Origin of the sequence: Paraeggerthella sp. Marseille-Q4926 (assembly GCF_916618935.1) — a bacterium.
Classification (GTDB): Bacteria; Actinomycetota; Coriobacteriia; order Coriobacteriales; family Eggerthellaceae; genus Paraeggerthella; species Paraeggerthella hominis.
Genome location: NZ_CAKAKF010000003.1, coordinates 670001 through 753392, shown reverse-complemented (window position 1 = coordinate 753392; position 83392 = coordinate 670001). Strand labels below are relative to the sequence as shown.

Here is an 83392-nt window from a genome sequence, read left to right as displayed (position 1 = left end):
GGCGGCCGGCCAGCAGCCCAGAGGGCCAAGTCAATATTAGATTAAGGACTGGCTGGGTCGCTAATCCAACCGGGGCCGCCAAGCCCCTTGAACATGGCTCGATCAGGCTGGTTTCTACTGTAATGGGCAGCAGCGTGCGTCTTATCCAGGTGGAGGACATCGCCGATATAGCGTTGGGCTCGTCGCTTCTGGGTGCTGGCGGCGGGGGAGATCCGTACATGGGCTCGCTCGAAACCACTGCTGCCATTCGCGAATGCGGACCGGTGCGTCTGCTGGATGCCGACGAGGTGTCTGATGACTGGACGGTGGCGTCCATCGGCAGCGTGGGCGCGCCTTCAGTGGTGCTCGAGAAGGGCGTTAACGGCCAGGAGTACGTTCGCGCGCTCGACCTGCTGGAACGCAGGCTGGGCCGCTCCATTGACGCGTTCGTCTTGGCCGAGGCCGGTGGCTTGAACTCGCTGGTTCCCATTGCCGCGGCGGCTCGCGTGGGGATACCGGTGGTCAACGTGGACGGCATGGGCCGCGCATTTCCCGGATTGCAGCAGGATACGTACTGCATGGCCGGCGTGCCCACTACGCCCATGGCGTTCGTGGACGAGAAGGGCAACCGCGCCCTCATCGAAACCATCGACAACGATTGGACCGAGGCCATTGGGCGCGCGGTGACCACGGCATGCGGCGGCTCGCTCATCAATCTGGGAGCTTCGATGTCGGGTGCGAAGATGAAGGAGTGCGCCGTTCGCGGGACGGTTGACCTGGCTCAACGCCTCGGCCGTATTATCCGTACGGCGAAGGACGCGCGCGAGCGCTCCGCCCGTGCGTTCTTCCTGGAGGAATCGGACGCGCGCCTGTTCTTATGCGCGAAGATCGTCGACGTGCTGCGCGAGACGCGGGATGGCTACAACTTCGGGCGCGCCGTGCTGGAAGGCGTGGGCGACGATAGGGGGCATGCGGGCTCGGTCGTGTTCCAGAACGAGAACCTGTACGCCGAAGTGGACGGGCGCGTTGCCATGAGCGTTCCCGACTTGGTGTGCCTGGTGGATGCCGATACCTTCGTGCCGGTGACCACCGAGTCGCTCAAGTACGGCAAACGTGTGCTATTAGTAGGATTGGCGTGCGACGCTGCATGGCGCACGCCTCAGGGCGTCGCGTTGGGCGGCCCTGCGTTTTTCGGTTTCGACATACCGTACGTGCCGGTTGAGATAAGCTACGCATCGTTCGAAGGAGAAAAAGCGTGCGAGAACTAGGAATTCAGGAAATCGAGGACATCGCTTTAGGTGCGGCGCTGCTGGGCGCCGGCGGGGGCGGCGATCCCTACATCGGCAAGCTCACGGCTATCGGGGCGGTGAAGGAATGCGGCCCGGTGCAGATGATCGGCATCGACGAAGTGCCCGAAGGCGCGCTCATCATGCCGGCGGCGTCCATGGGCGCTCCCACCATCCTGGCCGAGAAGGGCGTCGGCGCCAACGAGTTCGCCAAGCTGTTCGACATGGTGTCGCGCTACTACGGCAAGCCCATCTACGCCACCATGCCCATCGAAGCGGGCGGCGTGAACTCCATGCTGCCCATTGCCGCCGCTGCGCGCCTGGGCATTCCCATGGTGGACGTGGACGGCATGGGCCGTGCTTTCCCGGAGCTGCAAATGGTCACGTTCACCATCGGCGGTGCGTCGGCTACGCCCATGGCGTTCATCGACGAGAAGGGCAATTCGGGCATTCTGGATACCATTACGAACAAGTGGACCGAAGACATCGCCCGCGCGGCCACGATGACCTGCGGCGGCACGCTGACCATCGCGCTGTTCTGCATGGATACGCAAACGTGCAAGGAATACGGCGTGCACGGCATTGTCACGCGCTCCGAGGAGCTGGGCCGCGCAATCCGCTTGGCGAAAAGCGAGGCGTCGGCGGCGGGTTTGACGCCCGAAGAGTTCTTCCTCAAGTTCACGGGTGGCTACAAGCTGTTCAAGGGTAAGATTTCCGACGTTCTGCGCGAAACGCGCGGCGCGTTCAACTTTGGCAAAGTGGTGCTTGAGGGCATTGCCGAAGACCGGGGCAGCCAGGCTTACGTCGAGTTCCAGAACGAGAACCTGAGCTGCGTGGTTGACGGCGAGATCTTGGCCACCACCCCCGACCTCATTTGCCTGGTGGACCCCGACACCTTCACGCCGGTTCCCACCGACGCGCTCAAGTACGGCAAGCGCGTGATGGCGCTGGGCCTGGAGTGCTTCGGCATGTGGCGCACGCCGGCCGGTATCGATCTGGTGGGGCCGCGCTACTTCGGCCTGGACACCGACTACATCCCCGTTGAAGAGCGCTGCATGCGGAAGGGAGCATAAGGCTATGTACAAGTTGGGAATCGACGTAGGCGGCACGAACACCGACGCTGTTTTGATCGACGAGGATTTAAACGTTGTTGCCGCGGTGAAAAACCCCACGTCAGGGGATATTTACAGCGGAATCATGGGTGCGGTGGACGCCGTTTTGGCCGATAGCGGCGTCGATCGCGCGCAGATCGGGCAGGCCATGCTGGGCACCACGCAGTGCACGAACGCCATCGTGGAGCGCAAGGGCCTGGCGCCTATCGCCATCTTGCGCATCGGCGCGCCCGCTTCGGTGGGTATCCCGCCCATGGTGGACTGGGCGCAGGACATCGCCGCGGTCAGCGTGGACGCCGCCATTATCGAGGGCGGTTTCGAATACGACGGCAAGCGCCTGGCGGAATTCGACGAAGCGGCGTGTCGTGCGTTTTTCGAGGGCGTGCGCGGACGCGTGGAAGCCGTGGCTATCTCGTGCGTGTTCTCCACGGTGCGAAACGACGATGAGCTGCGTGCCGCCGAGATTGCCACCGAGGTGCTAGGCGATGACGTGCACGTGTCCATTTCCAGCGAGATCGGCTCGATGGGCCTGATCGAGCGCGAGAACGCTACCATTTTGAATGCGGCGCTCTACGATGTGGCGCGTCGGTTTACCGAGGGCTTCGCGGCCAGTCTTGCCGACAAGGGCGTGGTGAACGCAGAGGTGTACCTGTCGCAGAACGACGGCACCCTCATGACCATGGAGCATGCGCGCCAATACCCCATCCTTACGATTGCCTGCGGCCCCACGAACTCCATTCGCGGCGCAAGCTATCTGTCGCGCATGGCTGACGCGATCGTGATCGACGTGGGCGGCACCACCACTGACCTGGGCGTGCTTTCGCACGGGTTCCCGCGCGAAAGCGGCGTGGCCGTGACCATCGGCGGCGTGCGCACCAACTTCCGCATGCCCGACGTGGTGTCCATCGGCTTGGGCGGCGGTTCCATCGTGCGTGTTGCCGACGACGGCAGCGTGACGGTCGGCCCGGATTCGGTGGGCTACCAGATTGCCGAGCGCGCGCTCGTGTTCGGCGGCGACGTTATGACTGCCACCGACATCGCCGTGCGCTTGGGCATGGCCGAAGTGGGGGATGCGGCGCTCGTGGCCGATATCCCGCAGGATGTGGCTGCGCGCGCCATGGACGCCATGCGCGAGACGGTGGAGGAAGCCATCGACGTGATGAAGGTGTCGAGCGACGACATCGACGTGGTGCTGGTGGGCGGCGGCGCTATCGTGCTGCCGCGTGACCTGGCAGGAACGGCTCAGGTGCTTACGCCCGAGCATGCCGGGTGCGCGAACGCTATCGGCTCGGCCATCTCGAAGGTGAGCGGCGTGTACGAAGCGTTGATCGACTACGACGTGACGCCGCGCGAAGAGGCGTTGGAGAACGCGCGCGTCGCTGCGTGCGAGGCTGCCGTGGAAGCCGGTGCCATTCGCGATACCGTGGAGGTCATCGATGCCGAGGACGTTCCCTTGGCGTACTATCCTGGCCACACGAACCGCGTGAAGGTGAAGGCTGCGGGAGACTTGGCGTAAGCAAGGCGGATGCCTGCAGGTCCGCTGGTCCAGGCAGGGACAATGCGATTTTCAAGGGCGCTCTGACGAACTGGTCGGGGCGCCCTTGTTTTTCGGCGCCCGCGTGCATGATGCGAAGGTCGCGGGCGCGAAGGGCTCCAATTGCTGCGAAAGGCAGATCCAGCGCAGCATGGGGAAGGGGAAATCGGCAATGAGCCATCGAATGCCCCTTCGCCGTTCTTGCGATGCCGACGCGGAAGGCCGACGCGTGCGCGCCGTTCGCCCCTTTCGCTAGCTTGCGCACGAAAAACCGCTCCCGCTGGCAGGTTTTCACGTTTAGGGGTCGTCGAAGTTGGCGCCGTTCCCGTTGCCGTTCGGCTCGTTTTCCGTTATGCCTGGTCACGGCCTTGTGCTGTTGCGCTGCGCTTTTGCGAGCGCTTGTCCGGTCGGCTCAAGCGACCTCAAACCGTCAAAACCTGCCAGCGGGAGCGGTTTTTCGTGCGCAAACAAGCCGAAGTGGGGGCAGGGACGGGAGGTGGGGGCTGCGCAGGAGCGCGAAACGGGAGCGCGAAACGGGTGCGCACTCCGCGAACGAGGTGGGCGACCGGCGAAGAGCTGGCTCGGTTCGTGCCGCCGAACCAGAGGAGCCTGCGCGAACGGGGCGGGGCTGGGGGCGGTGGGCGGGGTGGCAGCGAGCTTGCGTCTCGCCGGTCCCGCGCCGCGTCCCGTTCCCTCGTCCCGCCAGGCGCCCGCCGGGCTTGGATCCGCACGTTTCCCAATGCGTTCGGATTGTGCTGCTTGGATGACCTCTTTTGAATCATGGTATCATACATATGCAGGATGCTTTTGAGAGGCGGAGTCCACCCCTTTGTTTGAATCATTGCACATAAACGAGAAATCCGGAGTGCCCGTATGGGTGCAGATTCGCAACAACTTGATCTTCCTTATTAAAAGCGGCCAGATCAAGCCGGGGGATGTGCTGCCAACTGTACGCGAACTTGCGACGCAGCTTGGCGTGAACTACAACACCATTCATAAGGTGTACCAGGATCTTGAAGCGGACAATCTCATTTGTTCGAGTCGCGGCAAGCGATCGTTCGTTGCCGACGTCGACAAAGATGTACTGCAGCTACCGGAATCTCCCGTGGACCTTGTTATCGACGAACTGGTACGCGTGGCTCGGGAGAGCAACGTCTCGGAGGGGGACGTGTTGGTGCGGGTGAAGGAACGCTTTTCCGAGTAACCGATCGAATAGGGGAGATAACATGGGGGAGAGGTCGTTTTTCAGCGAGCCCGAAGAGCGGGATCGCTCGAGCGTTTCGGCTGAGATCGAAGACAATTTCAAGGATACGGCTACAAGTCGCTGGGGCGCTACGATGTTGCGCTGGGTTCTGGTTCTGGCCGTTGTGGCTGTTTTCGGACTGATTGCATGGCTTGCATCGTCGGTTGCGATTCTTGTGGTCGGCATAGTGGCAGGTGCTGTCTTGTTCAGCTGTGCGCATGTTGTACTTGAATGGGAGCGCGCCGTGGTTATGCGCTTTGGTCGGTTCAACCGCGTGGCCGGTCCCGGTCTTATCCTTATGATTCCCTTTGTCGAATACGCGTCGGCGGTCATCGACTTGCGTATGCGGTCGACGTCGTTCAAAGCTGAGCAGGTACTGACCTCCGACTTGGTTCCTGTGAACGTAGACGCGGTCTTGTTCTGGATGGTGTGGGACGCGGGCAAGGCGTGCTCTGAAATTCGCAACTTCGAGCGCCTGGTGTTCTGGATTGCCCAAACCACGTTGCGCGACGTGATCGGCGGCGTCAATATCGCGCAGATGGGCATGCGTCGCGCCCAAATCGACAAAGAGATCGCAGCCATCCTTGAGCGGAAAACCAGCGAATGGGGCATTACGGTGGTGTCGGTGGAGATCCGCGACATCAAGATCCCCGAAGAGCTGCAGGAGGCCATGTCGGCTGAAGCCCGCGCTGAGCGCGAGTACAACGCGCGCGTCATCTTGGCTGAAGTTGAGAAGGAGATATCCGAAATGTTCGTGGACGCCGCGCGCACGTACAAAGAAGAAGATGCGGCGCTGCAGCTTCGCGCTATGAGCTTCGTGTCGGATAGCGTGAAGGAGAAGGGCGGCCTTGTGGTGATACCCAGCGCGTTGTCGGATGCGTTCGAGGGGTTGGAGAGCCTTGCTAGAAAAGGGTAGGGCATTTTCGGCAAAATAGGTCTTTGAACAGCAAAAACGATAACCGGGTTCCTTGTTGAAAAGGAGCCCGGTTATCGTTTTGGGCAAAGCTCGATCCATTCTTGAAAAAGAATCATATATCACTAAGACAAGTATCACATATTTGTATGATTTATGATACGATACAGCTTGGAGGTAAAGCGACGGGGGAGCTAGACCGCTCGAAATGCTTGAGACGAGCAAGATCCGAGGCGTCTGTCCTCTTCGCGCCACAGGGAGAGAAAGGAAGGGGAATGAAAAAGAAGTTCGTGTGGGTAACTACAGTGCTCTTGGCCGGATCGCTTTGCGCTGTTGGCTGTGCGCAGCAGGACCCGGCGGCAGAGGGCGATGCTTCGGGCGAGGGGAAACAATACGCCAACAGCATCGAGGAGTCCGAAGCGGTGCTTGCCGAGGAGAATGCCCGCTGGCAGGAGATTAACAAGGAGTACGCTCCTGAGATTCGCACGCTGGAAGACGGAACCAAGGTCCAGCGTACGCCATCCGAGTATCAGTGTTACCACTGGAACCGCCCCTATGAAGAAGGTACGACGTACAATAACTATTTCTTGGATGCCGACAACCGTGGTTGCGGAGCTTGCCACGAAGATCTTGGCGACGCCTTGTCCAACATGGAATATGCTCACCCCACCGTATGGAACGATGCGCTAGGCAGCAAGCTCACCGTCGATCAGTGCATGCTGTGCCACAGCGCCGATGATGGCCAAGAAATGGGTACCGTGATGCACGCCGTGCACTATGGCGAGCGCAACGGCACCAACTTCGAGGACCGTGGCGGAAAATGCATCAGCTGCCATAACATTACTGAGAACGGCAACGGTGCTGAGCTTTGGGACGAGGTCAAGTACGACCATCTGGACGGGATCGTTAAAGTGAAGGATGTCCAGGGCGAATTCAAGTTCGACCAAACCACCACCACTGCACCCGAAGATATGTTTACCTACGATTGGATTCATTCCAATTACGATCACCTGATCCATATCATGGGTAAAAACGTCCTTGATGCGGAAATGCCGCAGGACTTCGTGGACAATTGGGAAGTCACCATAAACGGCCTGGTGAACAAGCCGTACACCGCCAAGCTTGCTGATCTCATCGCTGAGGCCGAGGGCGCCGGTGCAACGGTTACAAAACTCTCCAAAATCCACTGTGTGGACAACATGCCTGGCGGTGGCGGTATTTCCAACGTAGAAATCACGGGCATTCCGTTGAGCTGGCTCATTGAGAAGGGCGGCGGCGCAAGCAAAGACATCACCGGTGTGTTGTTCGATCGTCGGGAGTTTCACACCAATGGCGAAATGACGCATAGCAACCGTGGCGTGCCGGAGGCAAGCTTCGACGACGTGTACCTGGTGTACGAAATTGGCGGCAAGCGTCTCGATCCTAGTCAGGGTAGCCCCTGCATCAACTGGGTCGAGGGATGCGATGCTCAGTCATTCGTGAAGCAGTGCATGGGCTATACGCTGACCGACGAAGAGAAGCCTTGGGAAGACTGGATGATGAATGGCTTCAACTCGTATGGCGAGGGCCCGTACATCAACAAGCCCAACGCCTCTATCCTGAAGGTTCCTGAGGGCATGATCATCGAGACCGGGAAGCCGTTCACGTTCGAAGGCTATGCCGATGCGTACGACGAAGCGGTCACCAAGCTTGAGTTCTCCATGGACAACGGCAAAACGTGGACTGCCTACGACTTGGGCCAGACCGATCCTCGACAGTGGGTGTACTGGCACTATACGTGGACGCCCGAAACCGACGGCAGCTACGTGCTGACGATCCGCGGCATCACGGAAACGGGTCTGGTCAGCGTTAATAACCAAGAAGTCATGGTTACTGCTAAGAGCAATGTGGAGGGATAACATGAGACATTCCATTGGGACGAAGGTGCTGGGTTGCACGATGGGTGCCAGTATCGCGCTGGGCGGCATAAGCGCGTTCGGTCCCGGGGTAGCGATTGCGGCGGAGGATTTAAGCCCTGTTCAAGTGATGCAGCGCAATGCAGTGGACTACGTCAAAGTTGCGAACGTGGCCGGTAGCTTCTCGTTTTGCCAGGACACGCTCACGCCAACCGACGAGGTGTTCAACCTGTTCGGCACGGCTGCCACCAGCATGTGCGCCAAGCCTGGCTATGCCTTTGATGCGGTGACTCACGAGAGCTACTATGTCAATATCGGCGGCAATGTGGAGAAGGTGCGCACCATAGGACTCGAGGAAATCGAGCGCATGAAGGCCGAGACCGAGAAAATGCGCTGCACTTGCAGCATGAGCCCCGCGCTTGCCATGGCCAGCGTCACAGGAGTTAAAGTGTCGGACATGCTTTCCTTGGTTGACGTTGATCCGCAGGTTAACGCGATCACGTTCAAAGACAAGGATGGCTATGGCCTGCCGATGCCGCTGACGTATGTGACGGATAAAGAAGCAATGCTGGTGTACCAGATCGGCGACCAGAAGCTTTCGGACGGCGAGCGCTTGCAGGTTTGGATTCCCGATACCGTGGCGAAGTACTTCACGCGTGCGGTTACCGATATCGAGCTATCCGTGTCCGACGAGGTTCCCGAGGTTCAAGGCCCGGATGCAGACTATCGTGCCAAGGTGAGCGTGCTCAACACGGTTTCCGATACGTTCAAGGTTGGAGACATGGTCACGTTCGAGGGCTATGCGGATGATTGCGGAAAGCAGATCAAGGCCGTGGAGTTCTCTCTGGACGGCGGACAGACGTGGAGTGCGTTCGATACGTCTGAGGCCACCACGCAGGATTGGGTGCATTGGCACTTCGACTATGTGACCGAGGAGCCGGGTTCGTTCAAACTTGACGTTCGGGCCGTTGCCGAAGACGGCGTTGTTTCTCCCCTTGCTTCTAGTGTTGTGTTTAACGTCGAGGAATAGCCGCCGTCGACATTGAAAGTAGGTGTAAACATGGGAGAAGAAGCGAACGTAACGCGCCGAGTGCTCTTGCGGGCATCGGCCGCGGGCGCATGCGCGCTTGCGCTGGGAGGAGTTGTTACTTCTGGCGATGAGGCGCGCGCTCAAGAAGTGGATTTGGCGCCTGAGCATGACGGCGTTCGGTACGGTTTCTTGGTTGCCTTGTCTCGCTGTTCTGGCTGCGGGCGTTGTGTTGAAGCATGCAGGAAGCATAACGGCCTGGCCGAAGATGCTCCTGGCAGGCGGACTGTTTCCTCGTACCAGCGTAAAAGAGGACGGACGTTCTTTATCTCCACATCCTGCATGCATTGTGCCGATCCGAGCTGCATGAAGGTTTGCCCGGCTGGTGCGATCTCGAAGGACGTTAACGGTGTTGTGCGGGTAAACAAGAACGTGTGCATAGGCTGTAAGTACTGCTTCCAAGCGTGTCCGTACGAGGTTCCTCGATACGATTCGGCTGCCATGGATAAGTGCGATTGCTGCCGTGGGTCGGGGCTTTCTATTGAGGATGAGCCGTACTGCGTGCGCGCGTGCAAATTCGGCGCTCTGCAATTCGGACCTTTGGACGAGCTGATGGAGTCTACAGGGGGCTCTGCGGTTCCCATCGCCCAAGCGAACGATCCGTCTTGCTTGCTGCTGGGAACGGAGAAGTGAGTATGGAGATGCAATCGATATGGGGTTGGCAGCCCGCGTTGTACCTGTTTTTAGGCGGCATGGGAGCTGGGGGGTTCGTTACGGCAGCGGTGCTCTATCTGATAGACCAGAAGCGTCACGCCAAGATTATTTGTGCTTCCATGTGGGCATCAGCGGTGTGCTTGGGCGTTGGCTTGCTGCTACTGCTGTCCGAACTGACCCAACCGATGCGCGGGCTTATGATGTGGCAAAGCTTCAGTCACTTCACCTCGTGGATGACATATGGTGCTTGGGGTGCGTTTGCGGCCATTATCGTGTTCGGCTTGTCGGCGGTGCTGGCCGTGGGCAAAGTGGAAAGGCATCTTGCCAACAGCGCGGAACGAGCGAAGGGGCTTGTTCGCATGCGCAAGGTGTTGGCGGTCATCGGCATTGCGCTCGGTTTGTTCGTGGCGGTGTACACGGGCATGCTGCTCATGATGGCTCCGGGCGTGCCGCTATGGAATACGTTGTTGCTGCCGTGTTTGTTTGCGGTATCAGGTATCGATACGGGCGTTGCGCTGGTTGAGGTGACGGCTGTGGTGCTGGCAAAAAAGGATCCTTTGGCATCTCGTGCTTCTTGGTTGATGGAAGTCGCGGTGGTGGCGCTCGTGATCGTGGAATGCTTCGTACTTGGCGCTCTTTTGGTTTCTTCGTTGGGCGGAGAAGGGTCGGCCGTAGCAGCAGCAGCCGCCCAGTCCGCCCAGATGCTCGCTACTGGTTCCCTTGCCCCGCTTTTCTGGGGTCTGGTGGTCGGATGCGGCCTTGTGTTGCCTTTGGTCGCGTCCGTTGTCGGGCTGGTGAAGCACAAGAAGGGTACGGGCAGATTGATGGCGTGCGGCGCTGTGGGCGCGCTCGTCGGCGGGTGCGCGTTGCGCTTCCTGGTTCTTGCCGCCGGCGTCCATGCGGACGTGGTGGGCGAAACGGTCATGAGGATGATCGGCTAGCACGACACGATCTGATAGCGAAAACGGCGCCTCGGAAATGCTCCGAGGCGCCGTTTGCTGTAAGGCCGTTCTTGCGATGCCGGCGCGGGAGTCCGACGCGTGCGCGCCGTTCGCCCCTTTCGCTGGCTTGCGCACGAAAAACCGCTCCCGCTGGCAGGTTTTCACGTTTAGGGGTCGTCGAAGTTGGCGCCGTTCCCGTTGCCGTTCGGCTCGCTTTTCGTTATGCCTGGTCACGGCCTTGTGCTGTTGCGCTGCGCTTTTGCGAGCGCTTGTCCGGTCGGCTCAAGCGACCTCAAACCGTCAAAACCTGCCAGCGGGAGCGGTTTTTCGCGCGCAAGCAAGCTGAAGTGGGGGCAGGGACGGGAGGTGGGGGCTGCGCGGGAGCGCGAAACGGGTGTGTGGCGACGGGGGTGCGAAGCCGAGATGCCCGAACCGGCGAGGCGAGGCGGGGCGCGGCGACGGGGAGGCGGTGCGGGGGCTTGAAACGGAGGCGCCCCCCGCCCGCCCCGTCGCCGCGCCCCGCCTCGCTCCGAGCGACGTTCTGCCGCTTGCCGCGTCACGTCCAAAGAGGGTCTTTCCCTTTTCGTCATCTATGCTATACTCTGCTCCAGCACTTTAGTGCAGTAAAGTAAAAGAGTGGCAGGCTGCATACCGGGGAAGGGGCGGATCCTGCGCGACATGATGGGAGAGGCAATGAAGAAGAAGCTTTTGGCGATTGTCGCAGCTGCGGCGACGCTGGCGCTTTCTGCGGTGATGCTGGCGGGTTGTTCCGGCGGCAACCAGGAGGCAGACAATGCGGCTAAGGACGGCCAGTTCACGCTGACGGTCGGATTCGACCAGAGCTATCCGCCCTACGGCTACGTGGGCGACGACGGCCAGTTCACGGGCTTCGATTTGGAGCTTGCCAAGGCCGTGGCTGAAAAGATGGGCTGGAATCTCAAGCTTGAGCCTATCGACTGGGACGCCAAAGACGCGCTCATCAACAGCGGCTCCATCAACTGCATCTGGAACGGTTTTACCATGGAAGGCCGTGAAGACGGGTACACGTTCTCCGAGCCGTACATGTACAATGAGCAGATGGTGGTCGTGAAGTCCGGAAGCGACATCAAGACGCTTGAGGACTTGAAGGGCAAGATCGTCCTGACGCAGGTTGATTCCGCGGCGCTGCACGTGCTGGAGGACGAGAAGGGTCAGAAGGCTCTTGCCGATACCTTCAAGGAGCTTCAGACCATCGGCGATTACAACAACGCGTTCATGCAGCTTGAGTCCGGCATGGTAGACGCCGTGGCGTGCGACCTGTCCATCGCCAGCTACCAGATGGCCGCTAAGTCCGATGCGTACGTTAAGCTGGGCGTTTTGGCTCCCGAGAACTACGCGGTGGGCTTCAAGAAGGGCGACACGGAGCTTGCCAAGCAGGTCACCGACGCGTTGAAGCAGCTGGATGACGAGGGCTTCGTCAAGCAGCTGTGCGAGAAGTATAAGGATCAGGGCATCACGTACGACAACTGGGTGCTGTAAGACTTCAGGCGGCCGACCGGCCGCCTGAACCGCTCGACGCTGCGAAGCGCTGACGCACCCCGCTTTGCCCCTTGTTCGCTTGCCCTCACGTGCAAAGCACGCTCGGCCGCGAACCGGGGCAATTCGGGGCACGTCAGCGCTTCTCGCTGACTTTGCTGGACCTGCGACGTTTCAAGAAAGGCCGGGTATGGAATTTTCCACCATGATGGAGCTTTTGCTTTCGGGCTTCGTGTTCACTTTCCAGATCTTCGTGACCACGCTTTTGGGGGCGCTCCCCTTGGGCATCCTGGTGGCGCTTGGCCGTATGAGCCGGTTCAAGCCGGTCGCGCTCATCACGCGGTTCTACATATCGATCATGCGCGGCACCCCGCTCATGCTGCAGCTCATGGCCCTCATGTTCGGGCCGTATTACCTGTTTGGCCTGCAGATGGGCAACGATTGGAAGTACATCGCCTGCTCCATCGGCTTCATCATCAACTACGCGGCCTACTTCGGCGAGATCTACCGCAGCGGCATCCAGTCCATTCCGCGCGGCCAGTACGAAGCGGCCTCGGTTCTGGGCTACTCGCGTCTCCAAACCTTCATGAAGATCATCCTTCCCCAGGTGGTCAAGCGTATTCTTCCGGCTATGGGCAACGAGGTCATCACGCTGGTCAAAGACACGTCGCTCGCGTTCGTTCTGGGCATCATGGAAATGTTCAGCCAGGCGAAGGCGCTGGCGGCGTCGCAGATCAGCATGGTTCCGTACGTGATCGCCGGTGCGATCTACTGGATATTCAACTTCATCGTCGAAATGATCCTGACTCGCATCGAGAAGCGTCTCAACTATTACCGCGACTGATCCGCCTCGTTGTTTTCTGACCTGCAAGAAGGAGTAGAGCCATGACCGAACAGACGCTTGTGCAGCTGGATCACGCTCGTAAGAGCTTCGGCGACGCGCACGTGCTCAAAGATATATCCCTGACGGTGCGCAAAGGCGAGGTGGTGGCCGTTATCGGCCCGTCAGGCGGCGGCAAGTCCACGCTTCTGCGCTGCCTGACGCTGCTGGAAACGCTTGATGCCGGGCGTCTTGCGTACGGCGACTTGGTGGTTGCCGAAGACGACGGGACGGGGCGGGCGAAGTACGCGTCGAAAGCGGTTCTGCGCGAGGCGAAAACGAGCTTCGGCCTGGTGTTTCAGAACTTCAATCTGTTCCCTCACTACTCGGTGATCAAAAACCTGACCGACGCGCCCCTCCATGTGCAGAAGCGCCCCAAGGACCAGGTGATGGCCGAGGCGAAGGCGCTGCTGGCGAAGATGGGCCTGACCGGCAAGGAAGATATGGTTCCGTGCGAGCTTTCCGGCGGCCAGCAGCAGCGCGTGGCCATTGCCCGGGCGCTGTCCCTCGATCCCGACGTGCTGTTCTTCGACGAGCCCACCAGCGCGCTCGACCCTGAGCTGACCCAGGACGTGCTCAAAGTCATCCGCGACTTGGCTGACGAGCGCATGACCATGGTCATCGTCACGCACGAGATGAGCTTCGCGCGCGACGTGGCGGATCGCATCGTGTTCATGGACGGCGGCGTGATCGTGGAGGAAGGCCCGGCGGCCCAGTTGATCGAGAACCCGCAGCACCAGCGCACGCGCGCGTTCCTTTCCAAGTACGAATAGGGGAATGCGGCAGGATTCTTGAAGACGCCCGCTTTCCGTTCGAGTCGGGCGGGGCGGGCGAAGCGAACGCGCAGGGAGGCGGGGCGAAGGGTGCCCCGCCTCCCTGTTCTGTACGGGAGTTTCGACCGGAAACGTCCAGGAGATTGCTATACTGGGCCGGTCGTTTGAAGATGGGAGGCACGACGTGGCTATCGATAGAGTGCGGACGTTTCTTGAGGAGCGCGGCATGGGAGATCGCGTGCTCGAGTTCGAGACATCGAGCGCAACGGTTGATCTTGCGGCCGCCGCGGTGGGCTGCGAGGCGGCGCGCATCGCCAAGACGCTCTCGTTTCGCGTGGGGGATCGCGTTGTGCTTGTGGTGGCCGCCGGTGACGCGCGCATCGACAACCCCAAGTTCAAGGCGCAGTTCGGCGCCAAGCCCAAGATGCTCAAGGCCGACGAAGCCGAGCCTTTGATCGGGCACGCGGTAGGCGGCGTGTGCCCCTTCGCCGTGAACGAGGGCGTCGAGGTGTGCCTGGACGAATCGCTGCGACGCTTCGACGTGGTCTACCCGGCAGCGGGCAACGCGGCGAGCGCCGTGCGCCTGACCCCCGATGAACTGGAGCGATGCGCTTCTCCCTGCGCCTGGGTTGACGTGTGCAAGCTGCCCCAGGACTCCCATGAATAGGAAGCTCGCGCCGCAGGGTCCCCTGTCCGACTCCCTTGTGCGCGACGAAGCGGCCCCCGTCAACTTCTACGTGGTCCGCCATGGGCAGACGCTGTTCAACGTTATGGGGAAAGTGCAGGGGTGGTGCGATACTCCGCTTACCGACGAGGGTATTCGCGCAGCTCAGGCACTTGGGCGCGGATTGGCTAGCGTGGATTTCGCAGCCGCCTACTCAAGCGACAGCGGTCGCGCCGTGCAGACGCTCGACCATCTGCTGGACGCGCGGTCGCACGCGCGCGGTGAATCCTACGTTGCTCCCGAGCCGTTCTTGTCCCTGAGCGGCGGCGAGCCGTCCTGTTCGGGCGTTTCGTTTCCCCTGGCCCATGACGCGCGGTTGCGCGAATGGTGCTACGGCGATTTGGAGGGCGAACCGGGCGAGCTTCTGCATGCGACGCTCACGGCGGGCTTCGGGGCCGATCTTTCCTTCGAGGAGCACAACCGCCGCCTGCCCGAGGTGGCCGACGTTCTGGCGAATGCCGACTGCTCGGGGCGCGCTGAACGCTTTGCAACGATCGAGCAGCGGCTCCGCGGCTTCTTCTGCGAGGCTGCTGCGACCGTGCAGCGTTCCGGCGGCGGCAACGTGCTGGTGGTGACGCATTCGTTCGTAGTGCGCACGATCGTGTACCTGGTCGATCCGCTGCGCGTCAACGATCCCGTGAAGATCCCCAACGCGAGCGTCACGGAGCTTGCGTTCGACGGCTCGGCGTTTTCGCTCGGGCGCATCGGCTCCACGTCGTGGCAGGAGCGCGACCGCTAGCCTGCGCTAGCGGTCGGCGGCGGGAGCGGCCTCCGGGGACGCCTCTTCGCCGGAGGCCTCGCTTTCATCGTCCAGGTGGCGCATCGGCTTCACCAACAGAGCCGCTACGGTGATAAGCCCCCAGCACGCCATGAGGATCAGCGCCGCCGGCCTCTCTCCCAGCGTGCTCACGGCAACGGACGTGGCGAACACGGCTACCGGAGCGGCAATCAGCATGATGGAGTTCTGGGTGCCGAACGCGCTGCCGCGCGAAGCGTCGGGGATGCGGTCGTACATGAAGAATCCCAATAGCGCCGAGGCCGGGCCCGCCGCAATGCCCAGCACGAGCGCGCCGAGCAGCATGAGGGGGAAGGGCGGCAGCGTGCTGAGCAGGGCCACGCCCACCGCCATGCCGACGAGCGACGTCACGTACCACGCGCGCCTGCTCAAGCGGGGCGCGAGCGCCGCGTATGCAAGCGAGCTTATCAGCATGCCGCCGGAAAGCGCCGACAACACGTAGCCCAAAAGCTCAGGCTGGCCCGTAAGCGTGAAATGCACGGGAAGCACCAATCCCTGAAACGACCCCATGACCATGACGATGCCGAACGAGAACAGGGTGGAGCAGGCAAGGACTCGATCGCTGCGAAGCAGTACGCGCAGTCCCTCTCGCAACGCGCCGAACGCGGCTGCTGCGATACCCCGGGAAGGGCTGGGGCTTGCGGCATCGATCGGTTCGCCTGCGGCGGTTTCGGGAACTCCGACAACGCTCGGCAGGGTCATGGTAACGATGGCCGCCGCGGCGGAGAGCGCCGCCGTGAACCAAAGGGCGGAGGTTCCGCCGACCGTGCCGATCAGCAGCGCAGCGATCGCCGGGCCCACGATGGTGGTGAGCGAGTCCAAAGACTGCGACATGCCCATGAATCGTTGCAGGTCAACACCGTCGCGCTTGGTGACGGTGGGCAGCAGGGCGTCGCGTGCGGTCATGCCCGGGATGTCTCCGACAGCGCCCATAAGGCCCAAAACGACGAACCACCAGAAGTTCAAGCCCCAGATCATATCGACGATGGGGATGAGCGCGACGCTGGCGGCGGATATCAAGTCCGAGAGGATGGAGATGTTTCGCCGGTTGAAGCGATCGAGCGCGGCGCCGCCCAGAACGCCCAGCAGCATCTGCGGAACGGCGCATACGAGCGCCAGGGCGCCGGCCGCCAGTGCGTCGCCGGTGGTGGCGAGCAGGATGAGGGGGAGCGCGATGGCTGCGATCGAGTTGCCAAGAAGCGAAAGCGTACTCGAAACGAGGAAGCGGATGGTAGTGCCTTTGCCGTGCATGATAGTCCTTTCTGCGTCGGTGATCTACCGAGCAGTAAAAACTACGACGTAACGTCGGGGTCAAGCATCAGCTCCCGTTTCTTCATAATTCGTCGCTCCATCTCCTCCTCGATGCGATCTTGCGCGTACACCTGGGCTTCGTTCAGCCCCTGCTTCGCCATCTCGTCTATGAGCAGATCGGCCGGCGTGTCGAAGTCTCGATCCCAATTGTCGGGATCGAAGGAATCGATAATGGGATCAAGGCAGTTCATGGTCTCGGCCACCAGGCGATCGATCTCTTCGCGCGGGGTGTCGGGAGCCAGGTTTTCGAACCGATCCTGTATCTTATGCAGCCTGTCCAGAAGCCCGCGCTGATCGAGTGCGGCGACGGCGCGTTCCAGCTCCGCTACGTCCTCGTCGGTGTAGAGGTGCCCGGCAATGAGGAGCGTTTGGCGGTTCCCTGAATGGACGGAGGCTGTCTCGTACGCATCGCCCATGAGGGTTTTCGCAGCACGTGCGAAGCGTATCGGCAGGTCAGGATCGAGCTGCTCGCGTTTCAGCAGAGCGATGGTGCGCCGCTGCTCTTGCAGGTGCGCAATTTGCAGCTCCAGCTCTCGGTCAAGCTCGTCAAGGGCGGCGTCGGCGTTCGGGTCGGACGCCGCTTCCAGGTTCGCGTCCATCTCGTCGAGCACTTCGCCGATCCGCGAAAGTGAGAACCCCAAAGCCGAAAGCCGTTTGATGCGCAGCAGGCGCACCAGGTCCTCCGCCTCGTATTCGCGGTACCCGTTTTCCGCGCGCGACGGCTCCGCCATAAGCCCGATGGCGTGGTAGTGCCTCAGCGTGCGCACGGTCACGCCTGCAAGCTTGGCAAGTTCGTTGCTGCGCACGGAAGGCTCCTACGCGACGGGTTGCGGATCACGCACCATGCAGCGTTCGACCAGGTCGAAGCCGGGTGCCGTTTTGCGCTCGACGGTGATGAAACCGTAATGGCCGTAGATCTGCTCCAGGCGATCGGTGTAGCAATCCAGGTACGTGCGCAGGTTGCGCGCGTCGGCGTAGGCCAGGATAGGCTTGATAAGACGACCGAACGCCCCGCTGCCGCGACGGGCGGGATCCACGCCGATGGACACGAAGTAGATGAAGTCTTCGTCGCAGGCGGCATGCGCGAAGGGCCAGTTCGTGTCCGACAGGGGTTCCATGGCTTCGGCGCGCGGCAGCAGCACGGCCTGTTCTTCCGGCGTCAGCTGTGTTTCCACCAAGCTCCAGGACCGCTCCTCAAGATCCGCCCATGCAGCATCGCCCAGATCGCTGCGCAGGAAGGCGTTCGCCACGCCGGCATGGTCGGGCAGCGCGTGCACGCAGCCGTAAGGCGCGGTGGTCATGAAGTCCGACCTGATCGATGCCTGAGTGATGGCAAGCTTGCGGTCTTCGTCCGCATCAAGCGCGTCCAAGCATGTGACGTACCAGAGCTCTTCGCGAAAGCAGGTGCCCAGCATGCGCGCGAGTTCTTCAAGAAGGTCGGTTTGATCAGGTTCGATGGTGACAAGGCCGGACGGGTTCATGACAAGATCCTTTCGAGGCTTCGGCGTTGTCGCGACGGTGACGTATCAACGCTGCGACAACGCCGAAGCGGTGCGTGCTCCTCTGTTGCCCCTTGATTCTCGCATGACCGCGCTTGCTTGTCGAGCCGCCCCCGTACGCTCGAAGGTTGGCCGCGCGGCGCCGCTTTATTCCTTCCAGAAGTCGCGCGTCAGCTCTTGGCGGCTCGCGTGGTCGGTCTTCTTCAGGATGTTGTGCACGTGCGCCTTCACGGTTCCCAACGCCAGTTGCAGCTCGCTTGCAATGTTCTGGTTGTCCTTGCCTTGCAGCACAAGGGCCAAGATCTCGCGCTCGCGCGCCGTCAGGCCGTGCCGCTCGCAAAACGTGGGCAGCAGGTCGTCGATGTGCCTTTGCACGGTGGGATTCTCGGATGTCGGCGGTTCCTTGAACCGCATGCGAAGCGTTTCCCCCGACTCTTTCAAGCTGAAGAACGCGAAGGCCAGCATAAGGAAGTTCTCGCAGAAGTTGCGCTCGGATATGTAGAGGGGAAGCATGGTTGCAGATACCGCTTCGGGGTTCCAGACCAGCATCATGAACGTATCTTCCACAAGGATGCCCAAGGTCAGCGCTATCGTGATCAGGAACAGCGGCTCCTGTCGCTTCATGCGCGTTTTTTCTATCTCGTTCGTAGAAGTCCAGTACCGGCGCAGCAGGTAGGCAAGGCACCAGATCAAAAACACTTGCCGCATGCTGTAGAACAGCCACTGCTTGAATTGTCCTTCGGGAAGGATGATGACGATCGCGCCGCTCAAAATCACGAATCCTACAGCGGGAACGATTCTCAAAGCGAGCCTTTTTTCATCCACGAAGTCACAGGCGACAAGCCAGAGCGATTCGATAACGCCGGCTGCGAACAAGATTCTGAGCAGCGGTTGATCGATGGCGTAGAACGCGTCCAGGGGGAAATCCGTATTCTGCCCAAGGTATTCGTTTTGGAAGATGATCGCGAGATCAAGGAAGTAGAACAGGAAGAACGCCACCATGAACAAATGGCTGCGCCTGCGGGAGACGAAGTATGCAGAAAGCGAAATCGTCCCTGCGGCAACGCAGACGAGCATGATGAGAATCGTATAGAAATAGAATGCGATCTCCAAGGCGATACTCCCTCGTTTTCCGATGGACGAAGTGTCTGTGCCGCTTTCGGTAATTCTACCTCGCAGGTTTAGAAGGGTGTAGCGAGGTTGTAGGGCAATTGGCGACGCTTACTATAACACCTGATCAATCAATTAAACACCCAAGATTATTTGAGATATAGAAGAGGCGTGCGAAAAATAATCTTCATTATTCCTTCACAAGAAGCCATCTTGGCAGCATGGTAGGCGCCAAGAGAAGCGGCCGGGAAAAGGCATCGGCCGCGGCAGTCAATAAGGAGGACCAGCATGGCCGTGAAGGACTACATCGACACCAACGACTTCACCAAGGAAGAGCTGCTCGACATGATCGAGCTGGCGCGCTCCATGAAGACCATGATCAAGGAGGGCGGGCGCTACCCGCAGGTGCTCAAGGACAAGACGCTCGGCATGATCTTCCAGCAGGTGTCCACCCGCACCCGCATCTCCTTCGAGACGGCCATGACCGACCTGGGCGGCCACGCGCAGTTCTACGGCCCGGGCACCATCCAGCTGGGCGGCCACGAGACGCTCGAGGACACCGCGCGCGTCATGGGCTCGCTCGTCGACATCCTCATGGCCCGCGTGAACCGCCACCCCGACGTGGTGGGCCTGGCCGCCAACAGCGCCGCCCCCGTCGTCAACGGCATGTCCGACTACAACCATCCCACCCAAGAGCTCGGCGACCTGCTGACCATGATCGAGAACCTGCCCGAGGGCAAGAGGATCGAGGACTGCAAGCTGGCCTTCATCGGCGACGCCACCCAGGTGTGCGTGTCGCTCATGTTCATCGCCTCGAAGATGGGCATGGACTTCGTGCACTTCGGCCCCAAGGGCAAGCAGGTCACCGACGGCGGCCTGGTGGTCGACTCCGACGTCGACATCATGGCCATCGCCGAGGAGAACTGCAAGGCGTCCGGCGGCACCGTCACCGTCTCCGACGACATCGAGTGCATCAAGGGCGCCGACTTCATCTACACCGACGTGTGGTACGGCCTGTACGACGAGGAGGAGGGCGGCGAGTCCTACATGGACGTCTTCTTCCCCAAGTACCAGGTGACCATGGAGATGATGGACTTCGCCGGCCCGGACTCCAAGTTCATGCACTGCCTGCCGGCCACCCGCGGCGAGGAAGTGACCGACGAGGTCATGGACAGCCCCGAGCGCTCGCTGTGCTGGGTCGAGGCCGAGAACCGCAAGCACTCCATCCGCGCCATCCTGGCCTACCTGTGCCCGAAGACCGTCGAGGACGCGGCCGTGGCCGACGCCGCCGAGGCCCGCATGAACGCGGTGCTCGAGAAGATCAGCAAGTAGCAAAAGAGACCTTGGCGGGTTGCGCGGCGCGAGGCGCGCAACCCGTTCACCATGATCGAGCGCTCCACCGGGCCGGGCCCGCGTCGCCAAGCCGGCGCGGCTCGGTGGAGCCGAACCCCTGGAAGGGGGATACGCATGAGCAACAAAGTTAAAAAGTTTTCATTCATGAGCGTGATCCTGTCGGTGATCTGCGTCGTGTTCGTTGCCGAGGCCGCAGCACCCGCAGCCGCCATCGGCAACCAGCAGTTCTTCTGGTGGATCTTCCTCATCATCACGTTCCTGCTTCCGTACGGCATGGTGGTGGCCGAACTGGGAACCACGTACGATTCCGATGGCGGCTTGTACGACTGGATCCGCGAGGCGTTCGGCGATCGCTGGGGCAGCCGTGTGGCCTGGTACTATTGGATTAACTTCCCGCTGTGGATTGCGTCTTTGGCAACGCTGTTCCCCGATATTCTGGGCATGGTGTTCGGCGTTGAGTTCGAGCTGGGGCCGGTGCTTGCCATCGAGCTGGCATTCGTATGGATCGTCGTGTTCATGAGCTTTTCGAAGGTGTCCGATTCCGCGTGGATCCTCAACGGCGGCGCCATCCTCAAAGTGCTCATCGCGGTGTCGGTCGGCGGTCTGGGCATTTGGTACGCCATGAACAACGGCTTCGCCAGCGATATGTCCCCGGCTACGTTCGTTCCCGACCTCACCAACACCAACGCGCTTACGTACCTGTCCATCATCCTGTTCAACTTCATGGGCTTCGAGGTCATCTGCACCTTCGCTGACGCCATGAAGAACCCCTCGCGCGACATTCCCAAGGCCATCATCTTGGGCGGCCTGGCCATCGCTGCGATCTACCTGTTCTGCTCGTTCGGCATCGGCGCTGCCATTCCGGCCGATCAGATCGATCCCGACTTCGGCATGATCTACGCGGTCATGACCATGGTGGGCGAGGCTTCCCCCATCTTCATGCTGATCTGCGTGGTGTTCCTGGTCACGCTGTTCGCGAACATGGCTTCCTGGTCCTTCGGCGTGAACTTCGTGGCCGACTATGCGGCGAAGCACGGCAACATGCCCAAGCTGTTCGCCCATGAGAGCGCGAAGACCGGCATGCCTACGGGTGCGGCAATCATCAACGGCGTAGTGGCGTCCTTGGCCCTCATGCTGCAGTTGATCCCGATTCCGGCTATCTCCGAGGGCATCTTCTGGATGCTGTTCTCCATGAACGTCGTGTTCCTGCTGATCAGCTACATCCCCATGTTCACCGCGTTCCTGAAGCTGCGCAAGGTCGATCCGAACCGCCCGCGCGTGTTCACCTTCCCCTTCAAGGGCAAGCTCATGTACGTCATGCTGGCCGTCCCCGCCATCGAGCTGGTGCTGGCTATCATCGCCACCATCGTTCCGTTGAACGGTTCGGAAGAAGAGCTTTCGAAGATCCCGATGCTGGTTGGCGTGCTGGTGTTCGTCGTGCTGGGCGAGGTCGTGCGCATCTGGTCGAAGCGCGGCCGCACGGAGGAGTACAAGGGCCTGACGCCCGAACTGGCTGCTGAGCGCTTGGCCGAGGAAGCCGCCGAAGAGGCGCGCGAGGCTTCGCAGAGCGCTGCGGAGAAAGACTCCGAGGCTCAGCCAGTAGCGTAAACGCTGCGATTTCGATTGGACGGGCGGGGCGATTCGAACGTCCCGCCCGTGGGAGAATCTACGAAACAGGATTTGCAAACCAAACAGAAAGGTGTGCATCATGAAGACGATTACCGAATCCCAGTCCACCCCGAAGGCCGACGGCTACCGCATGCCCGGCGAGTTCGAGCCGCAGACCCGCATCTGGATGGCATGGCCGCACCGCACCGACACGTGGGCATGGGGCGCGAAGCCCGCTCAGAAGCAGTACGCGGCGGTTGCGCGCGCCATCGCCGAGTTCGAGCCCGTCACCATGTGCGTGAACCAGGTCGACTACGCCAACGCCAAGGCCGTGTTCGAGGACGACGAGAACATCACCGTCATCGAGATGACCACCGACGACGCATGGGTGCGCGACACCGGTGCCACCTGGGTGGTCAACGGCGAGGGCGACAAGCGCGCCGTGCATTGGCACTTCAACGCGTACGGCGGCTTCGAGAACGGCCTGTACTTCCCGTGGGACAAAGACGAGCAGATCGCGCTCAAGATGGCCGAGATGAGCGGGTGCCGTCGCTACCGTCCCGAAAGCCTCATCCTTGAGGGCGGCTCCATCCACGTGGACGGCGAGGGCACGGTCGTCACCACCGATATGTGCCTGCTCGATCCCGGCCGCAACGCATCCGTGACCGACTACGAGGCATGGTCCGAAGAGCTGCGCGCGTACATGGACGAGGGCCTGAAGAACTACCTGGGCGTCGAGAAGGTCATCTGGGTGAAGGACGGCATCGACCCCGAGGAGACGAACGGCCACATCGACGACGTGGCGTGCTTCGTGGCCCCCGGCAAGATGCTGTGCATCTGGTCCGACGATCCGGACTACCCGTTCTACAACGAGTGCCACGCCGCTTACGAGACGCTGTCCAACGCCGTGGATGCCAAGGGCCGCAAGCTTGAAGTGACGAAGCTCGTCATGCCGGTGAAGCCGCTGTACATGGACCAGGCTTCCTGCGACTCCATCGATATCGACGAAAACGCCGAGCCGCGCGTTGCCGACGAGCCGCTGATCGCGTCCTACATGAACTTCCTCATCGTCAACGGCGGCGTCATAGTGCCGCAGTACGGCGACGAGAACGACGCGCTGGCCGTCCAGCAGATCCAGGCTGCGTTCGACGAGGCTTGGGGCGAGGGCGCGTACAAAGCCGTGGGCGTGAAGACCGACCAGGTGGTCTTCGGCGGCGGCAACATCCACTGCATCACGCAGCAGGAGCCTGCCGGCAAGTAAGTTGATCGATTGCGGCGGCTTGCGCTTTGCTCGGGCTGCCGCAATGCAATTCCGCCTTTTCCGCGAAGCCGCTTGGTTCGATGCGAAAATCCGGTGCGCACCGGGCATCGAGCCGAGCGGCCAAAGAGCGACCCGTATCGTTGGGTCGCTCTTTTCAATGAAGCAGGGGGACGGGCTATCGCCTCCGTCCCCCTGCTTCATTCGCATCTTCGCCTTGCCGGTTCGTTTTCCGTCGAACGCGATCGCTACGACTTCTTGGTGATTTCCGTCTTGCATTTCGGGCAGACCACGCGCAGGGTGCCTTTTCCGCGCGGAACCGAAAGGGCTTGGCCGCAGTTCTTGCAGGTGAAGTACAGCGTGGTTTTACGGTTGACCCACTTCTTCTTGGCAAGGGCGTACGCGCGTTTCGGCTTGGCCATGACGCGCTCGTACACGGCGTTTTCTTTGCGTCGTTGGGCGAAGTTCTTGGAACAGGTGCGGAACAGGGCCAAGGCCATGCTTATCAGCGCGACCCATGAGAATGCTTCCAGGTAGGGAAGCACGGATAGCAGCATAGAGATGATGCCCAGCGCCATCAGGCCGTTCGACAATCCGTCAAGCCCGTAGCGCCCTTGCATCCATCGAGCGGTCTTCAATGCTATGCGCTGAAAAAAGTCCTTCATGTGTGCTGCCTTTCGCCGAGTAAGCTGTTGCGGTTTCATGGAGTGCCATTCTACCGCAGAGCGCCCTGCAGGCTCCGAGTTTTGAGCTGCTGCAGGGCGCGTTCCCACGATACGAGGTTTGTGAAATGCGCACGAGCGGGCTTCGCGCCTGTTGCCCAACGGTTTATTAGCCTTGCGACGGAAGAAGGCGTCGTCGAGGTGCTGGACGGCTGATGCCGCGTGCGCTCGGCTCGGTGGCTGCTACCCGCGTTGGCAGCGGGCATCCTGTTTTTGCACGATTCTTCCCCCAATGTTGCGTTCGAAGGGCCTGCCAAGGGGATGTCTTCGATGCGATTGTGCGTTTTGCCTGGTCGTAAATGCTTGCTGTCGGTGTGCGGGCCTCGGTATGTGCTCGCACGCAACATTTCGGGAAGAATCGTGCATTTGGGCGCGCGAGCGTGGTCGTCGGCCCGCTCGCGCCGACCTTGGTTTGGGCAGGGGCGCGTGCGAAATGTGGGCGCAAATGAGGACCTGTGACACGATATCGGGAGCCAGAAACGCGCTTTCGCGTCTTGAGGGAGCGTCCTGTTTCTGCGCCTTGCAACATGTGTAAAGCTCCCGCACGTTTTCGGTTAGCGCGTCGTGACGTAGCAGAGGCGCGGGCGCGTGCCGCCTTGGAACGCGAGGCTCGCCAGCAAGCCGCCCTACTCCAGGGCGCGTAGGATCTCGTAGTGTAGAAGCTCCTTCTCGATGACGGGAGTCATGGCCTGCCGACCGTTCGCGCGCGAGCTGCGCGACGTAGGCGTTGAAGTCAATTTTGGGCATGCGGCTTTCCTTCGTCGACGAGGTCGAGGGTGCGGCGGGTCGAGCGCAGGTTATCGTAGGCGAGTCGCTTCGAGGCCAGCGACAGCGCATGGCCCTCGCGCTTGACGAGCTACGGCAGGATGCGCTCGACGGACTGCTTCGTATGGGTGAACTCGATGACGCCGTAGGGCGTCCGGTACTCGCCGCTGCGGCCGGTGATCATGAGAGCGAGCCGGTCGACGGGATCTGCGAGATCTCGCCGTAGAGCGAAAGGGCGCTCTCGAAGCTCTCGAACGTCTGGTCGAGTGTGCGACCCGATTCGTCCAGCACGATGGCAAGGTCGCGCTTGCGGAACACGTAGCGCCCGCGAGCGTCCCGATCCAGCAGTATATTGAGTGCATCTTGTAGCTTCATGCTGCCTGTGGTCAACGCAAATACGATGAAGGACGGGTATCTGCGTGCGTCGCCAACGCCCCGTTCGCGTCTGCGCTATCGAAGTTCGTTTTTATCCCGCCATTTATCCCGCCATTTATCCCGCCATTTATCTTCAGGTCCCTTTTGTCAGGCTTTGTGAAGGATTTATTCCGTCATCTGCACCGCTTAAAACCATCCAGCTGCCGGTTTTGTTCGAGCCTTTTCGGGTAATGAGCCCCGCGTCTCGAAGCTCTTTGAGCGAACGCTCGACTGTTCGGATCGACCTGTGTGTTCGCTCAGAAATTTGCGCCACGGTCAAATCGGATTCGGCTTTGACCGTACGGAAGACGTCTAGCGCTGCCCGGGAAAGCGTCCAGTCGGGTTTCGGGGCGGTTGTTGCCTGCGTTTCCCGTTCGGACATCGCCGCGAACGGATCATTGCGGTGGAAGACCACGGTGGTGCCGTTCATGTCCTTCTGGTACTCGAGTTCGATGCCCTCGGCATCGCAGAGTTTTTTAATGCGGGGGAGGCCCGTGCCGAAGGACTCGATCTCCTTGGATAGGAACAGCGCCTTGGCGATGAGCTTGTTCCTGCTGGTGGACGACTTGTCCTCGCCCGACAGGTGAGCTTCCGGGGTTTTGCCGTGCGGAAACCAGCCGGGGCTGAAGATCTCGACGCTGTCAGGGTAAACTTCCACTTGGATTGCCAGATCGGAGCGGTACGAGCGGTGTGCGAACGCGTTGAGGATGGCCTCGCGCACGGCGTCCATGGGAAGCTCCGGTATCTCGTCACGCTCGATCTTGCCGGTGAACACGGCTCTTCTCCTGATGCTGCTGAGCACGTAGAACTCGGCTTTGCGCGCCAGCTCGAACAAGGTGCCTTGCTCCTGCTGGATGTCCAGGATGTCGACTCTCTGGTGGTTGGCGAAGATGGCCATCTTGAGCATGGGGTAGAAGGATTCGCAGAACAGCACCTCGGCTGCGTTGGTGAGCCGTCCTTCTCGTATGAGCCCCAAACGCGTGAGCGTGCTCTCCACGCCTTCGTACGCGAAGCTGATGCGGCCGCACGCGTTGCCGCGCTCGATGTAGGCGCGCAGCTCTTTCTCGCTGACGTCGGCGACGTTGCGCTGCGAAAGCCGCGAATCCCAAGGGTTGATCCGATCTTCGGCCTCGACCGCCATGCGGCGCACCTCCGCCGGTGCCATGAGTACGTCCTCGTCCGCGACGCGGATGCGGTAGGCGCCCTTGCAGGCATAAGGAGCGTCGCTTCCGGAAAAGTCCACCCGCACGTAGCGGCGCCTCTCGTCGTCGTCGAGTGCTTCGACGACGGGATGCACGCGCGGGTCGATGGCGCAGCCGATCGCTTGGCTCACCTCCCGCAGCGTCGATTCCGCCACGTCTTGTCCGCACACCTCGCCGTCCGGCTTCACTCCGAAGTACAGCGTGCCGTTCCCGTGCTTGTTGAGGATCGCGGCCACCGAGACGGCCGCCTCTTTGAGCTCGGAAGTCGATTTCTTGAACTCGATCCGCTCGGTTTCATGCCCCAGGTTCATGCTGCCGACCCCTCCTTTTCTTGAGGAGAAGTATAGCACATTATAGCGAACATTTGTACTAGCTTTACTGTCGAGCGGCATTGCTTTTCGCAAGCCGCGCCGTATGCGTGCTCGTCGCTCGGCTTCGCCGTGCTCGCGCTGTACCGCCTGCTCGTGGGCGAGGCGGTTGGCCGGCTGTTCATAACGCGCGAGGTGCCGCTGTGGATCGTGTGCTGCGCGGGCGTGTTCTTCAGCTTGTTCGCGCCCGACGACGGGACGCCCATCGCCGTGGAACTCGTGTTCGCGACGGTGCACGTCCACAACGTGTGCGCGAAGCTGGGCGTGGTGGGCAGGGGCGGGCTACCGGCGTTCCTCAAGCAGGAGCTGCGCGTGTCGTTACGCCGGCGAGCGTGAGGTGCGCGGAAATCCGTGATTCAGGTCCAACCGGCTTCGCGCCTACGGCCCTACGACTTCCTCGTCGTCTCTTTCTTGCATTTGGGGCAGACGACGCGCATCGTTCCCTTGCCGCGCGGGACGGAGAGCACGGTACCGCATCCCTTGCATTTGAAGTAACGCGTCGTGGTGCGGTACGCCCAAGCCTTCTTCGCTATCGCGTAGGTGCGCTTCGGGCCCTTCATGACGCGCTCGTAGGCATCGTTCTCCTTGCGGCGCCGAGCGAAGTTCTTGGACAGGCTGCGGAAGATGGCGATGGCCAGGCAAGCGAACGAGAGCAGCGAGAGCGCGTCGAGCCCCGGGATGATTGACAGCAGGAGCGCAATGATGCCGAGCGCGACCAGCCCGTTCGACAGGCTGTCGTTGCCGTAGCGCCCTTGCATCCAGCGTGCCAGGTTCATCATCATGTCCTGCAGAAACGACTTCATGCGACAGTGCTTCCCGCTCGCCGGCTTTCGTTCGCGCCCTTCGGTTCGAGTTTCGCTCGAAGGGCACGTCCGTATACGATGCGGCGTTTCTCCCGCCGACGCCTCCCGGTTCCCCCGTCGTTACCGAATGGTCACGGGCCCATGCTCGCAAAACTTTCGGGTTGGTTCGATGGCACCGGACGCGTTTTCGGCGCCATGACCGCCCTGCAAACTGAAAAATATCATCGCTAGGCTTATATATTTGCTAGAATAGTCATGAATCGAAACCGGATAATCGCTGGTGGCATAAGGGGTTTCCTACGAGAAGGGCGGTGGCATGGGGGAGAGGGAAAACGTTTCGCGGGACGACATCCCCGGTGTGGAAACGATCAAGGAAGCGGCGCTAAAAGCTCTTTCGAGCGGCCGGCAGAGGTCGTTCGAGTCGCTCGAGCGCGAGGTGGCGAAGCTGCTCGGCCTTTCTCCGCAACAGGAGCGTTACTGCGTTTCCGGCAGCGCGACGCCGCTTTTCGCGAACCGGGTTGAGAAAGCCCGCGCCGAACTGCGCAAGGAGGGGTTCGTCGAGTACCCCGACGCCGGCAAGGTCAGGCTCGCCGAGACCGGCAAGACGCGCATCGTGGGCGCCGCTTCCGGCCAGGTTCTGCCGCCGCAGCCTGAAGCGCAAGAGCCCGTGTCCGACGTGCCCCTCTACGAGCCGCCTTGCCGCGAGGCGCCCGACGGCAAGAAGGCGGCGGCACCGCTCGAAGGAGGCGTGGTGGTGTTCCCGGAGCCGGAGAAGGGGGCGAAGTCGCTCAACCTGCCGCTCGTCCTGGCCGTGGTCGGGCTCCTGCTGTGCTTCACCGGCGTCCTCGCGTTTGCCGGCGTGCTGTGCGGCGTCGCCTCGCTCGCGCTCGTCTACCGGGACAAGAGGCGCGCCGATGCCGCATCCTTGCCTCCGCGCCGCCCCACGGCGACGCTCACCGTGGCCGCGTGCGCGGTCGCGCTCGGCCTCGTCATGTCCGCCGGCGCCCTCGCGGGCGGCAGTCAGGCTCCGCCGCAGGAGGCCCCCGATCCTTCGGCTGTCCAGCAGCAGCCTGCCGCTCCCGCTCAGGAGGGCGAGCTGAGTTTCGTCGTCAACGGCAGCGGCGACGCGCTGCCCGCATCGGTGACCGTGCTCGTCACCGGCACGCAGGACGACGGCACGAAGGTCGACGACAAGCACGAGGCCGCGCTCGGCAAAAGCTACGTGCTTGCCTACCCGGCCGGAACGTACGTTTTCAAGCTCGATCCTTCGTCTTTGAAGGTGGGCGAGAGCGTCTTCGCATCGGATCCGGTGAAGTGCTCCTTCGACGGCACGAGGGATCAGACGGCCCGCTTGTCCCTGAAGCTCGATTCCGAGAGCATGGCCAAGATCGAGGCTGAGAAGGAGGCCGAGCGCCAGAAGGCCGAGGAGGAGGCTGCCGCGGCGAAGGCGGCCGAGGAGCAGGCCGCAGCGGCGGCTGCCGAGCAGGAAGCGGCTGCCGCGGCTGCCGCAGTCTCGGGCGGAGGCGGGGGCGGCGGAGACGACGTCACGGTCTACATCACGAAGACGGGCGAGAAGTTTCACCGCGACGGATGCCAGTACCTGAAGAAAAGCCAAATTCCCATCTCGCGCTCAAACGCGATCGCGCAAGGCTACGGCGCTTGCTCAAAATGCAATCCATAGAACGAGAAGAAGGGGACGCTTGGAAAAGGCGCCCCCTTCTTCTTTCTCGCGGCATGCGGATCGGCTCGTGCCGCCCCTACGCCGGGCGTATCACCAGCTCCTGGATCAGGCTGTCGTTCAAGTTGCAGGCGCCGTCGCTGCAATTCTCTATCTGCGCAAGCGCATGGATGATGGCCCCGTTGTAGTCGGCGTAGAAGTTCACGGTGCGCTCGTTCGTCACGCGCGGATCGCGCATGGCGAAGCCTCCGAAGACGAACTTGTTGTGGAAGAACATCTCGATGGAATTGCGCCCGTACAAAAACGCGTTTTGCCGCTTCACCAGGGAAGGGCAGTAGTCGACCAGACGGCATTCCTCGGTGAAGCAGGCGGCCAGCGCCCGGTGGTCCTTCGCTTGCATCGCTGCGACGAAATCGTTGATGACCATGGCTGCCTCCTAGTAGACTTTCTCGGAATTGAGCAGGGCGTCGGTGCCGCCGTCCACGAACAGGACCACGCCGTTGATGCCGCATGCTTCAGGGGAGGCGATGAACGCCATGGCGTTGGCGATCTCGATGGGCTCCATAAGGGGCTCTTCGCCGAAATGCGTGGGCACGGGAATGGCTTCCATGGCCGCGCGCTGCTCAGGCAGCATGTTGTCGGTCATCGCGGTGCGCACGTTGCCGGGCGCCACCGCGTTCAGGCGCACGCCCCGCGATCCCCATTCGGGGCTCATGCGCCGCACCCAGCGGGCAAGCGCGTACTTCGTGGACGCGTAGTACACGTGGCCGATGGCGGGATCCACGTCTTTGACCAGTTCGAGAATGCGGTCCTCGTCGGCATGGTTGTTCAGCATGCCGGCTACGTCCATGCGCGCTGCTCCTTGCGCGATGGAGTTCGACGACGTGACCGTGCAGCTTCCTCCGCGCTTTTCCAGCAGGTCGAACACGCCGCGAGCCATTTCGGTGGCGCCAAAATAGTTGAGCGATACGATAAGCGATATGGGAGCCTTGCCGCCCGAAACGCCCGCGTTGCAGATCATGGCGTCGATGCCTTCGGGGTAGCGTTCGTGCAGCTCGGCGACCGCGTGCGCGCGTCCGTCTTTGGTAGCCAGGTTCGCGTTGATGTCGCCGCCGTTCAGGTCTATGTTGACCACCTCGTGGCCGCGTCCGCGTAGGATTTCGGCGGTTTTCGCGCCGATGCCGCTTGTGGCTCCGGTGATGACGTAGATGCCCATGCCCGTCCTTCCCCTTGCAAGGTGCTTGCTTCCTTGCTGACGATGGTTGTCGTTTCGCTTCGAATCGTAGCAAGTTCTTGCACGCGAGGCTCGCCGCAGCAGGCCAGCGGTCGGTTGGTCTTCATGCACGGGCTGCGCGATTCGGCGAGCGGCGCACGTGCATGAACGTGCGAGCCGTTGACTTTTTGCTGTGCGCCTTTTTTCGCGAACGCGTTCGCGTCCTCGTTTTCCGCTTCCTTTAGAAATTCTTGAGAAACGGCTCGTATCGTGGATTGCGAAGAAGGCGAAGGAAAGGAAGCTGGCATGAGCTACCTGCTTGAAACCAAGAATCTCACCAAGCGATTCGGTCGCGGATCGGGCGCCCAAACGGCGGTCGACCGCGTGTCCTTGCATGTTCCCGAAGGTGCCGTGTACGGCCTTTTGGGTCCGAACGGGGCGGGGAAGTCCACAACGCTCAAGATGGTCGCAGGCATGCTGCGCCCTACCGAGGGCGATATCCTATTCGCAGGTCAACCGTGGTGTCGCAGCGATCTGTACCGCATCGGGTCGCTTATCGAGAACCCGCCGGTGTACGCTAACCTCACGGCTCGCGAAAACCTGCGCGTGCGCACGACGTTGCTGGGAATCCCCGAGGCGCGCATCGACGAGGTGCTGCAAACGGTCGATCTGGCCGCAACCGGAAAGAAGCGCGCGGGGCAGTTCTCTATGGGCATGAAGCAGCGTTTGGGCATTGCGCTTGCGCTGCTCGATCGGCCGCGCTTGCTCATCCTGGACGAGCCGACCAACGGGCTTGACCCTATCGGCATCGAGGAACTGCGCGGCCTGATACGTTCGCTTCCCGCGCAGGGCGCGACGGTGGTGGTGTCGAGCCATATTCTGACCGAGGTGTCGCATACGGCTGACCATGTGGGCATCATCGCCGAGGGCTGCTTGGCGTACGAAGACGAGCTTGCGCCCGGCACCGATCTCGAGCGGCTGTTCATGGACGTGTGCCGTCGGGTGGCAGTGGAACGCAGGGCTGCTGGCGAGGACGGGGGCATGCGATGAGGGCGCGGCGATCAGACGAGTGCGCAGCGAACGCGGAGCAGTCCCGCGCTTGCGCCGCCCGTACCGGGCGCCCTTTCGCGTTTGCCGCCTATGCGGCAGCTTTCAGGGCCGAAGTGCTCAAGGGTAAGCGTGCCGCACCGCGCAAAATCGCATTGGTTGCTCCGTTGCCGTTCTGCGCGATGGGCATGGCGGCGGCCGGCGTGTTCGGCGGCGGCGCGATCGGGGCGTTTGCCACGTACGGCTGGAACTACTGGTACGCGCTCATGCTCCCCGTTGCCGTCGCGCTCATGACCGCATCGATCGCCAACATCGACGCGCGGCAGAAGCTGCGGCCCGTTCTTGGGTTGCCGCTGCCCCCGTCGAGCGCGTGGTGGGCCAAGACCGCGTACGCGCTGGTGCTTGCGCTGGCGGCGAACCTGGTGGTGCTGACGGCTGGCGTCGCGGTGAATCTTCTGGGTTGCGATGCGCCATCTGCGGCGGCGGGCCTGGTCGCAGCGGTGCTGTTGGTTGTCGGAAACGCCTGGATGGTTCCGGCGGGGCTTGTGCTTACCACGCGTTTCGGCACGCTTGCGGGCATTGCGATTCCCGTCGCGCTGCAGCTGGGAGCGGGCATTGCGTTCTGGACGAGCTCCGCATGGTTCCTCTTTCCTCCGGCAACCGCCCTGCGCGCGGTGTCGCCGTTCATGGGCGTCGCGCCTTCAGGCGTGCCGCTTGAGGCGGGCGATCCGTTGCTGTCGTTCGGGTGGGAGGCGATGCTGGGGCTTGGTATCGCCGTTGCGATCTTCGTCGCGCTGGCCGTGTTCGGTGCGCGATGGTATGGAAAAAGGGAGGCGAAATGACGGTTGGGATGACGTTCGGGCGTGCGGTTCGCTCGGAAATCGTGCGCGTGCGCCGCTCGCCGCTTGCGGCGATGCACCTGGTGATCGCGCTGGCCCTGGGGGCGGCCGCCGGTGCGTATTTCGCGAGCTCCGCTTGGGACAGCCTGCTGGGCGCCGATGCGTTCTTCCAGCTGTTGGGCGCCGGTGCGCCCCTGATCGTGGGCTTGTCGTGCGGCCTTTCCGTGGATGCGGAACGCGAGGCCGGCGATTGCGCGAACCTGCTGGGCGTGCCGTCGCGCAGGATCGCGTTTGCGGCGAAGGGCGCGGTGCTGCTGGCGCTCGGCTTCGCGGCTGCGCTTGTTGCGGCGGCGCTGTTCTGGGGGATCGTCGTCGCGGCGGGGCGGGACGCTCCTTCGCTGGCGGCGTGCCTTGCGGGTGCGTGCGGCATCGCGGCGGGCAGCGCGGCGCTGTACGCCCTTTCGCTGTGGGTTGCGCTGCGCTTCGGAAGAAACGCAGCCATCGGGTTGGGCGCAATCGGATTCGGCGTGGCGCTCGCCTCGATGGGCGGTTTGGCAAACGGGCTGGTCACCGGTACGTTGAGCGGATCGTTCGGCGCGAACGCTGCCGTTTTCATCCCGTTTGCATGGCCTTCGCGTTTCGCATCGCTGGCCATAGAGCTGGCGATAGCCGGTCTGCTGTCGGCCGGGGCGCAGGTTGTGGCGGTACTCGTCGACGCGCTCGTGCGCATCGGCATCGCGTGCGCCGTTTCGACGATCGCGCTCGTAGCGGCGCTCCTCGTAGGCGCGGATCGTTTCGAAGACAAGAAGCGCGCCGGGGAGTAAGGCGCTCAAGGTACAATGAAGCCGAAAAGGCCGATGTCGCGCAAGGGGGCTTGCGAGATAGCGGCCTGCGGCGATGAAGGGCGAAAGGAGCGGCATGGCTCGCTTGCTGGTGATCGATGACGAGAAGGCTATTCTCGATGCGCTTGCGCGCGTGCTCGAGCGGGACGGTCATACGGTGGTTGCGGAGTCCCGTCCGACGCGCGCGCTCGATCTTGACCTTGCTCGGTTTGATCTCATCGTCACCGATGTGATGATGCCCGATATGGACGGCTTCGAACTGGTGCGCCGCATGCGCGATCGAGTAGACTGCCCCATCCTGTTCCTTACTGCCAAAACCGAGGAAGGCGATGCCGTGATCGGCTACGGCTTGGGGGCCGACGATTACATCCGCAAGCCGTGCGGAGCAGCCGAGTTGCGCGCGAAGGTGGCGGCTCACCTGCGACGAGAGCAGCGCGATCACCATGTGGCGCTTGCGTTCGGACCCGTGCGCATCGACCTTGCAGCCAAAGAGGTTGCAGTCGACGGCGTTCCCGTTCGGCTGACGCCTACCGAGTACGCGCTTTGCGAGCTGATGGCGCGCCGCCGCGGTCAGGTGTTCTCCAAAGACGCGCTGCTCGAGGAGGTGTCCGGTTGGGATTCGCTGGCCAGCGCCGAAACCATCACCGCCCACGTCAGCGCCATTCGGGCGAAGTTCAGAGCGATGGGGGTCAATCCTATCGGCACGGTTTGGGGCGTGGGTTACAAATGGGAGCTTTAGGGGGCGCGCAGTCGCGGACTGCACGGGTCAAGGCGGGTGCCGCGCATGCGGAGGACGAGCGATCGGGTTTGTCCGCCTCGCGTCGCGGCGTTCCGTTGGCGCTGATTATCGTACGCTATTTCGGCTACGTTCTGGTTGCGGTGGCGTTGCTGCTGGTCGGCTTCTGGACGACGTTCAGCTTGATGGCCAGCAGCGGGCTCGTCTACGTTGCCAATTACGCCGACGAGCGCGCTCCCGACATGGTCGCCGCGCTCGAATCCGGCGCGGTCGAGCCTGCGAACGTCCCCTCGTGCTATCGCTGGTGCGTATTCGATGCGGAAGGGCGCGTGCTCGCATCCGATATGGCGGACGGCGACCGGGCAGCTGCGTGGACGGTCGTTCAGGACGGCTCGACCGTTGCGGGCTTTGACGGCTTGGGCGGGGTCCGCCAGCAGGCAACGGCCGTGCTGCCGAATGGAAACCGGTGCGCGCTGCAATACGACTTCGTTCCCGATTTCACGTCTCGGGCCCTGCGCGATGCGCTTCCCGATCCTCAGACGCTGCTCATCGGCGCGTTCTTCGTCCTATTCGTTGCCACGGTCGCGCTGATCGCCGTGCGCGCGGCGCGGGTGATATCCCGCAAGATGCAGCCTTTGGCCGAAGCCGTGGCGCAGATCGAGCGGCAGGACCTCGACTTTGCCGTGGGGTCGACCAACGTGCGCGAGGTGAACGACGTATTGCGCGCCATGGAGCGCATGCGCGCGGCGCTGGCCGATTCGCTGCAGGCGCGTTGGGTCGCCGACGATGCGCGCCGCCGGCAGGTGTCGGCGCTTGCGCACGATCTCAAAACGCCGTTGGCCGTTGCGCGCTGGAACGCCGACCTGCTGCACGAGACCGCGCTCGACGAGGACCAGCGTGCATGCGTCGAGGATATGTCCGATAGCGTGCGGCGCATGGAAGGCTACGTACGGCTTTTGGTCGAGGCTTCCCAGGCGGGCGATCCTGCCGTCGCCTCCGATGTGGATGTTGCCGTTCTGGCCGACGAGGTGCGGCGCCAGGCGCGGCAGCTGTGCGATGCGGGCGGGACGGCGCTTTCCTTCGACGTCACGTGTTCGGGTGCTGTTCGCGGTGATGCGACCAGCCTTGTTCGGGCTATTGCGAACCTGGTGTCGAACGCCGTCGAGCACGCTCCTGCCGGCTCGGAGGTGTCGGTGACGTTCGACGTGACCGAAGGCTGCTTGCGCATGACGGTGGAAGACGAAGGCCCCGGGTTTTCCGCAGCTGCGTTGGAGCGCGGAAAGGAGCGCTTCTTCACGGGGTCCGCGGATCGCAACGCCGAGGCCGGCCACTTCGGTCTGGGCCTTTCCATTGTGGACGACATCGCGGCGGCGCACGGCGGATCCTTCGAGATATCCAACCGGAGCAAGGGCGGCGCGCGCTGCGTGGTGAAGCTGCCGCTGGCGTAAAGTCGCGCTCGACGATTTCCGCAGCGGCGGCAAGCTGGTTGCGGCGGGTGCTATCGCTTCCGTTCGGAATCCGCTGTGCGCGTGTCCGCTTGGGTGCTTTGCTGCTTGCGGTAGCGGGCGAGCGCCTGCTCGTAGCTGCCGGCGGTCCTGCGGAAATAGGCGTTGTACCCGATGGTCGACAAGGCGGATATGATGAAGAAGATCACGACGAACTCGACCCACGCAAGGGGAATGTCCGGGGGAAACCAGGCGCCGATCCAGGCGCAGGCGGCTAGCGCGGGCAGCGCGCATGCGTCGAATCCGATCATGCGGACAAGGTAAGCGGGCTTTTTGAGCACCGCTTCGGTGAACCAGAAGGCTTGCAGCATGCCGATCGACACGGTGGCGATCAGTAGCGAGGCGGTGAGGTTCAGCCCGTAGCTGGGGCCTGCGAAGATGTAGCCCATGACTAGGCACACGATCATGGACACGGTGAAGAAAACGCAGATGGTAAGGGCGGTTTGAATGGCTATGCGCTTCATGGCGAACTCCTTTGCTGCGGGCTACAGCCCGATCTTCTGCTTGATGGCGGGAGCGTACTGACGCGATACGATGACGGTTTCGCCGTTGTCCAGCAGCAGCTGGAGTCGGGTGTTCAGGTACGGTTTGATGCCTGCAACGTGGTCGAAATTTGCCAGCAACTGCTTGGAGGCGCGCACGAATTCGGTTCCGGCTAGCCGGTCCTCCAGCTCGTACAGGCGAAGCGGCGTTTCCAGTACGGCGTCCTTCAGGTACAGGAACGTGGAGCCGTCTACGGTTTCGGCGTACAGGACGTCCCCGATTGCAACGATCAGGGTTGCGCCGTCGCGGGTACCGGTGAGCTTGCGATCGAACGCGTTGAGCGAGGCAACGATGCGCTGCACGCGCTCGTCGATCCGCGGGCATTCGATGGCCACGCTGATGCCGTTCGCTTGAGGGGTTTCGGTAATGGTTACGTTCATGGCATCGCTTTCGATTGGGGTTGAAGCGGATGGTGCATCGGCCGATGCCGACAGTATCCCCGACCTTCCGGCGGCGCACAAGGCAGGTGCGCCCAGTTGCAAATGGGCGAGCTTCAGTTGCAGGCAAGCCGCTGTAGGTTGCGTTGGTTTCGGTTGTTTGACGTGCGCTCCCTTTCCTCGGCCAGGAAGGCGCCCCATGCTACAATCGCCCTGAGAACGATGGTGAAATCGTACGGCTAGGAGGTCTGCCATGGCAAAGCTCGAAGGCAAGGTTGCATTCGTCACGGGAGCGTCTCAGGGTATCGGCGAAGGCATTGCGCGCGTGTACGCGAAGCACGGCGCCCGCGTGGCCTTGGCCGACGTGTCTGCGCGTGTGGAGGACGTTGCCGCCGATCTGCGGGAGGCCGGGCACGAGGCCGTCGCGTTCGTCCTGGACGTTACGGATTCCGCTGCGCTTGCATCTGCGGTCGCGCGCACCGTTGAGACGTTCGGGAGCTTGGACGTGCTGTGCGCGAATGCGGGCGTGTGCCGGTTGGGAGACTTCCTGAGCATGACGGACGCCGACCGCGATTTCCACATCGACGTCAATATCAAGGGCGTATGGAACACCGCGCGCGCCGCGCTTCCCGTCATGGTCGAGCAGGGCGGCGGCAGCGTGGTCATCACCTCGTCGGTAACGGGAGACCTTGTTGCCGACCCGGGCGAATGCGCCTACGCGCTGTCGAAAGCGGCGCTCGTGGGCTTGACGAAGGCACTGGCCGTGGAATTCGCCGCCCGCAACATTCGCGTCAACTGCTTCCAGCCCGGGTACGTGGTCACTCCCATGGCCGAGAGCATCGCCCAGCAGTCGAATCCCGACGATCCGGAAAGCGTCTTGACCGAGATGGCGAAGGCTATCCCGATGCGAAGGCTGGCCCGTCCCGAAGAAGTGGGGGAGCTGGCCGCGTTTCTCGGTAGCGACGAGTCCAGCTACATTACCGGCTCCCAGTTCGTTATCGACGGCGGCTCCACGCTTCCGGAATCCGTCAGCGTAGGCGTATAGGTTAGGCTGACGCAGGTCTCACCGGGTGGCGAACCACGGTGCGCAGGTTCTCCGGCTTGGATCGACGCGGGTCGCTCAGGTAGATCTCGTGATGCAGGCGCACGCCGGGCACGCCGCCGTTCGCGTCAAGCTCGGCGAGCAGCGCGCGTGCGTTCTCGGGATCGGCGATGTCGTCTTTCAGGTGGGAGTCGGCTATGAAGGCGGACAGGGCTGCGACGGTGGCCGGCTCGTCGTCGTAAGGACCGCGATGCAGAACCTGCGCGCAGGGGCCTTCGGCGAAGCGGACCAAGCGAGCTTGCGCGGTGTCCAGCCCCGGTTTTTTCGCGGCTGCCTTTTCGCGCGCCCAAGCGAAGGTTTCGGTCGTCACGAAGTCGGGCTGTCGAATCAAAGAGACCCATTGCAGCTTGCTTTTGTCCGTAATGCGACGTCCGTCGAAGCCGCCGGAGGCCGTCCACCAAAGGCCTTCGAGCGGTGCTACCTTGTATTCAAAGTAGCCATCCGGTTGCCAATCGCCGTTTTTCGCCATTCTGATGGTGTACGACAAGGCGTACAGAAGTCCCACGGCCTGCGCGTACGCGCCGTTTTCGTCGTTGGGATCGCCCTCGCCGGCAACGGCGATGAACGTCATGGCAGGCGCCTCCACGAGCGTCGGCTTCGTCTTCGGAACGTAAAGTTCTTTGTATTCCTTCGTGAAATCGAATGTCATGAGGCTATCCTCCTTGACTCAGATGACTGGATTGCCGATTATCTCGCGCTGCGCTTTTTTCGTCAGCTTGCCGAATACCAGGCTGTAGGAATGATCGCACAATTCGTACAGCAGCTCGTCGGGCACCGCGCCGTCCAGGTCGATGGATATCCAGTGGCGCTTGTCGGCGTAAAAGCCGGGCAGGATGTCGGCATGCTCGCTGCGCAATGCAACTGACCAGGCTGGATCGCATTTGAGCGACAGGAGCGAGCGACCTGCGTATGCGGCGGCGTGCTCTTGGCCGGGCTTCATGGCGGCAGCGAGCATCTTTCCGCCAACCTGATAGCGCCACCAGTCCCATTCCTCCTTGTAATCTTTGGTGCAGCCCGGCTTGGCAAGCAGGTATGCGTCTATGGCGTCGTGCATGGTTTGCGCTCCTTTGTCCGTGCTATGCGAATGCCCCGCGTTTGAACGCGGTGCGCCAGGTCTCGACGTTGCCCCACGGCTTGATATCGAGGCGTCCGAACAGCGCGCACGCCAGTTCGATTCCCGCGGCGCCATTCGCGGTGATGAAGCGCCCGTCGTCTACGACGGGCTGGTTCCGGAATCGATCGTGGCCCCGATAATGGGGTGCTAGCTGGGCAAACTCGTAGTCCGCGTTGCCCGTGTGATCGCAGTCGTCCAAGTAGCCGCGTTCGGCTAGAAACGAGCAGGCGCCGCAGATTGCAGCTACCGGCACCGCGCGGGCCAGGCACGCGTCCACCAGCCACGCGCCCGCGCGTACGATGTCCGGTTCTTGCCAGCTTTCGCCGCCCACGAGAATCGTCAGGGCCAAATCTTCGGGAACCTCGTCGCGCTCTGCCGTCAAATCGGGCACTACGGTCAGTCCCCCTATCGACCGCACATTGCCCCGCCGCGTCGCCATGGTACGCACGGCGTATCCGGTTTCGGGTTTGTTGATTTCAGAACAGGCATGCCCCACCTCCCAATCTGCGAACCGATCGGGCAGGAACGCAAGCACGGTGCCGCGGCGATTCCCCTGAGGTCCTAGTGCGTTGTCGCGTTCGGTCACTGAAGCTCCTTTACGCCAAAGCCACGAATATATCGATGTCGGCGCAGCTCATGTCTTCGCCGGGCAGGTACGCTTCGAAGTCGACGGTGAACGACCGTTGCGCCATGAGCGCTTCGTCGGTCCAGATGTCCATCCAGGCCTTCTGCACGCTCTCCACGCAGTCGCCGCCGCGGATCTCCACCTTCGCGTAGCGGCCGGCCGGTATAACCTGGCGTGCGGAGCCGGCTTCGGCTTCGTTCGTCTCGCAGCCGATGAGCAGGTCGTACTCGTTCGTGGCCAGGTCGTAGTTGTAGTAAAGCGCGAAGCAGGGGTAGGGGTTCGCAATCGCCCCCGGCACGTTCTTGTCCATGCCCTCTTCCATGAACCGCTGCCATAGGCCGCCGATGTCCGCGGTGCAGGAAGGGCTGTCGTTGGCGGTGCGCAGGGTCATTCCCGCAACGGTGCGCTCGGGAAGCTCGACGATCGTGTATTCCATGGCAGTTCCTCTCGGTTTTGGTTTCGATGGCAAGGTGATTGTATGAAACAAAACCGGACAAGGCGTGTCCGCTATGGCGAGAATCGAAGGGATTTTCAAAGGGTCCGCGCATCGTACGTTCGCGCGATCGCTTCTGCCTGCGAGCGCAGCCAGGCGCGCAGACGCACGGGTTCGGCTACTTCCAAACGGTCGCCGAACGACAGCAGGTAGAACATCATGCGCTCGGTTATGTCGCTGGATAGACGGACGCGCAGGCGGCCGTCTTCCAGCTGCTCGATGGCCGACGGTTCGAATTCTTCCCGAATGCGGCCGATGTCTTGCGGCGTTTGCGGGCTGAACAGCAGTACCAGCGGTTCAGCCGAGGCGGTCGTATAGCCTTCCTGCATCTGGGCTGGAAGTTCGCGCGGGACGAACGTTTCCGGCAACAGCTCCATCGAGTCCCATACGATGCGGAACAGCTTGAACGTGCGCCAGTCCTCGCGCATCCGGCACCACGCGCGAATATACCAGGAACGCTCCTTGAACAGGAGCTTGACGGGTTCGACCACGCGCTCGCTCGTGCGTTCCGCGGCGTCTCGGTACCTGAATCGCAAGGGGCGTCGTTCGAGGATCGCCCGTCGTGCCACGTCGAAGACGTTCTTGTATTCGGGCGGCGCGCCCCAAAACGAAAGGTCGATGTCCAGCCAATCGGCGCCTTCCCGTTGGAACAGGCGCCCAAGCCGTTCGTGCGTGGCGGGCGAGTCGGCGGCTCCGGTTGCCCTGAGCGCGGAAAGCGCGGCAAGGATGTCGTCTTTCTCCCTATCGGTAACAAGGGATTTATCCAGGACGTATCCTTCCATAAGGTGCACGCCGCCGCCCTTGCCGCGCGTCATGTATACGGGAACTCCTGCGGCCGAAAGCGCCTCGACGTCGCGGCGCACCGTGCGATCCGATACCTCAAGCCGCGCTGCAAGATCGCCCGTCGTTCGCGGCGATCGTTCCATGAGCAAGAACACGATCTCGAAAAGGCGGCCTGCTTGCATCGGTCAGCCTTTCGCGCAGGCGTTTGCGCGCGCGAGCACGCTTCGCACCGTTTCGGGCCGCTCGCTTGCCAACGTGGGGAAGGGGACGACGGGTTCGGGTTCTGCGTCGAACGGGGCAAGGGCAAGCACGAGCCAGGCGACGTCGCGCCACGCTCCGCAGGTGTACCCCGCGTTCTTCTGGACGCCCATACGCGTGAACCCGAAGGCTTCATGCAGGTGTTCGCTTGCAGCGTTCGGCACTGTGACCAGCGCATACGCTGCTTTCACGCCCTGTTCGCGCACCAGGTCCACAAGGGCGCGATACAGCACGGTTCCCAGGCCGCGCCCGCGCGTTTCGGGCGACAGGTATACCGAAAGCTCGGCGTTCCAGCCGTATGCGGCGCGTTCGGCTTGCGCATGGGCGTACGCGTAGCCAACGATGCGCGGCGCTTCGTCCGAGTTGGGCGTGCTGACGGTTTCCGCCACAAGGTACGGGTAGCCGGCTTGGATGTGCGCTATGCGTGCGCGGAATTCCTCTGCGCTGGGCACCGATTCTTCGAACGTGATGGGCGTGTCGATGTAGGAGGCGTATACGGATAAGATGCCGGCGGCGTCGTCATCGGTGGCCAGGCGTATGCGAATGGGGACGTTTTCGACTCCGGACACGGCTGCTCCTTGCGTTGGTCGAGTTGCTGCGGCGTTCATGGTAGCACGTCCGCGAATCGTGCGAGGGCTTCGCGGACGAGTCGCGCGTTCGCATGATCGGATCCGCTTTGTCGGATCCGCTACCGCATGCGCACGAAAAATCGCGTTCCGCTGTTAAACCAGGATTGACACGTACTAATGTACGCTACCTTTTCAAACGGCCGGGCGCGATCAGCCGAGATGAGGGGCCTCCCGGCGGACGAAGCGCGCTTTCGGCCCCCCGGTGCGGCTTTCTCGGGACGCCCCCATCTGGGCTATGTCAATGCTGGTTTAACAGCGGAAATCGCGTTCGCTGGCAGGTTCTGACGGTTTGCGGTCGTCGGACGAGCTTGCGATTTTGGCGCCGCGTGTCCGACATTGCGTTTTACCAGGTCAGAGAAGCGCAGTGATTTATCGAGCGTTCGATCTGTTCGTGCGGGCCTGCCATGAGGACCCCAAACCGCAAAAAACTGCCAGCGAACGCGATTTTTCGTGCGCTGCCAAGCCTGCAAGGGCCGGACGGGGGCGTTTCGCACGCCTCAAGCGGCAATGCGCGTCACCTTGCAGCACGGCAAGGGCGCTTCCCATGCGGACGGGAGGGTGAGCCCGTTCGCTTGCCCGAAACGCGTGCGGAAGACGGCTTCGAAAACAAAATGCAATATATACTTGTCATTTTTCCCAATATGCAATATATTTATGACATTGCGTACAGAATATTAGGCATAACAGGAAAAGAGAAGGTGATTCATGGGAGGGAAAAAGAACTTGCGCATGAAGGCGGCGCGCGTGGCGTGCGGCCTTTCGCAAGCCGAGTTGGCGGCGGCGGTCGGAGTGACGCGCCAAACCGTCGGCCTTATCGAAGCCGGTGGATACAACCCCACGCTCAACCTGTGCATTGCGATATGCAAGGTGCTGGGCGCAACGCTTGACGACCTGTTCTGGGAAGAAGGAGAGTAGCGATATGAAGCTTATCGAGCAGTGGAGGGCGTACGTCGGCCCTGTTGACGAACGGGTGGAAGCCGAGTCGAATCGTATTTACAAAGTCGGCTTCATCATGTTGACGTTCGGCCTTCTTGTGGCGCTTGGGTACGACACCATGGTCAGGCAGATCGTGTGGATGCACGAGATCGACATGACGGGATCGGGGGTTATGCAGTTCGATATGTTCCACGTCATGGTGGTCTCATGGCTGCTGCTGACGTGCCTTGCGTGTGCGGTGCTTCAGAGTCGCAAGGGGTTCGCGGACGATGGCAATCGCTTTTCGGAAACCGACCGCTTCCCTGGCGGATACTTCGCCTTGGTGTCGGGGCTTGCGGCGGTGGTCGCGGGCGTCCTGATCGCGCTTTTGCGAGTCCTCGCCGAACTTCAGGTACTTGGTTCGGTTGGCGCCTCCGCATGGTTTGCCGCCGCAGTGCTGGGGTTGTCGATTGCGGCGTTGCTGTTCGTCCTGCTTGTGGTTGCCTTCTACGTTTCGTTCCGCGCGGCGAAATCCCGTCGCCGGGCAATCGGGGCCCTGCTGGACGACTAAGGCAGCTGCACGTTTTGTGCTTGCAGCCCGATGCCCCTCGTTGCGCTGCGGAGGGTATCGGGTTGCGGAAACCTCGTGCCCATACTTTGTTAATTGAAGGGAGCAGGCTTGTTGCTGGGCCGCCGTTAGGGAATACTGCGCATGCAGGAGGCGCGTTGCAGCGCCGGGAATCGAACGGCGCAGGCGCGCCGGGGGGAGGCGTGCGTGGCGGGTTGGCCCCAGAACAAGCGAATTCATCGCGGTCGGTCTCTCGGTTGGATCGGCGTAGCTGCGGTGGTCGTTGCAACGGCCGTTGCAACGTGCGCGGTCGTCGGCGCAACGGACGCTTTCACAACCCGGCACGAAAAACCGTTCCCGGTAAGTTCTTCCATGCGCGAAGAGCGTGGATCGACCGATGCCGTTCCTGATCGATTAACGAATTCGGATCCGCGCGCGGCAATAGAGATCGCGCGTTCGGCGCTCGATGCGGCGCCCATGACAGATCTTGTGAGCGTGTTCGACGCTGCAACGGGTGCTGCGCGCGAACTTGGCAACAAGGAAGCTCCCGAGGTGGTGCAGGCTGTCGACGCATTTCACGAAGCTGGCTATGAAGTTGGGTTCGTCGTATATGATTTCTCGGTCCAACGTGGCATGAACTACAATGCTGACGAGGCGTTTTTCTGCGCGAGCACCATGAAAGCCCCCTTTGTTGCCTATGCGGTGCAAGATGAGATCGACCTTGGCTTTGCTTCTTTCGAAGACGTGGTGATCGAAGACGTGGCAGTAGAGGGCACGGGCGTCATGGCTTTCGACGATAAGGAAGAGTACCGTTTGGAAGACGTGCTGGCCAATGCCATCGTCCATTCGGACAACACCGGCTACGCGTTGTTGCGCGAGCGCTTCAGTTACGGGAACTTCGAATCGTGGTGCGCCGCCGCAGGCGTGGACGCATGGGCCTGGGAAGGCGAGTGGTATCCGTATTGCACGCCGCTCGACCTGGCCAAGCTGTGGTTGAACGTAGGGTCGTACGTGGCTGCCGGGCAGGGCCATGCCTCATGGTGCGCCGGTCTTCTGTCTCAGACGGACTCCTCGTTTCTGCGCGCTGCGCTCGGTGCGCGTGGCACGGTGCTTTCGAAGCCTGGATTCGAGATAAACACTCCCCAAACGGGCGCCGGAGCTCTCAACGATGCGGGCGTGGTGCTTGCCGGGGACGGTCCGTACGTGGTGGCTATCATGTCCGATGCCGACTACGACAGCGATTACTTTACAGACAACGAGCGCCTGATCGTCGACTTGGCAGCTGCATTGGGCGCCGCTCGTGATAAAGTGCTCGTTCATCCTACTGTTCAGGAGGTTCGTTCGTGAGGGTTTTTTCTCGCGCTGCGCTTTTGCTTGCTGCGGTGCTGACGGCGATTGTCTTGGCGGGCTTTGCCGCGCTTGGATGCTTCGCGTGGGCTGACGAGGACGCCCAGGCGAGCGCCGCCCAGAAAGCGGTCGACGACGCTCATTCCAGCTTGAGCGCTGCCGAATCCCGCATGGCCGCGCTTTCTTCCGATTACGATACGCTCAAGCAGGAGATCGACAAACTTCAAACGCAGATCGACGACATGGCGGCGGAAGTCTTGGAGGCTCAAAAAGCGGTGGTCGAGGGGCGCGCTGCGGTGGGCAAATTGGCCGTGTACGAGTATCGCACGGGCGGCTCGGCGCGCTCCCTTGTCGAGCTGGTCTTGGGCGCAGGCGATTTTTCCGAGCTTCTGCGCAACATGTCGTATTTGAGCAGCATCATGACGTATCAGGCCGATGAGGTTGCCGCGCAGCAGGAGCGCAGCAAGCGTTTCCAAGATCTTGCGGATAGCTTGAACTTCCAAAAAGACGAACAGGAAAAGAAGCTGGCGGAGTTGGAAGCGAAGAAGGCGGAAGCGCAGAAGGTGGTGGCCGACGCGTCTTCGCGACTGCAGAACGCCGAAAGCGACCAGGCTTCTCGCTTGGCCGAGCTGCAGCGCAAAGCAGAGGAGATGGCGGCTGCCGGCGCGGTGACGGATCCGGTGGAGGTCGAGGACGCGAACACGGTGGACAGGCCTTCGGTGGTTCCTCCGTCAACGCCGGTGGAGCCCGATCCGGATCCCGTTGTTCCCGATACCGGCGGCGGATCCGGTGGCGGTTCCAGCGAATCGCCTGGTGAAAGCACTGCCGGATGGTCGACGGGCGTGGCTTCCGCTTATGGAGGATCCACCGATCCCTACACGCCCAACCCCGGCATAACGGCTACCGGCGCCGTTTGCGACGACTGGTCGATGGGCGTGGCCGTTCCCATGGCGTGGCCGAACTACTGGCAGTACTACGGACGCACCGTCGAAATATCCTACGCAGGGCAAACCGTGTTCGCCACCATCAACGATTGCGGCGGCATGGACGGAGGCCGTCGTTCTCTTGATCTGCAGCCCGGCGTGTGGAAGGCGTTCGGGTACTCGTCGTGTCTGGACTGGGGCTTGCGCACGGTCAGCTACCGTATCCTGTAGCGTTTCGCCTCGTTTCGCCGTTCGGCCGCGGGTCCTGCGTTCTCCCTCTTCGCGGGCCGGAATCTCGTGCGCCGGGGTGGTGCCAGTGTCAATCGGCGCGGGGCGCAGTTCGCCGCTTCGTCGTGGAATATCTCCTCACGTTCGACGAAATGCGCTATACTGCATCGTTACATGCGAAGACGAAGACAGCGCCGGGTAGCGGCGCCGCCTCCAGAGACGGGTCTCATCGGCTGAAAGGACCCGGGCGGCCAACGCGGCGATTCCCTTCCGAGCAGCAAGGCTGAACGCGGGGCGCGCAAGCGCGGACGTGCAGTAGGCTTTGACGGGAGCTCCCGTTACAGAGCGTAATGAGCGGGCGGCCAACGGTCGCGTGCCTTGCTTGGATATCGCGATGTCCGGTCGAGCGTGCGCGCAGGTCGTCAACCGAGGTGGTACCGCGAGAGCCTTCTCTCGTCCTTGGATTGGGAAGCAATTCCCTCAACCAACGGCGAGAGAAGGCTCTTTTGTTTTTCGCCGCCGATGAGCGCGTTCGCGCGAGCTGCGGCGGCGTTGCAAAAAGAAGACGGAAAGGGAGCGCGAAACATGGCAATCGTGGACGAATTGGAGGCCTTGCGCACGCAGACGCTCGACGCGATCGCTCAGGCGGGCGAAACCGCCGAGCTTGAGCACGTGCGCGTGGCGGTGCTGGGCAAGGCGGGCACGCTGACGGGGTACCTGCGCAGCATGGGCCAGGTGGCAAAAGAGGAACGCGCCGCGGTTGGCAAAACCGTGAACGAGGTGCGCGTGGCCGTGGAGGAAGCGTTGGCCGCCCGCAAGGCCGAGCTTTCGGCTGCCGAGCTCGAGGCCAAGATCGGCGCGAGCGCGGTTGACGTGACGCTGCCCGGACGTGCTCAGCAGATGGGAACCCGTCACCTCATCAACCGTATAACCGACGAGGTCAGCGAGATTTTCCTTGGTTTGGGCTACACGGTGGCGCAGGGTCCCGAGGTGGAGACCGACTACTACAACTTCGAGGCGCTCAACGCTCCCGCCGATCATCCGAGCCGCAGCTTGGCCGACACGTTCTACGTGGTCGACCGTTCCGGCGAGAAGGCTGCGGTGCGCGGCGAGTCCGACGTGCTGCTGCGCACGCAGACCTCGGGCGTGCAGGTGCATGCCATGGAGGATCAGGACCTGCCCATCTACATCATCGCTCCCGGTAAAGTGTACCGTCGCGACGTGGCCGATCCGTCCCACCTTCCCCAGTTCACGCAGATCGAGGGCTTGGTTGTGGACAAGGGCATCACGTTCGGCGACCTCAAGGGCACGCTCGACTACCTGTGCAAGCAGCTGTTCGGCGAGGAGCGCAAGACGCGCTTCCGCGCTCACTACTTCCCGTTTACGGAGCCCTCGGCCGAAGTGGACGTAAGCTGCGGCATTTGCCACGGCGAAGGCTGCCGCTTCTGCAAGGGCACGGGCTGGCTGGAAATCCTGGGCTGCGGCATGGTCGACCCGAACGTGCTGTCCATGTCGGGCATCGACCCGGAAGAGTACTCCGGATTCGCGTTCGGCATGGGCGTCGAGCGCATTGCCTGCCTGAAGTACAACGTTCCCGACCTGCGCATGCTCCTCGAAGGCGACATGCGCTTCCTTCGTCAGTTCTAAGGAGCCGCAAGCTATGAAAATATCTTTGAAGTGGTTGAGCGAATACGTCGAGGTACCGGGCGACGTCAAGGCGTTTTGCGATCGATTGGACCTGACCGGTACGGGCGTCGAGGCTGTGGAGAAGACGGGCGCGTCGTTCGACGGCGTGGTCGTGGGCTACGTGGAGACGTGCGAGCAGCACCCTGACAGCGATCACATGCACGTGACCACGGTAAACGTGGGCGCGGACGAACCGGTGCAGATCGTGTGCGGCGCGCCGAACATCGCGGCCGGCATCAAAGTGCCGGTTGCCACCATCGGCACCGTCATGCCCGGCGATTTCAAGATCAAGAAGTCGAAGCTGCGCGGCGTTACCAGCTGCGGCATGTGCTGCTCTCAGCGCGAGCTGGGCATCGGCGGCGATCACGAAGGCATTTGGATTCTTCCCGAGGACGCGCCTGTGGGCATGCCCATTGCCGAGTACCTGAAGATGTCCGACACGGTGCTCGATCTTGAGGTCACGCCGAACCGTCCCGACTGCTTGAGCGTGGTCGGCATGGCGCGCGAAGTGGGCGCTATGTATCGCACGAACGTTGTCAGCCCGCTTGCCGACATGGCTGCCAAGCTGGAGGTTGATGCGAGCGACCAGCCTGTTGATCAGGTGGTTCGCGTGAGCATTGAGGATTCGGTACGCTGCCCGCGCTATACGGCGCGTGTGATTCGCGGGTGCAAGGTGGGGCCGAGCCCCGACTGGATGGTCGAGCGCTTGGCCGCTATCGGCCAGCGCTCCGTCAACAACATCGTGGACGTTACCAATTACATCCTGTTCCTGTTCGGTCAGCCGCTTCATGCGTTCGACCTGGCCAAGCTCTCGGGCGCTGACGGATGCGCTTCCATCGTGGTCCGTGCGGCCGAAGACGGCGAGAAGCTGGTTACGCTGGACGGGGAAGAGCGCGCGCTCACGTCCGACATGACCGTCATCGCCACGCCCGAGCGCGGCGCGGTGGCGCTGGCCGGCGTCATGGGCGGCCTTGACACCGAAGTGACCGAGGACACCGTGGACATCTTGCTGGAGGCTGCTGCGTTCGAGCCGGGCCGCACCAGCCGCACCAGCCGTAACCTGGGCCTGATCAGCGAAAGCTCCATGCGCTACGAGCGCGGGGTGGACGACCACGGCATCGACGAGCGCTCTGCTGCGGCCGCTGCGCTGATCGTGGAGGTCGCAGGCGGTCGCGTGAGCGCTGCCGTAGCCAACCAGCTCGGTATCGTGGACGAGTGGCCGATGCCGTCGCAGGCTGTCGAACTGGAGTTCCGCGTTCCGCGCTTCTGCGCCATGATGGGTGCCGACATTCCGCGCGAGGACATCGTCGACATTCTCGAGCGCTTGGGATGCGCGGTCTCGGCCGCTGACGGGGCGGACGTGCTGGCCGTGGTCGCGCCTACGTTCCGTCCCGACCTCGAACGCGAGATCGACCTGTACGAGGAAGTGCTGCGCCTGTGGGGCATGGATCGCGTGCCTTCCACGTTGCCCGGCGGTCCTGGCCGCGTGGGCACGCGCTCCGCGCTCGAGCATGCGCTCGATACCGTCAACGACGTTATGCGCGCAAGCGGCCTGAACGAGACCATGACGTATTCGTTCGCCGAGCCGGGCGACCTGGGTCGCCTGCGCATGTCCTCTGAAGGCTTGGGGGAGCCGGTCGAATTGATCAACCCGCTCAACGCCGATCAGTCGGTCATGCGGCAAAGCATCGTTCCCGGTCTGCTTCGCAGCGTCGCCTACAACCAGAGCCGCGGCGTGAAGAATGTCCAGCTGTACGAAACCGGCCAGGTGTTCTTCGCTCACGAGGGACGTAAGCAGCCAAAGGAGCGCCGTCGCGTGGCTGGCGTGCTGGCCGGCGCCATGCGCGATGCGGGATGGAACGAACGCCCCGACGCCTTCGACTTCTTCGACGGCAAGGGCGTTGTGGAAAGCCTTGCGCGCGAGCTGGCCATCGCGAAACTTCGCTTCAAGGCCCTTTCCGCCGAAGAGGCCCCGCATCTGCAGCCCGGACGCGCGGCCGAGGTGCTGGCGGGCGGCACCTCGCTCGGTTGGGTAGGCGAGCTGCATCCGCTGGCCGTCGATGCGTACGAGGCAACGGCACCGGTGGTGGCGTTCGAACTGGACGTTGACGCGCTGGTGAAGTCAAGCCGCGCGTCGCGCGATTACGTGGACGTGCCCACGTTCCCGGCCGTGTCCATGGACGTGGCGTTCGTGGTGGACGAGGGCGTTGCGCACGAACGCCTCATGCAGTGCATGAGCTCGGCTGGCGGCAAGCTGCTCGAGGACGCGCGTCTGTTCGACGTGTACCGCGACGAGCAGCGCGTGGGCGCCGGCAAGAAGTCGATGGCCTATGCGCTTACGTATCGCGCGGCCGATCGCACGCTTACGAGCGAGGAAGTCGACAAGGCTCACGAGCGTCTCGTGAAGAAGGTGTGCGGGGCGACGGGTGCCGAGGTGCGCGGTTAGCGTTTCGGTCATAATAGACTAATCGAGAGTATTGCGCGGTTGCTCGAGAGCGCCGCGCAGCCAGACGGCGGGAGCAATCCCGCCGTCTTCGCATGGGGGAGGCGACCAGCATGAACCAGAAGATCGCGATCATGACGGATACGAATAGCGGCATCATGGCCGAAGAGGCTCAGAAGCTCGGCGTGTTCGTCGTGCCTATGCCGTTCGTCGTAGATGGCGAGGAGGGCTTCGAGGGCGTGAGCCTTGACGCCGATCGGTTTTACGAGCGGCAGCGTGCCGGAGCGAACATCGTCACTTCCCGGCCTTCTATCGTCGACTTGGGTGAGCGTTGGCACGAGCTTCTGGGCACGTACGACGATATCATCTACATTCCCATGTCAAGCGGGCTTTCCGGGTCTTGCGAAACGGCATGCACCCTGTCTCGGCACTTCGAAGGCCGCGTGCACGTGGTGGACAACCAGCGCATCTCGGTCATGCAGCGCGAGTCGGCGATCGACGCGCTGCGCTGGGTTGAGGCTGGGCTTTCGGCGCAGGAGGTTTGCGATCGCCTTCATGCCACGAAGTTCGACGCGAGCATCTACATCATGGTGGACACCATGGCCTACCTGCACAAGAGCGGCCGAATCACCCCGGCGGCTGCGGCCATCGGGTCGGTGCTCAAGATAAGGCCGGTCCTGCAGATTCAGGGAGAAAAGCTCGACGCGTTTTCGGTGGCCAAGTCCACGAAGGCGGCGAAGCGCACCATGTTGAAAGCGCTTGCGCGCGATGTGGACGAACGTTTCGGCGGTGTTGGCAACGTGCATCTTTACGTAGCTCATACGGATCGTGACGACGACGCGCAGTCGCTTGCGCAGGATATGCGGGACCAATTCGGCAGCGACGATGTGTTCGTGGATCGTTTGCCGCTGAGCATTGCCTGCCATGTGGGCCCCGGCGCCCTGGGCGTCGGGTGCGCGAAAATCCAAGACTAGGGCGCATGGCGGCGGTTCGGCGAAGCGTTGCGGGTTTCTGGCGGCGCGCGCTCGCCTGCCGATGGTCGCCCTGCCTTAATGCCCGGGCGACGCCTTCCCCGTTGCCCCCTTGCCGGCCCGCTGCCAAAATGGAAGAGTTTTGTTGGTCCTTAAATTAGGATAAAGGGAAGTGTCAGGCGATTGACCTGGTGCGATAAAAAACGCCCACGGAAGCATCGCCCCAACAAGGCGAAAAACCGCCGCAAAACTCATCCGTTTTGACAGCGGGCGCAAGGCATCGTTGCAGTACTTTGGTTGGCGCGCGTTTTCTGACTGTTCGCTTTCGCTAACAGCGGTACAATGGGCCGCGAAAGAAAGGATGCGCGTATGTATGATGGACTGATCAGTCCGGGCCGCAACGACGAATGTTGGTGCGGCAGCGGCAAAAAGTACAAGAAGTGTCACCTCGTCCATGACGAGCGGCTGCAAGAGCTGTACGAGCAGGGATTCGAGGTACCGCAGCGTTCCATGCTCAAAACGGCGGCCGATATCGAAGGCATCAAGCGCAGCGCCGCTATCAATATCGGCGTGCTCGATTACGTTGCCGAGCGTATCGGACCGGGCGTGACCACGGCGGAAGTCGATCGATGGGTGCACGATTTCACGGTGGAGCACGGCGGCGTTCCCGCCGACCTCAATTACGAGGGCTACCCGAAAAGCGTGTGCACGTCCATCAACGAAGTGGTGTGCCACGGCATTCCCTCAGAGGACGACGTGCTGCGCGAAGGCGACATCGTGAACGTGGACTGCTCTACTATCCTGGACGGCTACTATTCGGATTCGTCGCGCATGTTCTGCATCGGCGAAGTATCCGAGGAGCGTCGCCGTTTGGTGGAGGAAACCAAGAAAGCCCTGGAAGCAGGCCTTGCCGCGGTCAAGCCGTGGGGCTTGCTGGGCGATGTGGGGGCGGCTGTGAACGCGCATGCGAAGTCGTGCGGTTATTCGGTGGTGCGCGAGTTCGGCGGGCACGGCATTGGACTTGACTTCCATGAAGATCCGTTCGTGAGCCATGTTGCCGAAGCGGGTACCGGCATGGTGCTTGCTCCGGGCTGCTGCTTCACCATCGAGCCCATGATCAACGCGGGCGAGCAGGAAATCGACATGAGCGATCCGAACGGATGGACCGTTCGCACGGCAGATCGTTCCGACACGGCTCAGTGGGAGGTTCAGCTGGTCGTTACCGAAGACGGCTACGAGCTTCTGAGCTGGTAGGGAAGAGGGCTCGGCAGCGATACGCATCGCGCCGAGCCCTTTCAGGAGGGGAATAAGAAGGCTTGGTTATTTCTGGGCTACCATGCGGCCGATGACGTAGCCTTCGGTGTAACAGCGCCCGAGCGACAGTCCGAATACGGTGAGCGGGTAGTCGATTCCGCCATAGAAATGACCTGAGCAGTTGCCGATGGCGTACAGGTTTTCTATTACCTCGCCTTCCGGCGTCAGGCACTCGTGCTTTTCGTTGATGTCAACGCCGGAGCAGATGGCGCTCATACGCACGTGACGGTGAATGCCGTAATACGGCGGGGTGTCGATAGGGGCAAGGAACTTCGCCGCTTTCCCGAAATCGACGTCCTTGCCCGCCGCGGCCAGGTCGTTGTAGTGGGCGATCGTTTTCTTGAACGCTTCCGTATCGGTGATTCCAAGCTTTTTGGCCAGTTCTTCAAGGGTGTCGGCCTTGAACGTATTGATCTGCCCTTCGAACACGCCCGTGCGCTCGACGTTCTCTTCGGGCATGTAGGTCTTCAGGGCTTCGGGGTCTACCAGCTTTCCCGGCCAGTCTGCCGCTGCGGTCATGTAGTTGCTGTCGAACACCTGGCAATAGTGTCCAGCGTCCTCGGCCGATCTCAGATAGCAGTTCATGAGGGACATCTCTACGGTCTCGTTCACAAAGCGCTCGCCGTTCATCTTCACGGAAAGGAACGGCATGTCGCACATGGATGCGGGACCCGCATCGAAATCGTGGAGCATCTTCGTATGGGCAAGGTTCTCGATTTTGCCGCCGGCCCAGACTACCATCTTATGGCCGTCTCCGGTCTTGTTGTTTTGCTTGGGCTGGAAATTCGTCATGTCCGGCTGGTAATAGTGCAGCATGTCCTCGTCGTTTTGGTAGTCGCCACATGCTACGATCACGCCTTTCGACGCGTTGAACTGGACGTAGCCGTCTTTGCCTTTCGCGATAACGCCCACTACTTTGCCCGATTCGTTCTGGACGAGCTGCTCGGCTGGGGTGGAATAGAAGATTTCGACGCCTTCTTTTTCCGCAGTGGCCGCCAGCGCCCGCATGCCGTCGCCCGCGTTATAGGGCTTGGGTCCGAAGAAGGACGTGACGAAGTTCATGGTGTAGCCCTTGCGGTTGATCAAGGGTATATGCTGTTGGTTTCCTTGGTCGATAACCTGCGCGCCGCCTTCGGCTGCTTTTTCGATAACCCAAGACACTGCTTCCCCTGAGTTTTTCGCCCAGAGTTCGATGAGCGCTCGATCAGGGCGATGCTGGTTGTCGGTCATGAGCTGGGAAACGAGGTCCTCTATGTTGGCTTGATCGCTCGTTATCAGATCGATGCCGCTGCCCGAGTTGCCTTGGCTGATGGCCTGATTCTCTTTCTGAAGCAGTGCGACGCGCGCGCCCGCTTCCAAAGCCGAAAGCGCAGCAGGGACTCCGGATGCGCCTGCGCCTATGACCACCACGTCGTATTCTTCGGTGGCTGCGATATCGGTAATAGCGGCGGGCTTTTCCAGGAAAGCGGGCATTCCGGTTCGCAGGTGACCGGCTGCTGTGGTTTTCTCGCCTGCTCCGGCCTGGGCGCTCGCCGCGTTTTTCGCTGCGGTTTCTTGCGGCGCGCATGCGCTCAGGGCGCCTGCTGCCGCCATTCCCGCTGCTGTCATGCCGCCGAATTTGAGCAGATCTCGACGACTGATACCTTGCTGCTTGCTTTGCTTGGGCATGTTCATCCTCCTTGAACGTCGGTGCTTGCCGCGCTTTGACGCTCGACATCCGGTGGTCGAAGGTTTCTTCAGAGCGGCTCCCTCGGTCGAGACCATAGCGCTCAATCGATCCGCTTGTCTTTCGTCTACGGCTTTTCGCCTGGGGTTATTTCTATCATCCTTTGTTATCACCCTAGTTTTACCAGGGGTTTTCCTGCGGCTGAGTTTTCCGGATGTTTTGAAGCAGCCGTTTCCTTCGGTACAATGGGCTGCAAGCATGCGGCAAGGGGAACGGTGTTTGGGGAGATTCTTATGGCGAAAAGCGATCAGACCGAGCAAGGAAATCGTCCGCCGGGACCTCTCTTTCCTTGGATGCCCGCGATACCCGTGTTCTTTTTGGGGCTTGGCGTGTATCGTGCTTGGATCGAGATCGTGTTCGTGGGTTCGTTCATCTCGTTTCCGGCAACCGGGGTTGCAAGTCATGATGTGTTCGATCTTGTGATGATCGCGACGATGTTCTCATGCGCGGCTTTAGCTAAGCGCATCGGTCCCTTGTTCGGTCGTAAATCGGTGTACGTGCTGGCGGGTGTCGCGCTGGTCCTTTCGACGTGCTGCATGTTCGTCTCTATCGGAGCGCCTTCGCTTTCAGTGCATATGGGATTGCCCGCCGCCTTGCTGGGCGGGTTCGGCATCGCTTTGGTCATCCTGCTTTGGTCGGAGCTGTACAGCTGTCTGAATCCGTTTCGCGTGGCGTTGTACTACTCGGCTTCCATGATGGCGGCGGCGTTGCTCATCTATGTATGTCGGGGGATGTCCGTCTCTTGGCTTGCGGTGGTCGTGCCGGCGTTTCCCGTGGTGTCTCTTGCGTGGGCGGCAGCTAGCTTCCGATCGCTTCCGGCAGACGAGCTGCCTTCGGCGTCTGCGACGTCGTTCTCGTTTCCGTGGAAAATCGTGCTGCTCATGGCTATCTATGCGTTTGCTTATGGGCTCAAGGAATCGTCGATGTACCAATCGACCTTCGGGCCTCATTCGGCTTTCGGGACGCTCGCCGTCGCAGCTATTGTGTTCGTCGGGGTCATTGCTCGCGGCGGCAAATTCGATTTCGCCATCATCTATCGGCTGACGTTGCCGCTCATGGTGGCGGCGTTTCTCATTCTTCCGAACGTCGGGGTGCTCAACCAGGCTATGTCCGATTTCTGCACGAGCGCTTCGTATACGGCGTTTTCCGTGCTCGTCATGCTCATCATGGCAAACTTGAGTTATCGCTACGGCGTGTCGGCTGTTTGGCTGTTCGGCATCGAGCGGGGCGTACGTGCGCTGTTTTCGCTGCTTGGCCGTCAAACTGAAATGCTGCTCGGGTCTCCGACGTTTGGTCTTGCGGGATCGGATGCGGTGTTGAGCGGTCTGGTGATCGTCATGGTGGTTGCCGCTACCATGATCTTGTTTTCGGAGAAAGAGCTTTCCAGCCGTTGGGGCATGACGTTTCTTGCCGAGTACAACGCGCAGGCCGATACGGCGCTCGTCAAAAAGCAAGAGCTCGCAAATCGCTGCCAGGCGCTTGCGCGCGAGCGGGGTCTGTCTCCTCGCGAAGAAGAGGTGTTGTTGCTGCTTGCCCAGCATAAAACGGTGGGGTCGATCGAACGCGAGCTGTTCATCGCGAATGGTACAGCCAAAACTCATATACGGCATATTTACCGCAAACTCGACGTTCACTCGCGAGACGAACTCATAAACTCGCTTGGTCTTTACGAATAGAAAACAAACATACGTTCGTTTTCTATGGTATACTGTCAGAGAAAGAAAAGAGCCAGTGCAAGCGCTGTTTCCCATCGGGCCTTCGCGATGGGCAGCCCATAGATGGCGTCGGTGTTCCGCGTCGCCCGTACCACGCTTGCAAGATCCTCTCAAATCTTGGGACGCTTGCGAAGGGGTGCTTGCCATGCTGGATATTCGTCGAGGAATGTGCTGCGTCGAATCCGAAGCTCTTGTGCTTGTTGAAGTTATGCCTTTATGCTGCATTGACCCGCTTGAAGCTGCGGCTCTTGCAATGCAGATAGAGGCGGCCGCAGATTCTGACTTATCGTCCATCGGCCTGCCCGTGCGCTGCGCTGCCGTTATGCCCTGCGCGACGGCGCTCGCATTCGCCGAGGAGGTTGGCGATGTCGTGTTTTGATCTGCACGCGGCCGAGGGCTCGTATTGGGAGCAGAGAAGAGAGCCTGTCGAGAAGCTGCCTACCCTTCAGGATTTGTTGGCATGCTGCAATGTCGATGCGTTCGTTCGGGTTGTCTTGGACGAGCATGCTGCGCGGCTTTGCGCGCCCTGCGACGACGATTCGCCCAAGCGGCGTCGCAAGAAGGAGCGTCGGCTAGCCCGTACGCTTGATTCGATGAAACGTATGCCCATCAAGCGAAAGGGCGGGCGCGATCGAGTCCTTTTGCCGCGCGAGTTCTTTATTCCTCACGAGCAGACGGGCTTGATCGAGCGGCGCGTGGGCGTTTGGCTCATGCGCCGTGCGGACGTTCCTCTTGCCCGGGCTGCGCTCAGGGCGCATCCCGCAGAGCCCGTTGAGCAGAGCGTCAGTCTACCGGAGCATTCTCTCGCGCTTGCTCCTTGGGAGGACGCGTTATCGAGTCGCGTGTGGCTCGGGGGTTCTTGGAGCCTGTACGAACGCTACCTCGTGCTCTCGTCTGCATTCTGGGAAATGACGTATTTCGGGTTCGATCGAGACTGCGTCGCGGCTGCTCAGGCGCGTGCGAAAACGAAAACGCCCCCAGAGGATTCCGTATTCGACGGGCGTCTTTCCGCCACGGTGTCTGATTTGCGTTTGCGTAGGGCGACGGAATTCGGGCTGATCGTTCCCGATCGTTTTGACGAAGCGCGCCGTGCGTGTTTCGCGGCGCGCGTGGCTCGCCTCAATCGCGCTGCCGATCTTGATCTTTGCTGTCGGATCGTGGATTTGGAGGAAGGCAGGGGTTCTTGATAGGGCTCGCTGGACACGTGTCAAGCGTCATCGTATGATGGCGATCAGTTGGAAGACGATGCGGATGAACAGGGAAGGGAGGGCCGCCATGATCACCGTAGGGGACGTGCTTGCCCTTCCTGTGTTCGAGAGCGTGCGCCTAGCCGCTCCTTGCGAAGGCTTTGCCGGTCGTCCCGTTGTGAATGCGGGCATTCTGGACGAAGAACCTCCTGCGAACGGGTACAGAGAGTTCTTCCCGAACGAGTTCATCCTTTCGTCGCTCGGGTTTGCGCGGCGCGATCCTGCCTTGGCGGAGCGCGCTATCGTCTCCGTCATGGAATGCGGCGTGGCCGCCCTTGCCATCAAGCCCGCTGCTCAAAGCGCCATCGGTCCGCGCGTTATCGAGCTGAGCGAACGGCGGGGCATTCCTATCCTGTTCTACGAAGGCCGATACTACGAGCAGATATTGTCGTCGGTTCTCTCCCTTATTCGAACCGATCAAGAGCAGTCCAGCAAAAGCCGCCTTATCGATGGCCTTGTGGCCGATCGGGTGGCGGCTGACGTCCGCGCCTCAATGTACGACATAGCGCGCGCAACGGGGGCGACGCTGCAATGCTTTGCGGTGCAGCCGGTGGGCGGCGACGACTGCTCTTTGTATGCGGAGCTCAGCGCATTGTCTTCGGTGCTCGCATCGTTCAGGAAAGACTGGGGGAGCGTCGAAACGGCGTATGCGTGTCGCTACCACGATTGCTTGCTGGCGTTCGTGTCGTATTCCAGGCCTCCCATTGACGGACGCTCCCATTCCGAACCCGATCTGATCGGTCGCATCGAGGCGATGTCCTCCGTGCGTTGCGGGGTGAGCGAAGAGGTCCCTTTGGGCGAGGGCGATCTGGCCGTTCGCCAAGCGCGGTTCGCCCTTGAGCGCGCACGGGAGTCGGAATTGGCGGTCGTTCGATGGGCCGACCTCGGCGTCGATGCTTTTCATGCGGCCGCGCGGGCCGACAGGTTGTTCGCTCGCACAAGCGCGTTGTACATGCGCGAGCTGGAGCTGCATGACCAGTGCAACGATACCGATCTTCTGGCAACGGCGCGTGCGTTTGCGGAGGCGTTCGGCGATGTTCGGAGCGCGGCGGAGGCTCTTTACCAGCATCCCAACACCGTACGGTATCGTTTGCGCAAGATCAAAGCGGTGCTCGGAATGCCCGATTCGTCCGATCGAGAGCTGGCTCGTTTTCTGTCGCTCGTGTTCGTGTAGGTTGGCTTATGTACAGGCTTTTGTGCAATTGCACAAAAGCCTGCATGCGGCTTTGGCTGCTCGTACAACGGTCTAGCGCGCCCTGTCGTCTATGCTGGACGTACCGAACAGGAAGGAGCCAGCAAGATGAACGGATTGAACGAAGCAGCCGTTTCGGCTATGGCCGGGCTTCCGCTTGAAGACCTTTCGTACTGCCTCAAGTTGGCAAAGCGCCTTGAAAGGCTTGGCGTGGACGGAGAGCGTGCGAGCAGCGGCTTGTGCGATCTGATCGAGCGGGACGCAATTCCATCTGAATAGAACATTTCGCCAGACGGTCAAAGGTTTCCCGACCAGATGCATCGAGGGCTGCGTTGAGAGCGACGCGGCCCTCGATGCATTGCTGGTTCGGATTGCTCGCTTGGGCGGCATGCAACATGCCCGCGCTTCGTCAGTTCCTTTTCGTGCGGTTCGCACGATGCCTTGCGCGCTTCTCTCCGCGCGTTGCCGCCAGCGCGCCGCCAAGGAAATCGACGCTAAAACAAGAAGACGCCCGCGGGCGCCTTCTTTGAAAAGATATGGAGCATCGACCGTTAGTCGGCAACCTCAACCAGCGTGATCTCGAAGTTGAGGTCCTTGCCCGCTAGTTCGTGGTTCATGTCAAACGTTGCCACGCCATCTTCGATAGACTTGACGAACACGGGGAAGGGCTGGCCGCCAGGGCCCATCATGTACACGGTCTGTCCCACGGGAAGCTCGTTGCCATTCGGGATCTGATCGATGGGAACCTGCTGGATCATGCTGTCGTCGCGCTCGCCGTACGCCTCGGCTGCGGGGATATGGACCGCTTTCGTCTCTCCCTGAGTCATGTCCTTCACGGCCGTGTCGAAGCCGGGGATCATCTGGCCGGCCATGCACGTGAACTCGATGGGCTCGCCTCGATCCACGGAAGAATCGAACTTGGAGCCGTCGTCAAGCGTTCCCGTGTAGTGGACCTTGACCTTCTTGCCTTCGTTGCTCATGAGAGCTCCTTTTCATCTAGAAATCAATATCCTCAGTCTACCTGAGTGTTTTCGTCATTCTCGTCGGCAGGACAAACTTGCTCCAAGTTGCCACAAGTTTGCAAGCGTCCTCTTGGAGGCATGTCGTGCGCTTCAAGCAGGGTTATCTCGAAATTTAGCGCTTTGCACACGGCATCGTGGTTGAAGTCGAATACGGCGTGCGTATTCGACAACTCGATCAAACGAGCCGGGCACACGCGTCCGTCGACACCTTCCAGGCTGACGATTTCTCCCACGACCAAACGGGCATCTGAAGGAATCCGATCGAGCGGCATCTCCATGATCCGATCGTCTCGGCGATCTTCGTAGGCGACGTCCGCCCCTGCGCGGGCAAGCCGCGTTTCGCCAACGGCCATGTCGCGCACCGTTTCGATGAACTCCGGCGGCATCCACCCGTCAAGGCAAGGGAATTCGATGGGCTGCTCGGTTTGGTCGATGAACGTGAACCCATCGTCGAAGAACCCGCGGTACGCCACCTTCACCAGGCGCCCTTCGTTGCTCATCGGGATCTTTCCGCAAGCGTTGCCAGCGTCGTGCGCTGCTCGACCAGGCGGGCAAGCGGTTCCAGGTGGGGACGGTCTTCGGCTTCCAGTCCGCGCTTGGCCAGCTCGATCACGCGATCGCACAGCTTTGCGACGGGCTTTCCGTACACGGTCGCCTCGTATCCGTGCGCCATGGGCGCGTTTTTCGCATCCTCGTAGTCCCTCGCGTTCACCTGTGCGAACAGCTCGTCGAGCGCATCAAGGCTTTCGGGGGAGTAGAACAGCCCCTTGATAAGGCTTGCATACGCGATGACGTAGGGGATGGGCATGGCGTCCGCGGGCCTGATCTCAATGTAGGTTTTCAGGCGCACGTCGTTGAAGAACATGGACACGGCGTGCTCCACTTCGGCGCTCGTCATGGCGCGGTCGGCGTAGATGTCGCCGAACGTGCGCTCCGAATAGCACCACTGCTCCTTTTTGCAGGGAACCAGGATGGCTGGAGCGTCAAGGATATAGGCGGCGTAGCTTCGAAGGTCGAACCCGGGGTCCAGCACGTCCGGCACCAGTCCGCATCGATCGTTGTCCATGTGCTGCCAGATCTTGGTGCGCACCAGCTGGTGCGTGCGGGGCTTTCCTTCGAACACGGGCGTGTTGTCGGTGATAAGCGACAGGATCGGGACCAGCGCATACGCTAGACGCAGCTTGCGGAGGCAGTCTGCCGTGCTGGTGTAGTCGATGGACACTTGCGTGGAGGCGCTGCCCCGCATCATGCAGGGACCGCACGTGTCCTTCTCGCTCAAGTACAGGTTCATGAACTGGTAGCGCCGTTTCGGAATGAGCTCCAAGCTGCGCGCCGTTGCGGTTGGGTGGTACCCCTCGGTGAGCATGCGCTCGCCCACGGGCGTTAGGATTTCTTCGACCAAGCGCTCGAACTTGTCGAACGTTTCGCGAGCTTTATCCAGGTCGGAGAAGGGACCCGCAGAAAGCTCCACCTGGGCGGCAGGCTCGATGGTGACAGCTTCGCCCGGGCGGGCCACGCCCAGCAGATCGCCTTCAGGGTCGGTGGTTGCTTCGGGGTACTGAGCGCGAAGCTGCTCGAGCAGCCAGGCAACTCCGTGTTGACCGCTATAGGAAACGGGGCTCATATCGTCGTGCACGATGGTGTGCTCCAACTCGATTCCCAGCTGGCCGCGGCTTCCCTCGGGCTTGATGCCGCTCTCGAAAAAAGCCGTCAGCGCTTCAATGTTTTGTTCGCGCGCGGGCTGGTGCTGCATCGTGCAAGCGGAAGCCGCGCTGTCGCGTGTGGCTGTTTTATTCATGTAGCAGACTCCTGAACATCGTATGACCGATGAAATCGTACGGCATTTTCTATACAATACTCTTTTGGTCGCCGAGCTTGTCGGCAAAATGATATCCATTCGCTTTTCCATTCGGGGACGAGGCTGGGTTTGGACGTTCGTATCACAAAAAGAACAGCGCTACTGCTACTGCTCGACATAGTTACAACATACGCCGCGTATTGGCTGGCATCTCTTCTCACCGATGTGGAAGGCGAGGTCTTCGTCAACAACGAGATCTACTTTATGCTGGGCATCTTGGCCATCATAAACGTCGTTGTGCTGGGAATGTTCCGCCTCTACAGCAACTTATGGGAGTATGCCAGCGTTGACGAGGCCATCCAGATCGTCTTGGCCGTGGTGCTTTCCACGTTGGGCGGCGCCGTGTTTCTTTGGGTCATCGACGTGCGCCTTCCCATACGCGTGTTCTTCGTGGCCTGCTTTCTGCTCATATTCTTCATGGGGGGCATTCGCTTCCTCTTCCGCGTCATGCGGCAGAAAGGCCGCGCACTCGCCTCGGCGCAGCGCACGTGCGATCGCCCCCGGACGCTCGTGGTGGGCGCAGGCGAAACCGGTTCTCTGGCCATCGGCCGCATGGCCTCGATGGATCCGCTTATGCCCGGCATTCCGCTGGTGGCCACCGACGACGACCGATCCAAGCGAGGCAGCCGCATCCATGGCGTGAAGGTGGAGGGCACTACCGACGACATCGTTGCGCTGGTTGACAAGTACGACATCCGGCAGATCGTCGTGGCCATTCCGTCGTCGACGCCCGAGGAGCGCAAGCGCATTTACGGCGAATGTACGAAAACCGATTGCAAGCTGCGCACGCTGCCGAACGTGCGCGAGCTTTCGCTTGACGAGATCGGCGACGTCACCTTGCGCGACGTCGATGTGGCCGACCTGCTCGGCCGCGAGGAGATCGTGCTCAACACGCGAGCCGTGTCGGGCTACATCGCGGGCGAGACCGTGCTTGTCACGGGCGGTGGCGGTTCCATCGGCAGCGAGCTGTGCCGTCAGCTGTGCAAGGTAGCTCCTGCGCGCATCGTCATTTTCGACATTTACGAAAACGATGCGTACATGCTGCGCAACGAGCTGCTGTCCGAGTACGACGACATCGAAGTGGTTATCGAAATCGGAAGCGTATGCGAAGAAACGCGCATCGACGAGGTGTTCTCGAAGTACCGCCCTGCCGCGGTGTTTCATGCGGCCGCCCACAAGCACGTTCCCTTGATGGAGTCGTGCCCGCGCGAGGCCCTGCGCAACAACGTGTTCGGAACGCTCAACACCGTGCGCGCAGCCGATGCTTACGGCGCCGCCCGCTTCATCTTCATCTCCACCGACAAGGCGGTGAACCCCACCAGCGTCATGGGAGCCACCAAGCGCATGGGCGAAATGGTGGTCCAGTATTACGCGCGCACGTCGAAGACCATCTTCTCGGCAGTTCGTTTCGGTAACGTCCTTGGCAGCAACGGCAGCGTCATCCCGGTGTTCCAGCGCCAGATAGCCGCGGGCGGGCCGGTTACGGTCACGCATCCTGAAATCGAGCGGTTCTTCATGACCATTCCGGAAGCCTCGCGTCTGGTCATCCAGGCTGGCGGCATGGCCCATGGCGGCGAGATCTTCATTCTTGACATGGGGGAGCCGGTCAAGATCGTCGACTTGGCGAAGGGCCTTATTCAGCTGCAGGGGCTCACGCCCGACGTGGACGTCAAAATCGTGTTCACGGGCCTGCGCGAAGGCGAGAAGATGTACGAAGAGCTGTTGATGGACGAAGAGAGCACGCTTCCCACTGACAACCAATCCATCATGATCTCTACTGGTCAGGACATCAGCTACAACGAGGTGGCGGCGAAGCTCGATGAGCTGAAGGTTGCTTTGGGTAAAAGCGACGAAGAAGCGGTGGCCATTCTGGAAAGCGCCGTGCCCACGTACCGCCACACGCCGAATAAGTAGCAGGGCAGCTGGAGTGTTTTCGAGCAGCTGCTCTGCTGCTCGTGTATCCTTTTCATTTCCATGCTTGTCAAACGGCCAGATCTTTTTTAGGATGGTCTCCGGTATTGAATCGCTTCTGTTTTGTGCAACCGCACAAAACAAGCGAGCCGAAACGTCGAGCCTGCGGTGCGGGCATACGGAAGACGGAGGGGATCGACATGGCGATCGCAACGGGAATCGTTGGAGCGGCCGGATTCGCAGGCATTGAGCTGACGAGGCTCATTTTACGTCACCCCGAGTTCGAACTGCGCGTGGTCACGTCCAACGAATTGGCCGGCTCGTCCGTCGCTTCCGAGTATCCCGGGTTCACCGGAGCTACCGATCTTGCGTTCTCCACGCACGATGATCCTGCGCTCGACGCATGCGACCTCGTGTTTCTTGCCGTGCCGCACACTGCGGCCATGGCCATGGCGCCGCGCCTTGTCGAGCGCGGGGCGACGGTGGTCGATCTTTCGGCTGATTTCCGTTTGAAGGATCCTGCGGTTTACGAGCAGTGGTATGCAACGCCCCATACGCAGACCGACTTGCTTGCGCGGGCTGCTTTCGGCCTGCCTGAGCTGTTCCCCGACGATCTTGCCCGTGCGGCTGTCGACCGGGCGGAAGGCAAGGGCGTGCTGGTCGCGTGCGCGGGCTGCTATCCTACGGCCACGTCGCTTGCGGCTGCGCCTGCGGTGCGCGCAGGGCTTGCCGCCGATGGCGCGCCGGTGGTGGTTGATGCTATTTCGGGTGTGACCGGCGCTGGCAAGAAGGCTTCCGCCCGTACGCACTTCTGCTTTGCAGACGAGAACCTGGAGGCGTACGGCGTCGCCACGCATCGCCACACGCCCGAGATCGAGCAGATCCTTGGCATGGACGGGCGACTCGTGTTCACGCCGCACCTTGCGCCGCTTAACCGGGGACTGCTTTCGACCGTCAACATTCCGCTTGCTGCCGATGTCGCCGACGATGCAGCCGCCGTCCTCGATCGTTACCGCGCGTTTTACCGCGATGCCCCGTTCGTGCAGGTGCTTGACGCCGGCTTGATGCCCAAGACGTCGTCGGTCGCGGGCACGAACTATGCCCATATCGGGCTTGCCGTCAATGAACGCGCGCGTATGCTCATTGTGGTATGCGCTATCGACAACCTGGCGAAAGGCGCGGCTGGGCAGGCCGTGCAGTGCGCGAACGCGGTATGGGGAATACCCCAGACCTGCGGTCTTGAACCGATTGCCGTTCCGGTGTGATTCCCGTCGACCCTCACGAGAAAGAGGCTGTTATGACGCACCAGACCAATTCGCCGACATCGGCCACGGGCGATTCCGTGGTGCCTTTGCGCCCGGTTTCCGCGCCATTCGGCGCGACGGTGCCTCCGCCGGTCGAGGGCGGCGGCGTGACGTCCGCGCGCGGATTTCGAGCAGCCGGCGTGCATGCGGGCTTCCGCAAGGAGGTCGGTCGCTTGGATCTTGCGCTGGTCGCTGCCGACCAGCCGTGCGCCTGCGCCGCCGCATTCACGAAAAACGTGTTCTGCTCGGCTCCGGTCACGGTATCGCGCCGACACCTCGACGGCGTGGGCTACGGCACGGCGCGCGCGGTGGTGGTGAACTCGGGAAATGCGAACGCGGCAACGGGCGCTATCGGTCTTGAAGCTGCGGAAGAGACGGCTCGCCTTGCCGGCGACGCCGTGGGCTGCCCTGCTGACGAGGTGCTGGTGGCCTCCACTGGCGTCATCGGCGTGCACCTGCCCCTGGCTCCGTTCGGGACCGGCTTGCCCCAGGCGGTCGGCCAGCTTTCAGCGGAAGGCGGCGCCCAGGCGGCTCGCGCCATCATGACGACCGACACGCGGCCTAAGGAAGCTGCCGTCACGTTTTCGGGCGACGGCGTTGGCTACGACGGCTGCACGTTCACGGTGGGCGGCATGGCGAAGGGCTCCGGCATGATCATGCCGAACATGGCCACGATGATCGCCGTCATCACGACGGATGCGCCCATCGCGTCCAATGCGCTCCATGACGCGCTCGTTCGTGCGGTCGACGTCAGCTTCAACAAGGTGACGGTCGATTCCGACACGTCGACGAACGATTCGTGCTTCCTGTTCGCAAGCGGCGAGGCTGCACCGCAGGGCGCGCCGTCGTTCGATCCGTCCGGCTTGGCGTTCGCGCGCTTCGAGCAGGCGCTTCATGCGGTTTGCCAAAACCTTGCCCGCGCGATGGCTGCAGACGGCGAAGGAGCAACGCGCCTGGTCACGGTTAACGTGTCCGGTGCTGCGACCGACCAAGACGCTGACGCGGCGGCCCGCGCCGTGGCCAATTCGCCGCTGGTCAAGACGGCCGTGTTCGGTCACGACGCCAACTGGGGCCGCATTGCGGCGGCCATCGGGAAAAGTGGCGCCGCGTTTCGCCAGGAAGACGCTGCAATCGACATCATGGGCATGCCCGTGTGCCGGGGCGGCTTGACCGTCGCGTTCGACGAGGACGAGGCTTTGCGCCGGTTCGAGGAGGCCGAGATCGTCATCGACGTAGACCTCGGCGCAGGAAATTCGGAAACTACGGTTTGGACGTGCGACTTCACGCACGACTACATTACGATCAACGGAGATTACCGCTCATGAAATACGCGAAGGATACACGCCCCAAGGGCGCATCAACCAAGGCTGCCGAAGTCCTCGTCGAGGCGCTGCCGTGGATTAAGAACATTACAGGTAAAACCGTTGTCATCAAGTACGGCGGCTCCGCTATGGTCGACGGGCGGCTGCGCGCCGACGTCATGAACGATATCGTGCTGCTGAAGATCGTCGGCGTGAATCCCGTTATCGTGCACGGCGGCGGCAAAGCTATCACCGAAGCCATGGACCTCATGCAGTTTCCCGTGGAGTTTCGGGAAGGCCAGCGCGTCACCACGCCCGAAGCCATGGACCTGGTGCGCACGGTGCTCATGGGCAAGGTGAACCAGGAGCTTGTCGAGGCGTTGAACGAGCATGGCAACTTCGCCGTAGGCGTGAGCGGCGCCGATGCGGGCGTCATCGTAGCCGAGCAGGCTTCTCCGGAACTGGGCCGCGTGGGCCGCATCACGCGCATCAACCGTCCTCTTCTGGACGACCTCGTAAGCGCTGATTACATTCCCGTGGTGGCCTCGGTGGCCCTTGGCGAGGACGGCGGCTTCTACAACGTGAACGCCGACATGGTCGCCGGTCATATAGCTGCGGCCATCGGCGCGCACAAGGTGGTGTTCCTTACCGACGTGGACGGCCTGTACGAGAACTTCGAGAATAAAGATTCGCTCATCTCGAACCTGACGCTGTTCGAGGCGCAGTACATGGTTGAGAACAATATCGTGTCCACGGGCATGATACCCAAGCTCAAGTCCTGCATTCACGCGCTGGATGCCGGCGTGTTCCGCGCGCACATCCTGAACGGGACAACTCCGCATTCTTTGCTGCTGGAGCTTTTGACCAGCACCGGCGTGGGAACCACCATGCATTCCACCGAGGAGGCATGCGCGTTCGATTCGCATCCGCTGGGTAACTTCGCTTCCAAGCTTTTAGAGAATCGCCAGGCAGCCAACGCGGTATCGTCGAACGGTTAGGAGCGCAATCATGGGCTTTCAAGAAGAACAGCAGCTGGAATCCGATTTCGTCATGGGAACGTATGCGCGCAAGCCTGTAGAGCTTGTACGCGGTTCGGGCATGCGGGTTGAAGACGCGCAGGGACGTTCGTACCTCGATTTCGTCTCCGGCGTAGGCGCGGTCAGCCTGGGGCATTGCCATCCGGCTCTCGTGGCGGCGCTCGAAGAGCAGGCCCGGTCGTTGATTCACGTGAGCAACTACTACTACATCGAGCATCGCGGGGAAGCGGCGCGCATGGTGTCCGACCTTCTGAACGCTTGCGTCCCCGAAGAGCTCCGCGCGCCGTGGAAGAGCTTCTTCTCCAATTCGGGCGCCGAGGCGAACGAGTGCGCGTTCAAGCTGGCCCGCCTGCATGCGAAGAAGCGCGCCCGCGCTGCCGCTTTGGCTTCCGGCGCCGACGAAGCTGCGGCGCATGCCGCCGCCGAGGCCGCACCGCGCATCATCGTCACGCTCGATCGCAGTTTTCACGGGCGAACGCTTGCCACGTTGGCGGCAACGGCCCAGCCTGCGAAGCAGGAGGCGTTTCAGCCTTTGCCCGACGGGTTCGTGCGAACCCCTCTCAACGACGTCGAAGCGCTGGAAGCCTTGTTCGCAAGCCAGGGCGATGCGATTTGCGCGGTCATGGTGGAGTGCGTTCAGGGGGAAAGCGGCGTGCATCCGTGCACGACGGAATTCCTGCAAGCTGTTCGTCGCCTCACCGAAGAGCGCGGCGCCCTGTTCATGTGCGATGAGATCCAGTGCGGCATCTACCGTTGCGGAACGCACCCGTTCGGCTTCCAGCACTTCGACGTGGTTCCCGATATCGTGACCATTGCGAAGGGCGTCGCGTCGGGCGTTCCCATGGGCATGTGCGCTGCCCGTGCGGAAGTGGCGGCCTCTTTCGGGGCAGGGGATCACGGATCCACGTTCGGCGGCAGCTGTTTGGCGGTTGCCGCTGCCGAGGCCACGCTCAGTACGCTGGCAAGCGAAGGCGCAGCTCAAAACGTCGAGCGGGTGGGCGCGTACCTGCGCGCGATGCTCGAAGGGCTTCCGCACGTGGTCGAGGTGCGCGGCCTGGGGCTGATGGTTGCCGCAGACCTTGAAGAGCACGTGAACGCGTCCGACGTCGTTTCCGCGGGGCTTGACAAGGGGTTGCTGCTCAACTGCACCGGCCCGCATACGCTTCGCTTCCTGCCTCCGCTCGTATGCACGGAAGCCGATGTCGATACGCTGGGGGAGCGCTTGCGCGACATCTTGAGTTCGTACTAGAAAAGACACGTCTTGGGACGAGTCGGTCCTGGGGCGCCTCGGTGAGAGCTGCACGCACGTGCGTGGTATTCGCGTGCAGCTCGCTTACCGGAAAAGTTTCGAGACTTTTGAAATTCTGGGCTAGAAAAGCCGAATTATGAGGTACTATTTAATGCATATTTTCGCTGAGTGTTTCGCAATTTTGCATACCTCATGCGAGAATGAATGAGCGGAATTGTATGTGATCGTTCTCGAGGAACAGAGGGTATCGCAGGCATGAGGAAGCGGCAACAACGGCATGACATTATTCGCGACATCATTCGCGAGCACAATGTCAAGACGCAGCGAGATCTCGCAAATCAGCTGCAGGCCGCTGGCTATGAGTGCACTCAGGCTACGATATCCCGCGACATCATGGACATGGGTCTGGTGAAGTCGCGCGAGGGCTATTACGTTCTCCCTGAGGAGATGCGACTCCAGCGTATGGTTTCCGAATTGGTCGAAGAGGTACACGTGGCAGGCAACATGGTCGTAGTCAAGACGTTTTCCGGCGGAGCTGCCGGCGTCTCTGCTGCGCTCGATAAGGCCAGCCTGCGCGGTGCTCTGGGAACAGTGGCAGGCGACAACACGATCATGATCGCAGCGGAAAGCCCCGAGGCTGCCGTTGAAGTTGAGCGCGCCATCGACCGACTGCGACGACGTTAGTCGTCTACTTTCTTTTGCGGGAGACGCTTTTCCTCCCCACCTTCACCCCAAGCTTAGTATAAGCACCCGCATCCAAGTCGCCCGGCTTGGCTGTGCCGCAGCGAAAAGCCGCGGTGCATGTACGGATCACGTGCGCTCGATTTTCCTCGACGCCTTCCTTGGCATACCTCCTTTCGGTTGAAGGGGGTGGCTTTCTGTACCTGCATTGCGAAACGGGCATGAAATCAGGTATAAGCCATCAAAGGAAGGAACACATAATCATGGCTGATCAGAAGGATAAAGTTGTACTTGCTTATTCGGGCGGGCTGGATACGTCGTGCTGCATCAAGTGGCTTCAGGTGGAAAAGGACCTCGACGTCATCGCAGTGGTGGGCGACGTGGGGCAAGAGCACGAAGGCCTCGAAAAGATCAAGCAGAAAGCGCTCAAATCGGGCGCGCTCGAATGTATCGTGGTGGACATGAGGCAGACGTTCGTTCAGGAGTACCTGAGCAAGGCGTTAGCCGCCAACGCGATGTACGAGAACAAGTACCCGCTGGTCTCCGCTTTGTCGCGGCCCCTTATATCCAAGCATCTCGTGGACGCAGCCCATGCGTTCGGCGCGAAGTACATTGCGCACGGCTGCACGGGCAAGGGCAATGATCAAGTGCGCTTCGAGGCCAGCATCACGATGCTCGACCCCGATCTCGAGATTCTGTCCCCGGTGCGCGAATGGGATCTGAAGACCCGCCCTGAGGAAATGGAATGGGCCCAGCAGCACGGCATCGAGGTGCCCACCACCAAAAAATCCCCGTACTCCATCGACGACAACCTGTGGGGCCGGGCAATTGAGTGCGGCGTGCTCGAAGACCCGTGGGCGGAGCCTCCGGCGGACATCTATGCCATGACCGTTGACCCCGTCGAGGCCCCTGACGAGCCGCAGTACGTCGAGATCGAGTTCATGCGCGGTTTGCCGTACATGCTCGACGGCAACCAGAAAAGCTTCCTCGGCATCATATACGCGTTGAACGAGATTGCGGGAAAGCACGGCTACGGTCGCATCGACATGATCGAGAACCGGCTGGTCGGCGTGAAGAGCCGGGAGTGCTATGAGGTGCCAGGTGCCCTGTCGCTCATTCAGGCGCACAAAGCGCTCGAAGACCTGGTGCTCGAGCGCGAAGTGCTGCACTTCAAGCTGGGCATGGAGCAGGCGTGGGCGAAGTGCGTGTACAACGGCCAGTGGTTCTCGCCCCTCAAGGAAGCCATCGACGCGTTCCTGCTCAACACGCAGCGTTGCCTGTGCGGTACCGTTCGGCTCAAGTTCTACAAGGGATCCTGCACGGTGGTCGGCCGGAGAAGCTCGTATTCGCTTTACGATTACGCGCTGGCAACCTACGACGCCGATGATGTGTTCGATCACGAGGCCGCCAAGGGCTTCATCCAGCTCAACACGCTGTCTGCGAAGACCTGGGCCTCGAATCGCCGGAAGGAAGGCGCTCCGGCCGAGCTGTTCGACGCCGAAAAGCAGGAGGGCCCTTTGACCAAGGGCAAGTACGAAGACGTGACCCCCATTTGGAAGCAGGTGGTCGCCGCCGAAGCCGAGCTGGTGTAGGCGCGCAGGTGTTCGGGCGGGGCGTTGCGGACGCCCGCCCGACGCGCGGAACTGAAACGATACGATAAAAGGGACGGTACCATGGCACTTTGGTCGGGTAGATTCACTCAGGACGTGAGCGAGTTCACGCAGCGGTTCGGAGCATCGCTGCCGGTTGACAAGGCGCTGTACGCGCAGGACATAGCAGGATCGCAGGCCCATGCGCGCATGCTCGCGAAAACGGGCGTCATCTCCAATGATGACGCGGCCGCGATCGTCGGCGGCCTTGATCGCATCAAGGCGCGCATCGATGCGGGGACGTTCGAGTTCAATATCAACGACGAGGACATTCACATGTCCGTGGAGCGTGCGCTTATCGCCGACATAGGGGACGCGGGCGCCCGCCTGCATACCGGGCGCAGCCGCAACGACCAGGTGGCAACCGACACGCGCCTGTTCGCGAAGCAGCGGTGCACGCAGCTTATGGAGGCGAACGTCATGCTGCGCAAGGCGCTCATCACGCAGGCAGAGGAGCACTTCGACGTCATTCTTCCCGGTTACACGCACCTGCAGCATGCGCAGCCCGTGCTGTTCTCCCATCACATGCTGGCGTACGTATGGATGCTCACGCGAGACTTCGAGCGTTTGGCGGCCGCTCGTCGCGCAGCGGATGCCAGCCCGCTGGGGTCCGCTGCTCTCGCGGGAACCACCTACCCGCTTGATCGGCAAATGACGGCAGATGACCTGGGATTTTCGAACGTGATCCCCAATTCTCTCGATGCGGTGTCCGATCGCGACTTTCTGCTGGATCTTTCGTACGCGTGCAGCGTTTCGTGCATGCACCTGTCGCGCTTGTGCGAAGAGATCGTGCTGTGGTCCACCTCCGAGTTCGATTTCATCGAGCTTTCGGATGCGTTTTCTACGGGCTCGTCCATCATGCCGCAGAAGAAGAACCCTGATTTCGCGGAGCTCATCCGCGGGAAAACAGGTCGCGTGGTGGGGGACCTGGTCGCGCTGCTCGTCACCATGAAGGCTTTGCCGCTGGCGTACAACAAGGACCTCCAGGAAGACAAGGAAGGTGCCATCGACGCGGCAAAAACCCTCGAGGACTGCCTGGTGTGCGCAGCCGGCATGATCGAGACCATGGAGGTGAAGCCGGCTTCGATGCTCTCTCAAGCGAAGAAGGGCTATCTGGCGGCTACGGACGTGGCTGATTATCTGGCTAAGAAAGGCTTGCCGTTCAGAAACGCCCACGCGGTGGTTGGCCACTTGGTTTTGACGTGCGAACAGCGCGGATGCGACCTGAGCGATCTGTCGATCGAAGACTTCAAAGCAGCAAGCGACCTGTTCGAAGACGATATCGTGAACGAGCTTGACCTGGCAAGCATCGTTTCCGCGCGCATCACCGAAGGCGGAACCGGAGGCAGCGCCGTACGGGTGCAGCTGGAGCAAGCGAAGAGCGCGCTCGCTGCCGACGAGGCGTCTCTGTAGCCGTTTCGCTCCAAGGCGCATCCTTCGCAAAACGCTGGGCAACATGACCGCCCGGTCGGTACTTTTACGTTCCGACCGGGCGTTTTGCGTTATGCCCTTTTTCCAACAAGTTTATGTTGATTCATGGGGAGCCATGTCCCGATGATACAATTGGGCGAAGTTTTCTGGGAGGTGTCACGTGGCTTCACGTTCGATAAAAAACAGGCCGAGCATTAAAAAGAAGCATCCATCCATTGGCCTTTTGGTGATATTCACCGTGCTCGTTGCCGTCGTAACCGCTGGCGGCGTAGGTATATATGCGCTCGGAACGTCGTGGATCGGCGATTTGACTACGTATGACGTATCGCAGGTCGAGGACCTGAACGTTTCTCATCCGTCCGAAATGTACGCGAGCGATGAGACCACGCAGCTGGCGAAGCTGCAGCTGGAGAACCGCGACCCGGTTTCCTCGCTCGACGCGATCAGCCCGTACGTGGCGAAGGGCACGGTTGCCACCGAGGACGAGCGCTTCTACGAGCATGGCGGCTTTGATCTTTGGGGCATCATGCGCGCGGCCGTGGTGACGTTGACCGGCTCTGGCCGCGAAGGCGCGTCCACCATCACGCAGCAGTTCGTCCGCAACACCATCCTGTCCGACGAGATGACCGAGATCTCGCTCAAGCGCAAGGTGCGCGAGATGTACCTGTCCGTCAAGCTGGAAGAGGTGTACAGCAAGGACCAGATCCTGCTCATGTATCTCAACACCATCAACTACGGCAACGCTACCTACGGCATCGAGGCTGCGGCGGAGCGCTACTTCTCGAAGAACGCGGCCGACCTGACGCTGGCGGAATCAGCCGCGCTCGTCGGCATTCCCCAGTCGCCCACGTACAACGAACCGATCAACAACCTGGATAACTGCGTGTCTCGGCGCAACGTCGTGCTTGACCGCATGCTTTCGAACGGGGTCATCACCCAGGAGGAATGCGATGCGGCGAAGGCCGAGGAGCTTATTCTCAACCAAACCGTACCCACGAACGATGGCATCCTGGCCTACCAGTACTTCACCAGCTACGCCATCGACAAGCTTAAAGAGACGTACAGCGTAGCCGAGATCTTCGCCGGCGGCCTTACCATCGTCACGACGCTTGACGTGTCTGCGCAGCAGGCCGCCGAAGCCGCCATCGAGGAGAAGGAACAGAGGCTCGGCGGCACGATCCAAGGGGCTTTGGTTGCCGTCGATCCCAACACCGGTCATGTGAAGGCGCTGGTAGGGGGTCGTGGTGACAGCGAATTGAACCTCGCAACGGGCAAGGGCACGAACCCGACGAATCCCGGTCGTCCCTGCGGTTCCACGTTCAAAACGTTTACGCTCATTGCGGCGCTCGAGGCGGGGATCAATCCGAAGACCATGGTGGACTGCACGTCTCCGGCCGTTATACCTGATGCCGGCTATCCTGCGAGCAACCCGCTGAACAACATCAACAATCAAAGCTTCGGCAACATCTCCATGCAGAAGGCGTTTGCGAAGTCATCGAACACGGGCTTTGTGCGCTTGGAGATGGCGGTCGGCATCGACAAGGTTATCAACACTGCGAAGAACATGGGCATCACCTCGCCGCTGAACCCGGTAGGTTCGCTGACGCTGGGCCAGCAAAACGTGACGGTTCTCGACTTGGCGAAGTCGTATGCTCCCATCGCGAACGGCGGTACGAAGTACGATGCGCAGCCTATCTTGCGGATTTCCGACAAGAACGGCAATATCATTGCCGACAACTCGGCTCCCGGAGGCGAGCGCGTCATGTCTCCTGAAGTGGCGAAGGCAACAACCGATGTGATGAAGACCGTGGTTACCGATCCTGAGGGCACGGGCGGTAACGCTCGGTTGGCGAACGGCCAGGAAGTAGCTGCGAAAACCGGTACGTCGAGCGATTACAAGGACATCACGTTCTGCGGCATCACCCCGCAGCTGTCGGTGGCTATCTGGTTCGGCGATCCTTCCAACGTGGAGGAAATCCCCGTGAGCGTAAGCGCAGGGGACGTGTTCGCCAACTTCATGGACCAGGTGCTCGAAGGTCAGCCGGCCGAGAAGTTCCCGACGGCCAGCGATCCCAAGTACCTGCCGTCGTACTCCGATTCCAAGTATCATATTGGCGGAGCTTACGGCAGCGAGACGAAGGAAAAGGAAGAGGACGAGTCGAAGGAAGAGGAGAAGCCCTCTACCGGCACGGGCGACACCAAGCCCAAGCCTACGCCCACGCCCGATCCTACCCCCGACCCTACGCCCACGCCCGATCCGAAGCCCGATCCCGATCCGAAACCCGACCCGGAGCCTGATCCGAAACCGGATCCAAAGCCCCAGGCCGCCGCTGTTTCGATGCGCGTAGATGCGTGGATCAGGCAACCGTTCGGGTACGAGCATTTGCTGTATGCGGTGTAGCGGTTTCAAGACCGACGAAAACCGCTACGATACGATAACGACGATTCAATGCAGGAAAGCAGGTAGATAATGAAACGATCGAGATCCGCCCGAGTGCTCGTTGCTTTGTTCGCGGGCGTGCTCATGGTGTTCGCTTTGGGCGGTTGCGCGCAGCAGGATTCTGCGGCCGCTCAGCAGCAGTCCCAGAACCGTCAGTACATGACCCAGGTGAACCAGGTTATGGAGGATCTGAAAAGCAGGCTGGACAGCTTCACCGACGCGGTGTCGCGCGGCGACGTAGTGGGCATGCGCGCTCAGGCCGACAATGCGTTCAAGGCGATCGATTCGCTGGGCAAGCTTGAAGTTCCCGACGACCTGAAGGACATCCAGCAGGAATACGTCGACGGAACAAACGGCTTGAAGGATGCGCTGAACTCGTACATCGACCTGTACACCGAAATCGACAGCGCAACGGAAGCCCAGCCTTTCGATTGGTCTACGTACGCGGACCGCGTCGCGCAGATCAAGCAGCAGTACGATGACGGCATCGGCAAGCTGCAGTCGGGCGACAACAAGGCATCGGAAAAGAACTAAGCAAAAGGAACCAAGCAAGGGACGGGGTCAACGGCTCGTTTTCGACCGCAGGTCGGAACGCAAGCCGTTGACCCCGTCTTGTATTGTCCTTGCGGCGCTTCGCCGTTCTAAGGCTTAGGTCCAAGCGATACGATGATGACCACTTGCCCGTCTCGTACGCTTTGGCTTATGACGATGCCTGCGGGTACGGTGTCGGAATACTCTTCGAGATAGCCTGCAGGGTAGCCCTCGAGGATGGACGCGGCTTCCGAAAGCGTGCGCCCTACGGCGCTGGGGGCCGAGCGCAGATCGCGTCGATCGTCCTTGTCGTCCTCGTCCTTGTCCAACTGCGACTCAAGCTTGTTCTTCTGGGCGGTGTTGTACGGGTTGCTGTACGCAGGATCCTGCATCGAGACGAAGTGCTCGACAGCCTGCCCCTCGGTCGCGCGGTCCATGAAGTCTTTCCAAAGCGCGTTGCAGGTGATGCCCCGATCGGTTGCGATGGCGCCTGCCGGATTGCCGATCCAGGTGGATACCGAGAGGGCGGGCGTGTAGCCGACCAGCCAATGGTCGGCGAAGTCGCTCGAAGTGCCGGTCTTTCCGGCAACGGGTTGGCCGCTGTAGAGCCGCGCATTGTTCGCGGTGCCCTCGCCGGTCTCGAATACGGTGCGCAGCACTTTCGTGGTTGCTGCCGTCACGCGTTCGTCCAGCACGCGTTCGCTCGTGTCGGGAGCTTCGTATATCACCTGACCGTTGCGGTCGAGGATTTTCGTCACCACCACAGGGGCGCGCTTGATCCCGCCTGACGCCAGCGTTGCGTAGGCGGCCGCCATGTCAAGGGGCGTAACGTCGGCGGCGCCCAGCGTTGTGGAATACACGGTGGTCATCGGCGATGCGACCCCCAAGCGGGCAGCCATCTCGGTGGTGGACGATTGCCCGATGGCTTCCGAAAGGCGCAGGTAGCCGGTGTTCGAGGAGATGGCGGTGGCGCTCTGGATGCTGCGAATCCCGTAGTTGTAGCCGTCGAAGTTCTCGAACTCGTGGCTCTGCCCGTCAATGACATGCGTCATGGGGGACGTGCAGTCCACGAGTGTTTGCGGGGATACGCCCTGCTCGATGGCGGCGGCTAGCGTGAACGCCTTGAACGTCGATCCCGCCTGGCGTCCCGATCCGCCCGTTCCGGTTGCAAGGTTCACCTTGCTCGTATCGTAATCGCTGCCGCCCACCATAGCCTTTACCTGGCCTGTTTGCGCTTCGATAGCAACAAGCGATGCCTCTAGGTCGGCATCCATCCGCTCGCGCTGCGCACTGCAGGCGGCTTCTGCTTTGTCCTGCAAGCTCGGGTTGATGGAGGTGTAGATGATCAAGCCGCCCTTGAACAGGTCCGCGTACGAGCACCCGTACGGATTGTTCTCGGATAGCAGAAGGTCTCGCACATAGCTGGTGAAGTAATGGTAGGCGTAGATGCCGTCGGCGGGAGCGTCCGGAGCAAGGCTGAGTCCCAGCTCTGCGCTTGTTGCCGCCTCGTACTCGTCCCGCGTGATGTCTCCTGCAGAAAGCATGCGGTCGAGCACGACGTTTCGCCGCTCCAGGCATGCCTCGGGGTGCTCCTTGGGATTGAGGTACGTGGGGGATTGGGGTATGCCGATGAGCGTGGCAGCTTGGGTGAGCGTGAGGTCGGCGGCCGACGTTTGAAAGTAGTTCCGCGCTGCCGCTTCGATGCCGTAGCATCCGTCTCCGTAGTTGATGGTGTTAAGGTACATGAGCAGGATTTCGTCCTTGGAGAATCGTTTCTCCAGATTGACGGCCAGTTCGGCTTCCCGAATCTTGCGTTCGAAAGAAATCTCATGAGCTTCTTGCGTCAGCACGGTGTTCCGAACAAGCTGCTGGGTGATGGTGGACGCCCCCTCCAGCTTTCCGCCGCGCAGGTTGTTGACGAGGGCGCGCGCGATGCCCGGAAAGTCAACGCCGTCGTGTTCGTAGAATCGCACGTCTTCCGTGTCTACGGTGCCTTTTAAGACGTACGGGCTTATTTGGCTCAGCTCGATAGGGTCGCGCTTTTCCAGCTGGAATTCGGCGAGGACCGTCTGACCGTCGTCGGCGAACATGACGGATTCCTGCGCGTGGCTGGTGAAGTCGGTGTCTTCGATGGATGGGAGGTCTTCCGTCCACTGGTTCATGACGTTGAGCATTCCTCGTGCGCCCCAGAAGGCGACGAAGCACAGGGCTGCTGTGGTCAGAAGAAGCAGCCATTGCACCGCATGGGTGCGCTTTTCACGCTGTTTTCGGCGTATTTTCATCGTTCGACTATACTACCATAGCGCTATAGCTGAATCGCTGAGTGACAGAGGGGCGGGGGATCGCGATGCAGCGCGTCTGGTTTGACGCAGCGCCCTCCCGTTGAATTTCATTATATATAGGTAAGGATTGCCATGCTTCACGATGTCGAACTGCTCGCTCCGGCCGGAAACGCTGCCGCGCTTCATGCTGCCGTTCGCGGCGGCGCCGATGCGGTGTACCTCGGACTCGACTCTTTCAATGCTCGGCGCGGCGCCGACAACTTCACGATGGAGACGTTCGCCGAGGCGTGCGATTACGCTCACCTGCGCGGCGTCAGCGTGTACGTGACGTTCAACACGACCGTGTTGCCCTCCGAATTAACGCGCGCGCTCGAAACGATTCGCCAGGCCTACCGTGCCGGGGCCGACGCGTTCATCGTGCAGGATATCGGCGTGGCGGCTGAGGTGTCCCGCGCATTGCCGGAGGCGCGCCTGCATATTTCCACGCAGATGAACACGCATAACGCTGCGGGCATAGAGGCGGCGGCTCGTTTGGGCGCGCGTCGCGTGACGCTTGCTCGCGAGCTGTCCCTTGCCGAGATCGCGCATTTGGCCGAGGTTGCGCACGGCTTCGACATGGACGTAGAAACGTTCGCACATGGCGCGCTGTGCGTGTGCTATTCGGGCCAGTGCTTCATGTCGTCGCTCATCGGAGGCCGCTCGGCAAACCGAGGCATGTGCGCGCAGGCGTGCCGTTTGCCGTACGAGCTGCGTAACAAAGCGCTGCGCAAAAGCCTGCCCTCGCCGGGCGACCACCTGCTTTCCCCGCAGGACCTGTGTGCTGTGGATTTGCTGCCTGAACTGGTGCAGGCGGGCGTTGCTTCGCTCAAGATCGAGGGCCGCATGAAATCGCCCGAGTACGTGTTCGCGGTCACCAGCGTGTATCGGGCCGTGCTCGATCGGGTGCTCGCCTGGCGTGCGCAGGGTTGCGTGGGGGAGGCTCCTTGTGCGAACGACGACGAGCAGCGTGCGCTTGCCGAAGCGTTCTCGCGCGGTTTCACCACCGCGTACCTTGAGGGCGAGCGCGGCAATGACATCATGAGCTACGGGCGCCCCAACAATCGAGGCGTATTCGTCGGGCGCGTTGCTTCCGCCAAGGGCGGCGTGGCAACCGTTGCCGCCGAGCGCGAGCTCGTCCGCGGCGACGTCCTGGAGTTTTGGACGAACAAAGGCCATTTCGCGTACACGCTCGATTCCGTCGAGCTTGATCGCGAAGGAAACGTGCGCGTGTCGCCGGAGCGTCCGGTGGGCAAGGGCGATCGCGTGTTTCGCGTGCGCAGCGCTGCCGCGGCCTTCGAAGATGACGCGTTCGAGCCGCGCGTGCCGATCGTCGGGCGCGCCGTGCTGAAGATAGGCGAGCCGCTGCGCGTCGAGTTCTCGCTTGCGCCTCGGGCTGCCGTGCGCGCGTCCGCTGCGTCGGAAGCTCTTGCCGTTGCGGAAGGCGAAGTGGTGGAGGCGGCGCGCACGAAGCCCGTTTCCGCAGATGACGTGCGGGCTCATATCGACCGACTCGGCCAAACGCCGTTTACGATCGAACGACTGGATATCGATTTGGACGACGGCGTGGGAGTGGGCTTCTCCCAGCTGCATCGCGTGCGCGCCGCAGCTTTGGACGAACTGGTCGACCTGCTGCTCGAAGGCGATTGCAACCGCGCGCTTCCGCGCGTGGCGGTGCGCGAAACCCCGCAGCCGGCCAGGCCGAAGGGGCTTCGCATTGCGGCATGGGCCACGAACCCCGCATGCGCTCGTGCCGCGAAGCGTGCAGGGGCGGATATCATCTACGTGCCCGCTTTGCATTACAAGCGCGGCGAAGCCGTCGTTGCCGGCCAGCGATCGCAAACGGCCGAGCAAGCCGGCTATCCGAAGCAGGCCGTCGTGGCCCTTCCCACCATCGAGCATGACCTTGTGCCCGGTACGCGCGAGATGGCGCTCGACTTCGACGCTTGGCGCTACGTCAAGCCCGGCAAGCCCGTTCTTGTTGAAAACCTGGGAGCGCTTGTGCGCGCGGTCGAACTTGGAGCTCAGGTGGAAGTCGGCCCGCACATTCCCGTGACGAACGAGCTTTCGCTTGCCACGGCCGCCAATCTAGGAGCTCAGCGCGTGTGGCTGTCTCCCGAGCTGACCTTGGGCCAGATCGCCGACCTGGCGGAGGATTCCCCTGTTGAGCTGGGTCTTACAGTGATAGGCTCCCAAGAGCTCATGGTGACCGAGCATTGCCTGCTTATGAGCCAAGGTCCGTGCGACCAGGATTGCGATGCGTGCCCTCGTCGCAAAAGCCCCCATTACCTGCGCGATCGGAAAGATTTCGAGTTCCCCGTGGTCACCGATGCCCTCGGGCGCACTCACCTGTACAACGCAGTGCAGCTTGACGTGGTCCACGCGCTGCCCGACTTGATAAGCGCCGGTCTGACCGCGCTCATGGTCGACACCACGTTCATGAACGTGGAGCAGACAACCCAGGCGGTGGCTCGCGTCGTCCGTGCGCGCAACGTCGCCAACTCAAGCGGCAGCGCAATCGCGAAAACGCCGGGAACGACAAGCGGTCATCTGTTCCGGGGGGTTTCGTAGCGCTTCGGGCTCGATCGGGCTTTCCCAATGTGTGCTAGAATCGCAATTTACGTAGAGGCAAAGAAAGAGGAAACGATGCTATCCGCTGAAGAACAACTGCACATCATCGCTTCCGGCACCGCGAAGATCGTGCCGGAAAGCGCGCTGCTCGAAAAGCTCAAGCGCGGCACGCCGCTCAACATCAAGCTGGGCGTCGACCCTACGGCTCCCGATATCCATCTGGGCCATGCGGTTCCGCTGCGCAAGCTGCGCCAGTTCCAGGACCTCGGTCACGGCGTCACGCTCATCATCGGCGATGGCACGGCGCTTATCGGCGATCCGTCGGGCCGTAACTCCACGCGTCCGCAGCTCACGTCCGATCAGATCAAGGTGAACGCTCAAACGTACGTTGACCAGGCGTTCAAAATCCTCGATCCCGAGAAGACCACGCTGCGCTACAACTCCGAATGGCTGCTCTCCCTCAACATGGAGGGCTTGCTCAAGGTGGCCAGTAACTTCACGGTGGCCCGTATTCTCGAGCGCGACGATTTCCATAACCGCTACACGGGCAACCAGCCCATCAGCCTGCACGAGTTCCTCTACCCCGTCATGCAGGCTTACGACTCGGTGGTCATCAAGGCCGACGTCGAGCTGGGCGGCACCGACCAGCTGTTCAACCTGTTGGCTGGTCGCGAGCTCATGGAGAAGATGGGCATGGAGCCGCAGGTGTGCCTGACGCTTCCGCTGCTCGAAGGCACCGACGGCGTGCAGAAGATGTCGAAGAGCTACGGCAACTACATCGGCCTGACCGACGAGCCTGCCGACATGTTCGGCAAGGTCATGTCGATTCCCGACGAGCTCATGATCAAGTACCACCGTCTGGCCTCCGCCTTCTCGGTCGACGAGATCGACGCGATCGAGCGCGGCTTGGCTGCCGATGAGCTGCATCCTAATAAGGTGAAGCGCGCGCTTGCTCGCAACATCGTGGAAGCGTACTACGACCAAGCGGCTGCCATGGCAGCTGAAGAGCAGTTCGACCTCGTGTTCAAGCAGCATGCGGTACCCGACGACATCCCCGAGTACGCTGCCGACTTGGCGCCGAACGAGGACGGCTTCGTGTACCTGGCGAAGCTTATCGCTGACGCCGGTTTGGCGGGGAGTGCCGGCGAGGCTCGGCGCCTGATCGACGGCGGCGGCGTCAAGGTAAACGGCGAAGCGTTGCCTCCGAAGTCCTACAACGTGGAGCCGGCCGCAATCGAAGGCGCGGTGCTGCAAGTGGGCAAGCGCAAGTTCGTGAAGCTGGTCTAATCGCAGAGGCGGCCTTCGGGTCGCCTCTGTTGCATTTTTTTCAAAACTCTTGCAAGGATGGCCGCCGCTCGTTCGTGTTGTATATGAAGGAAGCACGAACGAACAACCAGGAGGACCGATTCATGAAGAAGAAAACCATCGCCATCGTCGCCGTCATCGCTCTGGTGGCGCTTGCGGTGCCCGCCGTCGCGTTCGCGAATGCGATGCCCCATGCTTGGATGGGGCTGGGGCAAAGCGCGCGCGTGCAGCCCGTGCTGGCCGATCAGGAGGCAAACGCAGCGCGCGGGGGCTACGTCGACGCCGATCAAGACGGCGTCTGCGACAACCGCGTCGACGGTCGCGGCATGGGCTCGGGCTACGTCGACGCCAACGGCGACGGCGTCTGCGACAACCGTGTGGACGGGTCCGCTCCTGCATGCTCCGGCTACGTCGATGCCGACGGCGACGGCGTTTGCGACAACCGCGTCGACGGTCGCGCCGCGGGTTCCGGCTATGTCGACGCCGACGGCGACGGTGTCTGCGACAACCGCGGTTCTGCGGGGTACGGCCAGGGTCAGGGCCAAGGACAGGGCCAGGGCAAGGGCTTCGGTCCGGGTCGCGGAGCCGGTTGCGGCTACGGGGCCGGTTGCCAGCGCGGCTAAAGGCCGACTTGTTCACGCGATGAGGCCGGGCGCAGACATCGAGCGGGCTATAGAGGCTCACGGCGACGCCGTATGGCGCGTGTGCGGCCTCTATTTCCGCGTGCATGCCGACGCTCAGGACGCATTTCAAGACACGTTCATGAAGTACGCCCTCGCCGACAGTGCAGCGTTTGAGAACGAAGAGCATCGCAAAGCCTGGCTCATTCGCGTGTCAGCTAATGTATGCAAAGACATGCTGAAAGCCGCTGCGCGCCGCAACGTTTCGTTCGACGAGCACGCGGCTCCCTCGCATCCCGTGTCGACGGACCCTGCGGTTCAGCCGGCCTCTTTCGAGAGCGAGGTGGCCGATGCCATGAGGTCGCTCGACGACCCGCCGCGCACGCCCTTGTACCTCTCGCTCTATGAAGGATACACCGCGCCCGAAATCGCCCGCATGGTCGACGCGCCCGTCAACACCGTCTACTCGTGGATCGCGCGCGGCAAGCAGCAGTTGAAGGAGGTCTTGTCATGAGCTATCTCGATCAGCGCGTCCGAGAGGCCTTCGACGAGGTCAAGGTTCCCGAATCCGTGAAGAATCAAACCCTTGCCTGCATAGAGGCGGCTCGCTGCGCCGCCGAGGCTCCCGTTCCCGCGCCGGTAGCGTCGTCTTCCGAAAAAGAACCCTCGCCGCGCTCCCGCTTCCGGGCGCATGGCGTCCGCAGGGTGGCGGCTCTTGCGGCGTGCCTCGTGTTGGCGGTTGCGTGCCTGAGCGGATACCGCCTGTACGCGGAGCCTACGGCGTACGTGGGAATAGACGTTAACCCGTCTCTCGAGCTTTCCGTCAACCGATTCGGATTGGTCGTGGAGGCAAGGGCGCTCAACGAGGATGGCCGTGCCGTCCTGGATTCGGTTTCGCTCGAAAATCGTCCGTACGCTTCGGCATTGGAGGCGCTGACGGAAAGCGAGGGCTTTGCTCCCTATATACAGGAGACGTCTTTTGTCGAAGTGAGCGTCACGTCGGGCGACAACCGGCAAGCTGAGAGCCTTCGGGCCGAGAGCGATGCGCAGTTAGCGGCGCTGCCGTGCGCGGGCGCCTGCGCCGTCGTAAGTGAAGGAGACCGAGCGGCTGCGGCCGACGCGGGCATGGGGGTCGGTCGCTACCGTGCGGCTCTCGAGCTGATGGAGTACGATCCCAATGTTACGCTTGAAGCATGCTCGAAGATGAGTATGCGCGAGCTCCGCGATCGCATCGAGGCGTGCGCTCACCCCGATGGCGAGACGACTTCCGGCGGCAAAGGGGAAGGTCATGGGCCGGCCGGCGGGGGACGGTTCGGGCAGGGGGCTTCTTCCGGGTCCGGGAACGGAATGGGTCGAGGACAAGGAGGGGACCCGGGTGCTTCCCTATAAGAGCGCTTTTACATGGGCTAGATTCGGGTTGCAAACCAGTTGTGTGCAAAGTTCACAACTCAACAATCCGTGACCTGGGGTTTTGCAAATTATCACCCGAAATATGCAGCAAATTCGAAATTTACCATTGCGTTACTTAGAACTTACCGGTAATATACAACTCCCGCGTTTGAGGGAAGCGCGAATCGCCGAAAAGCGATCGGAGAAACGAACCCTCCCGCAAACGGTTGCATACCGAGCGGAGGGCCCGCAAGCGGGTCCGCGAGAACCTTGAAAACCGGATACTGAGAAGCAGAACAAGCGAGAAAAAAGCCAAGTGAACGGATCCGCATGAGACGGACCCCGGCCGGCCGCGGACCCCTCGGGGGAGCGGGCGGCGGGAAACCAAGATCGAACGCGGCAGCGATGCCGCACTCTTTTAAACGGAGAGTTTGATCCTGGCTCAGGATGAACGCTGGCGGCGTGCCTAACACATGCAAGTCGAACGGTTAAGCCACCTTCGGGTGGGCATACAGTGGCGAACGGGTGAGTAACACGTGACCAACCTGCCCCTTGCTCCGGGACAACCTCGGGAAACCGAGGCTAATACCGGATGCTCCGGCCCCTCCGCATGGAGGGGCCGGGAAAGCCTCGAGCGGCAAGGGATGGGGTCGCGGCCCATCAGGTAGACGGCGGGGTAGCGGCCCACCGTGCTTTCGACGGGTAGCCGGGTTGAGAGACCGACCGGCCACATTGGGACTGAGATACGGCCCAGACTCCTACGGGAGGCAGCAGTGGGGAATTTTGCGCAATGGGGGCAACCCTGACGCAGCAACGCCGCGTGCGGGACGACGGCCTTCGGGTTGTAAACCGCTTTCAGCAGGGAAGATCGACGACGGTACCTGCAGAAGAAGCCCCGGCTAACTACGTGCCAGCAGCCGCGGTAATACGTAGGGGGCGAGCGTTATCCGGATTCATTGGGCGTAAAGCGC

Annotated in this window: 75 protein-coding genes, 1 rRNA gene and 1 pseudogene (1 of these 77 only partly in view); 54 read left to right on the top strand and 23 right to left on the bottom strand. The window is 61.6% G+C overall.

Annotated elements, in window-relative coordinates:
- From LG373_RS08550 to LG373_RS08485, 14 genes are all read left to right on the top strand, one after another.
- The coding region (locus LG373_RS08550; RefSeq protein ID WP_225749554.1) for a DUF917 domain-containing protein at window positions 1–1247 on the top strand (1247 nt) is incomplete at its 5' end.
- Window positions 1235–2338, top strand: coding sequence for a DUF917 domain-containing protein (locus tag LG373_RS08545; RefSeq protein ID WP_114566283.1), 1104 nt, complete (start codon window positions 1235–1237; stop codon window positions 2336–2338). The genes LG373_RS08550 and LG373_RS08545, both read left to right, overlap by 13 nt.
- Before the next feature lie 4 nt (window positions 2339–2342).
- Window positions 2343–3893 (top strand): hydantoinase/oxoprolinase family protein, encoded by a 1551-nt coding sequence (locus LG373_RS08540; RefSeq protein ID WP_114566284.1) that lies wholly within the window; start codon window positions 2343–2345, stop codon window positions 3891–3893.
- A gap of 883 nt (window positions 3894–4776) precedes the next feature.
- A complete protein-coding gene (locus LG373_RS08535) occupies window positions 4777–5115 on the top strand; it encodes a GntR family transcriptional regulator (RefSeq protein ID WP_225749553.1) in 339 nt (112 codons plus the stop codon).
- A gap of 22 nt (window positions 5116–5137) precedes the next feature.
- Window positions 5138–6070, top strand: coding sequence for a slipin family protein (locus LG373_RS08530; protein ID WP_114568037.1), 933 nt, complete (start codon window positions 5138–5140; stop codon window positions 6068–6070).
- A gap of 272 nt (window positions 6071–6342) precedes the next feature.
- Window positions 6343–7965, top strand: a complete 1623-nt coding sequence (locus tag LG373_RS08525; protein ID WP_114568036.1) for a molybdopterin-dependent oxidoreductase — start codon at window positions 6343–6345, stop codon at window positions 7963–7965.
- Between the two features lies 1 nt (window position 7966).
- A complete protein-coding gene (locus tag LG373_RS08520) occupies window positions 7967–8992 on the top strand; it encodes a molybdopterin-dependent oxidoreductase (protein ID WP_114568035.1) in 1026 nt (341 codons plus the stop codon).
- Window positions 8993–9022: 30 nt separating this feature from the next.
- A complete protein-coding gene (locus LG373_RS08515) occupies window positions 9023–9682 on the top strand; it encodes a 4Fe-4S dicluster domain-containing protein (protein ID WP_114568034.1) in 660 nt (219 codons plus the stop codon).
- A 2-nt stretch (window positions 9683–9684) separates the two neighbouring features.
- Window positions 9685–10644: an NrfD/PsrC family molybdoenzyme membrane anchor subunit gene (gene nrfD / locus LG373_RS08510; protein ID WP_114568033.1), complete on the top strand. Its 960-nt coding sequence runs from the start codon at window positions 9685–9687 to the stop codon at window positions 10642–10644.
- 693 nt (window positions 10645–11337) lie between these two features.
- Window positions 11338–12162, top strand: coding sequence for a transporter substrate-binding domain-containing protein (locus LG373_RS08505; RefSeq protein ID WP_114567680.1), 825 nt, complete (start codon window positions 11338–11340; stop codon window positions 12160–12162).
- A 187-nt stretch (window positions 12163–12349) separates the two neighbouring features.
- Window positions 12350–13003, top strand: a complete 654-nt coding sequence (locus LG373_RS08500; RefSeq protein ID WP_216528806.1) for an amino acid ABC transporter permease — start codon at window positions 12350–12352, stop codon at window positions 13001–13003.
- A gap of 41 nt (window positions 13004–13044) precedes the next feature.
- Entirely contained in the window at window positions 13045–13812 is a 768-nt protein-coding gene (locus LG373_RS08495) for an amino acid ABC transporter ATP-binding protein (protein ID WP_225749552.1), read from the top strand.
- Window positions 13813–13996: 184 nt separating this feature from the next.
- Window positions 13997–14479, top strand: a complete 483-nt coding sequence (locus LG373_RS08490) for a YbaK/EbsC family protein (RefSeq protein WP_114567675.1) — start codon at window positions 13997–13999, stop codon at window positions 14477–14479.
- Entirely contained in the window at window positions 14472–15275 is an 804-nt protein-coding gene (locus tag LG373_RS08485; protein WP_114567674.1) for a histidine phosphatase family protein, read from the top strand. The genes LG373_RS08490 and LG373_RS08485 overlap by 8 nt, the downstream gene beginning before the upstream one ends.
- Window positions 15276–15281: 6 nt before the next feature.
- Here the strand turns inward: LG373_RS08485 and LG373_RS08480 are convergent, their stop codons facing one another.
- The 4 genes from LG373_RS08480 to LG373_RS08465 form a co-directional block, all read right to left on the bottom strand.
- Window positions 15282–16583, bottom strand: coding sequence for an MFS transporter (locus tag LG373_RS08480; protein ID WP_114567673.1), 1302 nt, complete (start codon window positions 16581–16583; stop codon window positions 15282–15284).
- A 41-nt stretch (window positions 16584–16624) separates the two neighbouring features.
- On the bottom strand, window positions 16625–17449 hold the full coding sequence (locus LG373_RS08475; protein ID WP_225749551.1) for a MerR family transcriptional regulator: 825 nt from the start codon (window positions 17447–17449) through the stop codon (window positions 16625–16627).
- 9 nt (window positions 17450–17458) lie between these two features.
- The gene (locus LG373_RS08470) at window positions 17459–18124 is read right to left on the bottom strand and encodes a GNAT family N-acetyltransferase (RefSeq protein ID WP_225749550.1); all 666 of its coding nucleotides are present in this window, start codon (window positions 18122–18124) and stop codon (window positions 17459–17461) included.
- Window positions 18125–18289: 165 nt separating this feature from the next.
- Window positions 18290–19255, bottom strand: coding sequence for a helix-turn-helix transcriptional regulator (locus tag LG373_RS08465; protein WP_225749549.1), 966 nt, complete (start codon window positions 19253–19255; stop codon window positions 18290–18292).
- Between the two features lie 285 nt (window positions 19256–19540).
- On the opposite strand from LG373_RS08465, the gene ptcA reads away from it, so the two are divergent.
- From ptcA to aguA, 3 genes are all read left to right on the top strand, one after another.
- A complete protein-coding gene (gene ptcA, locus LG373_RS08460; RefSeq protein WP_225749548.1) occupies window positions 19541–20584 on the top strand; it encodes a putrescine carbamoyltransferase in 1044 nt (347 codons plus the stop codon).
- Between the two features lie 135 nt (window positions 20585–20719).
- Entirely contained in the window at window positions 20720–22213 is a 1494-nt protein-coding gene (locus tag LG373_RS08455; RefSeq protein WP_114567668.1) for an APC family permease, read from the top strand.
- Between the two features lie 100 nt (window positions 22214–22313).
- A complete protein-coding gene (gene aguA / locus LG373_RS08450) occupies window positions 22314–23474 on the top strand; it encodes an agmatine deiminase (RefSeq protein WP_114567667.1) in 1161 nt (386 codons plus the stop codon).
- Between the two features lie 245 nt (window positions 23475–23719).
- Here aguA and LG373_RS08445 read toward each other — a convergent pair whose 3' ends face one another.
- The 4 genes from LG373_RS08445 to LG373_RS08430 all read right to left on the bottom strand — a co-directional run bounded on the left by LG373_RS08445 (window position 23720) and on the right by LG373_RS08430 (window position 27745).
- A complete protein-coding gene (locus tag LG373_RS08445) occupies window positions 23720–24136 on the bottom strand; it encodes a hypothetical protein (RefSeq protein WP_225749547.1) in 417 nt (138 codons plus the stop codon).
- Window positions 24137–25138: 1002 nt separating this feature from the next.
- A complete protein-coding gene (locus LG373_RS08440; RefSeq protein WP_216528816.1) occupies window positions 25139–25333 on the bottom strand; it encodes a hypothetical protein in 195 nt (64 codons plus the stop codon).
- A gap of 133 nt (window positions 25334–25466) precedes the next feature.
- On the bottom strand, window positions 25467–27185 hold the full coding sequence (locus LG373_RS08435; protein ID WP_225749546.1) for an ATP-binding protein: 1719 nt from the start codon (window positions 27183–27185) through the stop codon (window positions 25467–25469).
- 143 nt (window positions 27186–27328) lie between these two features.
- Complete coding sequence (locus LG373_RS08430; protein WP_225749545.1) at window positions 27329–27745, bottom strand: hypothetical protein; 417 nt, start codon at window positions 27743–27745, stop codon at window positions 27329–27331.
- A 316-nt stretch (window positions 27746–28061) separates the two neighbouring features.
- On the opposite strand from LG373_RS08430, the gene LG373_RS08425 reads away from it, so the two are divergent.
- Entirely contained in the window at window positions 28062–29426 is a 1365-nt protein-coding gene (locus LG373_RS08425) for a winged helix-turn-helix domain-containing protein (protein ID WP_225749544.1), read from the top strand.
- A gap of 76 nt (window positions 29427–29502) precedes the next feature.
- Here LG373_RS08425 and LG373_RS08420 read toward each other — a convergent pair whose 3' ends face one another.
- Together LG373_RS08420 and LG373_RS08415 are read right to left on the bottom strand one after the other, a co-directional pair.
- Window positions 29503–29850, bottom strand: a complete 348-nt coding sequence (locus LG373_RS08420) for a hypothetical protein (protein ID WP_114567663.1) — start codon at window positions 29848–29850, stop codon at window positions 29503–29505.
- 9 nt (window positions 29851–29859) lie between these two features.
- On the bottom strand, window positions 29860–30639 hold the full coding sequence (locus LG373_RS08415; protein WP_225749543.1) for an SDR family oxidoreductase: 780 nt from the start codon (window positions 30637–30639) through the stop codon (window positions 29860–29862).
- A 303-nt stretch (window positions 30640–30942) separates the two neighbouring features.
- Between LG373_RS08415 and LG373_RS08410 the strand changes: the two genes are divergently transcribed.
- The 6 genes and pseudogenes from LG373_RS08410 to LG373_RS08390 all read left to right on the top strand — a co-directional run bounded on the left by LG373_RS08410 (window position 30943) and on the right by LG373_RS08390 (window position 35548).
- Window positions 30943–31686 carry a lantibiotic protection ABC transporter ATP-binding protein gene (locus LG373_RS08410; protein ID WP_225749542.1) on the top strand — a complete coding sequence of 248 codons (744 nt, stop codon included), beginning with the start codon at window positions 30943–30945 and terminating at the stop codon, window positions 31684–31686.
- 113 nt (window positions 31687–31799) lie between these two features.
- Window positions 31800–32525, top strand: a complete 726-nt coding sequence (locus tag LG373_RS08405; RefSeq protein WP_225749541.1) for a hypothetical protein — start codon at window positions 31800–31802, stop codon at window positions 32523–32525.
- A complete protein-coding gene (locus LG373_RS08400) occupies window positions 32522–33346 on the top strand; it encodes a lantibiotic ABC transporter permease (protein WP_225749540.1) in 825 nt (274 codons plus the stop codon). Before LG373_RS08405 ends, LG373_RS08400 begins: the two co-directional genes overlap by 4 nt.
- Window positions 33347–33419: 73 nt before the next feature.
- Window positions 33420–33761: pseudogene (locus tag LG373_RS12335) on the top strand (response regulator); the annotation flags it as partial.
- A 156-nt stretch (window positions 33762–33917) separates the two neighbouring features.
- On the top strand, window positions 33918–34103 hold the full coding sequence (locus LG373_RS12330) for a winged helix-turn-helix domain-containing protein (protein WP_370632890.1): 186 nt from the start codon (window positions 33918–33920) through the stop codon (window positions 34101–34103).
- Window positions 34091–35548, top strand: coding sequence for a sensor histidine kinase KdpD (locus LG373_RS08390; RefSeq protein WP_225749538.1), 1458 nt, complete (start codon window positions 34091–34093; stop codon window positions 35546–35548). Before LG373_RS12330 ends, LG373_RS08390 begins: the two co-directional genes overlap by 13 nt.
- Window positions 35549–35598: 50 nt before the next feature.
- On the opposite strand, the gene LG373_RS08385 is transcribed toward LG373_RS08390, so the two are convergent.
- A complete protein-coding gene (locus tag LG373_RS08385; protein ID WP_225749537.1) occupies window positions 35599–36069 on the bottom strand; it encodes a hypothetical protein in 471 nt (156 codons plus the stop codon).
- 21 nt (window positions 36070–36090) lie between these two features.
- A complete protein-coding gene (locus LG373_RS08380) occupies window positions 36091–36528 on the bottom strand; it encodes a LytTR family DNA-binding domain-containing protein (RefSeq protein WP_225749536.1) in 438 nt (145 codons plus the stop codon).
- A gap of 250 nt (window positions 36529–36778) precedes the next feature.
- Here LG373_RS08380 and ucpA point away from each other — a divergent pair, with 250 nt between their 5' ends.
- Window positions 36779–37570: an SDR family oxidoreductase UcpA gene (gene ucpA / locus LG373_RS08375; protein WP_225749535.1), complete on the top strand. Its 792-nt coding sequence runs from the start codon at window positions 36779–36781 to the stop codon at window positions 37568–37570.
- Window position 37571: 1 nt separating this feature from the next.
- Here the strand turns inward: ucpA and LG373_RS08370 are convergent, their stop codons facing one another.
- The 6 genes from LG373_RS08370 to LG373_RS08345 form a co-directional block, all read right to left on the bottom strand.
- Window positions 37572–38276, bottom strand: coding sequence for a GyrI-like domain-containing protein (locus LG373_RS08370; protein ID WP_225749534.1), 705 nt, complete (start codon window positions 38274–38276; stop codon window positions 37572–37574).
- Window positions 38277–38294: 18 nt separating this feature from the next.
- Window positions 38295–38681 carry an MmcQ/YjbR family DNA-binding protein gene (locus LG373_RS08365; RefSeq protein ID WP_225749533.1) on the bottom strand — a complete coding sequence of 129 codons (387 nt, stop codon included), beginning with the start codon at window positions 38679–38681 and terminating at the stop codon, window positions 38295–38297.
- A 22-nt stretch (window positions 38682–38703) separates the two neighbouring features.
- The gene (locus LG373_RS08360; protein WP_225749532.1) at window positions 38704–39327 is read right to left on the bottom strand and encodes a DJ-1/PfpI family protein; all 624 of its coding nucleotides are present in this window, start codon (window positions 39325–39327) and stop codon (window positions 38704–38706) included.
- A 10-nt stretch (window positions 39328–39337) separates the two neighbouring features.
- Window positions 39338–39802 carry a GyrI-like domain-containing protein gene (locus tag LG373_RS08355; RefSeq protein WP_225749531.1) on the bottom strand — a complete coding sequence of 155 codons (465 nt, stop codon included), beginning with the start codon at window positions 39800–39802 and terminating at the stop codon, window positions 39338–39340.
- Window positions 39803–39897: 95 nt separating this feature from the next.
- A complete protein-coding gene (locus LG373_RS08350; RefSeq protein WP_225749530.1) occupies window positions 39898–40824 on the bottom strand; it encodes a YafY family protein in 927 nt (308 codons plus the stop codon).
- Between the two features lie 3 nt (window positions 40825–40827).
- Entirely contained in the window at window positions 40828–41469 is a 642-nt protein-coding gene (locus LG373_RS08345; protein ID WP_225749529.1) for a GNAT family N-acetyltransferase, read from the bottom strand.
- 765 nt (window positions 41470–42234) lie between these two features.
- Between LG373_RS08345 and LG373_RS08340 the strand changes: the two genes are divergently transcribed.
- The 8 genes from LG373_RS08340 to LG373_RS08305 all read left to right on the top strand — a co-directional run bounded on the left by LG373_RS08340 (window position 42235) and on the right by LG373_RS08305 (window position 51864).
- Window positions 42235–42444, top strand: a complete 210-nt coding sequence (locus LG373_RS08340) for a helix-turn-helix transcriptional regulator (protein ID WP_114567647.1) — start codon at window positions 42235–42237, stop codon at window positions 42442–42444.
- Between the two features lie 4 nt (window positions 42445–42448).
- Complete coding sequence (locus LG373_RS08335; RefSeq protein ID WP_216528830.1) at window positions 42449–43015, top strand: hypothetical protein; 567 nt, start codon at window positions 42449–42451, stop codon at window positions 43013–43015.
- 369 nt (window positions 43016–43384) lie between these two features.
- Window positions 43385–44359, top strand: a complete 975-nt coding sequence (locus tag LG373_RS08330) for a serine hydrolase (RefSeq protein ID WP_181792613.1) — start codon at window positions 43385–43387, stop codon at window positions 44357–44359.
- Window positions 44356–45513, top strand: a complete 1158-nt coding sequence (locus tag LG373_RS08325) for a hypothetical protein (RefSeq protein WP_225749528.1) — start codon at window positions 44356–44358, stop codon at window positions 45511–45513. Before LG373_RS08330 ends, LG373_RS08325 begins: the two co-directional genes overlap by 4 nt.
- A 591-nt stretch (window positions 45514–46104) precedes the next feature.
- Window positions 46105–47157, top strand: coding sequence for a phenylalanine--tRNA ligase subunit alpha (gene pheS / locus LG373_RS08320; protein ID WP_369412404.1), 1053 nt, complete (start codon window positions 46105–46107; stop codon window positions 47155–47157).
- 13 nt (window positions 47158–47170) lie between these two features.
- The gene (pheT, locus tag LG373_RS08315) at window positions 47171–49642 is read left to right on the top strand and encodes a phenylalanine--tRNA ligase subunit beta (RefSeq protein WP_225749527.1); all 2472 of its coding nucleotides are present in this window, start codon (window positions 47171–47173) and stop codon (window positions 49640–49642) included.
- A 110-nt stretch (window positions 49643–49752) separates the two neighbouring features.
- Window positions 49753–50613: a DegV family protein gene (locus LG373_RS08310; protein ID WP_225749526.1), complete on the top strand. Its 861-nt coding sequence runs from the start codon at window positions 49753–49755 to the stop codon at window positions 50611–50613.
- Between the two features lie 366 nt (window positions 50614–50979).
- Window positions 50980–51864 (top strand): methionyl aminopeptidase, encoded by an 885-nt coding sequence (locus LG373_RS08305; RefSeq protein WP_114567641.1) that lies wholly within the window; start codon window positions 50980–50982, stop codon window positions 51862–51864.
- 66 nt (window positions 51865–51930) lie between these two features.
- Here LG373_RS08305 and LG373_RS08300 read toward each other — a convergent pair whose 3' ends face one another.
- Window positions 51931–53592 carry an FAD-dependent oxidoreductase gene (locus LG373_RS08300; protein ID WP_216528834.1) on the bottom strand — a complete coding sequence of 554 codons (1662 nt, stop codon included), beginning with the start codon at window positions 53590–53592 and terminating at the stop codon, window positions 51931–51933.
- Window positions 53593–53865: 273 nt separating this feature from the next.
- Here LG373_RS08300 and LG373_RS08295 point away from each other — a divergent pair, with 273 nt between their 5' ends.
- The 5 genes from LG373_RS08295 (at window position 53866) to LG373_RS08275 (ending at window position 58083) form a co-directional block, all read left to right on the top strand.
- Window positions 53866–55326, top strand: a complete 1461-nt coding sequence (locus tag LG373_RS08295; RefSeq protein ID WP_225749525.1) for a LuxR family transcriptional regulator — start codon at window positions 53866–53868, stop codon at window positions 55324–55326.
- Between the two features lie 184 nt (window positions 55327–55510).
- Window positions 55511–55744, top strand: coding sequence for a hypothetical protein (locus LG373_RS08290; protein ID WP_114567638.1), 234 nt, complete (start codon window positions 55511–55513; stop codon window positions 55742–55744).
- Window positions 55731–56552, top strand: coding sequence for a hypothetical protein (locus LG373_RS08285; RefSeq protein ID WP_225749524.1), 822 nt, complete (start codon window positions 55731–55733; stop codon window positions 56550–56552). Before LG373_RS08290 ends, LG373_RS08285 begins: the two co-directional genes overlap by 14 nt.
- An 88-nt stretch (window positions 56553–56640) precedes the next feature.
- Complete coding sequence (locus LG373_RS08280) at window positions 56641–57786, top strand: PucR family transcriptional regulator (RefSeq protein WP_225749523.1); 1146 nt, start codon at window positions 56641–56643, stop codon at window positions 57784–57786.
- A gap of 126 nt (window positions 57787–57912) precedes the next feature.
- Window positions 57913–58083: a hypothetical protein gene (locus LG373_RS08275; protein WP_181792612.1), complete on the top strand. Its 171-nt coding sequence runs from the start codon at window positions 57913–57915 to the stop codon at window positions 58081–58083.
- 272 nt (window positions 58084–58355) lie between these two features.
- On the opposite strand, the gene LG373_RS08270 is transcribed toward LG373_RS08275, so the two are convergent.
- The 3 genes from LG373_RS08270 to LG373_RS08260 are packed head-to-tail and all read right to left on the bottom strand — an operon-like array spanning window position 58356 to window position 60624.
- Window positions 58356–58784, bottom strand: a complete 429-nt coding sequence (locus tag LG373_RS08270; RefSeq protein ID WP_225749522.1) for a peptidylprolyl isomerase — start codon at window positions 58782–58784, stop codon at window positions 58356–58358.
- 32 nt (window positions 58785–58816) lie between these two features.
- Entirely contained in the window at window positions 58817–59326 is a 510-nt protein-coding gene (locus LG373_RS08265) for a peptidylprolyl isomerase (RefSeq protein WP_225749521.1), read from the bottom strand.
- Entirely contained in the window at window positions 59323–60624 is a 1302-nt protein-coding gene (locus tag LG373_RS08260; RefSeq protein ID WP_225749520.1) for a glutamate-cysteine ligase family protein, read from the bottom strand. Before LG373_RS08260 ends, LG373_RS08265 begins: the two co-directional genes overlap by 4 nt.
- A 264-nt stretch (window positions 60625–60888) precedes the next feature.
- On the opposite strand from LG373_RS08260, the gene LG373_RS08255 reads away from it, so the two are divergent.
- From LG373_RS08255 to LG373_RS08210, 10 genes are all read left to right on the top strand, one after another.
- On the top strand, window positions 60889–62598 hold the full coding sequence (locus LG373_RS08255; RefSeq protein ID WP_225749519.1) for a nucleoside-diphosphate sugar epimerase/dehydratase: 1710 nt from the start codon (window positions 60889–60891) through the stop codon (window positions 62596–62598).
- Between the two features lie 197 nt (window positions 62599–62795).
- Window positions 62796–63860, top strand: a complete 1065-nt coding sequence (gene argC / locus LG373_RS08250) for an N-acetyl-gamma-glutamyl-phosphate reductase (RefSeq protein ID WP_225749518.1) — start codon at window positions 62796–62798, stop codon at window positions 63858–63860.
- 32 nt (window positions 63861–63892) lie between these two features.
- A complete protein-coding gene (gene argJ, locus LG373_RS08245; RefSeq protein ID WP_225749517.1) occupies window positions 63893–65224 on the top strand; it encodes a bifunctional glutamate N-acetyltransferase/amino-acid acetyltransferase ArgJ in 1332 nt (443 codons plus the stop codon).
- Window positions 65221–66198, top strand: coding sequence for an acetylglutamate kinase (gene argB, locus LG373_RS08240; RefSeq protein WP_114567629.1), 978 nt, complete (start codon window positions 65221–65223; stop codon window positions 66196–66198). Before argJ ends, argB begins: the two co-directional genes overlap by 4 nt.
- A gap of 10 nt (window positions 66199–66208) precedes the next feature.
- On the top strand, window positions 66209–67486 hold the full coding sequence (locus tag LG373_RS08235) for an aminotransferase class III-fold pyridoxal phosphate-dependent enzyme (RefSeq protein WP_225749516.1): 1278 nt from the start codon (window positions 66209–66211) through the stop codon (window positions 67484–67486).
- A gap of 255 nt (window positions 67487–67741) precedes the next feature.
- The gene (locus tag LG373_RS08230; RefSeq protein ID WP_009305040.1) at window positions 67742–68170 is read left to right on the top strand and encodes an arginine repressor; all 429 of its coding nucleotides are present in this window, start codon (window positions 67742–67744) and stop codon (window positions 68168–68170) included.
- A gap of 260 nt (window positions 68171–68430) precedes the next feature.
- Entirely contained in the window at window positions 68431–69759 is a 1329-nt protein-coding gene (locus LG373_RS08225; RefSeq protein WP_225749515.1) for an argininosuccinate synthase, read from the top strand.
- Between the two features lie 81 nt (window positions 69760–69840).
- Window positions 69841–71229: an argininosuccinate lyase gene (argH, locus tag LG373_RS08220; RefSeq protein ID WP_225749514.1), complete on the top strand. Its 1389-nt coding sequence runs from the start codon at window positions 69841–69843 to the stop codon at window positions 71227–71229.
- 178 nt (window positions 71230–71407) lie between these two features.
- Window positions 71408–73648, top strand: coding sequence for a transglycosylase domain-containing protein (locus LG373_RS08215; protein ID WP_225749513.1), 2241 nt, complete (start codon window positions 71408–71410; stop codon window positions 73646–73648).
- Window positions 73649–73717: 69 nt separating this feature from the next.
- The gene (locus tag LG373_RS08210; RefSeq protein WP_114567624.1) at window positions 73718–74221 is read left to right on the top strand and encodes a hypothetical protein; all 504 of its coding nucleotides are present in this window, start codon (window positions 73718–73720) and stop codon (window positions 74219–74221) included.
- A gap of 107 nt (window positions 74222–74328) precedes the next feature.
- Here LG373_RS08210 and LG373_RS08205 read toward each other — a convergent pair whose 3' ends face one another.
- Window positions 74329–76500: a transglycosylase domain-containing protein gene (locus tag LG373_RS08205; protein ID WP_225749512.1), complete on the bottom strand. Its 2172-nt coding sequence runs from the start codon at window positions 76498–76500 to the stop codon at window positions 74329–74331.
- A 132-nt stretch (window positions 76501–76632) separates the two neighbouring features.
- On the opposite strand from LG373_RS08205, the gene LG373_RS08200 reads away from it, so the two are divergent.
- From LG373_RS08200 to LG373_RS08175, 6 genes are all read left to right on the top strand, one after another.
- Window positions 76633–79107 carry a DUF3656 domain-containing protein gene (locus LG373_RS08200; RefSeq protein WP_225749511.1) on the top strand — a complete coding sequence of 825 codons (2475 nt, stop codon included), beginning with the start codon at window positions 76633–76635 and terminating at the stop codon, window positions 79105–79107.
- 75 nt (window positions 79108–79182) lie between these two features.
- Window positions 79183–80394, top strand: coding sequence for a tyrosine--tRNA ligase (gene tyrS / locus LG373_RS08195; protein WP_225749510.1), 1212 nt, complete (start codon window positions 79183–79185; stop codon window positions 80392–80394).
- Window positions 80395–80516: 122 nt separating this feature from the next.
- Window positions 80517–81035, top strand: coding sequence for a hypothetical protein (locus tag LG373_RS08190; protein WP_225749509.1), 519 nt, complete (start codon window positions 80517–80519; stop codon window positions 81033–81035).
- Window positions 81036–81054: 19 nt separating this feature from the next.
- Complete coding sequence (locus LG373_RS08185) at window positions 81055–81546, top strand: RNA polymerase sigma factor (RefSeq protein ID WP_225749508.1); 492 nt, start codon at window positions 81055–81057, stop codon at window positions 81544–81546.
- Entirely contained in the window at window positions 81543–82421 is an 879-nt protein-coding gene (locus LG373_RS08180; protein ID WP_225749507.1) for a hypothetical protein, read from the top strand. The genes LG373_RS08185 and LG373_RS08180 overlap by 4 nt, the downstream gene beginning before the upstream one ends.
- Window positions 82422–82840: 419 nt before the next feature.
- Window positions 82841–83392, top strand: a 16S ribosomal RNA gene (locus LG373_RS08175) (it continues 959 nt past the right edge of the window).

Excerpts from the sequence above, each read along its gene's own strand:
- LG373_RS08540 (WP_114566284.1), top strand. The coding sequence starts at position 2,343 with ATGTACAAGTTGGGAATCGACGTAGGCGGCACGAACACCGACGCTGTT.
- LG373_RS08530 (WP_114568037.1), top strand. The coding sequence starts at position 5,138 with ATGGGGGAGAGGTCGTTTTTCAGCGAGCCCGAAGAGCGGGATCGCTCG.
- LG373_RS08525 (WP_114568036.1), top strand. The coding sequence starts at position 6,343 with ATGAAAAAGAAGTTCGTGTGGGTAACTACAGTGCTCTTGGCCGGATCG.
- LG373_RS08520 (WP_114568035.1), top strand. The coding sequence starts at position 7,967 with ATGAGACATTCCATTGGGACGAAGGTGCTGGGTTGCACGATGGGTGCC.
- LG373_RS08515 (WP_114568034.1), top strand. The coding sequence starts at position 9,023 with ATGGGAGAAGAAGCGAACGTAACGCGCCGAGTGCTCTTGCGGGCATCG.
- nrfD (WP_114568033.1), top strand. The coding sequence starts at position 9,685 with ATGGAGATGCAATCGATATGGGGTTGGCAGCCCGCGTTGTACCTGTTT.
- LG373_RS08505 (WP_114567680.1), top strand. The coding sequence starts at position 11,338 with ATGAAGAAGAAGCTTTTGGCGATTGTCGCAGCTGCGGCGACGCTGGCG.
- LG373_RS08500 (WP_216528806.1), top strand. The coding sequence starts at position 12,350 with ATGGAATTTTCCACCATGATGGAGCTTTTGCTTTCGGGCTTCGTGTTC.
- LG373_RS08495 (WP_225749552.1), top strand. The coding sequence starts at position 13,045 with ATGACCGAACAGACGCTTGTGCAGCTGGATCACGCTCGTAAGAGCTTC.
- LG373_RS08485 (WP_114567674.1), top strand. The coding sequence starts at position 14,472 with ATGAATAGGAAGCTCGCGCCGCAGGGTCCCCTGTCCGACTCCCTTGTG.
- LG373_RS08480 (WP_114567673.1), bottom strand. The coding sequence starts at position 16,583 with ATGCACGGCAAAGGCACTACCATCCGCTTCCTCGTTTCGAGTACGCTT.
- LG373_RS08470 (WP_225749550.1), bottom strand. The coding sequence starts at position 18,124 with ATGAACCCGTCCGGCCTTGTCACCATCGAACCTGATCAAACCGACCTT.
- ptcA (WP_225749548.1), top strand. The coding sequence starts at position 19,541 with ATGGCCGTGAAGGACTACATCGACACCAACGACTTCACCAAGGAAGAG.
- LG373_RS08455 (WP_114567668.1), top strand. The coding sequence starts at position 20,720 with ATGAGCAACAAAGTTAAAAAGTTTTCATTCATGAGCGTGATCCTGTCG.
- aguA (WP_114567667.1), top strand. The coding sequence starts at position 22,314 with ATGAAGACGATTACCGAATCCCAGTCCACCCCGAAGGCCGACGGCTAC.
- LG373_RS08445 (WP_225749547.1), bottom strand. The coding sequence starts at position 24,136 with ATGAAGGACTTTTTTCAGCGCATAGCATTGAAGACCGCTCGATGGATG.
- LG373_RS08440 (WP_216528816.1), bottom strand. The coding sequence starts at position 25,333 with ATGAAGCTACAAGATGCACTCAATATACTGCTGGATCGGGACGCTCGC.
- LG373_RS08430 (WP_225749545.1), bottom strand. The coding sequence starts at position 27,745 with ATGAAGTCGTTTCTGCAGGACATGATGATGAACCTGGCACGCTGGATG.
- LG373_RS08425 (WP_225749544.1), top strand. The coding sequence starts at position 28,062 with ATGGGGGAGAGGGAAAACGTTTCGCGGGACGACATCCCCGGTGTGGAA.
- LG373_RS08420 (WP_114567663.1), bottom strand. The coding sequence starts at position 29,850 with ATGGTCATCAACGATTTCGTCGCAGCGATGCAAGCGAAGGACCACCGG.
- LG373_RS08415 (WP_225749543.1), bottom strand. The coding sequence starts at position 30,639 with ATGGGCATCTACGTCATCACCGGAGCCACAAGCGGCATCGGCGCGAAA.
- LG373_RS08410 (WP_225749542.1), top strand. The coding sequence starts at position 30,943 with ATGAGCTACCTGCTTGAAACCAAGAATCTCACCAAGCGATTCGGTCGC.
- LG373_RS08400 (WP_225749540.1), top strand. The coding sequence starts at position 32,522 with ATGACGGTTGGGATGACGTTCGGGCGTGCGGTTCGCTCGGAAATCGTG.
- LG373_RS12330 (WP_370632890.1), top strand. The coding sequence starts at position 33,918 with ATGGCGCGCCGCCGCGGTCAGGTGTTCTCCAAAGACGCGCTGCTCGAG.
- LG373_RS08390 (WP_225749538.1), top strand. The coding sequence starts at position 34,091 with ATGGGAGCTTTAGGGGGCGCGCAGTCGCGGACTGCACGGGTCAAGGCG.
- LG373_RS08385 (WP_225749537.1), bottom strand. The coding sequence starts at position 36,069 with ATGAAGCGCATAGCCATTCAAACCGCCCTTACCATCTGCGTTTTCTTC.
- LG373_RS08380 (WP_225749536.1), bottom strand. The coding sequence starts at position 36,528 with ATGAACGTAACCATTACCGAAACCCCTCAAGCGAACGGCATCAGCGTG.
- ucpA (WP_225749535.1), top strand. The coding sequence starts at position 36,779 with ATGGCAAAGCTCGAAGGCAAGGTTGCATTCGTCACGGGAGCGTCTCAG.
- LG373_RS08370 (WP_225749534.1), bottom strand. The coding sequence starts at position 38,276 with ATGACATTCGATTTCACGAAGGAATACAAAGAACTTTACGTTCCGAAG.
- LG373_RS08365 (WP_225749533.1), bottom strand. The coding sequence starts at position 38,681 with ATGCACGACGCCATAGACGCATACCTGCTTGCCAAGCCGGGCTGCACC.
- LG373_RS08355 (WP_225749531.1), bottom strand. The coding sequence starts at position 39,802 with ATGGAATACACGATCGTCGAGCTTCCCGAGCGCACCGTTGCGGGAATG.
- LG373_RS08350 (WP_225749530.1), bottom strand. The coding sequence starts at position 40,824 with ATGCAAGCAGGCCGCCTTTTCGAGATCGTGTTCTTGCTCATGGAACGA.
- LG373_RS08340 (WP_114567647.1), top strand. The coding sequence starts at position 42,235 with ATGGGAGGGAAAAAGAACTTGCGCATGAAGGCGGCGCGCGTGGCGTGC.
- LG373_RS08335 (WP_216528830.1), top strand. The coding sequence starts at position 42,449 with ATGAAGCTTATCGAGCAGTGGAGGGCGTACGTCGGCCCTGTTGACGAA.
- LG373_RS08330 (WP_181792613.1), top strand. The coding sequence starts at position 43,385 with ATGCGCGAAGAGCGTGGATCGACCGATGCCGTTCCTGATCGATTAACG.
- pheT (WP_225749527.1), top strand. The coding sequence starts at position 47,171 with ATGAAAATATCTTTGAAGTGGTTGAGCGAATACGTCGAGGTACCGGGC.
- LG373_RS08310 (WP_225749526.1), top strand. The coding sequence starts at position 49,753 with ATGAACCAGAAGATCGCGATCATGACGGATACGAATAGCGGCATCATG.
- LG373_RS08305 (WP_114567641.1), top strand. The coding sequence starts at position 50,980 with ATGTATGATGGACTGATCAGTCCGGGCCGCAACGACGAATGTTGGTGC.
- LG373_RS08300 (WP_216528834.1), bottom strand. The coding sequence starts at position 53,592 with ATGCCCAAGCAAAGCAAGCAGCAAGGTATCAGTCGTCGAGATCTGCTC.
- LG373_RS08290 (WP_114567638.1), top strand. The coding sequence starts at position 55,511 with ATGCTGGATATTCGTCGAGGAATGTGCTGCGTCGAATCCGAAGCTCTT.
- LG373_RS08285 (WP_225749524.1), top strand. The coding sequence starts at position 55,731 with ATGTCGTGTTTTGATCTGCACGCGGCCGAGGGCTCGTATTGGGAGCAG.
- LG373_RS08280 (WP_225749523.1), top strand. The coding sequence starts at position 56,641 with ATGATCACCGTAGGGGACGTGCTTGCCCTTCCTGTGTTCGAGAGCGTG.
- LG373_RS08275 (WP_181792612.1), top strand. The coding sequence starts at position 57,913 with ATGAACGGATTGAACGAAGCAGCCGTTTCGGCTATGGCCGGGCTTCCG.
- LG373_RS08270 (WP_225749522.1), bottom strand. The coding sequence starts at position 58,784 with ATGAGCAACGAAGGCAAGAAGGTCAAGGTCCACTACACGGGAACGCTT.
- LG373_RS08265 (WP_225749521.1), bottom strand. The coding sequence starts at position 59,326 with ATGAGCAACGAAGGGCGCCTGGTGAAGGTGGCGTACCGCGGGTTCTTC.
- LG373_RS08260 (WP_225749520.1), bottom strand. The coding sequence starts at position 60,624 with ATGAATAAAACAGCCACACGCGACAGCGCGGCTTCCGCTTGCACGATG.
- LG373_RS08255 (WP_225749519.1), top strand. The coding sequence starts at position 60,889 with ATGCTGGGCATCTTGGCCATCATAAACGTCGTTGTGCTGGGAATGTTC.
- argC (WP_225749518.1), top strand. The coding sequence starts at position 62,796 with ATGGCGATCGCAACGGGAATCGTTGGAGCGGCCGGATTCGCAGGCATT.
- argJ (WP_225749517.1), top strand. The coding sequence starts at position 63,893 with ATGACGCACCAGACCAATTCGCCGACATCGGCCACGGGCGATTCCGTG.
- argB (WP_114567629.1), top strand. The coding sequence starts at position 65,221 with ATGAAATACGCGAAGGATACACGCCCCAAGGGCGCATCAACCAAGGCT.
- LG373_RS08235 (WP_225749516.1), top strand. The coding sequence starts at position 66,209 with ATGGGCTTTCAAGAAGAACAGCAGCTGGAATCCGATTTCGTCATGGGA.
- LG373_RS08230 (WP_009305040.1), top strand. The coding sequence starts at position 67,742 with ATGAGGAAGCGGCAACAACGGCATGACATTATTCGCGACATCATTCGC.
- LG373_RS08225 (WP_225749515.1), top strand. The coding sequence starts at position 68,431 with ATGGCTGATCAGAAGGATAAAGTTGTACTTGCTTATTCGGGCGGGCTG.
- argH (WP_225749514.1), top strand. The coding sequence starts at position 69,841 with ATGGCACTTTGGTCGGGTAGATTCACTCAGGACGTGAGCGAGTTCACG.
- LG373_RS08210 (WP_114567624.1), top strand. The coding sequence starts at position 73,718 with ATGAAACGATCGAGATCCGCCCGAGTGCTCGTTGCTTTGTTCGCGGGC.
- LG373_RS08205 (WP_225749512.1), bottom strand. The coding sequence starts at position 76,500 with ATGAAAATACGCCGAAAACAGCGTGAAAAGCGCACCCATGCGGTGCAA.
- LG373_RS08200 (WP_225749511.1), top strand. The coding sequence starts at position 76,633 with ATGCTTCACGATGTCGAACTGCTCGCTCCGGCCGGAAACGCTGCCGCG.
- tyrS (WP_225749510.1), top strand. The coding sequence starts at position 79,183 with ATGCTATCCGCTGAAGAACAACTGCACATCATCGCTTCCGGCACCGCG.
- LG373_RS08190 (WP_225749509.1), top strand. The coding sequence starts at position 80,517 with ATGAAGAAGAAAACCATCGCCATCGTCGCCGTCATCGCTCTGGTGGCG.
- LG373_RS08185 (WP_225749508.1), top strand. The coding sequence starts at position 81,055 with ATGAGGCCGGGCGCAGACATCGAGCGGGCTATAGAGGCTCACGGCGAC.
- LG373_RS08180 (WP_225749507.1), top strand. The coding sequence starts at position 81,543 with ATGAGCTATCTCGATCAGCGCGTCCGAGAGGCCTTCGACGAGGTCAAG.